Source organism: Pseudomaricurvus alcaniphilus (assembly GCF_011440395.1).
GTDB classification, from domain to species: Bacteria; Pseudomonadota; Gammaproteobacteria; order Pseudomonadales; family Cellvibrionaceae; genus Pseudomaricurvus; species Pseudomaricurvus alcaniphilus.
In genome coordinates this window covers 518,031-633,373 of the sequence record NZ_JAAOIX010000001.1, presented here as the reverse complement: position 1 = coordinate 633,373, position 115,343 = coordinate 518,031, and the positions used below count along the sequence as shown (strand labels likewise).

Here is a 115,343-nt window from a genome sequence, read left to right as displayed (position 1 = left end):
GCCATCGGGGTCATGCTGGTTACGCCCCTGTTGCTAACTCTGCGCAATTACGGCTGGCGCAAATTTCGGGGCCTGCCCCCCGGAGAGGTAGTGCTGTCGCTGTGTCTCTACTCTGCGCTGGTGATTGGTTTGAGTCTCTCACCCTGGCCCATAGCCTTTCTGTTGTTGCCGGCGACCATGGTGATGGTCCTTAAATACGAAGTGGCCGGTGCGGCACTCGCCAGTTTGACCAGTGCTCTGCTGTTGTTGGGGGCGGTGTTGGCCGGAGGTAGCCTCTACCAACACTATGAGTTCAATGAAAGGTTGCTGTTGCTGCAGCTGTTGGTGGGGGTGAATACGTTTACCGCCTATTTTCTTGCGGCCCATGAAAACACTATTAAGAACCTGCTGGCCCGGGTCAGCCAGGTGCGGCGCGAGTCGGAAATGGATTTATTGACCGGTCTGTTAAACCGCCGCGGCTTTGATCACTACTCCCGCCAGATGCTGCAGCAGGCGCGGCAAAATGATCGCGGAGTAAGCCTGATCATGATGGACCTGGATAACTTCAAGAGCATCAACGACGAGTTTGGGCACGATACCGGTGATCAGGTGTTGCAGGGGTTTGCCCGTATCCTGCAGCAAGCGGTGCGCACCGGCGACCTGGCGGCGCGTATTGGGGGTGAGGAGTTTGTGCTGCTGCTGTCAACCAGCAATACCAGTGAGCTGGAAAAGGTAACCCGGCGTCTGCAGCAGGCAACCCGCGAGCTGAAGTTCACCAATATCTCGCGCAACTTCACCCTGACCTTCAGTGGCGGGGTGGTTGTCAGCGCCGGAGCCGCAGATCTGGAGCAGTTACTGCAGGCTGCGGATCGACGGCTTTATATCGCCAAGCGGGCCGGTAAAAACCAGTTTGTCTGGCCCTGAGGCCAGTTGCTGTTGCCGCGGCCGCTACAGCGGCGGCCAGCGCGGGTAGCTGTACCCTGGGCGAATCTAATCCCGGTCTTTTTTCTTGACCGGCGCCGGTGCGAAACCGTCACCCCACTTGGCGGCTGCGCTTGTTAATGGTTTGGCGCTGGGCTGGCGGCGCTTGCCGACATTTTTGGCGTCGCGCTGGCGCTTCTTCACTTTGGCGCCGGTTTCAGGCTTGTCTTTGCCTTTGCCAGTGGTGCGCTTGGTGGTGGAGGCGCGCTTGCCGGACGACTTGAGCTTTTCAGGCCCCTTAAACCGGGCTTCGAGACCCGGCACCTTGATCTTTTCAAATTTCAGGCCCAGTTCGCGCTCAAAGCGCGCCATGCGGTCCCAGTCCTGGCTGGTGATAAAGGAAATGGCCTTGCCTTCTTCCCCGGCCCGGCCGGTGCGGCCGGTGCGGTGGATAAAGTCCTCGCTGTTGCGCGCCAGGTCGTAATTGATCACCAGGTCTACACCCTGCACATCGAGGCCGCGAGCGGCCAGGTCGGTGGCCACCAGGGTGCTTATGCGCCCGCGCCGGAGCCGATTCATCTCCTCGTTGCGGCTGTCCTGGTCCATATCGCCGTGCAGAATGCCGGTATTGACATCCATGTACTTGAGCCAGCCGGCCAGCTTGTTGGCCTGGGTCTTGGTGTTGGTGAAAATGATGACCTTGCGCTGCAGGTCCGGTTGCAGCAACTTGAGCAACAGCTTGTTCTTGTGCTTGTCGTCGTCGGACAACACCATTTGCTGCCGGATCAGGGCGCTGCTCTGCCTGGCGCTGGAGAGCGAGATGACCTGAGGCGATCGCAGCAGGCCGCTAAACTGGCGGCTGTTGGCAAACTTGTCGCTGTCCAGGGTGGCGGAGAACAGCAGGGTTTGCCGGGCCGGGCTGCAGCTGTTGGCGATGGCGGTGACATCTTCCATAAAGCCCATATCGAGCATACGGTCGGCTTCATCCAGTACCAGCACTTCCAGGTCGGAAAAGTCGGGAATGCCTTTGTCCAGGTGCTCTTTCAGGCGCCCCGGGGTCGCCACCAGGATTTCCGGGTTCTTGCGAAAAACAGCCTTCTGGTATTTGAAATCGTGGCCGCCGGTAATGGCGTTTACCTGCAGGTGGGTAAACGCGGCCAATTGCTTGCAGTGCTTCACCACCTGTCGGCAGAGTTCCCGGGTGGGGGTCAATATCAGTGCCCGGGTTCCACTTTTCGGCGCGTCGGCCTGCAGCAGTTTGTGCAGTATCGGCAGTACAAAAGCCGCGGTCTTGCCGGTGCCGGTCTCCGACATGGCAGCGATGTCTTCGCCGCTGAGGGCCACGGGAATGGCCGCCTGCTGGATGTCGGTTGGCTGCTGGTATTGCAGTGCCTCGGCCGCTTTTAGCAGGCGCTCGTGCAGCCCCAGCTGGGCAAAGGTAGGCACTGCGGCAGGGCTGCCTTCCGGCACCGGGTTTTGTGGATCAGACATTGGCTCTACTCGCTGAACAGTTGAATGGCAAAACCGGTCTTGAGGGCTTCGCGAAGCCCCTTGTCGGCCGCCTGGATGCGTGGATCCTGGCATTTCTCCGGGGTCAGCCACTGTCGCTTTTCAATTTCCACATCGCGAAACCCCTCGCGCATCACCAGCAGCTTGCACAGGGCTTCGGCCCCGAACAGGTCCAGGAAGTTGATATAAACGATAAAAGGGGCGCTCTGGCCAACCGCTATGCCTTCGTGGGCACGGGTGGCGGTGGCGGATGCGGAAAAGACGTACATCAGCAGGGACTCAAATGACAAAAGGGCGGATTAGGCATGATTCTAACCCAAACTGCAACGCTTCTGTTATTTCGCTCATGCGCGCGGCCGGGCCGGCAGGGCCCGGGTTTCTGCCGGCGATGTCCGGCCGGGCATTGTTTATGAATCCCTGTGGCACTAAAATCACGGCCATTGCGCAGTTGGCCAATATTTGTGGTGCACTGTCTTATTAATAGCCGTTGGAGAGAAGAATGAACCCAAATATCGTCGAAGTTACTCGGGAAAACGCGCAGCAGGTGCTGATTGACGAGTCCATGAAGCGCCTTGTGCTGGTCGATTTTTGGGCCGACTGGTGTGAGCCCTGCAAGACCCTGATGCCACTGCTGGAAAAGCTGGCCGATGAATACGCCGGCCAGTTTCTGTTGGCCAAGGTCAACGCCGATGAGCTGCAGCCCATCGCCAGCCAATTCGGGGTGCGCAGCCTGCCCACCGTGATGATCATGCAAAACGGCCAGCCCGTGGACGGCTTTGCCGGGGCCAAGCCGGAGCTGGAAATTCGCGAGCTGTTGCAAAAGTACCTGCCCGATCCCTGGGAAGCCCTGATCGAGCAAGCCAACGAATATATGCAGCAGGATAACTTCAACGCCGCGCTGCCGCTGTTGTTGCAGGCCTACCAGGAGTCCGGTGAAAAGCCTTCCATCGGCGTCGGCCTGGCCCAGGTGTACCTGCACCTCAATCGCTGTGACGAGGCCGAGGCGCTGCTGGCCAAAGTGAAAATGGTCGACCAGGATGCCGCCTACGAGCAGGCCATGGCGCAACTGAAATTGAAGCGGGAAGCGGCCTCTTCACCGGAGCTGCGCGCCCTGGAAGAGCAGCACGCCAGCAACCCCGATGATGCCGAGATCGCCTACCAGCTGGCCATCCAGTACAGCCAGAACCAGAAAGTACGCGAGGCGCTGGAGCTGCTGATCGCCATTTTGCGGAAAAACCTCAACTTTGCCGACGGCAACGCCAAGAAGACCTACCTGGAAATCATCGCCAGCCTCGGCAAGGGCGACCCGCTGGCGGTGGAGTACCAGCGCAAGATATACACGCTCCTGTATTAATCAGCGCCATTAACCAGCGTTCATCCAAAAACGCTGCGTCATGTAATCCCCGCGCAGGCGGGGATCCAGTAAGTGCTTGAAATCTTTGGGTTTCCGAATGCCGGGAGCAGCCTGTTGCCCCTCTGCAGCCTGTCCGGCAGCCCCGGAAAGCGGCTTCGCCAGGGCCCACCTGCGGCGGTGACAACGGCTGTTGCCGCATCCATTTCATTTTTCGCTGCACAGACTGCACCAAAGCTGGCATAATCCGACCCCCAAAATATTCCCGGTGGCGCGCGTTCGGTCAACAACCTCGCTCCGGCAGTTCTGAAATACAGGGAGCAGAGATATGCAACCGCAGGTAAAACCCAACAATCCAAACTTTTCCTCCGGCCCGTGCAGCAAGCGTCCAGGTTACGACCTCGGCGCGCTGGATGTCCGCACGCTGGGGCGGTCGCACCGATCCGCGTTGGGCAAGGCGGCGCTGCAGCAGGCCTGCGAGCAAACCGCTGCGATCCTCGGCTTGCCGGCCGGCTACCGGGTGGGCGTAGTGCCCGCATCTGACACCGGCGCCGTGGAAATGGCGCTGTGGTCCATGCTGGGGCCGCGTCCGGTGGATGTGATGCACTGGGAATCCTTCGGTTCCGGCTGGTACACCGACATCACCAAGCAGTTGAAGCTGGATAATGTGCGCTCCCTGACCGCCGATTACGGCCAGCTGCCGGACCTGGACGCAGTCGACTTCAGCCACGACGTGGTGTTTACCTGGAACGGCACCACCTCCGGGGTCAAGGTTCCCAATGGTGACTGGATTGCCGACGACCGCGAAGGCCTGACCATTTGCGATGCCACCTCGGCGGTGTTCGCCATGGAACTGCCCTGGGAAAAGCTCGATGTAATTACCTTCTCCTGGCAGAAAGTGCTGGGCGGGGAGGGTGCCCACGGGATGTTGATCCTCAGCCCGCGCGCCGTTGAGCGCCTGGAAAACTACACCCCGCCCTGGCCGCTGCCGAAGATCTTCCGCATGACCAAGGGCGGCAAGCTGATGGAGGATATCTTCCAGGGCGCGACCATCAACACCCCGTCCATGCTCTGTGTGGCCGATTACCTGGATGCCCTCAACTGGGTGGAATCCATTGGTGGGGTGGCGGCGACCATTCGCAAGTCCGAAGAGAATCTCGCGGTGCTGGAAGAGTTTGTCGCCAGCCACGATTGGCTGGAATTCCTGGCCGCCGATGAGTCCCAGCGTTCCAACACCAGTATTTGCCTGACGGTTGCTGCCAGCAGTGCCCAGGTCAAGCAAATGGTCAAGTTGCTGGACAAGGAGCAGGTCGCCTTTGATATCGGCGCCTACCGGGATGCGCCGGACGGGTTGCGCATCTGGGGCGGTGCAACGGTGGAAAAGGCGGACATTGAAGCGCTGCTGCCCTGGCTGGAGTGGGCTTATAAAGAAGTGACCGCAGCCTGATTGAGACCAGCGGGGTCATCCGGCCCCGGCAGCTCAACTGGCCCCGGCAACTCAACTGGCCCCGGCAACTTGGCCCGGGAAAGGACAGAAAAGGACAAGACCCGATATGTTTAAAATCAAAACCTATAACGCGATATCCAGCAAAGGCCTGAACCGCTTTTCCCGCGAGCAATACGAAGTGGCGAGTGAAATCTCTACGCCTGACGCCATCCTGCTGCGCAGCCACAAGCTGCACGGTGAAGCCATTGCCCCTTCCCTGAAGGCGGTTGCTCGCGCCGGTGCCGGAGTCAACAATATTCCGGTGGATGACTACACCCGGGCTGGAGTGGTGGTGTTCAATACCCCTGGCGCCAACGCCAATGCGGTGAAAGAGCTGGTGTTGGCAGGTTTGCTGTTGAGCTCCCGGGATATTTGCGGGGGCATTAACTATGTCCAGACCCTCACCGAAATGACCGATGCCGCCGAAATGGGCAAGCTGCTGGAAGCCCAGAAAAAGCAATTTGCCGGCAACGAACTCTACGGCCGTACCCTCGGTGTGGTAGGGCTTGGGGCGATTGGCTCCATGGTGGCGGAAATGGCCCTGGCCCTGGGTATGAACGTGGTGGGTTACGACCCAGCGCTGTCAGTGGAAGCCGCCTGGCGCCTGCCCAGCCAGGTTGAGCGCATGGAAAACCTGCAATCGCTGTTGGGACGCTCGGACTACATCACCATGCATGTTCCCGCCATCGAGCCCACTCGGCATATGATCAACGCCGATACCCTGAAGTCAGTGAAGCGGGGCGCGGTGCTGGTGAACTTCGCGCGCGAGGCTATCGTTGACGCGGCGGCAGTGGTGGACTCTCTCAATGACGGTCAACTGCAGATGTACGTGTGCGACTTTCCCGAGCCCTGCCTGCTTGGTCGCGGCGACGTGATTGCCATGCCGCACATCGGCGCCAGTACCGAAGAGGCCGAGGAAAACTGCGCGGTTATGGCCGCCGACCAGCTGATGGATTACCTGGAAAACGGCAATATCAAGAACTCGGTCAACTTCCCGATCATTAATTTGCCGCGGGCGGAAGGGTTCCGTATCACCTTCTGCAACGACAATGTGTCCGGGGTGCTGGGTCACGTGCTGTCGGTGTTTACCGACAACGATATCAATGTGCTGGATATGCTCAATAAAAGCCGTGGTGATATCGCCTACAACATTCTCGATGTGGAGCAACTGCCCACGGACGAGGTGATCGAGGCAATACGCAAGGTCGACCATGTTATCGGCGTGCGGGTGCTCAGCTAGGGCCCTGCACCCCGGCGACGCTGGGAACTGAAGCAAATAAAAACGGCTGCCAGGGGCGGCCGTTTTTGTTTTATGATCGCGATGGCAGAATTGGACACTAGCGTTTTAATGGTCGAGGCTGGCGGGTGAGTGCCGCCACGGCCGTAACTGTGGCAGAAACTGCCGGGGGTGCTGTAACTATGTACAAACTCTGTTTCTATGTGCCGGAGTCACACCTGGCGCCGGTGAAAGACGCCCTGTTTGCCGCGGGCGCGGGGCGTATCGGCGCCTATGACAGCTGCTGCTGGCAAACCCTCGGCCAGGGGCAGTTCCGCCCGCTGGCGGGCAGCCAGCCCTACCTGGGCCAGCAGGGCCAGGTGGAGACGGTGGCAGAGTACAAGGTCGAGCTGGTGGTGGACGAGCCATTGATTGGCGCTGTGGTTGGCGCCCTGAAAAGTGCCCATCCCTACGAAGAGCCGGCCTACGATGTGGTGAAGCTGGAGGATATCTGAAAACCGGATGCCTGAACGGCTGCCGGTTTTGGGCGGTGGTCAGCCGATAGGGGGCTTGCTGCGCGCTATGGTCTCACTGCGAATCGGGAAGGCCTGCCGGGGGCGATCGGCGAAGTAGTAGCGCAGGGTTTTGTGCATCACCGGAAACGCCAGTTGATCCCAGGGTACCTGGTCTTCCGTGAACAGGTCCACCTCCAGTGATTCGATGCCCGGGGCGAAATTCAGGTTCGCCAGCTCACCGCGAAACAGCATATACACCTGGTTGATATGGGGCAGGCTGAACAGGGTGTACAAACCGTGCAGGTGAATTTCGGCGCGGGCTTCTTCCCAGCTTTCACGCAGCGCTCCCTGCTCAGTGCTTTCACCGTTTTCCATAAAGCCGGCGGGCAGGGTCCAGAGGCCGTAGCGCGGTTCTATAGCCCGCTTGCACAGCAATACCTTGTCTTCATAGGTGGGCAGGCAGCCGGCAATAATGCGCGGGTTCTGGTAATGTATGGTTTCGCACTCGGCGCAGACGTGGCGCTCGCGATCATCGCCAGCGGGCACCTGCAGGGAGACTTTGGAACCACAATTACTGCAAAATTTCATCAACTAAGCTCCTTTCGCTCAACTGGCAATTATAAGTCAGTCGGCGATCGAAGAGGATATTATTTGCCTGTTGGCGGGTCTGTTTCGGCCCTATCAGATTGACCAGAGGCAGGTTGACCAGGGGCAGGGTGTTGAGGGTTAGGTTGGCTGGGGCGAAGTTGATCTGCTGTAGATTGACCGGGGCCCGGTTGATCCGGGCCCGATACTCCGGGCGGAAACGCAAGGATTGTGGCTGACGGAGCTGACGGGGCCGGCGGCTCGGCAGGTTCGCTGGTATTGGCCTGGCCGCCCAGCTGATTGAGTAACGCCTGCAGTTCGCTGTAGGAGTCGAGCATTAACTGTGACAACTCGATGCAGGCCCCCAGTGCGCTGGTGTGCAGTTCGCGCCGGGCGTCAATGGTAAATTGCAGGCCCCGCAGGCGCTGGCGCAGCTCGCGGGGGGCGTTGTCGATAATGCTTTGCACCTGGGCGCGGCGATACGCCTCCAGCGCATCCGGGTCACTGCTGGCCAGGGCCAGCAGTTCATCCACGGTTTTTGGCGCTTTTGTCGGTGTCGACCTGTTCTTCATGCTGCTGGGTCCCGCTGCTGGGGCGTGTCAGGCAGGCGCGGTGGCGCGAAAATCAAATAAAGCTTTGTGTGCCAGCCGGCCTGAGGTCAGTCTATTGAATCAGCGGGCTAATGCCTAGGTGCTGATTTATATCAATAGGTGATTAAACAGTTGCCGTTGCAGTAACGTCAGTGAGTGTTAGCGAGGTAAAATGAAGGCGGGATAATTTGGCTGTTTTGACGGTCTGAGTCCGGCAAGCGTTTAAAGAGAAATAAAGAGGCTCAATGTTAGAACAATTACGCAGGTATCTGGAGACCTCGCCCTATAAGCCACCAACCTCCGGGCTGGCGCAGAATCATGCGGCCGTGCTGATTGCCATCACCGATAACCCGCACGATCCATCGGTGATATTGACCCGGCGTGCGGACTCCCTCAGCAGTCACAGCGGCGAGGTGGCGCTGCCCGGCGGCAAGTGGGAGGAGCAGGATCCGAACCTGGAATATACCGCACTGCGCGAAACCCACGAGGAGATCGGGGTGGCGCCGGATCTGGTGGAAGTGCTGGGAGTCTTGCCACCTTTCCATACCTATCGCGGAGTGAGCGTCACCCCCTTTGTGGGTGTGGTCCCTGAGGGGTTGGTCTACGTGCCTAATTACGCCGAGCTGGACGCCATTTTCCACGTCCCGCTGAGCTTTTTTATTGCCGACCAGCGCATTCGCACCGACCGCTTCAATCGCGATATAGGTCATCGCTGGTCGCCCGCCTACGAATACGAGGGGTACGAGATCTGGGGGTTTACCGCACGGCTGCTGGTCAACTTTATTTCATCAGCGCTGGATGTGGACATAGGCCCGGAAAATCCGGCGCCAGTGAAACACTGGAACGCGGTATAGAAAGCGCTGCGGGAGCTGGAATACGGTGCAGGAATTGGTCTGTGCGGGTCGGCCCTGTTACAATGCCCCGCTTGGGCGCCAGGCGCATAGCGGCGCTAGCTGCGGCTAGCTGGAAATGGCTGCTAAAAATGGCCACTATAAAATGACCTCTAGCAAGGTCGCGATGGTGGCAGATTGCCGTAACAAATGACCGGGAAGTTTGCAGCGAGAACTTTACAGCGAGAACAATGACGACAGATTATCAAACCACTCAAGCTACTCAAGCCGCGGAAGAAAAACCGCTGAAATCCCCCTGTGTGTCCATCTGTGCCCTGGATGAAGAGGATGTCTGTGTCGGCTGTTTTCGCACCGCGGCGGAAATCACCCACTGGCGCAGTTACGACAACACAGAGCGGCGCGCAGTGCTGGCCCTGGCCAGGGAGCGCGCCAGCAAGGTCAATCCATTTTTTTGAGTCGGGGCAGCTGCTCGCCCGTTACTGGGCCTGGCTCCACGCCACCTGCTTGACCCGGGCACACTCAATCATCTTGTCGGACAGCTCCACAGTTTCAAAGCGATAGCGCTCGATCTGGAAGCCGATATTGCCGGCGGGTATATTCTCCATAAACTCGATCATCAGGCCGTTCAGCGTCTTCGGGCCGTCGGTGGGTAAATCCCAGCCCAGCTGGCGGTTGATGTCGCGAATCGAGGTGCCGCCCTCGATCAGGAACCATTCGTTCTCCATCGGCGAAATTTCGTTTTCTTCCTCTTCGGCGAGGTTGGTGGTGAAATCACCGACGATCTCCTCCAGCAGGTCTTCCATGGTGACGATGCCCTGCACGTCGCCAAATTCGTCCACCACAATGGCCATGCGGCGCTTCTGTTGCTGGAACTGCATCAATTGGGTGTGCAGCGGCGTGCCCTCGGGGACGAAGTAGGGTTCACGGGTAAAGCGGCGAATGGCGTCGTGACTGACGGAGTCGTCCTTGCCGTAAATAAAGCGCGAGGCGTTGCGCAGGTGCAAGACGCCGACAATATTGTTGATGTCGCCGCTATAGACCGGCAGGCGGGTGTAATCGGAGCTGCGAATGCGCTTCAGCAGGGTGCCGATGTCGTCCTCCAGGTCCAGCCCGTAGACTTCATTGCGGGGGATCATGATGTCTTCGACGGTGGCTTTCTCCAGGTCGAGCACGTTCAGCAGCATGCCCTGGTGCTGGTCGGGGATCAGGTCGCCGTGTTCGTCCACCACGGTGCGCAGCTCTTCCGGGCGCAGGTGCTCGGTAATGCTGGTCTTGGAGGGGTCAACCCCGAGCATGCGGGCCAGGGCATTGGAGATGGAATTCACCACCCAGACCAATGGGTAAAACAGGAACAGCAGCGGTTTAAGCAGGATGCTGGCCGGGAAGGCGATTTTTTCCGGGTGCAGGGCGGCAATGGTTTTCGGGGTCACCTCGGAGAAAATAAGCACCACCAGGGTGAGAATGATACTGGCGGCAAACACGGCGCCCTCGCCGTAGAGGCGGATGGCGATCACCGTGGTGAGTGCGGCGGCAAAGTTGTTGACCAGGTTGTTGCCAATCAGGATCACGCCGATCAGTCGATCCGGCCGTTCCAGCAAGTCGGCGGCGCGCATCGCACCCCTGTGCTTCTTTTTGGCAAGGTGTTTGAGTCGGTACCGGTTTAACGACATCATGCCCGTTTCAGAGCTGGAGAAAAAACCGGATAAAAGAATGAGAACGGCCAAAATCCCGAAAAGGAGGCCCAGATGAGCGTCGTTCAATGAGGGTGGAACCCGTATTATCGATAAGGGGTCGTAGTGTGTCCCAGAATGGTGAGGGGTGCAATAGTTTATTGCCCGCCGCCCGGGCGGGCTGGGTCGCAGGGCCGAATCAGGGCACCTGCAGCAGGATCTCCAGCACAAACTTACTGCCAAAATAGGCCAGCAGTAAAATGATAAAGCCGCCCACCGCCCAGCGCACCGCGGTTTTGCCGCGCCAGCCGAGGCGGTAGTGTCCCAGCAGCAGGGTGGAATAGATGACCCAGGCGAAGATCGACAGCAGGGTCTTGTGCACCAGGTGCTGGGCGAACAGGTCTTCCAGGAACAGGAAGCCGGTGACGATGGCCAGGGTCAGCAGGATTTGCCCCACCCACAGCAATTCGAAAAACAGCGCTTCCATGGTCTGCAGGGGCGGCAGCAGGCGAATAATAATGGCCGGGTGTTTGTGCTTCAGCTGGTAATCCTGGTAGGACAGCACCAGCGCTTGCAGAGTGGCAATAATCAGGAAGCTGTAGGCGAAGATGGACAGCATGATGTGAATGCTGAGGCTGGTGTCCAGCGGAATGGCGGTGACGGTGTCGCTGCTGAACATGGCCATCAGGATAAATATGGACGACAGGGGAAACAAAAACACAAACAGGGTGTGCAGAGGTTTGCGCAGGCCACTGGCCAGAATCAGGGTGTTAATCACCCAGAAGATCAGCGAGCCCACTTTAAAGATGCCCAGGTCGAGCCCCTGCGGGTGGTGCAGGATCTTGATGCCACCAACGGCGTGCAGTATCAGGGTGACCGCGGTGAAGCCCAGCAGCCAGCCGTTCCTGGTGGTGCGGGTGTAGAAGGTCCGGTAGATCAGGAAGACCGCCCCGACCGCGTAGAAGATGGCGGCGGCGAGATTGATGGCGAGAACAGTGTCGTCAGTCATAGTGCATTAGCAGTAGCAATCCGTTGATTAGAGAAAGATAAGGTTGGCAAAAGTCCATGTTAGCGAAAGTGTGTTGGCGGCGGAAGTTTGTCACAGAGAGGCGGCGATTAACAGAGAGTGGGCGCACAACAACATCTATAACAGCACCTGTACCAACTGACAGTATTGATCCTTGCTTGTTGCGGGGTGTCAGTGCAGGGCGGAAATTGGTTATACTTGCGGTTTTCCACTCGAACCGCCAACCATCAGTTGTAATTAGCCATGTTTGATAACCTACAAGATCGTTTACAGCGCAGTATGAAGCGGGTGACCGGCAAGAGCCGGCTCACCGATGACAATATCAAGGATACCTTGCGCGAAGTTCGCAAAGCCCTGCTGGAGGCCGACGTTGCGCTGCCTGTGGTCAAGGACTTTATCGAAAGTGTGCGCAAGCGCGCGGTGGGTCAGGAGGTGTCCCGCGCCCTCAATCCCGGTCAGCAATTTATCAAGATCGTCGAGAGCGAACTGGTTGCGGTCATGGGCCAGGCCAATGAGTCGCTCAACCTGGCCACCAAGCCGCCGGCGGTAATATTGCTGGCGGGCTTGCAGGGTGCCGGTAAAACCACTTCGGTGGCGAAACTGGCGCGCTACCTGAAGGAGCGAGAGAAGAAGAAGGTGGTGGTGGTGTCGGCGGATATCTACCGCCCGGCGGCCATCAAGCAGCTGGAAACCCTGGCGGGTGAAGTCGGGGTCGACTTTTTCCCGTCCAATACTGAACAAAAGCCGGTGGATATCGCCAACGGCGCCATCATGCACGCGCGCAAGCACTACGCCGATGTGGTGATTGTGGATACCGCCGGTCGCCTGCACATCGACGAAACCCTGATGGGGGAAATCAAAACCTTGCACGCGGCGATCGATCCGGTGGAAACCCTGTTCGTGATCGACTCCATGATCGGCCAGGATGCGGTCAACACCGCCAAGGCCTTTGATCAGGCGCTGCCCCTGACCGGGGTGATCCTCACCAAGACCGACGGCGACGCCCGCGGCGGTGCCGCCCTGTCGGTGCGCCATGTCACCGGCAAGCCGATCAAATTCCTCGGTGTGGGCGAGAAGTCCGACGCGCTGGAGCCGTTCCACCCCGACCGGCTGGCGTCGCGCATTCTCGGTATGGGCGATGTGCTGTCGCTGATCGAGGAAGCGGAACGCAAGATCGACAAGCAGAAAGCTGAAAAGCTGGTGAAAAAGGTGGTCAAGGGCAAGAAATTTGACCTCAACGACCTCAAGGACCAGCTGCAGCAGATGCAGAATATGGGCGGCATGACCTCAATGCTGGAAAAACTGCCCGGCATGGGCAATATCGCCCAGCTCGCCGAACAGGCCAATATGACCAACCAGTTCAAGGTCATGGAGGTGATTATCGACTCCATGACCCCGGCCGAACGCTCCAACCCGGATATCCTCAACGGCTCGCGCAAGCGCCGTATTACCAATGGTTCCGGTACCAATGTCCAGGATCTCAATCGCCTGCTCAAGCAGCACAAGCAAATGGCGAAGATGATGAAGAAGATGAAGGGCGACGGTATGGCCAAGATGATGCGCGGCCTGGGAGGCATGATGGGCGGCGGCGGTGGCGGTGGTATGCCGCCCGGTGGTTTCCCCGGTGGCGGCCTGCCGCCGGGCTTTAAATAACCTCTGCTAATTAAGGCTATACAAGGCTGGGGGTTTCCCTTAAAATACCGCGCCTTTCGTGGGCTGAATCTGTGGCTGCGGCACCCTTGGGGTGCATCAAGCGTCTGCCAGGGGCGGCCCGCGCGAATTAACAAGTATTTGAGTGTGCAATGCCGCGAGGCATAGCACGAAAGTTATTTAACTGAGCATATATTGCACAGAAAAACAGGAAGTAGACTTACATGGTAAGCATTCGTCTTTCTCGCGGCGGTTCCAAGAAGCGTCCTTTCTATCACGTAACCGTAACTGACAGCCGCAGCTCTCGTGATGGTCGTTACATTGAGCGTGTTGGTTTTTTCAACCCGATTGCCCGTGGTGGTGAAGAGCGCCTGCGCATTGACGCCGAGCGTATCGACTTCTGGGTAAAGCAGGGCGCCAAGTGCTCCGACCGCGTTGCCAAGTTGTTGGACGAGCAGCAGAAAGCCGCCAAAGCCGCAGCCTGATTGCAGCGGCTGGCTGAAGCCAGTCTCGCACCGGCATCCAGGCGCTGAAGTGATCGTCAACGGATAGTAGGGTTGTAAAGACAATGTCCGCAGATAAAGACAGCTCAGCGCAAAAGGTTTCTAACCTTATCGATGTCGGTCGCATTACCGCGGTTTACGGAATCAAGGGATGGGTCAAGATCCACTCTGACACCGAGCCCGCGGACAATATTTTTAACTACACCCCCTGGTGGCTGAAAACCCGCCACGGGGTGAAGTGCGTCGAAGTGGATGCCCATCGCCCCCACGGCAACGGCCTGGTGGCACACCTCAAGGGTGTGGACGATCGCGATCTGGCGGAGCAGTTCTGCCGGGTATCCATTGCGGTGGAGCGGGACCAGATTCCGCAGCTGGAGAGTGGTGAGTATTACTGGCACCAGCTCGAAGGGCTGCAGGTCATCTCCGAGTTCGAAGGCCAGCGTTACGCTCTTGGCCGGGTCAAGCAAATGCTTGAGACCGGCGCCAATGACGTGCTGGTGGTGCAGGGCGAAGAGGGAAGCCTGGACGCCAATGAGCGACTGATTCCCTACGTGCCGGGCCAGTTTGTGAAACACATTGACCTGGGCGCCGGCACTATCCTGGTGGACTGGGACCCTGAGTTTTAACCCGGCCCGCTGTCCGCCAGGCAGTTGTACAGGCGCAGAAAGCAGATCGAGAGAGGGCACCAGGCTTTGCAACGAATTGCCGTAGTGACACTCTTTCCGGAAATGTTCGCGGCGGTGAGCGATTACGGTGTCTCCGGCCGGGCCCTGAAGCAGGGGCTGGTGGAGCTGCAAACGTTCAACCCGCGGGAGTATACCGAGGACCGCCACCAAACGGTGGACGACCGGCCCTACGGTGGCGGGCCAGGCATGCTGATGATGATTCAGCCCCTGCGCGACGCCATCGCCGCCGCCCGCAGCTGGGCCAGTGCGGTGCCGGAAGGCGCAACTGAGGCCCAACCGCAGCCGGGCTGCAAGGTGATCTACCTGTCCCCCCAGGGGCAGCAGTTCAACCAGGCCGGTGCAGCGGAACTGGCGGGTGGCGACAACCTGGTATTGATTGCCGGGCGCTACGAAGGTGTTGATGAACGCCTGATAGAAATTGAAGTGGACGCCGAATGGTCGGTCGGCGACTACGTATTAAGCGGCGGCGAACTGGCCGCCATGATTTTGATCGACGCTACCGTGCGCTTGTTGCCGGGGGCGTTGGGGCACGCTGACTCAGCGGAGCAGGATTCATTTACCGATGGCCTGCTCGATTGCCCGCACTACACCAGGCCCGAAGTGTACGAGGGCCGGCGGGTGCCGGAGGTATTACTGTCCGGCAACCACGCCAGGATCAAGCGCTGGCGATTGCAGCAAGCGCTGGGCAGGACCTGGCAGAGACGCCCGGACCTGCTCGAAAACAAGGAGCTGACCGCCGAACAGCAAGGCTTGCTGGCAGACTTTCAAGCCCAGGCTGGCAACGGTCAGGACGATTAACCGGGGAACTTACGGTTGGATTAGCCAACTATCGTTCCCCAATATGGCCGCCGGGTTTAACCCAATAGGCTAACTAGCTGTGAAGCTACACTACTGTCTCAGGAGACGATCATGAGCAACAAAATCATCCAGGAACTGGAAAACGAACAACTGAAGAAGGACCTCCCCGATTTCGCCCCCGGCGATACCGTGGTTGTTCAAGTGAAAGTAAAGGAAGGTAACCGCGAGCGTCTGCAGGCGTTCGAAGGTGTGGTTATCGGTATTCGTAACCGTGGCCTGAACTCTGCGTTCACCGTTCGCAAGATCTCTCACGGCATCGGCGTAGAGCGTACTTTCCAGACTCACAGCCCGTTGGTAGACAGTATTGCGGTCAAGCGTCGCGGTGCCGTCCGTCAATCCAAGCTGTACTACCTGCGCAACCTCACTGGTCGTGCAGCACGTATCAAGGAAAAGTTGGGCGCCAAGTAAGCGTCTCAACCCCTCGATTCGAAAAGGCTCCTGTAAAGGGGCCTTTTTTTATGCGCCGCTGGGGTGATTCCCCTTGAAAAGCGCCCCTGAACTCGCTAGTTTGCGGTCACGCTCACTATTTCAGGTACTCAAGCCGTCGCTGCCATCGCCCCCAAACCAACCCCCCAGGACCAGACGCTTATCGACAGCTGGCTCGACGCCATCTGGATTGAAAAGGGCCTGAGCGACGCCACCCTGTCGTCCTATCGCACCGACCTGGAGCTGTTCGCCCGCTGGGGCGCCGTGCACAAGGTCAGCCTCGACCGGGTCAGCGGCGGAGACCTGCGCCAATATCTGGCGTTTCGGCTGCAGGAGCAGCAGTTGTCGGCGCGCTCTACCGCGCGCTTCCTGTCCTGTAGCCGCAGTTTCTACGCCTGGCTGTTGCGCGAGAGTCGCATCAAGCAAGACCCCACCGCCCTGATCGAAAGCCCCAAGCAGCGGCGCACGCTGCCCAAATCCCTCACCGAACGCGACGTCGAGCGCTTGTTGGCCGCGCCCGATATCGGCGACCCACTGGGCTTGCGCGATCGCACCATGCTGGAGATCCTCTACGCCTGCGGCCTGCGGGTCAGCGAACTGACCCACCTGGTGCTGTCGGATGTCAACCTGCGCCAGGGGGTGGTACGGGTGCTGGGCAAGGGCAGCAAAGAGCGCTTGATCCCGCTGGGGGACGAGGCGGCCAACTGGTTGCAGCGCTACGCCCGGGAGGCGCGGCCGCTGTTGTTGCAATCGCCGTCCGACGTGTTGTTTCCCAGCAAGCGCGGCAGCCGCATGACCCGGCAGACCTTCTGGCACCGGATCAAACACTGGGCGCTGGTGGCGGGTATCGAAAAAGACCTGTCGCCTCACACCCTGCGTCACGCCTTTGCCACCCACCTGATCAATCACGGTGCCGACCTGCGGGTAGTGCAGTTGCTGCTGGGGCACAGCGACCTGTCCACCACCCAGATCTACACCCACGTGGCCATCGAGCGCATGAAAAACCTGCACGCCGAACACCATCCCAGGGCCTGATCATTTGCGGCGTATGCTGGCGAGGTGGCAGTCGGGTCGGCAGCGGGCCGGTCGCAGGCCACTGGTGGGCAAATCCCCAGGCAGGAACTAAACTGTCAGGGTGATGTTCCAAGAGCCAGTGTGCTAGAGTTCCCCCTTTGTTGTGCTCCCCTTGTGGTTCCACGACTTAATATTTTTCCGACTTATATTTTCCCGACTTATATAGAGGTACAGGATGCAGCAAGTAGTTCGATTGGCCGTTGCGGTCGCAATATGGATGTTGGCCGGGGCCGTTCACGCCGCAGACGTGGACAAGGCCGTGGCGACGGCCATTCTGGAGAAGCTGCAGACGGCGCGGCCCGACTTTGTCTACGGCGAGGTTGAAGCCAGTTCCATGCCCGGCCTCTACCAGGTGCAGGTAGAGCAGGGGCCGCTGCTGTACGTGAGTGAAGACGGTGGCTATGTGCTGACCGGCAAGCTGTACGGCGTTATCCCGGGTGGCTTTGTGGATATGCAGGAGCTGGCCATGATGCCCATCCGCCGCGACAAGCTGGCGGCTATTCCGGCCAGCGAAGAAGTGATTTTCTCGCCCAAGGGCAAGCGCAAGGGCGCCGTGTATGTGTTTACCGATGTGGACTGTGGCTACTGCCGCAAGCTGCATAAAGAAGTGCCTGAGCTCAACGCCATGGGCATCGAAGTGCGCTACCTGGCGTTTCCCCGCGCCGGCATCGATTCCCCCTCCCACAAGAAAATCGCCCAGGCCTGGTGTGCCAAGGATCGCCAGACCACCCTTACCAAGCTGAAGAACCTGGAGAAGGTGGACGTGGCCTACTGTAATGACAACCCCATCGCCAAGCAGTACAAGCTGGGCAATGAACTGGGTGTGCGCGGCACCCCGGCCATATTCCTCGAAGACGGCACGCTGTTGCCGGGCTATATGCCAGCGGCCGATTTGGCCCAGCGCATGGGCTTGTAAGCGGCATCTTTCCACTCTCCGCTCGGCAGTCATTGACAGGGCGGGGGCTGGCCAGTAATGTTCCCGCTCTTAAAATTACGCCCCGGCTTTGTCCGGGGCGTTTGCATGCCAAACAGTAAATTGCGAGGGGAGTCACCTTGAAGCCGGTTAGAGTAGGATTGTGTGGGCTGGGTACCGTGGGCAGCGGTGCGGTCAATGTCTTGAAGCGGAATGCAGCTGAGATCAGCGCGCGCGCCGGTACCGACATTATTCTCCAGCAAATTGGCGCCCGCCGCGACAACCCGGCCTGTGATACCAGCGACCTGGCGGTAACCCGCGACATCTTCGACGTGGCCCGCAACCCCGACGTGGATGTGGTGGTGGAGCTGATCGGCGGCACCACCGTGGCCAAAGAGCTGGTGGAAACCGCCATCAGTCACGGCAAGCACGTGGTCACCGCCAACAAGGCCCTGATCGCCGAGCACGGCAACGAGCTGTTCCAGCTGGCCGAGGCCAAGGGCGTGACCATCGCTTTCGAAGCCGCGGTGGCCGGTGGCATCCCCATTATCAAAGCCCTGCGCGAAGGCCTCAGCGCCAACAAGATCCAGTGGCTGGCCGGCATCATCAACGGCACCGGCAACTTCATCCTTACCGAGATGAAAAACAAGGGCCGCGATTTTGCCGATGTGTTGAAAGAAGCCCAGGCCAAGGGCTACGCCGAGGCCGACCCCACCTTTGATGTAGAGGGCATCGACGCCGCCCACAAACTGGTGATTCTCGCCTCCATCGCCTTTGGCATGCCGCTGCAGTTCGACAAGATCTTTACCGAGGGCATCAGTGCCATCGAGCCCCAGGACCTGGCCAACGCCGAGGAGCTGGGTTATCGCATCAAACACCTGGGCATTGCCCGCCAGACCGAGCAGGGCGTCGAGTTGCGCGTGCATCCCACCCTGATTCCTCGGCGGCGTCTGATCGCCAATGTGGACGGCGTTATGAACGCGGTGCTGGTAAAAGGCGACGCGGTTGGCCCGACCATGTACTACGGTGCCGGCGCTGGCGCCGAAGCCACCGCCTCAGCCGTGATTGCCGACCTGGTTGATATGGCGCGCATGTCTACAGCTGCCCCGGAGAGCCGGGTGGCGCACCTGGGTTTTGCGGCCGCCAGCCTGCGCGAGCAGGAAATCCTGCCCATCGAGGAGGTGACCACCGCCTACTATCTGCGCATGATCATTGAAGACCACCCCGGTGTGTTGAACAAGATCACCCAGATATTGAGCGATTCCGGCATCAGCATCGAGGCGGTGATCCAGAAAGAGAACGAGGAAGAGGACGAAGAGGGCGAACCGTCACCGGTACCGCTGATTCTCTTGACCGATCGCGCCCAGGAAAAGAAACTGCTGGAAGCGGTGGAGAGTATCGAAGCCCTGGATGTATTGCTGGGTGAAGTGACCCACATTCGGGTGGAAACCCTGGGCTGAATCGAGCCCGAGGCTTGAATTGACCCCCAAGGCCCGGCTGCAACCCCGGGCCTGAATCCGGCCCCGAAACTGAACCTCGGGGCCAAACCAAATGAGTAAAAAAAGAGGCGATTGTGAAATATATCAGCACCCGTGGCGAAGCCCCGTCACTGTCCTTTGAAGATGTCATCCTCACCGGACTGGCGCCCGACGGCGGTCTCTACGTACCGGAGCAACTGCCCACCTTCAGCCAGGCTGAAATCGCCTCCTGGGTGGGCTTGTCCTACCAGCAACTGGCGTTCAAGATTATCGCGCCGTTTGTGGCCGGGGAGATCTCCGACAGCGACCTGCAGGCGATCATCGACAAGTCCTACAGCGGCTTCCGTCACGACGCCATTGCCCCCCTGGTGCAGACCGCCCACAACGAGTGGATTCTGGAGCTGTTCCAGGGGCCAACCCTGGCGTTCAAGGACTTCGCCCTGCAGTTCCTCGGCAACCTGCTCGACCATATCCTCAAGAAGCGCGACCAGAAAGTGGTGGTGATGGGTGCTACCTCCGGCGACACCGGCTCCGCCGCCATCGAAGGCTGCCGCCACTGCGACAACATCGATATCTTTATCCTGCACCCGCACAATCGCGTCTCCGACGTGCAGCGCAAGCAGATGACCTCGGTGCTGACCGACAACGTCCACAACATTGCCTTGAAAGGCAATTTTGATGACTGCCAGAATATGCTCAAGGCCAGTTTCGGCGACCAGTCATTCCTGCCCGAAGGGCGGCAGCTGGTGGCGGTGAACTCCATCAACTGGGCCCGCATCATGGCCCAGATCGTCTACTACTTCTACGCCGCACTGGCCCTGGGTGGCCCGGCCCGGCCGATCTCCTTCTCCGTGCCCACCGGTAACTTTGGCGACATCTTTGCCGGCTACCTGGCCAAGCAGATGGGCCTGCCCATCGACCAGCTGGTGATCGCCACCAACGCCAACGATATCCTGCACCGCTGCATCAGCGACAATGATCACTCCAAGAAGGAGCTGATCCACTCCCTGTCGCCGAGCATGGACATCATGGTGTCCAGCAACTTCGAGCGCCTGCTGTTTGACCTCTACGACCGCGACGGCAGCGCCATCAAGCAGTTGATGGAAGACTTTAAAACCGGTTCCATGCACCTCAGTGACAAGGCCCTGGCCTCGGCTCGGGCGCTGTTCAGCTCCTATCGCCTGGACGACGAAGAGACCATTGATGTGATCAGGGAAGTGTTCGAGAACGACGAATACCTGCTCGACCCGCACACCGCCATCGGCCTGCAGGCGGCGCGCAAGACCCGCCGCAACCAGGACGTGCCCATGGTGTGCCTGTCCACCGCGCACCCGGCCAAATTCCCGGAGGCGGTGCGCAAGGCCGGCCAGGACAAGGACCCGGCCCTGCCGCATCATATGGCCGACCTGTTCGAGCGCGAGGAGCGCTTCGAAGTGCTGGACAAGGACCTGGCGGCGGTACAGAAGTTTATCGCCAGCCACGTCCGCGCCTGATCGACCCGGCCGCTGTACAAAAACCCGCCCCCCGGCGGGTTTTTCATTTTTACTTAAACCCCCTTACTGGTAGCAATTGGACCTTATGACAGACCCCCGCATAGTACGCCGCCCCGCGCCCCAGTGGCCGGGAGACTGGCCCGACACCCTGCACCCGCGCCTGCAGGCGGTGTACGCCGCCCGCGGTATCCAGTCGGCGGAGCAGCTGGAGCGCTCCCTGGCGGCCATGCTGCGCCCGGCGCAATTGAAAGGGGTGGATGCCGCGGTGGAACTGCTGCTGCAGGCGCTGGCGGAACAGTACACCATCACCATCGTCGGCGACTTTGATGCCGACGGCGCCACCAGCAGTGCGCTGGCCTACCTGGCGCTGCAGGCCATGGGCGCGGCCGAGGTGAGCTATTTGGTACCCAACCGCTTTGATTTCGGCTACGGCCTGACCCCGGAAATCGTCGATGTGGCGCGCCAGCGCCAGCCCGACCTGATCATCACCGTCGACAACGGCATCTCCTCCATCGACGGCGTGGCCCGGGCCCAGGAGCTGGGCATCAAGGTACTGGTCACCGACCATCACCTGCCGGGCCCGGTGTTGCCGGCGGCGGATGCCATCGTCAACCCCAACCAGCCCGGCTGTGACTTCGGCAGCAAGAACCTGGCCGGGGTGGGCGTGATCTTCTACCTGATGAGTGCACTGCGCGGCGCCCTGCGCCAGCGCAACTGGTTTGCCGAGAACCTGCTGCCCGAGCCGAATATGGCCGACTACCTCGATCTGGTAGCACTGGGCACCGTGGCGGACGTGGTGCCGCTGGATCACAACAACCGCATCCTGGTGTACCAGGGCCTGCAGCGCATTCGCAGTGGCCGCGGCCGCCCCGGCATAAACGCCTTGCTGCAAGTGGCCAAGCGCCGGCCCGAACGGCTGGTGGCCACCGACCTGGGCTTTGCCATCGGCCCGCGCCTGAACGCGGCCGGGCGGCTGGACGATATGTCCCTGGGCATCGAATGCCTGCTGTGCGAGTCGGAGTCACTGGCGCTGGAAATGGCGCTGGAGCTGGACGAACTCAACAGCGATCGCCGCGCCATTGAATCCAATATGCAGCAGGAGGCCCTCGCCAGCCTGCAGTCCATCGACCTGGAGCAGGGCGAGGAGATGCCCTGGGGCCTGTGCCTGTACGACCGCAACTGGCACCAGGGGGTGATCGGCATTGTCGCCTCGCGCATCAAGGAGAAGTTTCATCGCCCGGTGATCGCCTTTGCCGACGCCAACGCCGATGAGATCAAGGGCTCGGCCCGCTCCATCGAGGGGCTGCACATTCGCGACGCCCTCGACGCTGTGGCCAGCGCCAACCCCGGTTTGCTGAACAAGTTTGGCGGTCATGCCATGGCCGCCGGCATGAGCCTGAGCAGGGACCGCTACCCGGACTTCGCCCGCGCCTTTGACCAGGTGGTGCGCGCCAGCCTCAACGCCAATGACCTGCAGGCAGAAGTGCTCTCCGACGGCGAGCTGGCCGAGGAAGAACTGAATATGGCGCTGGCCTACACCCTGCGGGAGTCCGGCCCCTGGGGGCAGCACTTTCCCGAGCCGGTGTTCGACAATGTGTTCTACCTGGTGCAGCAGCGTATCGTCGGGGAAAAGCACCTCAAGCTGCTGCTGGCCACCGACCCGGCCAGGCAGAACCTGCTCGACGCCATCTGTTTTAACGTGGATTTACAACAGTGGCCCAACGAAGCGGCCAGCCGCGTGCATGTGGCCTATCAGCTGGACATCAATGAGTTTCGTGGCCGCGAGAGTCTGCAGTTAATTGTTCGTCACCTGCAGGCGTGTGAGTAGCGGGTACAGCGCCGGCCAGACATTGGCCAACAGAATCGGCTGCGCCGCGGCGGTGGGGTGAATGTCATCCGCCTGCATCAGCTCGCGCTTGCCGGCCACCCCCTGCAGGAAAAACGGCACCAGGGCGATGTCGTTTTTCTGCTGCAGTTCGCGGTAAACATTGCTGAACATAGTGGCGTAGCGCTGGCCATAGTTGGGCGGAATCTGCATGCCCAGCAACAACACCTGGGCGCCATTGGCCTGGCTCATGGTAATGGCGGATTGCAGTTGCTTGCGCATGCTGGTGATGGGGTAACCGCGCAGGCCGTCGTTGCCGCCCAATTCGATGATGACAATATTGGGCTGGTACATCTGCAGCAGGCTTGGCAGGCGACTGGTGCCACCGGCGCTGGTTTCACCGCTGATGCTGGCGTTGACGATGCGTGCCTCGAGGTTCTCCTCGCTTAACTTCTGCCGCAGCAGATTGACCCAGCCCTGTTGCTCGTCGATGCCGTAGCTGGCACTGAGGCTGTCGCCCAGCACCAGTATGGTGGCCAGCCCCGGGCCCGGATCAATGGGGGTATCGTAAGCGCCCTCGTAGTCGTCGCCGTTGGCGCCGAAGGTGAACAGCAGGAGCAGCAGCGCTGTTAGCGGAGAGAACGCAGTGGAAACTATTTTGGTATTAAACACGTAGCTATTCCTTGATCGCTATTTTAACGGGCCTCGCTCAGTATCGAGCAGGGCTCACTGGTAGTCAGTAACAGTGTAAGACAGTAAAACCGTAATAAAGTGTACGCGTTTACCGCAGGTATTTAATTTTACTGCTTTAGCAGACCATAATACGGTCATTATCCACAAATCGTTTATAAGTTGCTTCTATGTTAAAAGCCACCGCCATTAGCAAGCGCGTTACCACTGCCGCCGGCAGCCTCAGTATTCTCGACGAAGTCTCCCTGCAGGTGCAGGCCGGCGAGAGCCTGGCCATTACCGGCGCCTCCGGCTCCGGCAAGTCGACCCTGCTGGGTATCCTGGCGGGGTTGGATGTACCCAGCTCCGGCCAGGTCTGGCTCGGCGGCAAGGAACTCACTGCCCTGAGCGAGGAGGGGCGGGCCCAGGTGCGCTCCGACATAGTGGGTTTTGTGTTCCAGTCGTTCCAGTTGCTGCCCGGCCTCACCGCGCTGGAAAACGTGATGCTGCCGCTGGAGCTGCGCGGTACTGCCGGGGCCAAGGCGAAAGCCGAAGCGATTCTGGAGCAGGTGGGCCTGAGTGCCCGCTTGACCCATTTCCCCAAGCAGTTGTCCGGCGGCGAACAGCAACGGGTGGCCATCGCCCGGGCGTTTGTCAGTCAACCGAAGATCCTGTTCGCTGACGAACCCACCGGCAACCTCGACACCGCCACCGGCCATCACATTATCGAATTGTTGTTTGAGCTGAACCAGCAGCAGGGCACCACCCTGGTACTGGTCACCCATGAACAGCGCCTGGCGCAGCACTGCGGCAAGCAACTGGCCCTGCAGGCGGGCCGGGTGCTGGAAGCGGAGGAGGCGCCCTTGGCGGCCGCGGAGACCAGCTCGTGTTAGCCCTGCGCCTGTTGTGGCGCAACTGGCGCGGCGGCGAGTTGCGCATCCTGGCGGCGGCGCTGGTGTTGGCCGTCACCGTGGTATCGGCCATCGCCATCCTCACCGAACGCCTGCAGTTTGCCCTGGAAGCCCAGAGCCAAACCCTGCTCGGCGCCAACTTGGCGGCGCAAAGCAGCCAGCCATTGCCCGCCGAGTGGTCGCAGTACGCCGCCGAGGCAGGCGTGCGCACTGCGCGCACCGCGGAGTTCTCCTCCATGGTGTTTGCCGGCGAACAGATGCACCTGTCGTCCGTGAAAGCAGTGAGCAGCGGCTACCCGCTGCTGGGCAAGCTCACCATCAGCAAGCGCAAGTTCGCCACCGACCCCGACGACATCGAAGTGGCCGGCGGCATCCCGGCGCCCGGAGAAGTGTGGGTTGACTCGCGCCTGTTGCCGCTGCTCAATATTGAGTTGGGCGACAGCATCCAGGTGGGCGAACTGGAGCTGCAAGTATCCCGGGTGGTGATCAACGAGCCCGACCGCGGCGGCGGCTTTTCTGCCATCGGCGCCAGGGTGATGATGAACTACGAAGACATGGCCGCCACCGAAGTGGTGCAGCCGGGCAGCCGGGTCAAGTACCGGCTGTTGCTGGCCGCCGAGCGCGCACCGTTGGAGCAACTGCAGGCGGTACTCGAACCACTGCTTACCGAACACCAGAAACTGGTGGATATCGAATCCAGCCAGCGGGGGCTGGCGCGCTCCATGGAGACCGGGCGCAAGTTTCTGTTGCTGGCCTCGATGATTGCGGTGCTGCTGGCCGGTGTCGCCATTGCCATGGCCGCGCGCCGTTTCGCCGGCCGCCAGGTGGAACAGGTGGCGCTGATCAAGAGCCTCGGTTGCAGTCGTGCCGCCATCAGCAAACTCTTTCTCGTGCAACTGCTGGTGCTGGGTGCCATCACCGCGCTGGTCGGCCTGCTGTTGGGCGAGCTGCTGCAGCGGTTGATCGCCGAGAGCCTGGCGGCGCTGTTCCCGCTGGCGCTGGCGGACGCCAGTTGGCACGCCTATTGGCCCGGGGTGGTCACCGGCATGGTCTGCCTGGCGGCGTTTGTGTTGCCGCCCCTGTGGCACCTGCCGACGATACCGCCGATCAAAATCCTGCGCCGGGAACTGCCGGTCAACAGCGTGCACTATTACGCCCAGGCCCTGCTGGGCCTGTTGGCCATGCTGTTGCTGGTGGGGCTGTTCAGCGCCGACCTGCGCCTGCTGGGTATTACCGCCGCGGCCATCCTGATGCTGGTGGCCGTGGGCGGCGGCCTGGCGGCACTGCTGTTGCGCAGCGCCGAAACCCTGAAGCGCCTCGGTGGCAGCTGGCGCCTGGCCCTCTCAGCCCTGAAAAGAAACCGCCACCACAGCCTCATCCAGATGCTGGTGTTCGCCCTGGCGGTGATGCTGTTGCTGACCCTGATCGGCGTGCGTACTTCGCTGCTGGAAGACTGGCAACAGCAACTGCCGGAAGGGGCGCCCAATCACTTCCTGTTGAACATCGCCCCCCACGAGGTGGATGAAGTACAACAACTGCTGGCCGCGCGCCAACTGCAGCCCCAGCCCATGTACCCCATGGTGCGGGCGCGACTGACCCACATCAACGGCGCCAAGCCGGATGAACGGCAGCGCCAGCAAGTGGGGGTATTGCGGCGGGAAAACAACCTCAGCTGGGCCAGCCAACTGGGCGCCGACAACAAACTGGTGCAAGGCCAGTGGTGGGATCAATGGCAGCACGACCCCGATCAGGTTGGCGTGTCACTGGAAGCGGAAGTGGCCGAGGAGCTGGGCGTGCAACCCGGCGACCAGTTGCGCTTCAGCGTGGGCGGGCTGGAACTCAACGCCGAAGTGGCCAGTGTGCGCACCGTGCAGTGGGACAGTATGAACCCCAACTTCTACTTCCTGTTCTCCCCCGGCGCGCTGGACCAGTTCTCCCCCATGTACCTCACCAGCGTGTTCGTCGCCCCCGGCGACAAACTGGTGGTCAACGATATACTGCTGCGCTTCCCCACCGTACTGGTGATCGAAATGGACCGCGTCATCGCCCAGATCCAGTCGATTATCATCCAGGTTAGCGAAGGCATCGAGTGGATGCTGTGGCTGGTATTGATCGCCGGCTTTATGGTGATGTGGGCCTCGGTCAGCGCCGGCATCGACGAGCGCATGCAGGAAGTGGCACTGCTGCGCGCCATGGGCAGCAGTCGCTCGCGCCTGCTCGGCAGCCTCTGGGCCGAGTTCAGTTTGCTGGGTTTATGCGCTGGTGTGATGGCGGTGGCGGGTGCGGAGTTGATGCTCTGGTCAGTGCAGAAGTGGATGCTGCAGATTGAGCCGCAATCCCACCCTGAGTTGTGGCTGTTTGGTTTGGCGTTTACGCCGCTGGTGATCGGGGCCATGGGTGTGTTTGCTTGCCGGCGAGTGGTGACCACATCACCGGCGATGATTTTGCAGGAGTTTGGTTAGGGCAGGGGTGTTGTTGCATTGCTCAGATGTTTGCCATGGGTTAGTATTTGGCGGTTGAATTTTGTGAATTGTAATAAGCGCGCCTGGGTGGTTTAACGGGCGCGTTTCTCTTCGATGGTTTTGTCTGTTAGGACACAGGGAATGGTGCTCCGGGGTTTTTAGCTTTTTTGTGTTTGGGTTTCCTTTTTTTGGGGGGATGCCATTGGGTTGGCTATGGTTTGGGGTGTGGGTGGTGTGTAGTTGTAGGTGGCGGGAGTTGGCCTGGTAGGTGATTGATGGGCAATATTGGCGTGATGGGTGGTGGTTTGGTTGCTGCCGCCTTTGTGGTGGTATTTTCAGAATGTGGGGAATCAGCGTCGTTGTGATGCTGATATAAATGTTAAATGTAAACCATGGATAGAGTGATTCTAGGAATCGGAATATTTTTAAGTCTGCCTTACTTCATCTTTAGCATCTGCGCGTACGCTGACTCTGAGGATGAAAAGAAGCAGAGTTATTACATATTGGTACCCTATTGGTTCCTCGAATATTCGAAGCAGGATACAAGAGCAAGGGAATGGTGCTTCTACGGCAAAATCACTTTTTTCTTGATGGCCCTATGTTACGGTGGTCACTATGTGCTCACTAGCTAGCCCCACATTTAACAAGTCAATGGTGCATCGCCCCAGCAAGCTGGGGCTGGACCTACATTCCGCAGCTTCGCTGCTACATTTCGGCCGCACATTGAGGCGTTAGAAATCTGGAGGAAATATGTACACAACTCATGGCTTGTGGGAACAACTCGAAATAAGAGGTACAAAATTAACTGTTTTTCAATGCCGTCATGTACCTGATGAAGAAGATCTTCTCGTTTATGGTCGGAAGCGATTTGAGGCAAATAACGATGAAAATGTATTTTATGAGGTTCATATTAGTGGTTCAAATAAACCATTCTTCTCAAGCAAAACGGAGCCAACTGCCGAGGAAATTGAATTTCAACTAATCGAATACAACAAATCTCCCGTTAGCAACTTCTTAAAGTCATTATTTTCGTAATTATCAAAACCCTGGATCATTAAATTCACATGGAAACAAATAGTTCTCAGCATCTAGTGCTAAAGCCGATTATGTATGAGTTGGGTACGGCAGTATATTTGTGCCAACTTTTTGAAAACAACCTATTACTTTTAATATCATTGCTGTCAAGCAATAGCGATAACATAGTCACTGCTGAGTCATTTGAAAGTGCAACATTCAAGTATTCAGAAAAGACTCTGGGTCAAATAGCAAAGGTTTTCAGAGAAAAACTGTCACTGCCAGGTAACTTTGAACAATTTATCCGTGAAGGTGTTGAAGCAAGAAATGATCTCACACACGGGTTTGTTATGAGAAACCATGACAAGTTTCTAACCGTTGACGGTCGAGAAAGGATTATTAGTGAACTACGCGAGTCTCAACACTTAATAAATGATCGATTACAGTCTGTGCAGTTAATACTAAATAAGGCTCTTCAGGTTTTTGGTGGTTCACTCGAAGAGCTTCGTGAAAAACAGGAATTTCATTTTGAGCCAGAAGGTGAAAATCATACAGCTAAGCACTAAAATTTCTAACAATGCCATAAACGCGGACGTCAAAAATCTGCGCTTTTTGCCTCCGGTTATGGCTGGCGTTAGGGGTCTAGGCAGGCCCTGCATAACTTTGAGAGATCTAGGGGATCTGCATTGGTCGAAAAAATAGGACACATTAAAAACCCTCTTACGGTGATTGCCATTTTCGCCGCAATTGCCGAAATAAGTGGCACAACTGTATTGCCATTTATAGAGGCTGATAATCAGAATATCTATATTTGGTTTTTAATGTTCTTTCCCATCTTTCTGGTGGGCATCTTCTTTTTGACTCTCAATTTCAATCATCGAGTGCTGTATGCACCATCTGACTACAAAGATGAAAAGAATTTTGTAAATCCTTATGGTAAAGCTTCACCCGAAGAGCAAGGAAATAAATTGCGCGAGGAAGTGGAGGAAATCGAAGCCGAGGGTTCCGCTGAAAAATCTAGCGCTACTGAAAAAACCGATAAAAATGAGAGAGAGGCTGAATCGACTCATGACAAGTTCATGAGTGCAGCAAAAATTAATTCAATTAGAAATCGACAATTGATGGCTGATGTAACTCTGGCCGAAAAGCTCGCTGTAAACAAACTGACTAAAGAGCTTGGTCTAAATTTCAAAACTGATGTCCGTTTGGAATTTCCCGACAGTAATGTCCGTGCAGTTTACGATGCTTTAGCTATTGATGATGATGAAGTGCATGCTGTTGAAGTAAAGCTGTTTAAAGCAAGGCATGTAGATCCTTCTAGGCTGGCTAAGGTTCTTGAACAGTCTGAATTAGCGGCACAGAGTTTTAGAGGAATAGACCCAAGAAACTTTACTCTTCATATATTTGCAGTAATGGATACACCTGAAGTCGAGATGGCTATGCTTAAGCATAACTTAGAAAGTTTTGCTAAACGTTACAAAGTAAAAGTAAAAATTCACATTACAACACTGGATGACCTGCAAAATGAGTATCAGTACAACCCCTAACAAATAAGGATATGTGGCGCGGCTGAGCCGCCACATATCCCATTGTTGAACAAGCCCCAATGCTTGCACTCTCTATAAGCAATTAAATGATTTTGATTTCAGTGTCCTGAGTCCAACCGGATTGGACCGGGTTTTGTCCAGGCGAGCAGAGTCCTCGCCTGGGAAGCGATCTTTAAAAATTGGATGTTCATCTGTGTGGATTTGCCCTCCCTGTTGGTGAGTGGCGATCTATTTTTACGCCAGTATTATCCGGGTTTCTGGCGAGCTGCCCTGAACCCGCAAACATGCATCTCACTCTGGCAATGTGGACAGACAAAGTGTGCTTTTTCCGGCTCGCTCAGCGTTGGCCTTTGAACCCCAAGCACCCATTGCACGATATGCAGCAGTACTTTGGCATTGCCATGCAAGAAGCCATAGTCCCGTGCTCGCCGGAATCCTTTCGGCAGCACATGCTGGAGAACCAGGGCTATAAACTCTTCGCTGGGCAAGGTGCGGGTATGGAATGCATTGGTCTTGCTGTCGCGAAAGCGGAATGTCACGTGTGTACCCGTATCCGCCACCAGGTTACGGTTGCTGATAACACCTTTATAGAGATAGCGAGATAGGTATCGCAGGGCCTGCAGGCCGCGACCGACTTTCTGGCACTGGACGATCCAGCGTTTGGGTGTGGTTGGCAACGTCAAACCGGCACCGGCCAGCGCATGCAGCAGGGCACCCCGAAACGCCGCGGCCAGGGCTCGACCATTGAACAGGTAGTCGCCCTGAAGTTTGCGCCATTCCCGTCGCGACCGGTTTACACCTCCGCCCGGCACCACAATGTGAACGTGAGGGTGGTAGTCCAGCCGTCGGGTATGGGTATGCAGCACGGCACACATCCCCAGTTCGGCACTCAAGTCCTTTTGATTAAGGCCGAAGCGCTTGAACGTTGCCACTGCACACTGTATTAGCAGCGTATACGCCGTGCGACTGTGGGCTCTGGCTAACTGACGCAGTTCATACGGCAGGGTAAAGGTAACCAGATAATAATTAACCGGTATCAGTTTCTGTTGCTGGCGATCAAGCCAGGCCTGAGTGCTCTGGTGCTGGCACTGATTGCAGGATCGATGACCACAGGATCGGTAGCGGGTGCCGTGGTGATGACAGCCCTGGCAGGTCAGCAGCAGCTCTCCGTATTGCCCGGTGCGACACCCGGTAATGGCATGGAAGGCCGAGCGCTGGTCGGAGGTAAGCGTCTTGCCATAGCGAGACAGGAAGTGTTCTCGATGGCGCTCGAAGATTGCGGCGAGTTCCATCTCAGTCTCCCCAACGAATACGCATTCGCGACACGAGTCGATTGATGCGCTTGTCGGTATCGGTCTGGGTGACCTCAGTCAATTGGGTATAGAGTGCCGTCGTCTTGGGGCATTCGTGTCCCATTTCGTGCTGGATGGCACGCAAGTTCACACCGGCTTCGACCAGGTGAGCGCCATAGCAATGGCGCAGCGTGTGAATGGTGACCGCCTTGCGGATGCCGCAGTCCTGCAGAATGACCTTGAAGGACTTCTGTAGTCCGCCGCGATCCATAGGTACAGTGGCCTGTGCTCGCTCCTGGGGGCTGCGGCCCCGGGGAAAGAGCAGCGTCGGATTGCGGTGACAGACCCAATAACGGCGCAGAGCCATCAGACTGGCCTCGGGCAGAGTCACAAAGCGATCTTTGGCACCCTTGCCCTGTCGGATGTGCACCTTCATGCGGTCGCCGTCGATATCGCCGACCTGAAGGTTCAGGGCCTCCCCAAGGCGTAGCCCCATGCTGAAGGCGACCAGAATAAACGTCTGGTAGCGCAGCTCCCGGGTGCCATTGATCAGGCGCTCGATCTCCTTTAACGTCAGGATATCGGGTAAAACCTTCTTTCTGGGCGGTTTCACGATATTCACCCAGACCCAGTCCCTTTTGAGGACGTGCTGGTAGAAGAATTGCAATCCATTGCGATCCACCTTGACGGTGGACCAGGAGTGGGTCTCAACCAGGGACGAGAAGTAGGTTTCGAGCTGGTCCTCGGTCAGCGTATCGGGACAGGCATCCCAGAATTCGGCTATACGTCGAACAGCGCGTGAATAGGAGTCGATCGTCCGTTCCGCTTTGCCCTGCCGGCGCAGTGCGCTAACATGCTTGTGGTACAGTGAATTGAACTTCTTTTGCTGTGCTGTGTTCATGAGTAATTCCTCTAGTAGTCGTGCTCGGGCGTGAGCACGTAGGGGAATTATTCCACGAAGAGGAGTTTGGAGATTTAGCTTGCCGCGTAGCGGCTTCGTTCAACAAGGCTGTAAACTGGACGCAAAATACTACGCCGTTTTTTGTGCGTTCGCTGCGCTCATTGTCGCCAAAAAAACAGCTCCGTATTTCGCGCCAGTTACAGCGGCGTTAGATTTCACGGGGGAGTCCGATGGCAATTTATGAAGAACAATTCGCCGAGCATCCTGTTCATGAAGCTCTGTCTCAGCTACAAGCAGCGTTGCGCCAGAAGCACAAACATAAACTGGACGACACTGCGCTAGATAACCTCGATCGTCTGAATCAGTCGGCATCCTTTATCGAACAGCGCCTGTTGCAGGCATCTCCGGTACTAAATTCCGCAGGAAAATTAGGCAATGTTCAAAAAGGGATTGCTGCAAGTCTAGGAGAAATCAATCAGTTCCTGAGCAACGGAAACTCCGGTCACTTAACGAATGCTTCTAACAGTGTAGAAGCTTCCGTAGTTGCTGCAGCAACTTTGGTTTCAATTTCTGGTGCGTTACCCTCAACTGGGGCGGCGGAAGCTACCTCATTCAAGAAGCTCGCAGATGCGGCAATCAAGCAGATAAACTCTGAAGCGGAAGCGGCTCAGGCCAAACAGGCCCTGTTCGACGAACAAGTCAAATTATTCACGCAGCAAACAAGCGAACTAAAGACTCAACTAGACGCGCTCAGCGTCAATTCGGCCGCCAAGCTCGAAGAAATCGAGGCAAGATTCGAGGCAGAGAAGGCGGAACGAGAAACGGAATTTTCAAATCTCACAGACGAGTCAAGTGGGAAATTTGATTCACAACTTTCTAAAACTCGGGAAGATACCGAAAAACTAATAACCTCCATAAAAGAGAAGAAATCCGAGGCTGAGCGAATCGTGCAGCTCGTGGGCAATGTCGGTCTCACAGGAAACTACAAGGGTGCCGGCGATAACGAGAAAAAATCAGCAGATACATTACGAAATATTGCACTTGGTTGCTTTGTTGGAACAAGCATATTCGTTGCAATCGTTCTGTATCTGAGCGCCAGCGGCGAGTTCGATATTCTCAAATCCTTTTTCAGGCTCACCGCAGCTTTGGTGCTACTCATTCCAGGAACCTACGCTGCGAAAGAGTCCGCCAAACACCGCACATTGGAATCAAGGCATCGCCGCGCTGAGCTTGAGTTGGCAAGCATTAATGCCTATCTCGATGATTTGCCTGATGAAGAAAGAAATAAGCTCAAAGCGTCGTTGACTGACAGGTTTTTCGGCCAGCCTGTTGTTGAAGAAGGCAAACAACCGGATGTGGCACCATCGTCGCTCATTTCCCTTCTGAAACAATCAATCGATGCATTGTCAAAGAAGTGAAATCTAATAAAGCCATGGAGAGGGACGTATTTTCCGCTACGCGCTTCGCGCTGCACTCCAAATACGCCCCTCATGGTTGGCGTTAATCACCAAGGCTATTTGTTATTTATACACTAGGTTTTTTATTATGTTTGATGCGAAACCATCTATCCTTATTTTTTTCTTTTTGTTTTGTCTCTCTGGTTGCTCTGGAGGTGGTGGAGGTGGTGGAGGTGGTGGAGATGGTGATAGCGAAGATATAAATACTATATTAATTCAGTCTGATGAAGATAAGCCGGTAATAATAAATTTAGTTGATACAGACTGCGCTACGTATCTAATCACTTATCGCCCAGATCCAGATGATGATAGAGGTGGGTTAATACATTGTAATGAAAATAAGCTTGTTTATACTCCAGCCAAGAACTATTACGGAGAGGCTCGTATTGTTTATGCCAATAGTGCCGCCGCCAATGCTGCTCAAACAGAAATAAAAATTTCCATCAATAAGGTTCCAGCAGATGAAATATTAAGTCTATCTCTTGGGCCAAATGAATATTGTGCAGCAACTGCTAATAAAGTTATTTGCTTTAATGATAGATACCCTGGGGTTACTTCACCTCCCCCGTCAGTGCAGCCAAAACTTGTTTCTACATGGAGAGATACGTGTGTAATTGATATTGATGGCCTCCATTGTTATGAAGAAGAGAATCGTACCCTAGTATCCACTCCTGCATTTTACAATCCAATATTTGTTGATCAAGGAAGTGGGTATGCGTGTGCTATAGATGACTATGGTCTTAGTTGCTGGGGAGAGAGTCCATACATTGAAATGTCAAGCATTAGTAATTCAGCCATTTATAACCCAGATAGTGTGTCTTTATCTGCGGAGCACGCCTGTGTGATTTATCTGGGAGTTCTCGAATGCTGGGGGAATAACATATTCAATACTATCCTGAAGGATAATAGAGCTATTGCCCCCCCTTTAGTTGCCCCTGTATTTGTAGCAACGGGCCCAACTGCTACTTGTGCTATAGCAAACCGAGATATTGAGTGCTGGGGCCTTATTAGTGATTCAAGTGCAATAATTGATATCGCTCCATTAGTGCCGTCAAATTTCTCTGATCCTCAGCAAGTTGCTGTTGGGGCATCGCATGCATGTGCTATTGATGACGGAGAAGTGATATGTTGGGGAATTGATAGGCTAAATCGACTAGGGGATGAACCAAATAGATATATAGCAATTTTTGGTGATAAACATTCGCTGTCCAACCCTAAGTTTCTGTCAATCTATCGAGATCATACCTGTGTTGTGGACGATAATGGCGTTAGTTGCTGGGGAGGGCTCGATACCTCTAATATCACATCGGACGTTCCGGCTGAATTGTATAGTCGATAGACACGAAAAGTAGTGATGAGTTAACAAGTTTGACAACCGTACACATAGACAATATCAGGGACGGGAACTCATAAAAGATGGCCCAGAAACAACTGGCCTGGATGATAGTCTTTGTTGCTTCGAGTGTATGGGTATCAGGCTGAAATCGGTTTTCGCGGAGTTTAACACCAAAACCTTAATTCCAGATGCACGAATTCAGGGGGTTGATATTGCAGAGCGTAGGTTAGGCCGATTTCCGAAAACGTCGATGCACAATCTTTTCAAAATGCTGGCTGTTGACCAGCCATTGCTCGATGGGAACATTCAACCGGGTGAGAATCGGCGGTAGCTTGCTGGGAATAGAACCGGTTTTATCAACTCGAATCACTCGTCCGGTCCAGTCGACCAATTGCAGGTAGTCGCTTAGCGAATAGTGGATTCCTGCTTGGTTATCGGACTTTACAGTATCTTCGAAGCGCAGCAGTGGTTTGATGGCACCGTTAAACCCCTCAGCCAGACTCTGATCCTTAATTACCTCGGTCAGATCGAAGGTGGGTTGGATGCGTTCCCTGAGGCTGGTGTGTTCGGAGGACTTTGGAGTCCTGGCCATAGCAGCTCGAATGGGATTGAGATCCACATAGGCCATGCAGGAAATCAGGGCCTCTTCGGTGAGCAGTGCCTGGGATTTAAAGCGGGATTCCCAAAAGTGGCCGGTGCACTTGTCCTCGGCATTGGCCATTCTGGCGATGGGTTCGTTTAACAGCTTCATAAACCAGCTTAAGCTCTGTAAACGCTGGCGCCAGATTTCGATGATAGTCGATACCGTATCTTTTTCTGCTGGGTTTAAAACTTCACCTTGGTGATGGCGTTGAATCACCGGAGTGCCTTTATACAGTGTCAGCTAGCGATCCATAACGTCCTGCTCGGTCCAGTTTTCGGAGTTACGGAGCTTGACGACCAAGTGGTAGTGAGTGTCTTAATAAAACGACTGACCTTGATGGTTTTTCAAGCCGTTTATGGCAGTGCTTGATCAAAAAACAACCGGGAAGTGCTGGGTTTCATGCTGAGGCATGAGTTGTGAGTGCCTGTCCTCGCGGTCTCTTCTAGCGGTTTCTCTTTTACGCCGTTGGTGATTAGACTTATGGACGTGTTCGCTTGCAGGAGTTTGGTTAGGGGAGGAGCGTTGTTGCATTGCTCTGTTGTTTGTCATGGGTTAGAATTTGGCGGTTAATTTTTTGTGTAAAGCGCGCCAGGGTGATTTGATGGGCGTGTTTCTCTTCAATGTTTTTTGTCTGTAAGGACACAAGGAATGGTGCTCCGGTTTTTTTAGTTTGTTTTCTGTACTTGACTTCTCTTCTTGAGGTTGATGCCTTTGCGTGGGCAATGGCACAGGGTTTTTATGGGTTGTGGTAGCCGGTCGATAGGCTATCTAGGTATGAGAGTTGTTGCCGGCTTGCTAGTGATATTGTAGAAAAATGGAAAATCTTCGGTTTGGCGGTGTTGATATAGAAGCTACGTGAATAACTCATTATGAAAAGATTTTGTCTATTTTTAACGTTGGCTATAACAGGTTGCTCCAGCATTCAGACGAAGCCAGAGCAAGAGATCGTAGGTGTTTGGTCAAATCCTGAGGTTAATGGCGGACAGTTTTATTATCAGAAGGTCGCTTATACATCTGATGGAAAAAAATGTAGTGCCGGTATAGGAATTGGCTCTACCGGTGAGCTCGAATATGGTTTTTACGTAAGCACGTGGAAAATTATCGGCGATGAAATCCATTTAAAAGTACAAAGCTCTTCTTCGGAGTATGTATATGTTGGCGAAACGATTATCGATCAGATTATCGAGGTCGGTAAAGATACATTGCAGGTCAAGATGATCCAGCCGAAACCTGCCTATTCAGAAGGGATGGAGTCATATAGCAGAGAAGAAAGCCTCCAGCCCGATCAGATATGTGAATTAGCACTCCGCTACTCACGTAACAAGTAATCGCACGGACGTAGTAGCACTGCGCCCGTGCACTAAGCAGTAAAATATTTCACCATAAAAATCTCACAAGGAGAGATTAAAATGAGTTTTAAACTAGTAATATCTGCTATATCAATCGCAATTCTATCTGGTTGCGCGTTCACTGTTCATGACCTACCAGTGAATTATCAGTACTCAGGTGAGGAAATTGTTTTAAATTTGAACAAGGCTCCAGAGGTTTCAATTGAAGACATTACAGACGACCGTAATGTTGAAAATCCAAGAATGATAATGAACATGAAAAATGGCTATGGTCAAACCACCTCAGGCGGCTGGCAAGCAGAAAAGGACCTGGCTTTGATCGTGAAGGACGCTCTCGATCAGGGGATAAGCAAAGCAGGCCTCGATTCGTTAAAGGATCATAAAGTGTCGATTAGTGGACAGTTAGTAGATGTATCTTCAAGTGTTGTTTCGGGATGGTCCAAAGGTACAGTTAATGTAAAAATTGCTGTGAAGCTCACCGCGAAAGATCCATCAGGAAGAATATTGTGGAGAGACACTGTGTATGGAGATTCATCTAGTGAAAAAGTTACCATGGTTAAAGATGGTATTTTGCAGGCATTGAATTCAGCACTAGACAATCTGGTTCGAAACTTCCTTACGGACGATTACTTTCATCAGCAAGTTCTACAATAGATTTAGCAAGTAAAAGGGTCGGATGTTGATCCTGCCTCGATAAAACGAATTCATGAATTTTCACATTTTGGTTTTATCGGGACAAGATCAACTTTTGTGAAATCGCTAATCTCCGGTTCGGCTGTAGTTCAGACCTCCTGCAGCGTTGACAATGTTTCTTCCAACTCCCTAACCATATCCTGGTTTGTGAGCACACCCTTATCCTGGTCAAAGTTCTTGAAGAACTCAGGCACTGACAAAGAGGCCATCACCTTGCCCGCAAAAAAGTGGGCGGATTCAACGGCAAGGGATAGCACGCTTCTCGCGCCGCCCGCGCCCGGTGATGTCGACAGCATTACGATCGGCTTGCCCTGGTAGACTTCCCGGTTTTTCCGTGAGGCCCAGTCAAACAGGTTTTTGTAGGCCACGGTATAGTTGCCGTTGTGTTCCGCGTAGGAGATCAGCAGCGCATCAACTGCCGCGATTTTATCGAGAAAGCGGGACGCTGATTCGGGGATGCCATGGGCCTCTTCCAGGTCGGCGTTGTAGATGGGCATTTCGTAGTCATTGATATCGATAATGTCGACATCGCTGTCAGGCAGCAGTGTCGAGGCATAGCGAATTAAGTCCTTGTTGATCGACTTGCGGCTATTGCTTGCGGCGAATGCTAGAATTTTCATGTTCTTCTCCTGTGAAGTGGGTTGGTCTATTTCGGTGTGGTTATTCGAGGTGGCCGAGTTTGCCGGCGGCATAGTCCACTTCGACATGTGCGATTTCGGCCACGTTGTTCATCACGAAGGGGCCCTTCTGGACGAAGGCTTCCTTAACGGGCTTGGCGGCAAATAGGGCAAAGTGTGCGCCTGAACCTGCAACGTTGGTAAACTCAACTGTATTGGTGGCGGAAGCGGAGGTCGCTTCGATAGCGATGGCTTGGCCCGCTCGCAGCCTTATTGTCTCGCCGGCAACCATCAGCTCGAACTCGCCGTCTATTGCATATACCCAACCGTTCTCTCCCGGCTGCAAGACGTGGGCAAAGGTGGCGTCGGCAGCCATCTTGCCGTCGAGAATGGTCATGGGCAGGGCGGGTGATACCTGGCCTGTAATGCCGTTGCTGGTGCCGAGCACGACGCGAACGCGGTGGCCATCGGTTTCCAGGACAGGCATGTCCTGTGCTTTCACACGCAGTGATGCAGGCGCACCCTGTTTCAGCCGCGCGGGCAGGTTCACAAATACCTGCAAGCCGTGAATGCTTGCGCCGTCCCTGGGCGCCTCATCGTGAACCGCACCGGAACCGGCCTTTAACCAGTACAGGTCGCCGGGCAGCAAATCGAAATCGTTACCAAGTGAATCCCGGTTGTGAAATTTACCCTTGCTGTCTTCAAAGAGTACGGACACAGCGGAGAGGCCGGCGTGCGGGTGGGCACCAAAGGTCGGTTCACTCATGCGGTAGTGATCGACCATGACCAGCGGATCCATCGCGCCGGCGAAATCCCGCTCGCGAAAAGCGTTGGCGGTAAAACCGGTGCCTATCTCAAGCGGGCTGCCAGCGTGTGGGGCAGTGATGGATGCGGTGGTAGCGCTATCAAGGGCCAGGTTTTCACCAATTGAAGTTGCTGCGTTCATTGTCCGATCTCCCGGTTGGGCTGTTTCTTAATCACGGTTTAGATATTAGCAATGGAACGATAAGTTCGTGTAGGTTCAAAAACTGAAACTATAGTTCTATAATTGGAACGATGCGCGGGCAAAAAGCGGCGAACCCAATGGCTATGATCGACCTGAATGACTACTTCTATTTTGTCCACGTGGTGGAAAAACGGGGCTTTTCTCCCGCCGCAAGAGCACTCAATATGCCCAAGTCACGCTTGAGCCGGCATGTATCGCAACTGGAGGAAAGGCTTGATACCCGCTTGATACAAAGAACGTCCCGCCAGTTTAAAGTGACCGAAACAGGCCAGGTGTTTTACCAGCATGCCCGGGCAATGATCGAGGAAATGGAAGCCGCCGAAGCGGCGATTCAAAGCCGCAAGGAATCCTTGAGCGGGCGCGTGACCATGAGTTGCTCGGTAGGTGTCGCCCAGTATGCGATCAAGGACCTGGTGCTTGAATTTCTGCTCAAGCACCCGAAGGTAAACCTGGTCCAGCAGGTGACTAACCAAGCGGTCGATCTGGTGTCTTCCGGAATAGACATGGCCGTAAGAGGCCATATGGAAGCGCTGCCTGATTCGAATAATATTCAGCAGCACCTGGCTAATGTGTCCTGGTACCTGTTCGCGAGTCCCGAGTATCTGGCTCGAACCGGCACCCCGGAGTCGCCCTATGATTTGCTTAAAAGACAAAGCTTGAAGGTGGGCTGGCAGCCGGTAACCGGGCATTGGAGCCTGGAGAGTATGGACGGGTTAAAAACCACCATACCCTTTAGCCCGCAACTGTGCAGCGATGACATGACTACGTTGAAACAAGCGGCGGCGCAAGGGCTGGGTATAGTGAGCCTGCCAGCTTATACCTGCAGGGATGAACTCAATGACGAATCGCTGGTGCGAGTGTTGCCGGAGTGGGTAGCCGGGAAGGCACAATTGAGTCTGGTAACGCCATCTCGCCGGGGACAGTCACCGTCTGTTCGCGCATTGGTGGATTACCTGTTGAGCAACTTGAATGCACGGATTGGTGATGCAGTGGGTTAGTTGTTTATTACTGCGTAGCTGTAGATTTCGATGCCAAACAGGAAAGCGGAGGTGGCCGAGGGGCAGGGCGTGCAGCACGGCGACCAGTTGCGCTTCAGCGCTGGCGGGTTGGAGCGGAACGCCGAGTTGGCCATTGTGCGCTGCGTGCAGTGGGGCAGCAGTCGCTCGTACCTGCGCGGCTGCCTTTGGGCCGAGTTCTAATTTCTGGTACGTGAGTGGTGACCATATCGCCGGCGATGATTTGGCAGGTGTTTGGTTTAGTTGTTTGCGTCGTTCTGATGATATTGTCGGAGTACTGGAAATAGGTTGTTGATGCAGATATAAACGTTAGGGCTGGTCGTAGTGACCACCAATGGCGAAGATGTAAATGGAATTATCGTCATATCTGTATATCAAGCGATCCTTCTGCGATATACGTCTAGTCCAGAGTCCAGATAGGTTATGCTTTAATGGCTCGGGCTTACCCGCGCCCATTGATGGGTCGTCAGTCCGAAGTAATTCTTTGAGAAGTTTACAGAGAGCCTTGTGTAGCCTCTTGTCCTTCTCACGCATCTTTTCATACGCCTCCCAAGTATTACCTTCAAATACCAATGATCTCATCCATTTGCTCATTGGTCGGTGTGTAACCCTGGCCACGGGTGTGAGTTTCAAGCGAATTGGCAATCTGCCGCATTAAATCCTGGTTCTGGAGTACATACAGGGTTTCCTGCTCCCGCTCCCAGTCGTCGGCGCTCATAACCACAAAGGCTTCACCGGCACGCCGGGTTACTTTCAATGGCTCATGCTGGCTAACTACTTGTTCTACAAGGGTTTTCAGGTTGTCACGAAACTTGTTTACACTTACAGTGTCCATAAATCTATTACTCCGTACGGAAACACCGTACAACTATATAGCGAAAGCCTTAACGAGGGTAATCACAATAGCCCAATGCCAAAAACCAGGCAGCAGCCTTTTATTCTAAATGATGCTTTGGGCGGATCGGTGGCACACCCATAATACGCTTGTACGCTCGGGAAAATGCCGCCTCTGACTTATAGCCCATCTCCTCCGCCAGATCTGCCAAAGGTATGGGCGACTGCAATATCTTCACGCGGGCTAAGCTCATTCGCCATTCGGTGAGATACTGTTTGACCGATGTGCCAATAGTCTCAGTGAACCTTGCCGAAAAACCGGAACGCGACATCCCGGCGTGCTCGGCCAGGCGTTCGACTGTCCAGTTTGAGTCAGGGTGTGCATGAATAACAGCCAACGCCTTGCCGATTTTCGGGTCTTTTAATGCGCCCAGCCAACCCTTGCTTGCTTCTGGCGAGTGCTCGATCCAATAGCGAATGGCGTAAATGACAATAATATCCGCGAGGTGGGCCACCACCGTTTCACCGCCCGCACCCAGCGCAGCGGCTTCTTCGGCCATCAGCTGGATAAGAGGCTGTAGCGGTCCTGGCAGCTGGCCAGTGTCGCTTTGCATGTGAATGAATTGGGGCAAGTGTGCAATAAGTTTTTCGCCCATCACGTGGTCGAAGCTGAGCACGCCACAGGTGAGCCGTGTTTCATTGCCTCCTCCGCCATAGCGCATTAGCTCGAACCGCTCGGACAACTTCTGCACCGGGATGTCGAAAAAGGGTTCGCAATCCTGATTTTCGTCCGAGGCGATAGAATGCCCTTTACCCCTGGGTAACAACGCCAATTCGCCGGGGCGTAAAAATACGCTTTCGTTATTTGGGAGTCGCAGCCAGCAGCCTCCCTGGGTGACAATATGAAACATCATTTTGCCGTCCATGGGCGGCATTTCGACGCCCCAGGGTGCGGTCAACTCGGAGTGGGCATAGATTAGCCCGTTCAGCCGGAGGGAGTAGAGGGTTTCTCCCAGAGTATCTGTCGAGGCCGGGACGTCTCGCTGATGATGGTCTTCCACGGGCAGCTCACTACGAATTGGACAAACTGCAAAAAACTATAGATGGACAGGCATTAAACATCAAGCAGCCCTCTAATACACTTCTTCTCCAAGAACTGCCCATCAACAAACCTTTGAAGAGGTGACGTATGAAAAATGAAATTATCGCTGTTGTTGGCGCTACCGGTAAAACCGGTGTGCGCGTATTCACCAAGCTGCAGCAACTCGGCTATATGACTCGCGGTCTGTCAAGAAGCTCCGAGATTGCCTTCGACTGGTCAGACAGGGCCACATGGGGGCCTGCTCTGGAAGGCGTTAGCTCAGCCTATGTAACCTACTTTCCCGATCTCGCTGTGCCACAGGCTGAGAGCGATATGCGCGATTTTACCGAGCTGGCTGTAGCGCAGGGCGTCAAGCACCTGGTGTTGCTTTCCGGTCGTGGTGAAGAGGGCGCTGAGCGTGCAGAAAACGTCGTCCGCACTAGCGGCCTGGAGTGGAATGTCGTCCGGGCGAGTTGGTTTATGCAGAATTTCAGCGAAAGCTTTATGCTCGATGGATTGCAGAGTGGAGAGCTGTTTTTACCGGAGCCCAAAGCGGAAGAGCCCTTTATCGACGTCGATGATATCGCCGATGTCGCGGTCGCTGCGTTGACTCGCTTGGATTTGCGCAACCAGTTGCTGGAAGTCACCGGGCCGGAGATTCTCTCTTTCGCCAACTGCGTGGGCACCATCGCCAGGGTCAGCGACCGTGACATCGGCTTTCAAGTCTTACCTGTTGAGGCGTATCTTGCTGCGGCCAAAGCCGAAGGTCTTCCCGATGATATCGCCTGGCTTATGAATGAACTGTTCGTCAACGTGCTGGATGGACGCAACGAATGGACCACCGATACGGTTGAGCAGGTTCTGGGGCGCCCCGCCAGGAGTTTTCAGGGTTATGTAGAAAACACTGCCAAAACGGGAGTCTGGGCTGCTGTCGGTGAGTAGCGCTGCTCTCAGAATTCAGCTCTGTTACGAGTTTAAGGAGTTTTGTCATGCTTACTTTACTTATCGTTTTGACCGGCCTTATGGCCGGTATATATTTCGCATTCTCTGTTGTCATAATGAAGGCGCTTCGAAAGTTGCCCCCGTTGCAAGCTGCGCAGGCAATGAACAAGATTAACGATGTCATCGTCAATACGGCATTTTTACCCATCTTTTTCGGGTCAACACTCTGGTATGCCGGATTGATTGTTTGGAGCTTTGCGGACTGGCAGCGGGGGAGTTCAGCGCTGGTGATTAGTGCTGCAGTGATCTACATAATCGGTATGTTTGTCGTGACGGCTTTCGGCAATGTGCCGCTTAATAACAAACTGAAAGAATGTGCAGATAGCGATTCTAGACTTGTGGCCTGCTGGAATGAATATCAGCAAAGTTGGACTCGGTTGAACCATCTGCGCACGCTTAGTTGTATGGCTGCTTGCGGTGTGCTGACGATTGCGCAGGCCCCGGTGTGAATGGCAGGGACAGGTGAATGGCAGGGACAGGCAGTGAATGGCAGTAGCAGATGGCAGGGACAGGCACCGCTATGGAAGGGACAGGCACCGCTATAAGAATGGCAGGGACAAGCACTGTTAGAAAAATGCACAACAAGTTGGCACGCATGATAGCCCACGTTGTTAGAGTGTACGGAAATCGGGCTGCAAGCGACTGTTGCAGAATTTGACGCCAACACCTGAATTTCAGGTGCGCGAGTTCAGAGGAGTGTTATTGTACGGCGAAAGTTAAGCGGATTTCCGAAACCGTCGATGGACAATCTTTTCAAAATGCTGGCTATTGACCAGCCATTGCTCGATGGGAATATTCAGTCGGGTAAGTATCGGCGGTAGTTTGCCAGGAATCGAGCCGGTTTTATCATCCCGAATCGCTCGTCCGGTCCAGTCGACCAGTTGCAGGTAGTCGCTTAGCGAGTACGCAATTCCCGTTTGGGTATCCCGCTTTGTAGTATCTTCGAAACGCAGAAGCGGTTTAATGGGAAGGTCAAAATCAGCGGCCAAGTGCTGATCCTTGATTGCCTCGGACAGATTGAAGGCGGGTTGGATGCGTTCTCTGACGCTGGTGTGTTTCGACGATTCCGGAGTCCTGGATATACCGGCGCGAACAGGATTAAGATCTACATAAGTCATGCAAGATATCAGGGCCTCTTCGGTGAATAACGCCTGGGATTTAAAGCGGGACTCCCAAAAATGGCCGGTGCAGTTATCCTCGGCGTTGGCCATTCTGGCAATGGGTTCGTTTAACAGCTTCATGAACCAACTCAAGCTCTGCAAACGCTGGCGCCAGATTTCGATGATGCTCGAAACGGTGTCTCTTTCCGCTGGTGTCAGAGCTTCACCTCGGTGATGGCGTTGAATCAGCAGAGGGCCTTTATACAGTGTCAACCAGCGATCAATAACGTCTTGTTCCGACCAGTCCTCAGAAGTATCTAGCTTGACGACCACATGGTAATGGCTATTCATAACCGCGTAGCTGCAGATGTCGATGGCAAATAAGGAACTCAGCAAGCGGATGCGGTTTTCTATCCACTGCCTTCGGTGTTCGTAGCACTGGCCAGTGACAGGATCGCTACCACAGAGAAACGCTCGCCTTACACAGCGGGAGACGCAGTGGTAGTAGGGCGTGTCTGCAGGTGATACAAGCTGACTTCTGGGCTGAGTCATAGTCTTAGATTATGGGCTGTTAAGATAGCTTTAATGAAACTATGGGCATTGATGGCTTTTCAAGCTGTTGATGATGGTGTTCTATCGAAAACCAGTCGGGAAGTGCTGGAATTCATGCTGAGGCATGAGTTGTGTGTGCCTGTCCTGGGAGTTGTTTGAGGTCAGGGACAGGCACCAAGATCAGGGACAGGCACTAGAAGAATCGATGCTGAGACATGAGTTGTGAGTGCCTGTCCTGGCAAGCAAGTGCCTGTCCTGGGCTCCTGTTGACTGCCTGTCCTGGGGCTCTCCGTAAGCAAATGCCTGTCCTGGGACTCGGGGCTCTCCGAGCGAGTGCCTGTCCTAGGGCTCGCTAGGGCTCGCTAGGGCCCGCTCCTCTGTAGATTCACCAGGCTTTCGCGTACGATATCGCCCGAATACCGCACTGCCCCTACTAGAAAGGAATCACCCAATGACCCGATACCTCAGACACTGTTACCCCATTCTCATCGCTGCTGCCGCCGCACTCGCACTCGCAGCCTGCACAAGTGCGCCGGGTACTGGCACGAACGGCAACTCAGAATTCACGAACGCTGATCTTCTCGACCGTACGTTTCAAATCCAGGACGTGGCAGGCCGCGGGGTGATCGACAGTTCTCACATAACCCTGACTTTCGGTCAGGATGGGCAGTTCAGCGGCAGTACCGGTTGCAACAGGGTATTTGGGCCCTATACGCGCTCTGGCGCAGATCTAGAGTTTGGCACGCTTGGCACTACCAGGAAGATGTGCCCGCCAGCGCTGATGAACCAGGAGCAAACAGTCCTGAATATTCTGGCCGACGTCATACGCATTGAGCGCGATAGAGAAGGCGCTTTGCTCGTAACGACAGCTGATGGCCGCAGCTTGCGCGGGTTTGAGTCAACCCAGTCCGCGCTACACACCTATTTCTGCGACGACGGTGCCACAGTTAAAGCCACGTATCCGACCAAGGACAAAGCGCGTATTGTCTACAAAGGCCAGACCTTCGACACGACGATCACGCAGTCGGCGAGTGGATCGCGCTACACCGGTGGTGGCTGGGAGTGGTGGAGTAAAGGCCGTGTCGAAGCCCATCTTGCACCGTTAGCTGCTGGCGAAACGATCGCGTCAGCCAGGGGTATAACCTGCAGAAAGTAGCCAAAGCTCGCAGATCAAAAGTATCCAGGACAGGCACTGATAGAGACAAGATCAAGGACAGGCACTAAAAGTGAGGGACAGGCACCGATAGAGACATCAAGGACAGGCACCGATAGAGACATCAAGGACAGGCACTAAAAATGCCACCGCACAGCAACTAGCGGATATACTTGGCGATCAGGCAACAAGGAGCGAGACCCTCGGCTCCTTATGACGGGGCGCCAGCCTCGCCCCCGCAACCGACCCGCAGCCAGGGTAAAACGCTTATTACTTATGGATATCGTCTTACTTACCACCATCATCACCTCATTGTTCTTGGTCATTGCGGCAGCGGAGCCATTGGCAAACCGGCTGCGCCTGCCTTACACCGCGATGCTCGCAGTGCTCGGCATTCTGATTGGTTCAGGGGCTGCGTTTTTTCTCAACACTGAGCTGACCGATGCCCTGAACCCGGTCGCGCAGGCGATTCTCAATCTGCCAATACGGGCAGACGTGTTTCTCTACGTATTCCTGCCGACGCTGTTGTTTCAGGCCACGCTCGGCATGGATCTGCTGCGCATGCTCGACGATTGGGTGCCGATACTGGTGCTGGCAGTCCTGGCAGTGGTGGTGGCAACGTTTACGGTAGGCTATGGGCTGGTTTGGGCGAGCGCGCTGCCGCTGACCGCGTGTCTGTTGGTCGGTGCTATAGTCTCCACCACCGACCCCTCGGCAGTGGTGAGCATTTTCCGTTCCATTGCTGCGCCGCAGCGGCTGGTGCGAATCATCGAAGGCGAGAGCCTGCTCAACGATGCGGCCGCGATTGCGCTGTTCGGCGTGTTTATGGGCTTTGTTATGCTCAACGTGCCCGATCCCTCGGTTGGCAGTGCCCTGGCGCGCTTCCCGCTGCTGATTATCGGCGGGGCGCTCACCGGTTGGGTCACCGCGCGCATCGCGCTGTGGTTCATGGCGCTGTTCGCACGCTACGATCGAGCCTTGATTTCGGTGTCGGTAGCGCTGCCGTATCTTGCCTACATCGGTGCTGAGCAAACCGTGGGGGCATCTGGCGTTATCGCCGTGGTCACTGCGGGCCTCACATTGTCGCTGGCCGGTCCCAGCCGCTTGCCGCCGGTGTCCTGGACAAATCTGCGGGAAACCTGGGACCTGCTGGCGCACTGGGCGGGGGCGCTGATCTTTATCCTGGCCGCACTGCTGATTCCCCGGCTGCTCGAGGCGGTGGAAATCGGCGATATAAAACTGATTCTGGTGGTTGTCGCGGCCGCAGTCATCGCGCGTATCGCCATCCTGTTCGGGCTGATGCCACTGCTGTCGCTGGCGCGGCTCTCGCCGGCGGTGGACGTGCCTTATCGGGTGGCGATTCTCTGGGGCGGCTTGCGCGGCGCGGTAACGTTGGCGCTGGCGCTGGCCGTCACCGAAAACCCTGCCGTACCGGTCGAGGTCAAACGCCTGGTGGGTATCCTCGCCACCGGTTTCGTGCTGTTCACGCTGTTGGTGCAGGGGGCCACCTTGCGCTCAGTGATCAGCCGTCTCGGGCTCGACCGGCTCTCGCCCATCGATCAGGCCGTGTCTGACCAGGTGATTGCGGTGGCGTTACAGACGGTGCGCGATGAAATGCGTGATACCGCGACAAAGTTTGATCTGCCACAGGATCTGCGGCGCTCGGAAGCCAAGCTTTTTGCCGAGCGTCTCGACGCGGCGGTGAGCAAGGCCGAGGATAACACCGGCGTGCTCGAGCGCGATCGCATCACCCTCGGTTTGATCGCACTGGCGGTCGCGGAGCGCAACGCCATCCTTGACCGTATCCGCGAACATACGTTTTCCATACGCCTGGCCGAACGCGCGGTTGCCGATGCCAGCCGCCTGATCGAAGGTGCACGCACCGGCGGGCGTGTCGGCTATCAGCGTGCGGCTCGCCGCAATCTCAGGTACGGACGGTCTTATCGCGCCGCACTGTTTGCCCACAATCACTTGCACTGGTCGGCACCGCTCGCGCAGATGAGTTCAAAGCGCTTCGGCATACTGCTTTCGCAGCGTGTGATTCTGCGCGACCTGGAGGGCTTTATTAAAGCCCGCATCCGGCGCCTGCACGGCCGGCGGGTGGCGAAGCTGTTGCAAGAAATTCTGAGCCGTCGCCAGGAGATGGTCGAAACGGCGCTCGATGGTCTGCGCCTGCAGTTCCCCGGCTACGCCGAAGAAATCAGCCGGCGCTTTATTCGCCGCACGGCTCTGCGTCTGGAGGAGCGGGAGTACGCCGCCTTGCGCGCCGACGGACTGATTGGCACCGAAGTGTATACGGCACTGATGCAGGACATTCATGCGCGACGCAGCATTGCCGAACAGCGCCCGAATCTTGACCTGGTTTTACAGCGCGCCGAGCTGGTACAACAGTTTCCGCTGTTCGCCGATCTCGACGAGGTGGCGCTGGAGCGTTTGAGCCGCAGCCTGCAGACCCGTTACGTAGCTGCGGGAACCACGGTTGTGGACAGGGATAGTACGGAGAAAAACGTGTATTTCATCGCCTCCGGCGCTGTCGAAGTGGAAACCTCGGGGCGATCCTGGCGCCTGGGCCGGGGCGAAATGTTTGGCCAAATGCTGGTGCTGCCGCACCGGCCCAAGCGTATCAAGGTCAGGGCGATCGTGCCCACGACTCTGCTGGTGTTGTCCGAACGGCCGTTCCGCCGCCTGCTCGCCAGCAGCCCGATGATACGGGCGGCAGTGCAAGAGAGCGCCATTCGCTGCGGTATCGATCCCGGGACTGTTCTGGATGACTCTGATCCTGGATGACATAGACCCGGTAGCTATAGGGGTTCCTGTACATGGAAATGGAAAGCACAATGAGTCGACCTAATGATAGTGAGGAACATATTCTCGACTCGTGGGAGAAGAACGCAGCGCAATGGACCTCCGCCGTCCGCGCCGTCCAGTTAAGTCATTACCCGCGGTCAGTTATTGAAATCGGCTGAGGTGCAGGCTGGCTTGTCGGAAAATTCGTCACCGATCCATTTTCAGCCCGCCCCCTTTTACAGCTGACCTTTTACGATAACCCACAACAAGCAATACCAGGCCTAAACCCAATATAGGCAGTGTTCCGGGAGCGGGTACACCCGATGCTGCCGCTCGAATATCAAGCTGTATTTGCTTGCTAATATCAAGATTGCCGCGAAGAAAATAGCCGAGGCCTTCATTAGGGTCAGTCAGGTCCGAGGCTATCCCCAGGCTTGGGTTGCCTACGGTCAGTGCCAGAAAGTCCAGGCTGGCGAGCACAAGGCTTGAGTTCGCCGGCGTATTGGGGATGCCGGCAAAGGCCGAGCCTGCTACATCCGTGTCGATAAAAAAGGCTGAGTCGTCGAGAAAGGGTGATTGCACTGTGGCGCCCAGATACTGCAAAACGACTGGATCGTTGTTGACAACATCGAAGCCGAAGAAGATGACCTCCTCGAGCGGAGCTAGACCACCAAACACGTCGCTGATGCCTACATTGACGGTAAAGGTTTCTCCGACACGCACATCGCTGTCACTGATGTCCAGGTTGATCAACAGGGCGTTGGCGCTGCTGCAGAAGACGGTGTTGAGGCAAGCCAGAAGTGCCGCGATCATTAGACTTTTCATGGAGCTCTCCTGTTAGGGGTTGTTGCGAAAATCGGTATAGCAGCGATACCAGAGCCGGTAGTCCTGGTAGTTGACGCACTGGTTGCCATCCAGGTCAGCCTCCGGATTAAACTCTGTGGCGTCACTGCAAAGACCGAATTGGCTGCGAATAAGGCGGTGATCATTAACATCGACGGCCTGATCCTGGTTCAGGTCACCGCAAATTTCCTGTATCTCGCAAGCATCACCGACGCCGTTGTTGTCGCTGTCCAGTTGATCCGGGTTGGCGGTGTTGGGGCAGTTGTCCTGCTCGTCCGCCACGGCATCGTTGTCGCCATCTTCCAATACCTGCACATCCACCGTTTGCAGAGGGCCGTTGAGGCTCTCTGCATAGCTGATACGCCAGGTCAGGGCGGCGCAAGGGTTGTCGACCAGGCTGGTAAATTCAACCGTGTCCAGACTGCGGTTGAGCGCCGCGGGCATGGTGGTTCCGCGCTGGGCCGGATCGGTGCTACCTTCGTCGAGACGGCCAAAGCTGGCGGTGGGGTCGGTGACGTCGATGCCGTCAGGAGGAGTCACCAGGGTGGCGGTGGTGTGGTAGGCGTATCCATAGCCCTTGTTAAACAACTGCACGCGCCAGGTATCTTCAGTTGGCCCAGTGCGCTCACAGCCTACAACGCCCAGATCCGGCTCTATGGGTGCCAGGGGATGGCGTATGGCGTGCTCCACGAAGTTGGTGTCAATACGTGACGGCGGCACCGCATCGGGGAATATGATCGTGGCGGCATTGCGAATGCGCGTGCCAGGCACTGCCGCGCTGTCAACATTAACCTGAAAGCTTACACTTCTTGGGTCATTCGGGGGCACTACCGGGTCGGTCCAGGTAATAGTCCGATTCGTAGCATCGTACAGCCCGCCGTTGTTGACCAGTAGAGTGCTAACATCGAGTTCAGCGGCCAGCACATCGATAACTTTCACGTCGTGGGCATCGGCGGTGCCAATGTTTTCGTAGGTTATGGTGTAGTTGTGTTGCATTCCCGCACTGGTAAACCCATAGCCGAATGCGTTTACCGCCGGCACCGAGGTCTTAAAGTTGGGGTCGAAGGGCACGCCGCAGGCCTGTGCGCCGGCCCCCGCCGAACCAAACACCTCGATGCAGGCGCCGGTGCTCTCGCAGCAGCAGGCGGGTCGTTCCACCAGGCCATGCTGGTTGGGAAACTGGCAACTGCTGCTGGGTTCCCTGGGATCGGGGCCGTCATCGGGTAATCCATCGGTGGGAAAGCCCAGCGGACCGCCGTTGTTGAGGCAAACCCTGGCACCGACAACTGTAATGGGGCAGGGCAGTGGCGGGTTATTGGTGGGGTTGGGTTGAATCAGCGGCGCACGGCAGCGCGGGCTATTGGCGCAGTTGTTGTCGCCGCAATCAACGCGGCCATCGCAGTTGTCGTCGATGGCGTTGTCACATACCTCCATCACCCCCGTGCGAGACAGTCGATCGAAGTAGGTATTGGTCAAGTGCAAATTGTTGGCGCTGTTGGTGTCCGCGGATTCCGTGGTGCCAATCGCGACATTGGTCAGCACGCTATTGCAGTTGAATACCGCGGGATTGCCGCTGGTTGGTGCAAAGGGCGGGATAGATACTTCTATTTCTGCCTGGCCTGTGCCCTGGTCGCCGATATCGCCCAGCACCTGGATGCTCACCTGGCCGTTGTTGGTGACAATATGGCTGGGGGTTGCTGATATCACCGCTGTGCCCAGTGGCAGAAAATCGTTTACCCGCACATTCCTTGCGCTATCGGGCCCGGCGTTATCGATATCAATGGTGTAGTTGATGGTACTGAATGCCTGGCTGGTACTCAGTGGCCCGGTTTTGGTCGTGCCGATGTCCGCCTGTTCGGTGGGCGGCGTTACACTGCCGGGGACGAAGCGCATCTCAGACCAGGCCGCCGCAAAGCAGCTGCCGTTCAGCGTCACCGCCGAGATTGCACCAATATCCGAGGCTCCGACAAAAAGATTGCTCTGCCCGTCCTGGAAGGTGTGTTGTTCCTGCAAATTGTTCTCGCCCTGCACGATAATCTCGCCATGGCATTCTGCCAGAGCATAGTTGAAGCCAATGGCCGCCACCGGCGGCGAGATACTCAGGGTGATTCCCGAGGGGAAAAAGGAGGTGAGCTGTGGTGAGCCAAGAGCGCCGAAAACACCGCTGTACAGGCCAGCGGCGGCGTTGGTGTTGAAGTCAAACTGAACGCCGCCACTGCTGATGCCCAGTGTTTGATCGCCCTCGGAGGCCCCGGGTATATTGACCAGTGACTGCACCACGGCGTTGTTGAAGTCGCCGTCCAGGGTTGTGAATACGAGGCGCGCATGGGCGCTGTGGATGAAAGCGGCGGTGCAGCAGGCGAGCATAACGCGGAAGGCTTTGCGAGCTAACATGGGCAATCCTCGATTCAGGTATGCCCGATTGAGGCTATGCCATATCACTACTCACTTTCTACGCCATAAAATGCTCAATTTTCCAGAGCCTGGGTTATTCCTGCAGCAGGCGTTGCTCTGCCTCCCATATGTTCTCACCGAGCAGGTCAACGGCCTGTGCCAGTCGGCGCCGATAGGTGCTGAATGATATATTCAGCGATTCGGCAGCGGCCTGTTGGCTGGAGCAGGGTTTGAGCCAGGTGCGGTCCAGCACAGCTGCCAGGGGCGCCGTCCTGGTCGCTTGGGCAAGCTGGTTGGTGTGCTGGGATAGCAGTTCCCGCAGCGCAAAAATATCGTCGGCGGGTTGGCCGAGCAACGCCAGCTCCAACAGCTTATTGTCGCGCAGCTTAGCGGGTTTCAAGAAATATTTAAGTGCCATCTTCAGGGCGTTATCGAACTCGTGACGGGCCAGGGTCGGAGCTGGCCCAGCGCCGCCCCGCAACCTGGAATGCAGGGTTTGCAACCAATCGATGATTGTGTGTTTGGGTTGATAGTGATGGATGGCAACCAGTGTGCCTCGGGTTCGCAACAGGGCGTGCCCGGAGGCTTCCGCAAGTGCCCGGTTGGGTGGATCATCGGGCATTACACATCCCATAACACAATCCTCAAAGCGCATAATATGATGGGTCATCATTCTCACGTAGACTTGCTTCAGCACATGGGAGCGCTGCTGGTAGGCGGTTGCATCCATCCAGCGCCGGCACAAAAACTTTGTTTGGCTGTGAATACCCAGCTGCGACAGTTCACCAAGCCATGCGCGGCTGAGTTGATCATCGCCACAATCGCTGTCGCCATCAAGGTAAAGAACTTGCATATAGCCCAAGGGTTGCTGTTCCGGGGTGCGAAACACAGTAATTGACTCCGGCTGTTGCCGATACCAATAGGCAAGGTTTTCCTCTCCGCTGTGTCCCTCATGGCACCTGGTCATCGCCTTAAGTGCGGGCAGGTCTGTGCTGCTGGCAACATCGGCATAGAGCGGAGCGTCCTCCGCCTCGAAGCTCTGCTGCAGTACATTTGTTGCGCGGTTGACGAATAATGACTGGTAGGCGAGTCGGAGTCGGTTTTCCGGAGTTGCGGTTTTCATTCTCTCCGTCAGGTGCTGATCGGCCCTGGCCACCAGTTCGTCGTAACGCTGCGGGTCGCGTTGGCGCAGATCCTCGACCACAGCCTGGCGCAACAAATCGTGGGGAAATAAACCTTCCGAGGTGCGCGATATGCAGGTCTGTTGGCTGAGCCAGTGGTGTAACCTGCGTACCGGTTGCTGCAGCATGGCGCGCAATAGCGGTTCGTCAAGGCGCAATGCTACCGCCGCGGCCTCCATGGCTTGGCGTTGTTCGGCGCTCAATGCATCGTTCAAGTAGCAGGCGGCGAGGTCAGACATCACCGAGCTCAGGTCGAGCTTGTTGCCACTTGCCGTTAAGTCCAGCTGGGTGATCAGGGCCAGGCTCAGCGGGTGGCCGCGGCTGATAGCCAGTGCCTGGGCGTGGTATTGAGTGGGGAACTGTGCGCCTCTTAGAAACCTCCTCGCTTCGCTGTCACTGAACGACGGCAGGGAAAGGTGGCAGATCACCTGTCGCCAGGCCGTGTGGGTAAGCCAGCTAACAACGGGTTCTGAGCGACTGGCGATCACTATTCGCAATGTGTCCGGCAATGTTGGCAGCAACTGATGTGCAAACCAGTGCTGCAAGCAGTCCCAGTACTCCAGGCTGTCCAACAGCAGCAGGCCATTGACGGTGCTTTGGTTGGTGGTGAGCAAAGTTGGCACTGCTGCCGTGATTGCGGCGCTCACCAATTGCGGTTCTGCTATGACATCCCGGGCGTCCAGGTACACGCTCTCAATGCCCTGCTTATCGGCGAGCACGCGCAGTTGATGCAGTAGACAGCTTTTACCTGTTCCGCCTGGGCCGCTTATATACAGGACTCGACTGGGGGAGTCGCTCAGCAATTCATCGAGCAGAGCACACTCGCGTTTGCGTCCGACAAACCAACGAGCCTGGCTTCGAGCGAGGCTATCTGCCATAACATCGTTTGCCATCGTCTTCTCCGGTCATCGGAAGTCATGCGCAGCAGGGGGGGCCGGGCTGTCCTCCAGCTCACTTTGGTTACAGCATTGATCTGACGCCTATTTTTACGCCCTATTGCACTGAGCGCAACCGCAATGTACCGCTTCTCGTTCTGATCATTTGATGTGGCAAGGGCCCGTCGCCATGGGGCTCGCACCTGGACAATGGCAAGCAGCCCTATTAGCAAGTATTATTGCCGTCCGCGTACCAGCTCAGGAAAAATCAACCATGCCCCCATTATTCGAAGAAATCGACAGCCAGGCCTCGCCGTTAGGGGAGATCTCACTGCGCCGGCGCCGCATGCCGGTGTTTGGTGACAGAGATATCTATGAAGTTAAGCTGGGCGAAGAATTTTTGATGTCCAGCATGTTCGTCGAGGCGGAAGAGGCGTTGTCCACTCTTGGTCTGGCCGCGGTAGAGGGGGAGGCGCTGAGTGTTGTGGTGGGCGGTTTGGGCCTGGGTTACACCGCTGTGGCCGCTTTGAAAGACGAGCGAATTGCAGAATTGCTGGTGGTGGAAGCCCTGGATACCGTTATCGGTTGGCATAGGGATGAGCTGGTGCCGCTGGGGAAGATGCTCAACGCCGACGCGCGTAATCGCTATGTGCTCGGCAGCTTCTTTGATCTGGCTGTCGCCCCTGGTACCGGCTTTGACCCCAATGCCCACGGTAAAAAATTTGATGCCATTCTGTTGGATATCGACCATTCTCCCACGGAATTCCTCAATGCCGCCAACGCCAGTTTTTATACAACCGATACCCTGGCGCTGATGGCGGAGCAGCTCAAGCCCAACGGTGTGTTTGCCATGTGGTCGCAGAATCTACCGGAACAAAACTTTGAAGCTTTATTGCGCACGGTATTTGCGCATGTGGTTTCCCATGTGATTTCTTTTTATAACCCCCTGCAAAATTGTGAGTCCACCAACTCGGTGTATGTTTGTCAGAAGGGCGGTTGAAGTAACGCAGCCTTCCTGAACGATCCCTGATTAACCCTCAATTCAATCCCATTTAGCTTGGCTACCGGGCGCGCCCAGGTCACAGTTACCGCGAGCTGTGGCGCAGATCGCGTTTTTAAAAGGAAAATGTTCACCGGTATTTTGTGAAATATTACCTCTAAATCCAGATCCGTTAGCAGTACCGTGTAATTGCAGCATTCGCTTTCGTACCCAGCCTTCAGTGGCGTACCTAAGTCGAATTTCAATCACGCTACGAGCAATAATGATTTGGAGTAAAGATGATGAATATTAAAAAATACCGCGCACCAATTGCCATTGCACTTGCTACTTTAATGGGAGCTTCACTGGCGCATTCAGCTGTACCACGGCCCAACGTGTTCGATGGTGGTAATCGCTGGCGCATAACCTACTATAATGACCCAACCGCTGGACATTCCCAGTGGGCCACCCAGATATTGTGCTTTCTGCCTTATGCCCAGATTGGCACCAGTATCCAGGGCACCTGGTATTCACTGACATTTCCGGATTGGAACGGGCGTTACTACCAGGAAGGCGATGAAGTCAAGATGACCGGGGATTACGCCAACGATGTCGGCCACGACCATATGACGCTGTTTCATACCACTAATGGCCGACGCGATATGGCGTTCAAGGATTGGACCGAGTGGCGAGAAAACGGCGGCTATGGTCGTATAATCGGCTGGGGCAATACCCGTATGGTTCGCGATGGACGCTGCCCGGTTGCCGGTCATGTGGAAGATGGCCGTAAAGTCAGCACAGCGGAGATAAAAAGGTTTGAAGCCGAAGCTGATCAGCTTTCGAAAAGCCTGCCCGAGCGTTTGACCACCCAGGGTGAAAACGCACAATTTCCCGGCCAGCCACGCCTGGAGAGGGTGGAGACCTACCTGGAGAGAACCGGATTGGGTGAGCTGCTGAAGTAACCCGCTATAAATTACAATTCTGCTACTTGCGCCCTTCAGGAGAGATCCTTTAGGGCGCTTTTTTATCTACGAATACTGACCGGTCGCTGGTGCATGGATGGATTAAGAGCGATATAATTGTCTCAACAGTGGTGCTGTAAAGAGCAAGTTATGGTCAACGGTCAAGCAATAATTATCGTCGGAATTAATCGCAGCGGCACTTCGGCGATAGCGGCTTCCCTTGACGCGATCGGTATTTCACTGGGTGAGCACAGTCACAAGCCAATCTTTGAAGATACCGAGCTTGCCAAGTGCTTCCGGTCGCGAAATTGGCGCGGTTTTGAAGAGATTGTGGCAGATTATGCTTCGCGGCATAAGCTTTTTGCCTGGAAGCTGCCGGATGCAGTCAACGATTTAAACAGGGTAGATAAGCTATTCCGGGCAAAGAAGTATATTTTTGTTTTCAGGGATATTTATGCGATCGCCCTGCGCAAGGAACAGGCCCTGGACCAGGATGTCTTGCAAAGCATGATCAAATCCAACAAGCAGTACCAACAGGTGTTGAATTTTATTGCCAGGAGCAATATCGATTACATGCTGGTGTCTTATGAAAAGATGCTGATTGAGCCTGCTGTGTACGCCAATAATCTGTTAAATTTTTTGGGTTTGGATAAATCCGAAGCCAATCTTGAAAAGATTGTCGGATCGATTTCCGCAAGTCCTGCGGATTATGTGGCCTGGTCTGCCCAGGCAAAGCAAGAGAAAAGTCTTGAGGAGATAAGTATCAGCGGTCATCTGGACCAGGCCAGCAACCAGCATGTCTCTGGCTGGGCAAAAGCGGCGGCAACGGAAGAACCGGTAATGCTGGACGTTTTAGTGGATGGAGTTGCCGTTGCCACATTGACCGCCGAGAACTTCAGGGCCGATCTGGTGGAAGCCGGAATTTCACAATCCGGCAAACACGGTTTTGATTTTAGCTTGCCCAAGAGTGCTGCGCCTGGCTCGACAATAGCCGTGGTGGAAAAGAACAGCAATGTCAATTTGATTGGTTCGCCAGTTGTTGTGTCGTAGATGCTCTCAGCCTTGTTTTCTCCTTGAGTCCCGGATATGAAAAAAGCAGTCTTAGCGTTGGGCGCGATCGGTTTGGCGGTTTATTGCGGCCTGGCGCTGGCCATCTATTTGCAGCAGGAACAGTTAATATTCCCGGCATCGAAGTTGCCGGCCGACCACAAGTTCGAGTTTGCATACCCTTTTGAAGAAGTAGCGGTGCCCGTCGCCGGCGCAGAATTGAGCGCGTTACATTTTACCCAGGCCAACCCTAAAGGACTGGTTTTCTTTATTCACGGTAACGCCGGCAACCTGGAAACCTGGACAACTAATACAGGCTATTACCAGAAGGTCAACTACGACCTGTTTATCTTTGATTTTCGCGGCTACGGCAAGAGTACTGGCCAGATCGAGAGTGAGGCTCAATTGCATCAGGATGTAAGAGCTGCCTGGGATTTGATTGCGCCGCGCTATGCGGGCAAGCCGGTCGTGATTTACGGCCGTTCAATCGGCACCAGCCTGGCGGTTGAGCTGGCGCGCCATGTAGACGCGGCGCAGTTGATTCTGGTTTCCCCTTTCCGCAGTATGCGGGAGATTGCCCGGCGGGAATTCCCCTGGATACCGGCGCAAGTACTAAAGTACCCACTGGATACAGAGCAAATAATCGGTGAAATTGATATGCCGACGCTGTTCTTGCACGGCTCGCGCGATAGCACAATCCCGGTTGCCGACAGTGAGGCTCTGTTGGCACTGATGTCGGCGCCGGCGCAATTGCAGGTGATCGAAGGTGCCGGGCACAACGACATTCAACGCTTTCCGGAATACTATCAAGCACTCACGGATGCGCTGCAGGCCCACTAAACGGTAGAAAGTAGATCGCCCCAGGCAGAGTTAAACCGGCGTAAAGGCTAACTCTGGTCAGGCTTTTTCCAGCTAAACACCGGTTTCAATTCTTTCTTGTCCCGATACTTGAACTGTATGCCCTGGATAAAGTTGCGCAGTACCTGGTCTTTGCACTCGCGATAATGCTTGTGACCCTTCTTGCGGAAGAAGGCGCTCAACTCGTGCTTGCTGAGGACAAAATTGGCCAGCTCCAGCAATTGCAGCATATCGTCGGATTTGAGGTCGAGGGCAATTTTCAGCTTCACCAGGATCAGGTTGTTGCTCAGGCGCTTTTCGGGCTTGTATTCCGCGCCGTCACGCTGGCCGCGCTTGTGGATAATGAAGCCGTTGAGAAAAGTGGCCAGCTGCAGATCATTGCAGGCCTCATAATCCGCAGCGTCGTCTTTTTTCAGCCAGTTGCTGACCTGCTCCCGAGTCACCGGGAGGCCCGCCAGGCCAAAGATCTGGATCATGCTGTTGTCGTTCAGTTCCAGCGCGTAGCGCAGGCGCCGCAGAATATCATTGTTGTCCATGCTTACCCGGCCCGCTAGCGGGCGTGGCGCTTGTTGCGCTCGGCCTGCACTTTTAACAACGCTTGCAATTCGGTTTCCGCCCAGGCCGTGGCTTCAGCTTCGCTGGTGAACCCCTGCTGGCTCTTGGTGACGACGGATTTGGTCTTGCTCACCCTGCGGGTGATGCCGGCTGTCCAGCTGTTGTCTTCCTGGCTGGTGTAGATCTGGTACTTCTTGTTGCTCATGGTAGGGGTGTCCAGTGTGGATCGATGTTCAGTGTGGATAGGCGCTCAGTGTAGACAAGCTTCAGGTCTCTCGGCTCAGTTGTCTCCGTTCCGTTCTCCGGTGGGGGAGGGTCGGGAGAGATGGTGGTCGATGAAGGCGCCTATTTTAGAGTAAACTGATGCAGATAGCAGGATTTTAATCGCTGCGGGTATAACGGAGTCTTTCCCCACCAATAACGAAGCTAACAATATTAAGGCGGCTTATGACCATCGAGGTTAAAACACTTGCCGAGGCCGAGGTGAGCTGTAGCAGCTGTGAAGCCTGTTGCTGCCGCCTGGAGGTGCTGCTGATTAGCGATACCGGGGTGCCAGAACGCTATATTGAGATTGATGAGTGGGGCGGGGAGCGTATGGCCAGGTTGGATGATGGCTGGTGTGCGGCCCTGGACCGACACAGCATGATGTGCACGATCTACCACAACAGGCCGCAGGTCTGCCGTGATCTGCAGATGGGCGGATACGAATGTATTGCCGAACGGGCCGCGAACCAGTAGATGCCAAATAAAAAAACACAACAATCCTCCCGCTCCGCCGGGGCGCTATTGGCCGACCTCATTGACCTGAGCCTGGTTCTGGACAGTGACCAGGAGGTCGACCTGGAAGAGCGCAAACGGCGGGATCGGGCTGCGGGTCGCAGGCTGGAGTGCTGGCGCAACAAGCCCGTCGCCCAGGTTCGCGCCTGGCTGCATGAGTCGCGACCGAAAGCGGCAGGAAATTACGGCCAGCAGGGCGTTCGTGTCTATCACGGGCTGAATGTGGGGCTGCTGGTAGCGGGTTTGCTCAGCGGTTGGGGCCTGGCCAGCGCGGTGCTCTATTACGACGGCCAGCAGCCGATCAATATCGTCAATGCCGTGGCGGTACTGGTGTTGCCCCAGATCCTGTTGCTGCTGCTGTGGCTGGTGGCGGCGCTGCCCGCGCGCCTGTCGCTCTTCCGCCAGCTTGGCACAGGGCTCGGTTTCCTCAACCCCGGACGCCTCGCCGGCCATCTGGTGGGGGTCTTTACCAGCAAGCCAGAGCAGGGCCTGGCCATGCTCTGGCAGTCGGACAATGCTCCCATCCTCGGGCCAGCCACGCGCTGGCTGCTTTCCCTCTGGTCGCAGTTGTTCGCCGTCAGCTTCAATATTGGTGTCCTGGTCAGCGCCTTGTTCCTGGTGTCTTTCTCAGACCTGGCATTTGCCTGGAGCACCACGCTGGTGGTCACCAGCGAGACCTTTCACCAGCTCTTGGTTACTCTCTCTGCCCCCTGGTCCAGCCTGCTGCCGGATGCCGTGCCTGGTGCCGAACTGGTTGCGCAAAGCCGTTACTATCGGCTGGATGAAGGCGCGCTGGCCGACCCGGCCGCCACCCCTGAATTGGCCATTGCCCTGGGGCAATGGTGGCCCTTCCTGATTGCCGCGGTTGCTTTTTATGGGCTGCTGCCCCGGCTGCTGACGCTTACTATTTCCTGGTACCGCCTGCGTCATCATCTGGGCCGCGCCCTGTGCAAACTGCCCGGGGCTCCGGAGTTGTTGGCGCGTATGAATTCACCCCTGGTATCCACCGCCGCGGCCGAGCCGGAACATGCGTTTACCCTGGCGCCGGGCAGTGCCGCCAGAAATTCCGCGGCGGCCCACTATGCGCTGCGCTGCCCGGTGATTGACTGGTCCGCTGCTGGCAGTGCTGCCGGCGATGCGGGCGACGTGAGTTCGGCGTTGGCGGCCATGGGCGTCGAGCCACTGGAATTCCTGCGCGCCGGTGGCCGCCAGACCCTGGAGCAGGATCAGCAAATGCTCGCCGCCCTCGCGCGGGACAAGCCTGCGGCGTTGGCGCTGCTGGTCAAGGCCTGGGAGCCGCCGATGCTGGATTTACTCGACTTTCTGCGTGATATTCGCCAGCAACTTGGCGAAGAAAAACCGCTGCTGGTGCTGCTCTGGGGTGGCGCTGAGCAAGTGTCTGGCGCGGACCGGGAAACCTGGCAGCTGACCCTCGGCCAGCTGGGTGACCCTAACTTGCATGTGGAGAGCCTGGCGCTGGCAAGCCGGGCGGTTGAAAAGAAAGGTGCCAGCCAGTGAGCACTCCGGAATTCGCTATCGTCGGCCACCCCAACAAGGGCAAGAGCAGTATTGTTTCGACCCTGTCTGAGGACAAGAGCGTGGCCATCTCGATGGTGCCCGGTACCACGGTGGACAACCGCCGCTATCCCATGACCGTCGACGGCGAAGTGTTGTACGAGTTGATTGATACCCCGGGGTTCCAGCGCGCCCGGGCGGCGCTGGAATGGATGCAGGGGCACGCCAGTAGTGCGGTGGAGCGGCCGGCAACGGTGCAGCGCTTTGTGGATGAACACCGGGGGGACCCGCGCTTTAGTGCCGAGTGCCACCTGCTGGCGCCGATTCTGGCCGGTGCGGGTATCCTCTATGTGGTCGACGGGTCACGGCCCTTTGGGGAAGACTATGAAGCGGAGATGGAGATCCTGCGCTGGACCGGCCAGCCCAGCCTGGCCCTGATCAATATGATTGGTGACAGCGACTATTCGGCGGAGTGGAGCCGGGCGCTGGGGCAGTATTTTCGCATTGTGCGTGTCTTCGATGCCCTGCAAGCGGATTTCGACAAGCGCATACAGCTGCTGCTGGCGTTCGGTGAAATCCGCGAAGAGTGGCGCGCGCCGCTGGCCAAGGCGGTGCAGTTTCTAACGGATGAGCAGCAGCGACGGCGCTCCCTGGCGGCGCGGGTGATTGCGGAAATGCTGGTGCATATGATCACCCATCAGGCGCGGCGGCGGCTGGCGACGGGGGAGGCGGAAGCCCTGGCCGAGACCCAAACCCGGGACAAGCTGCTGGACAGCTACAAACAAGACCTTGCCACCATGGAGCGGCACTGCCGGGACGAAGTCGAGCAGATCTATAATCACGGGCAGCTGCAACGCCAGGAGGCCCAGGTACAACTGCTCGATGAAGACTTGTTTTCTCGCCAGACCTGGGTGCTGTTCGGGCTAACCCGGCGCCAGTTGATTGCCACCGGTGCACTGGGTGGCGCCGCGGCTGGCGGTATCATTGATTTGGCGGCCCACGGCACGTCGCTGTTGCTGGGCAGTGGCTTGGGAGCGCTGGCCGGCGGTGTGTCCGCCTGGTTGACGGCCGATCGCATCGCCAATATCGAAGTGCTCGGTCATCCACTGGGTGGCCAGGAAGTCAGCGTCGGGCCGATGCGCAATATCAATTTTCCCTATGTGGCGCTGGGCCGCGCACTCTTGCATCAACGCCTGGTGGAGCAGCGCACCCACGCCAATCGCGGCCCGTTGGATATCGACGGCCCGGGCGCTGCCTGGCAATTCAGCGACAGCGCCACCCGGCGCCAGTTTGAAAAACTGTTTGCCAAATTGCGCAAGGGTGAAAGCTTGCAAGCGGACCTGGTGGATACCCTGGCCACACTTATCGAGAAGCAGTTCTCCAGCCGGCCTGACGCCGGGGCGTAATGTTTACTACTCTTTTAAATTAGCCAGTTATCGCTATTTTCGAGTACCTGAGTTTGCCATAAAGGACACTAAAGAGAATGCTTACCTACGACGCAATTGCCGCGGAACTGCACCAACGAGCGACCCGTATGCCCCGCGGGCAACAGTGGTGGTTGGGTCTTGCCGGTGGGCCAGGCAGGTGCGATAAGATTTCACTGGTTTAAATCGTGGCAAGCTAATCACCGTGGGGATATGCTAGGTCTTCACAGTCCGGGTACGATTTAGGGGGGCAAGTTTATGACTCAGGCACATCCCCTCGTCGACGCCACTGAACTGCTGCGCCAAATGCGAGCCGGAGAGCGCAGCAGCCTGGACATCGTGCGCGAGCACCTGGAGCGGATCGAACGCGAGCAGCCATACCTTAACGCCGCCACTGAGGTCTTCCGCGACCGGGCATTGACCGAGGCCCGCAATCCCGTGCCTGGCCCACTGTCGGGGCTGCCGGTCACCGTCAAGGAAACCTTCGCCATTGAGGGCTGTCAGGTGACGATGGGCTCCCGTCGTATGCGTCCAATTGCATGCAGCGAAGATTCCGCAGTGGTTAAAAAACTGCGCGCGGCCGGCGCAATTATCATGGCGCGCAGCAATGTGCCCGAATTCGTTATGACCGGCGAGACGGATAATCTCCTCTACGGGCGCACCAACCATCCCGCTGACCCGAAACGTACCTGCGGCGGTTCCTCGGGTGGCGAGGGGGCGCTGGTGGGCTCCGGTTGTTCGCCGTTGGGGCTTGGCACTGACATTCTCGGCTCCATTCGTATACCCGCCTGTTTCTGCGGAGTCGTGGGTTTTCGGCCCCATTCCGGAGCGGTGGACAAGGCGGGGGCCGGGCCGGTATGCGGGGAGTATTTCGAGACCTGGAATGGCATAGGCCCGCTGGCGCGATCGGTACGTGACGTGCGACTGGCTTACGATGTGATTGCACACCAGCGCTTGCCGGCGCCAGCGGATGTGGCTGGTGTGCGCTTGCTTGTTGCGAGCGGTTTTCGACTTAAATACAGAACGGCCTGTATCGAAAATGCCTACACTGACGGCATTGAGCAGTTGCTGGCCGCCGGTTTAACGCTCGAGCGCCATGACTTTTCCGATGTGCGCAGGCTGTTCCTGAACATTCCCCGGCTGGTCACTGGCGAAATGATGGAACTCTGGACGGCGTGGTTGAGTTCGAGCAGCAACAAGTTCAGGCCGGCGGCTGAGTTGCTGCGCCAGGCAATTGGGCGACCAACAGTGTATCCGGGCTTGTTTATGTGGTTCCTGATCTCGCCACTGCTGCGCCCGCGCCGGTCGGGCACGCTGGCGCGCATTGTTCAAAGTTATGAAGCCGCACGCCGCAAGTATCATGAGTTACTGGGCGAGGATGGCATCCTGATATTGCCAACACTCGGCTTGCTGGCACCGAAACATGGCGGCATGAACCGGGTCTCCCTGCGGCCCGGTGTCAACGGTCTGTTTACTGCGGAAACATTTGCCAACTACATCAATTTGTCTGCGATTACGCTGCCTGCCCATCGACATTGCGATCCGGTCACCGGGCTCAAACCGGGCATTATGCTGGTCTGCGCCCCCGGCGCAGAGGCAAAGTTACTGGATGTAGCAGCGCTGTTGGAACATGTAATCTGAAATGAGTTCTAAATGAATGGAGCTCTACCAGGAGGGTAGCATAATGACCATAACCAATAGCCAGTCCGGTACCAATGTTCACGAAATAGCCGATGGAATTTATCGCATCAATACCCCGGTGGTATTTGCAGATGGATTATTTCTCGCACAGTAAAAATACCCGGGCCGTGCTGGAGCGGCTGGCTGCTACCCGGCCAACCACGCTAGCCTGCATGCACGGCAGTGCCTGGCGCGGGGACGGGGCAGGCCTGCTGCGGGCACTTGCCGATGAGTTGTCATTGTAAGTTGCGGTAATAAAGTCTGGGTGACAGGAGTTACCGTGATAACTCCTGTCAACCAGCCCTGCTTATCACCCTGTTACTAGTGCCCGAAACCATGGCCTCCATTGACGACCGAAATATAATAGGTTACCTCGATTTCAAAGTCCGGGCTGTCCGGGTCTCCGGTAATGGCATGAAAGTGGATTTCGTGAACGCCTTTTTTCAGCGGCGCGAGCAAAATCCAGTAGCCATCGGCCACGGCGATACGAGGGTCCGGTTCCGGGGCTATGCCTAAATCCGCCAACAGTGGGCCGAAATCCAGATCGAAGCCACCGGGCAAAGACTGCGCTCGATAGGCGAAGGGGTCTTCAATGGCAACCCCGTTGATGGTGATCTCCAGAACACTCACCGGGTCGACCTGGTCATTTGCCAACACTCTCAATGCAACGGCGTCTTCACCGTCTTCCGGTGCCCACCACAGGGAGTTTGTCAGCGGAAAGAACAGGGCTTTACCCGCCGGGACTGTACAGGATCGGCTTGCCGTGCCGCCAAAGGTTCCGGCCAGGAACCAGACCTTTCCGCGTTGGCCGCGGGAGCAGTCAACTGCGCCGTCTTCAAGGATCGGATTGGTGGCTAACGGAAACTGCATTGCCCAATTCCACCAGTCGCCGGACAATTGATTGTACAGCTTGCCTGGCTCGCGGACCTGGATTTTATCTCCTGCCCAACCTGCCAATGACATCTGCGCTGTGACTGTGAAAATCACGCAAGCCGCCAGTTGTACAAACCATTTCACAGTCGACTTGCCAGCTTTTATGGTATTCATAGCATGACTCCTTTTGTCGGTGTAGTGCGAACCGGCTTTACAGGCACCAGAATGTATCGCTGCTGGTCATTGCAGTCTCCGCAGGTTGATCGTAAACGTCTGCCGATAGCCTGCGTGGCTTTTCCCGGGTCACCTACCTGTCACTTGCTGAAGTAGTGGCCTCCTGGCGCGGTGTTCAGCGTACAGATCCAGAAGGATTGGTTTTCCCCAAAAAGATGAGCACTCAAAGTGTGCAAATTCGGTGCGGTGAGGTTGCAGCCCCTGGCTGGGCTTGCGCTTGGTCGGAGTGTGGGTAATAACCCTTAGGGGGGCAGTCACAGTGCTGGAGTTACAACTGTGCGCAGAGAATTGAGCCGGTTGAGTGTTACTACTGGGATGCGTGTCCATAAGCACTATCCCTGGTTATTGTTATTGCATTTTTCCTTTGCTTCCTTTAACAGCTACAGCTGCTAACAACAACTCGCCGACAGTGGCCTGCACCAACATCAGCTGCAGTCTGGTCTGACTGTGGCTGAAAAGAAACTTGATGCAAGTCGCGCTCTTGGCGTTGTATTTCACGCTACGCCTAACTTTGACTTTCGACAAGGGAAAAAAGTTAAACGTCGATATTTTGTCGTGAGAATCATTGGTGCTCAAGTTTTTGAGAACCAGGCGGAATTTTACCCAGGAGTTTACATTTCCGGGGTGAATTAACGCGCGGTGTCGAATGGTCAAGGGGTCTCGAATATAAAGTTAAAGAGATACTCGTGGTCAAACAATCGTTATCGAGCGTGCCCCTGAAGCGCAGAGTGTTTTACCAAACTGAAAAGCACGACGGAGTGGGCGATTTTGCAATAGAATACGCACACGTTTAGCAGAGGGCGGGTCGCGAGGAGCCGCCAACAATCTATCGCAGGAACCTACAAATGGCTGTTCGACTTACCCTATTGCTGTGTTTGTTTTCATCCATGGCTCTGGCAGGGCCGTATGAAATGCGTCAGGTAATCACTGGCATCACCGTGCCCTGGGGAATGGTACAGCTGGCCGACGGCCAGTTTTTGGTGACTGACCGAGCGGGCAAGCTGTATCGGGCAGATCCGGCGACTGACACAAAGATCGAAATTACAGGCCTGCCGGAGATCGAAGTGACCGGTCAGGGCGGTTTGCTGGATATTGAGTTACACCCGGATTTTGTCGCTAACCGGTGGGTCTATTTGTCCTATGCCAGTGCCGCAGGTGCGGGCTCGGGCAGTAATACGGCCATAGTGCGGGCGCGGCTGGAGGGTCAATCACTGGTCGATCTTACCCAGCTGTACAAGGCGCCCAATACCCGCGGGGGTCGTCACTTCGGCAGCCGGATCGAGTTTGACTCGCAGGGTTATTTGTACTTCTCCATAGGTGACCGTGGCAACGAAAGCGAGAACCCCCAGGACATCAGTCGCGATAACGGCAAGGTCTATCGCCTCCACGACGATGGTCGCATCCCGGACGACAACCCATTTGTAAACAATAAAAATGCCCGTGCCGCCATTTATTCTTACGGTCATCGCAACCCCCAGGGTATGGTGCGCCACCCGCAGACCGGCGCGATATGGATCCACGAGCATGGTCCCCGGGGCGGTGATGAAATCAACCTTATCGCCAGGGGCAAGAATTATGGCTGGCCGGTAATCACCTACGGCATCAACTACAATGGCACCAAAATTACCGATTTAACCCACAAAGAGGGCATGGAGCAGCCGCTGTATTTCTGGGACCCATCCATCGCCCCCTCCGGCATGACCTTTGTCACCAGTGAGCTCTACCCTGAGTGGCAAGGGCATTTATTGGTCGGCTCGCTAAAATTTGGCTACCTGGTGCTGTGCAAACTGGATGGCAATAAAGTCGTCGCTACGGAAACGGTACTGGAGGGTGTCGGTCGCGTGCGCAACGTCAAACAAATGCCCGACGGCTATATCTACGTTGCTACTGATGGAAACGGCATTTATCAGGTGCTGCCCTGAACTCATACACATTTGATTGCGCTGGGGCCAGCCAAGTACGCCCGGGCGCACTTCTGCTGGTCGCTGACTTGTGCCGGGGCGGGGCGCAACGATAAAAAAAGCAACAGCATCGATGGTTCGATTGCTGTCGCCTTGGTGTAGTCGCCTTAGTAAAGCTGCCTTACTGAGGCTGCCCGACTGTGTGTCGAGGCAGGTTGAGGACTGTGCCTAGAGGCTGGCCTTGGCCTGGGGTTCTACCAGCTGTCCTTCGGCATTGACTTGCAGGCGCTCGGCGGAAGGTCTCTCCGCCATGCGGACGTTGAATACCTTGTCCTCGAAGCTGTAGGTTACGTTGTAACCGACGGTGTTCTGTTTGACGTCAACGGTGGTCTCGCAGCGTCTCTCGGTGGTCTGGTAGGTGTCGCGGGCCTGCAATTCGCCCTGTACCTTGTTACCCGCGTAGCCGCCTGCCACAGCCCCGGCTACGGTCGCCAGTTTCTTGCCGTTACCGCCGCCAATTTGCTTGCCGATCACGCCGCCGATTACGGCGCCAATCGCGCTGCCGGCGATCTTGTTTTCATCCACCGGCTGCTTCTGGTGGGTGACGATCTCATCGTGACACACCTCGCGGGGCGTGCGGATTGTTTCGGTAACCGGCTCCACTTTCATTACATCGGCGTAGCTGGGGCCGGACAGTTCCAGGGTCCCATTTTGTTTCAGGGCCAGAGCGCCCGTGCCCCCGGCGGTAACCACCACAGCACCCAGGACCACACCGGTCAACATTGACTTGTTCATACTAAAACCTCCTATTGCGAGTTGAATGGCGGCATAATAGGGCCGGGTGAATGAACGGAGCCTGAATGCGGTTTTGGCGCATACAGCCCAATGCCAGTAGTGTGATGCGCTCCACATTCATCCATTTATTTGATGCCCGGCTTCTGGCAGTCGGGCGCTAACGTATTTATTCCAGCAAAAAGGAAGAAAAAAATGAAAAAGGGAACTTACGTATTGCTTGGTGCGTTGATGGGTTCAAATAGCGTTTTGGCGGCCGGGATGTCGGGGTGGTCCCAGATCAATAAGATAGGCTGTCACGTAAACGATTCGACCTGCTATATGATTATCAGCAAGGCAGTGGGACCCTACGAATGCGCCAGCAAGTCGCTTCGCTGGGACAGCAGCTCTGCTGGGGGACGGCAGACCCTTAGCCTTTTAACCGAGGCGTTTATGCAGCGCAAGGAAGCCAGTTTTTATATTCCTGACAGCTGCTATAACGAAGATCCCAGGTATCCCACCTTTGATTACTTTTCGGTAAGACCCTGTCGAGGCTGCTAGGCAGTTGTAATAAGGGTTATCAGCCGTGCCAGTTAGCGATCGCCCGGCAGTTTGGTCAAACCGGCAAAGCGCGAGAGAATCGACTGCAGTTCATCCTGGCTGATATCGACCAGCTCCAATACCCGGCCATAGAGCATAATGGTCGGGACGTTTCTGCCGTTCAATTCCTGCTGGGTTTGTTGCAGGCAGTACAATACGGCTCGCTCTTTTTTGTTGAGGCCGTCGCGCACATCGGGAAGGTTGTCGTAATTGTCGGGGCAGTCCATTGTCAGTCTCGGTCGGTTGGCTGGGTTAGAGGCTCCACTTGCTCGCAGTGTACCGAAAAATGGTGGTGCGGCTCAAAACAAATAGTCCCCAAACTTTTCCAGCAGGTGATCCTGCCACCTGACCGGGAAGGGTTCGATGATTTCTTCGGCCTCGACGAAGTCGGCCTCGAACAGCACGGTGACCAGCTCATTGACCGCTTCGGGGGCGGAAGTGGCGATGTTGATTTCCTTGTTGATCTGCAAGCTCAATCGATCCCAATTGGCACTGCCGAGGCAGGCCCAGCCGTCAAACACGGCCGCCTTGACGTGGGACATGCCGGGATAGAGGTAAACTCGTATGCCGTGCTCCAGCATGATATTGGCTGCCAGGATATTGTTCCTGGTGATCGGGCCGCGGTCGGTCACCAGCGGTAAAATTACGCGCACATCGACGCCGCGATAGCGGGCTTTGACCAACTCCTTCAGCATGGCGTCGTCGGTGAAATAGGGGTTCTCGACGTAGATCCGCTGCTTGGCAAAACGCATTGCCTGGCGCTGGATGCGAAAGATTTCCGCATTGTGAAATTTGGTGTACAGCAGCCGCAAGGGATAATTGCCGGCCTGTTCACCGTCATCGGGCGGGCCGCGTAGTTGCTCCAGGAAAAAGCCGAAATCACCGAGAAAGCTGGCGTGTGCCCAGGCCTTGTTGAATTCGTGTTGCAGTTCGGCGACCACCGGGCCGTCGATCTCCATCATCACATCGTGCCAGTCGTAGCGGTATTCGCGGGCGATATTCATACCGCCCAGAAACGCTCGGCGGTTGTCGATCACCACAGACTTGACATGGTCGCCGGTCATCCAGGGGTTGCCGGAGAGGCGCACCTTGACCTCTGAGTCCCGGCGCAGGTAGGACTTCATCGAGTGCGGCGAGACATGTTCACCCGGAAGCGAGGTCTGTTGCTCCACGGTCGACAGGATGGTGCCAAGGCCATCGAGCAAGACCCGTACCTCGACACCCTGATTGGATTTGCGCTTGAGCATATCGGCAATTTTGAGAGCGTAGTCATCGTCGTCAAAAATATACATGCGCAGGGCGATGGAAGTCCTCGCCGAGGTCACCGCGTCGCTGAAGCGGGTGAAAAACGCTTCGCCGTCCACCAGGTAGTGGATCCCGCCGTGACTGGTTTTGCGGTTGGTGAGGCTGTCGAGGCGCAATTCCCACTCGCTGAGGTCCATCATTTCGCCGCTGTTCAAAGGCGGTACAGCAAGGCCGCTAAAGGAGCCCAGCCAGTTGGGTCGCAGAGTTTCGGTGAGGGTGTCGGTGGCGAGAAAAAACAAGCGGTAAACGGAGGATATCGGGGTGCGAGTGAAACCGCGTAAATGGCTGTTTACCAGGTGGACACCGGCCTTGACGATGCCACCGGCCCGATTCGACCCGGGGCCAGTTGTGAGGGGTTGTTGGCGGACGAAAACCGGGATATTAAAACGCGTGTTGACATAGAGAAACGGCAGCGAATACGGGCCGGCGTCGCCGGTGTTGAAGAGAATATGCTCGTCATCAATGCCTTTCTGCTGCAGGAACTTTTGCAACAGGGGCCTGCCCCGGACCACAAGCTGGGCCGAGGAGATGGTGTCGAAGACACTGTATTCGCCCGGCTTGTACTGCAGCAATATGGTGCGAAACTCGCCGTTTTCATCGTGATAAAAGAAATAGTCATCGGTGGGAAAGTGCACCACGATGCCGGATTTTGCTTGGGTGGGGATAATGGACTGAAACAACTGCTGGCGGAATGCCTGCCACAGGGACATACCCAAAATGGTTACCGGAAATGCATCCTGCCGGGTCAGCGGCCAGGGTTCTGTTTGCTCGTATTGCAGCGGCAACACAAAAGGGCCATGTTCGGCATTTTGGCTGTCCACCAGGGCCGACAAACTGATTTTGTCGGCCCAGGCACCGCCAGCGTAAACCTCATCGGCGCCGCGATGAAAACGGATGTAAAACTGATCCGAGGTAAAAAAGGCTTGCTGCGCAATCAGCGGCGGCTCATTGCGCTCGTCGAGGTGTGATGGGTTGAAGGATCCGTGCGGCTGCAGGGATTGGCAGGCGGCCAGCAATAGCGGGCCCAGCAGAGGCAGCAGCAAGCGCCTCCGCACGCGCATTAACCGGTCAGGCAAGTCCTGTGACATGACGGTGAGGCCGCGGCGTCCAATACTGCTACGATAGTCCTCTGTCGGTGCCAGTGCAACCACAACCGAGCTGCTACCGGTTGCCGGGGCCCAAGCCCGTCAGGGGGCCACAAAGGTCACTGGTTCTTGCTGTGCATCCGGTGTATCCCCCTGCCAGCGCACGGAGCCGACGGGGCGCTCCAGGCCCCGGCGAACGCGCTTTGGTTCGCCGTTGATGATGAATTTATCGACCGCTGCTTGCGCCTCCTTATCCGCTTTGGTGGAGCGGTCCCGCATACGCAAATAATCGGCCCAGGTGGGGCAGTGAAAGCGCTCAATCCAGAGTGCCGGGTCGCCGATATCCCGGGTAATGGACCAGTTGAAGCCGCCGTTGCGCAGTCGCACCCGCCGAATTTCTTGCAAGGCGTTGTAATAGGCCCGTGCGTCTTTCTGGTCGATTCGATACTCGAACTCAATCACGATGGGGCCGGAACGCATGGTGATGGGCAGTGCCACTTCCGGTTCGTTGGCAATGGTGATCAGTTCCGAGCCCATATTGCTCATCTCTGGCAGGCGCAACAGCAGCGAGAATAAGGGCAGCGCCAGCATAAGCAGCCCCGAGGCAATAATCGCCACCTCGATGGTCCAGGTGTTGGCAACGCTGCCCCAAAACCAGGAGCCAATAGCGATGCCGCCGGTTAGGAAGGAGGTATACAGTGACAGCGCCCGCGCAGTGACCCAGCGTGGTACCGTGGTCTGCACCGCTATGTTAAGCAGTGCGATGGTGAGCATGCTGGCGCCGCCGGTCAGGAACATGCCGAGGCAGGTCAAGGGCAGGGAACGGCTAAAGCCGATACTCACCAATGCCAGGCCGCCCACTACGGCCAGTGCTGCAGTGGCTTTTTCAGTGCCCAGACGATCGCGCAACTGGCTCAGCAGCAGCGCTCCCGTTACTGCGCCAACGCCGCTGGCACCCAGCAGAATACCAAAGATGCTGGCGTCACCATTGAGCAGGTCTTTGGCGATCAGCGGCGCCAGGGCATTGGCTGTGGCTCCCGCAAGCCCAAACAGGAAGGTGCGTATCAGCACGGTGCGAATAGAGTGGGCGTGGAACGCGTAGCGCACGCCGGAAACCATAGCGCGGCCGATTCGCTCGGGCGGCAAGCGCGAGAGTATGTGCCCGCGCTGCCACAGGAAAAAGGCCAGTATCAACGGCAGGTACGCGAACGCACTGAACGCAAATGTAGCCTGGGCACCGGCGGCGATCACGATAAGGCCACCAATGGCCGGGCCAAAGCTGCGCGCCACATTAAAGCTGATGGTGCCCAGCGCAACTGCGGCAGGCAGGTCTTCAGGCTTTACCTGCTCCCCAATGGACGACTGCCAGGAAGGGTTATATAGCCCTACGCCAGTACCGATTAATGTGCAAAAAAGCAGCAACACCCAGGGGGATGTCAGGTCGAGGTAAGCCAGGCTGGTTAGAATGGCTGCAAAAAAAGAGGCGATACCGAGACCCAGCATGGCTACTTTACGCCGGTCGTAGGTGTCGGCAATGGCGCCCGCGGGCAGCGCCACCAGCATTAACGGCAGCATCATCGCTGTCTGGACCAGCGCGACCATGCTGGCCGATGAAGTCAGGCGGGTCATCTCCCAGGCCACACCCACGCCGAGGATGAGCTGGCCCAAATTGGCGAGGACACTGGCGATCCATATGCGCCGAAACACCGGCTCCCGCAGCGGTGCCAGGGCAGGCCCGCTGCGCCCAGGTGGTGCGCTGGTGGCCAGGTTATTGTCTGCCTTATCCTGGTTGGCTGTCACGGTAATTAGTGTAGTCCTTTTATAGTGAGGAGTTCGAGGTTGAACAGCAGCGCCAAAGGCTGCTTCCTGCGCGCCGGAGAGCAGGATAAATGACGGTTGCAGCTTATATCATTGAAGCCTTGTGCCGGTCAAACCGCCGCAGTAGGGCAGGGGTTGGGGATACAACCAATTCTGCGCCGCTGGCAGAAGCAGGGTTTGAGCGCTATGGTGGGGGAAATTACGGGCCTGCTAACCGCTTGAACCTGCTCTGCTGGGCGCGGTGGTGATTTGATAAAAGGCCAGCTGGCAAGCCCGGACATTACGGTTTTTAAGACAGTGAGAGGTGTTGATTGTATGAACCAGAAGATGGATGACGACGCATTGATGGCATTGAAGATAGCGTTTACCTATATGCCGAAAGCGATAGAAGTGACCAAATACGAGTACGGTGAACGTTATCAAGCCGTACTGGAACATATCGAAAAAGTCCGGGAAACCCTGCTTCTCAATGATGTGGACCCGGACGAAGTCTACGGCGAGGTCGACCCGGAAAATACGCCGAACTCCTCTTACTGATTGGCTGCCAGGTGTAGCGCTATCCCCTCCGGGTATGCCGTTTGGGCTCTGCGGCCTTTGCAGCCACTGCTTGAGCCATTAAGATGCAGCAACTGCAGGAGCCAGCGCACCTGAACCCATTGACCGAAAATAGAGGAGTTTTTTGTGTCCGACACCTACACCCCACCGAAAATCTGGACCTGGGACAAGGAAAGTGGCGGCAATTGGGCCAAGATCAATCGCCCCATCGCCGGCCCCACCCACGAGCGGGAGTTGCCGGTGGGCAAGCACCCTCTGCAGCTCTATTCCCTGGCCACTCCCAACGGGGTCAAGGTTACAGTGATGCTGGAGGAGTTGCTGGAGAAGGGGCATAGCGGCGCAGAATACGACGCCTGGCTGATCAGGATTGGCGAAGGTGACCAGTTTTCCAGTGGTTTTGTCGATATCAATCCCAACTCCAAGATTCCGGCCATGGTGGATCGCTCCGGGGAGCAGCCGATACGGGTGTTTGAATCCGGTTCGATTCTGTTTTACCTGGCGGAAAAGTTTGGCGAATTCCTGCCCACTGAGCCAGCCCTGCGCGCCGAGACCATGAACTGGTTGATGTGGCAGATGGGGTCGGCGCCGTTTTTGGGTGGCGGTTTCGGCCATTTTTACGCCTACGCACCGGAAAAGTACGAATACCCCATCAACCGTTACGCCATGGAGGTGAAGCGGCAACTGGATGTGCTGGACCGGCAGCTGGCGCAGCGGGAATATATCGCCGGCGATGACTACACCATCGCCGATATGGCCATCGCGCCCTGGTACGGTCTGTTGCAGGCAGGGGATGGCTATGAGGCCGGGGAGTTCCTGCAGGTCCACACCTACAAGCATGTCGAGCGCTGGCGCAAGGCGGTCTTTGCCCGCCCGGCCTACCAGCGCGGGCGCATGGTTAATCGCACGTCCGGCGAGCCTGCAACCCAGTTGCACGAGCGTCACGATGCCAGTGATTTCGAGTTGAAGACTGCCGACAAGCTGGGGGTGTGACCGCTCTGCCGCTGGAGACAGGTTTATGCCGGGGCGAACGAACCGGGTTTTGCGGTAATAAACCAGGCCCATGCTGGTCAAAACCACAATTGGGCAGAGTTGATCGGCCGGGTGGGCAGGGCTCAATCCGAACATACCCATTGTCCTGCCACAGCTGACTCAGAGAATATAAAATGTACAATGATAAGCTTGCTGAAATCATCCCTGAACTGATCGCTACCATTGAGGGCCTGCAGCCGGACAGCCTGGTCTATTGTACCGGAGACCCGGTGCCCGCCCTGGAAGCCCTTGAGCAACAGGGTTGCCGCGTCGCCCGTGTACACAACATCGATGAGCTGGATGATTTACCGCACTTTGAACTGGGGGTGGTGTTCGATTACCTGGAGCAGCAGCCGGTAGAGGAGGGCAGGCATCTGCTGTGCCGACTGCGCAACCTCAAATGTGACAAGGTCTGGGTCGCGGTGTTGACCTGCCCGGAGTGGAATTTCAATAGCATGATTGGTCTCGGCTTCAAGCGCGAGCATTGCTATAGCAGTGGAGACAGCGAGCTCTGCAGCTACAGTTACGACATCGCCTCCTACAATCGCAAGCGCGATTGGAACAACCCGAAATTCTGGGCCAACCCGGAGAACTGGGGCAAGTACCGCTGGTGACTTTTTTAGGCTGCAAAGGCCAGAGGAGGCAGCTGGAATGGGAAACACTGGCGTAAAGGGAAAAATAAGAGTATGAATTGAAGCGTGGCTGCGCTTGCGCGGACATTTTCCTGCTCGGAATATTTTTACAGCTCATAACATTTTTACAGCTCATAACATTGTTTTTTGCGAATAAGGACAGCAGAGGAAGAGGCAATGAGAGTCGTCAACCATCGATTGATCGGTGACAACGGCACACCGGTGGAGTTCAGGCGCAGTCCCAACCAGAGCGACACAATAAAGCCGGAATTCCTGGTGATCCACTACACCGCCGGGCGCAGCGCCAGCAGCTCCATCAATTGGCTGACCAATAAGGACGCCCGGGCTTCTGCCCACCTGGTGATCGGCCAGGATGGTGCCACAACCCAGCTGGTGGCGTTCAATCGCAAAGCCTGGCACGCCGGCAGCAGCCGTTGGGCCGGTCGGGAGGGGCTGAATTCATGTTCCATCGGCATCGAGCTGGACAACCCCGGCCGACTGGAGCGTCGCGTCAATGGCTGGTGCAGTACCTGGGGCGACCCGGTTGACCCGGCCAATGTCATCGAAGCTCGCCATAAAAACGGCGGTGCCGAGTGCGGCTGGCACACCTATAGCGGGGCGCAACTGGAGACACTGCAAAATATTGCTGTCTGCCTGGTCAATCACTACGACCTGCTCGATGTTATCGGCCACGATGACATCGCCCCGGGGCGCAAAAGTGATCCCGGTCCCGCCTTTCCCATGGCGCGCATTCGCTCCGCTGTAATCGGTCGAGAGCAGGAGGTTGTGGAAGTCTTTGTCACCGTCGCGGTTCTGAATATTCGCAGTGGCCCCGGAGTCGAGTACGAGAAATTGGCCTTTGGCCCACTGCCGCTGGGCACCAGGCTTGAAGTTATCGGTGAGAGTGGAGTCTGGCGCCACATCGACGTACTCGATGTATTGGACGGCGACAGTCACCGCACCGGCTGGGTGCACGGCCACTATATCGAGTCTGTTTGAGAGCCAGCGTATTTGAGTGCGGAGTGATTGGATGCTGTTATGGATGAGTCTACGCCAGCCATAAAAATAGCCAGGATTAACGCCTGGCAGGCGGTGATTGTCGCACTGATTGGCGGTGTCGCCGGCGTCGCCGGTACTGCCGGGCTCAAGTATTACGACTACAGCAAGCGCCTGGCTGAGCAGGAGCAAACCATCCAGGCGCTGGAGCAAACCCTGGCGGCTTATGAGCAGGACCTGGGGGGCAACCCGCTCGTTGCACTGCGCACCGCCAAGGTAAACATTGGCCTGCCAGAGTGCCTGCAGCGCTTGAGCGAGTGGCATAAATCCGCTGCCGCCAGAGTAAGGGGCAGTGGCGGCTCCCAGCACAGTACCAGCTACGATGGCTATTTTATCTCGCAGTTTGGCGGTTATACCGTGCGGGCTGCCTGCCCCTCCGCCGCCGCCAGGACAGCGGTGGTTTCAGTTGCCAAGCTGTATCGAAGGGCGGACGATGTGGGCATCACTGAAGTTGTCGAAGTGGCAGACGAAATTGTGGCGACGCTGCAGTTGTAACTCGCCATATCTCTCCCGCTGGAGACCAAGGCGCTTTAGTTTGACTCTTTGCTGTCGCCATTGGCTGAGGCCGGCGCCTTTTTTTTACGTGGCGCGGTTTTTTCCGACTGGGCTCCCCCGGTCAGGGCGATACGCATGGCTTCCTCGACACCGATATTCAGCTCGGTCAGCCGCTCGCGCTCGACGTACATGGTAAAGCCCCCAATCTGGTAGCTCATGGGCAGGTAGACGCCGACCCGGTCCTGGTCGGGGAACAGTCGTTTGCCGGTTTTGGCGCCAGTGACAAAACCAATTTGATAGATGTTGTTGCCCATATCGACGCTGACCACGCTGCTGAGGTCGGAACTCTTGCCCAGCTGGAATACAGTGATGATGTCCTTAATGGAGGCGTAAATGGATTTAACCAGGGGGATCTTCTGGATGATGCGATCGCCAATAGTCACCAGGTGACGCATGCCGTACATGTTCATCATCAAGCCAACGACGAACAGCATGCCCACCCCGGCGATCAGGCCGAGGCCCGGGAAATACAGGGTCCTTGGGAAAATAAACAGCAATACCTGGCCGGCCAGCTGTTCCAGCACTGTGGCCAGCCAGATTATTGCGTAGATGGTGAGGCCCAGTGGCAAGACCGTGCCCAGCCCCTGCAGCACCAATTTCAATGTGTTTTTCATGGTTTAGAACCGTTGTGAGCGAACAGAAAGGGAGGGCAGGCCCCGCTTGGCGGGGCAGTAATGAAATGCAACAATTTAACTTAACCGGGTAACCTGCCAATGGTGAATATGGCGGCTTACTTGTGCGCGATGGGTTTGCTGGTAAACAGGAAGTCTTTGAGTTCACTGTCGAACTTCGGGTCCTTGCGGCGAATCCACTCCAGCACCATCGCGGCGTGTTCTTTTTCTTCATCGCGATTGTGGGCCAGGATGGCTTTCAATTCTTCGTCTTCGCAGGCATCGACCCGCTGGTTGTACCAGTCGACGGCTTCCAGTTCTTCCATCAGGGAAACGATCGCCTTGTGCATGTCCTTGGTTTCGGTGGAGAGTAATTCGACGGGCTCGTGATAACCTTCATTGGCCATAGGGCTGACTCCTCAGATTTTTGCCTGAATATTTATGCGCCACTATTCTAGCCTTCGCGGGCGGTAAAAATCCACGTAAATCGGGGCGAAACGTTTGTGCCCTGCGCTGCGGGTGATTTGCCAGACCCGGGCCCTATTAACGGCTGGTGTAGGAATATTAAAAAAGAGCCCGCAATTCGCTGTGAAGCAGATTGCGGGCTTTATAGCGGGGCAGTTGCTACAAATTCGCTTCGGCGTACTCAGCCAGCAGTGAGCGCGGTACTCCCTGCAGCTTGATGTTGCCGCCGTGGGCGAAGTCCTTGAAACGCTCCGTCAGGTAGGTGAGGCCGGAGCTGGTGGCGTTCAGGTAGGGCGTGTCGATCTGTGCCAGATTGCCGAGACAGATGACCTTGGAGCCGCTGCCGGCGCGGGTGATGATGGTCTTGATCTGGTGCGGGGTCAGGTTTTGCGACTCGTCGATCAGGATCAGGCTGTGCTGGAAGCTGCGGCCGCGAATGTAGTTAAGCGACTTGAAGTGCAGTGGCACCTTGTTGAGCACATAGTCGATGCTGCCGGAACAGTCTTCGTCGTCGCAGTGCAGTGCCTCCAGGTTGTCGGTAATGGCACCCAGCCAGGGCTCCATTTTCTCCGCCTCGGTACCCGGCAGGAAGCCGATGTCTTCATCCAGCCCCTGGATGCTGCGAGTGGCAATGATGCGCCGGTATTGTTTGTTGGCCACGGTCATTTCAATGGCTGCGGCGAGGGCGAGAATGGTTTTACCGGAGCCGGCCGCGCCGGTCAGGTTGACCAGGTGGATGTCCGGGTCCATCAGCAAGTTCAAGGCCATGGCCTGGTACACGTCCTGTGGCTTCAGGCCCCAGGCTTCCTGTTCCAGGAAACTGTGCGGGTCGATGTGCAGCAGGCTGATGTCGCTGTCGTCAAGCGCAACCACCCGGCCGATAAAGCCCATTTCATCGATAATAAATTGATTGGTGTGCAGTTCGGTATCGAGGTTGGCGCGGGGAATGCGGTGCACGGTGCGGCCCAGGTGCTGTTCCGTTTCCACCTGTTCGATGCGGTCCCAGAAATTGCCCGGGAACTCGATATAGCCCTTGTTGAGCTGCTCGATATCGGTCACCAACTGGTCACTGTGGTAATCCTCGGACTCGATGCCACAGCCCCTGGACTTGAGGCGCATATTGATGTCTTTGGTAACGAGGACGACGCGATGGTCGGGGAAGTGGTGCTGGAGAAGGCAGAGGTCGTTGATGATTTTGTTGTCGTTGAGGTTGGTGGGGAGGACGCTGAGGTTGTCGGGAGGGGAGGACATCAGGATGGAGAGTTTGCCGCTGCTGCTGTTTTTACTCTCTCGCGGTATGGGCACCCCCGATTCCACTTCCTCCGGCGACGCTCGGCCGAGTATTTTGTCGATCTCGCGGATCGCCTGGCGACAATCTGCGGCGATGGACTGTTTGCCGCTTTTGAGCTTGTCCAGCTCTTCAAGGACGGTCATGGGAATCATGACGTGGTGTTCTTCAAAGTTCAGTATTGCGGTGGGGTCGTGAATCAGGACGTTGGTGTCGAGGACGTAGAGGATGGGATGCGCGACGCTGGGTATTTCAGCTAGCTGCATATCTACCATAAGCGAGTTTCCTTCCTTGTGGTGATAGGGTTCGCCGAGCGGGACCGGGTTCCGCCGACGTAATTCAGTTTTAGCAGAGTTTTGCGCAACCTGGCAAGCAATTACCGGGTGATCGGTGGAAAAAGTTTGCGCTGGATAAAGCGGTAAACATGAAAAACAAAATAAAAAGAAATGGGTAGGCTCCGCACTTAAAGCAGTGTCTTAAGAGCGCTTGCCAAAGCCGTTGCAGCGTTGCGGCCAAGCCCTTGAATTCGCACGAGAATCACACACTGTTACCGGTGCCGTCTGGTACTTGAAGTGTAACCCCAGGCCCGAAAGCTCCTATCAATTTTAAATTCTAAACCTCTTCCAGCAGCGCGCCGCTGGTCGCTTGCACCAGCGGTCGTCGTGGAGAGTTTATGCGCTGTAGGCTTATATAGTGTATCCGCTTAAAGCACCAGTGTGTGGCCATTGTCCCGGAGCCAGCGCCGCGGCTCCCGGTAGCCGGGCATTACCCGCTGCACCAGGGCCCAGAATTGCTTGCTGTGATTGAGGTGCACCAGGTGGCAGCACTCGTGGGTGACCAGGTAATCCACCACCGCCTCCGGTGCCTGTAGGATCAGCCAGTTGTACTGGATGACACCGGCGGGGGTGCAGTGACCCCATTTGCTGATGGTTTTGCGCAGGCGTATATCGCTGGCCTGCACCCCGAGGCCGGCACAGACCTGGCGGGTTTTGGCGGCCAGCAGGGCGCGTGCCTGGGCCTTGTACCACTGCTCCAGCAAACCCCGGACCTGTTGCTGGTGGCTCATGGCGGGGTTGGGGTAAAAGCGCAGGCGCAGCTGGTCGCCCTGCAATTGCACCGAGCTGCGGCTCCGCTGGCCGGTTTGTTCGATGCACAGTTCCAGCGAGCGCCCGAGCAGTGGCAGGGTCTCGCCCTGGCACAATTTGCGGTGGGGAATTTCCAGTTGTCGCTGCTGTTGATCGGCCAGTTTGGTGCGCACCCACTCGAGCTTGCTGTCGAGCCACTGTTGCAACTCCCTGGGGCAGGCGTGGTGGGGGGCGGCCAGGCGCACGCTGCCATCGCGGACCTGTAAACTGAGTGTTTTGCGGGCGGAGTAACGGATCTGGTAATCAAACCCCAGGTGGCCGGGGTCGGCAACAGCCACGGTGCGGTTGGCGGCGCGGGGGCGTTTGCGAGTAAGGCTTGGCATGGGCGGAATAATTTTTCAGCTGGGAAATCCTGGGGCTTGAGCTCAGTCATCGAGCTTAAGGGTTGACCACCACTATTGGCGTCAACTATTGACCTCATCAGTCGATCTCAACTGTAAATCTCAATGTTGATCACGGCTCTTGACGCCAACCCAGGGTCAGGGTTTATGGTAGCAGTTAATTCCGCTCATCCAAGGTGTTTTGTTTATGTTTTTTGCGGTCGTGGAAGTGCCAACGCATGTTTCGAGCATCAGTTCAGGCATGGCACAAGGCCGGTTTTCCCGGCAGTGGGATAGTGTCCAATGAGCGACTGCTGTTCCGACAAGCCAGCCAAGGCGCCTGAGCCGCCAGCGAGCGTCAGCTCCAGTTGTTGCCCCCAGCCCGCCGCGCCGGCGGCGGACAGTTGTTGTGCCCCCGCCGACAGCGCCAAGACCAGCTTTGACTGGCTGCTGTGGGGCAGTGCCAGTGCGGTTGGTCTGGGTTACGCGCTGCATGTTTTTGGCCTAGCGCAGCATTTCCCCGCCTGGGTACAGACCATGTCCCACGGGATGCAGGAACTGATCAACAGCATGTGGTGGGGGGTGGTGCTGGCGGCGATCTTCGTCGGTGTGCTGGGGCGCATACCGCAGAACCTGATTACCTCCGTGCTGGGCAAGGGCGGCACCTTTCGCGGTGTCTGGCGCGCCACCCTGGCGGGCGTGTTTATGGATCTGTGCAGCCACGGCATTTTAATGGTGGGTATGCAGCTGTACCAGCGTGGGGCGAGCCTCGGCCAGGTGATGGCGTTCCTCATTGCCAGCCCCTGGAATTCGCTGTCGCTGACCATCATTATGGTGACCTTGATCGGCCTGCCCTGGACCCTGGCCTTTATTCTCCTGTCGCTGGTCATTGCCCTGATCAGCGGTGCTGTTTTCGATCGCCTGGTGGCCGCCGGTACCCTGCCGGCCAACCCGGCCAGCAGTGAGTTGCCGGAGAATTACCGCTTCTGGCCGGAGCTCAAGGGTCACTGGGCCCAGGTGGACTGGCGCCCCGGGCTGGTGGTGGAGGTGCTGCAAGAGGGGGCCCGCGGCTCGCGCATGGTCTTGCGCTGGCTGCTGTTCGGGGTGGTGTTGGCGACCCTGCTGCGCAGCTTTGTGTCGCTGGAAAATTTCCAGGACTGGTTTGGCCCGACCATGGTCGGCTTGCTGGTGACCCTGGTCATGGCCACCATTATCGAAGTCTGCTCGGAGGGATCTACCCCAATTGCCGCGGATTTACTCACGCGTGCCAACGCGCCGGGTAACAGCTTTGCCTTTATGATGACTGGCGTAGCCACCGACTACACCGAAGTGATGGTGCTGAAAGACACCACCTCCTCCTGGAAAATTGCCTTGTATCTGCCGCTGGTCACCGTGCCCCAGGTGATTGTTATCGCCTTGCTGCTGAACGGTTTTTAACTGGTCGAAGATTGACCAGTCTGCTGAACGTTATGGGTGGCAACGGCTGGCGTCACTTGTCCTGAGACTATCCTCAGATTTATCCACAGATTCTGTGAGTTGTTCACCCTCGCTCTTCTTTGGAGCTGTGGGTAAGTCGGTTGATAACTGCTTGCCGTTAAAGCTTTTCGCAAAAATGCAAGGCTTGATTTCGTGCGGGTGTTGGCGCGGCGATTAGCGCGCTGCACGTGCGCTGATTCAGGTGCTGAGACAACCGCTGAAATAGGCACTGAAACCGTTGTCATAGCGGGGGAATTCATGAAGAATGGCGAACCGATTGTGAATACAGCGGTCTACTGTTGCTTGACTTGGTTTGACTTGGTTTGAACTGGATCGTTAGCGCCAGCAGCTTGCTGCTATTTACCAATAATGTTTTTAGCCCACTTATTTAGATATGGAAGAGACTATGACTATGAAGCGAAAACTATTAACTGCCTCCGCGTGCAAAAAAATTGCCGGCGCCGCGATTCTGCTGGGCGCTGCCTCCAGCCTGGCAGTCCAGGCGGTCGAAACCAAAGACATCATCAAGCACCGGCACGGGGTTATGGAGGCCATCGGTGGCCACTTCTCCTCCATCTTTGCCACCCTTGGCGGCCCGCAGGAGATGCACAGTAACTTCCAGTTTCACGCTGATTCCATCGCGCGCCTGGCAAAAATTTCCGTAGGGGTATTTCCGGCCGGTTCGGGCGAAGGCAAGACCGACGCCAAAGCCGCCATTTGGGAGAAGCCGGAAGACTTCCAGGAAGCCATGGATTTGTTCCTGGAGCGTTCCGAGACTCTGGCGGCGGTTGCCAAAACCGGTGATCCGCAGCAGATTGCTGGCGCGGCGAAAAAGCTGGGTGGCTCCTGTAAAGGCTGCCACGATGACTTTAAGAAAAAGGACTAGCCAAGAAACAGGACTGGCCTGAATCCGGGCTAGTCTGATGCCGGGCTGGCCTGAAACTAGCCCGGCAGGCTAATTACCGCCCAGGCAGCCAGCCCGGCGATGGCAATTTTTGCCGCGAGTCGCCAGAGCGGAATTTTTACCGCGGCGGGGTGCCGGGTTGGCATGTTCTGCGGCACGGTTTTATAACCGCTGAGCATGGGCTTGACCAGGTTCTGGCGCTTGCCAAACTGGTACACCAGGATGGCCAGCAGGTGCAGGCCCACCAGGCAGGCCATGACTATCCAGTTCCAGCTGTGCAGCCAGCTCGCCCGGCCTACCCACTCTTCATCGGCCCAATACACCCAGGGCCCCTCCACAAAAAAATCGTCGCTGGTCAACAGCCCAGTAAATGTCTGCAGGGTCAATACCAGCAACATGGCGACGACCATCCACGAACCGAGAGGATTGTGCCCCGGTGAACTGTGCTGGCCGGACAGGTAGGCCTTTACCGACGCGGGGTGCAAGGGCAGGTGGGTAAACCTGGCGTAATCCAGGCCAAACAAGCCGTTCAGGAGCCGAAAAATCAGCAGGCCCAACATGGCGTAACCCATGCGCTGGTGCCAGATCATCCAGTCCAGGTTGTCGGATAGCCCGGTAATCAGCAGGCCACTGAAGAGCAGTACCAGCAGCCAGTGAAACAGGCGGGTCGGAATGTCCCAGACCAATATCTTATCTGGCTGTGCCGAATTGGCGGGCGTTGTGGTTGAAGGGGTGGGCACGTTTGTGGTCCTCAAGCAGGTTATTTGCGGCGCTATAGTTTAGCAGTTAAAGGCCGCTAAAACCGCTACGCGGCCCCGACAATGCCAGGCAATCCGGGTGAGCTTTACAGAAACCGGCAGTACTCCCGCGGTGACAAGCCGGTCCAGTGTTTGAAAGCGCGGGTGAAGGAGCGGGCGTCGGCAAAACCCACCAATTCAGCTACCTGATGCACCGGCAGTTGCTCGCGGATTAATTTGTTCAGGGCCAGGTCACGGCGCAGGTTGTCCTTGATGCGCTGGTAGCTGGTGGCCTCTTTTTTGAGGCGGCGGTGCAGGGTCTTGGGAGAGAGCTTGAGGCGCCGGGCCAGTGATTCCAAGGCGGGAAACTCCAATGGCTGGCCGTATGCGGGGGTGAGCAGCCGGGTAATCTGCTGCTGCAGGCTCTGGTCCGAACCGGGAATGGTGAGCAGGTCAAACGGCGCGTGGCGGACAAACTCCTCCACATCTTCGCGACTGCGAACGATGGGTAAATTCAAATGCTCGGCGGCGAACTGCAGCCGGTTGCTGTGCTGGTCAAATGTCAGCGGGCAGGGGAACATATAGCTCAGCTCCAGTTGATGGTCCGACATTGGTTGCACAAATTCCGCTGCCAGCAGTGGAATGCGGGTGTCGGTTAGCCAGCTGGCCAGGCGGTGCCAGATAACCATCCAGAATTCCTGCATATAGTGATCCGGGTCCAGTGCCGGCTGCGCAAAACGAATGTCGATGGTGGCCTGTTCACCGTCCTCCTGCAGCTGGGTGTCAATATCGTCTGTCAGCAGGTTGTAAAAGCGGGTGCCGGATTTAATCGCCTCACGCAGATTCTCACAGCGCCGCACGCTCTGCACCATATAGGCGAACGCGCCGCGTTTGCAGGGCCGCCCGGTACAGCCCATAAACTCATCGTCCAGCAGTTCACTGATTCGATGGATCAGGCGGGTCATCTGCCGGTCGTGGATACGGGCGTTGGGCAGCGTCAGCAAGCGTGGGTTGATGCCGGCTTCTATGGCCGGTGCGCGGCTGTCGCGGCCGCGTCGGCCGAGGCTCGCCAGGGCGCCGCGAACATGGTGGATGGAAATAGTGGCCATGGTGATTTTTCTGTGTGTTTATTGGTGGATAATAGCCGATTATCGCAGCTATAGGGGTGATGGCTGGCAAAATTTGTGAGTTTTATTGTCATCTGCAGCCCTGTTCATCCAGCCTTGTTGGCTCTATGATCGGTGCGTTAACGCTACCCAACAGGAGCAGTATCATGTCTAGCGCATCCCTTAGTGATAATGATGTCGTCATTGTTTCCGCCGCCCGTACCCCGATGGGGGGCTTCCAGGGCGATTTCACCACCCTGACCGCGCCACAGTTGGGCTCGGTGGCCATTGCCGGTGCCCTGCAGCGGGCCGGGCTCGGCCCCGACCAGGTGGACGAAGTGCTGATGGGCAATGTGCTCAACGCCGGGGTCAAGCAGGCCCCGGCGCGCCAGGCCGCGCTCGGCGCCGGCCTGCCCAATGCCGTCCCGTGCACCACCGTCAGCAAGGTCTGTGGCTCCGGCATGAAAGCCGTGATGCTGGCCCATGACCAGATTCGTGCGGGCAGCTGTGAGGTGGTGGTGGCCGGGGGGATGGAGAGCATGACCCAGGCTCCTTATCTGCTCGACAAGGCCCGCGGCGGCCTGCGGTTGGGGCACGGCGAAATCAAGGACCACATGTTTACGGATGGGCTGGAAGATGCCTATACCGGCCGCGCCATGGGCACCTATGCGCAGCAGACCGCCGATGAAAAAGGTTATACCCGCGAGCAAATGGATGCCTACGCCATCGAGTCCCTGTCCCGTGCCAACCGCGCCATTGCCGAAGGTTATTTCAAGGCAGAAATTGCGCCGGTCACGGTCAAGAGTCGCGGCGGCGAACACATTGTTGAACACGATGAACAGCCCGGCAAGGCTAACCTGGACAAAATCCCGCAGTTGAAACCGGCCTTTGCCAAAGACGGCACCATTACCCCGGCCAACTCCAGTTCCATTTCCGATGGTGCGGCGGCCCTGGTGCTGATGACCGCGGCCCGGGCGCGGGCACTGGGACTGGCCCCCATGGCGAAGATCGTTGCCCACAGCAGCCACGCGCAACTGCCGGGCGAGTTTACCGTAGCGCCCATCGGCTCCATCCAGAAGCTGCTGCAAAAAACCGGCTGGTCGCTGGCCGATGTGGACCTGATCGAAATCAACGAGGCGTTTGCCATGGTCACCATGCTGGCCATCGATGGCCTGTCGCTGGACCCTGCCAAAGTCAATGTCAACGGCGGCGCCTGTGCCCTCGGCCATCCTATCGGGTCGTCCGGCGCCCGCATCCTGGTGACCTTGCTGCACGCCCTGCGGCGCCTGGGCAAGCACAAGGGGGTGGCCAGTCTCTGTATCGGTGGCGGTGAAGCCACGTCCGTCGCCGTAGAAATGTTGCAGTCATAACTCAGGAGCGTGGCATGGATCTCGATTTAACCGAAGAACAGGGGCTGATTCAGGCCATGGCCCGCAAGTTTGCCGAGAGCGAGTTGGCCCCGGTGGCGGCGCGCCTCGATCGCGGCGAAGACAAGGTGGCCGACCGGGCACTATTTTTGGCTAACCTCAAGCAGCTGGCCGACCTGGGCTTTATGGGGCTGAATGTCAGCGCCGACTACGGTGGCAGTGAGGCCGGAGTGGTGGCCTTCAGCCTGGCAATTACCGAAGTGGCCCGTGCCTGCGCCTCCACCGCGGTGACCATGTCGGTAACCAATATGGTGGGCGAGGTAATCCAGGCCATTGCCAATGAAGAGCAGAAACAAACCTATCTGCCCAAACTCTGTTCCGGTGAATACCCGGCCGGCGGCTTTTGCCTGTCGGAAGCGGGGGCCGGTTCCGATCCGGCGGGCATGAAGACCCGTGCCGTCAAGGACGGCAACGACTGGGTACTGAACGGCAGCAAGATGTGGATCAGCAGTGCCGAGTACGCCGGTGTGTTTGTGGTGTGGGCGGTGACCGATGCCGATGCCCCCAAGGGCAAGGGGATCTCCTGCTTCCTGGTGGAGGCGGGTACGCCCGGGCTCACCATCGGCAAGGCGGAAGACAAGATGGGCCAGCACGCCTCGGCCACCAATATGGTGATTTTTGAAGACTGCCGCATCCCGCAATCTGCGCTTATGGGCAAGTTGAACGACGGTTTTCGCATCGCGGTCGCAGAGTTGGCCGGCGGCCGCATTGGCATCGGCTCACTGGCGCTGGGTGTGGGCCAGGCGGCCATGGATTACGCCCGCCAGTATTGCACCGAGCGGGAGCAATTTGGCGCCCCTATTGCCAGCCTGCAGGGGCCCCAGTGGATGCTGGCGGATGCCTACACCCAGCTGGAGGCTTCGCGCCTGCTGCTGATGAGTGCTGCGTGTTTGAAACAGCAGGGCAAGCCCTTTGCCAAGCAGGCATCGATGGCCAAATTGCACGCCACCGAGACCGCCAACAACGTTTGCTACACCGCCATCCAGTTACTGGGTGGAATTGGCTACACCCGCGAAGTACCGCTGGAGCGCTACGCCCGGGACGCCCGGGTGACTTCCATCTACGAAGGTACCAGTGAGATTCAGCGGGTGATTATCGCCCGGGAATTACTGCGGGAAATCGCCTGACGGGCTACCGCTGGCGGGCCGCGCAAAGAATTAATGACTGATAAACATGAACCCCAGCCAGGCAATAACCATCGGCAGGAAATTGCCATCGGCTGGAAATAACCATCGGTTGGAAATAACCACAGACAGGAAATAACCATGCAAATTGAAGGTAAAGTAGCAGTAATCACCGGCGGTGCGTCCGGCCTGGGCGAAGCCACTGTGCGCCGCTTTGTCGCCCAGGGGGCCCGGGTTGCCATTTTCGATATGAACGCCGAGCGCGGCAACGCCATCGCCGCGGAGTTGGGCCAGCAGGTGATTTACCAAAGCGTGAATGTAACCGATGAAGCCTCGGTAAAAGCGGGTATCGATGCGACGCTGGCGGCGTTCGGCGCGATTCATATCTGTTCCAATTACGCCGGGGTGGCGGATGCCGCCAAGACCATCGGCAAGAAGGGCGCCTTCCCGCTGGATTTGTTCCAGAAAGTGATCAATATCAACCTGGTGGGCAGTTTTAACGTGCTGCGTCTGGTGGCGGAAGTGATGAGCCGGCAGGAGCCTCTAAACGCCGACGGCGCGCGCGGGGTGATTATTAATACTGCCTCGGTGGCGGCCTATGAAGGCCAGGTGGGGCAGGCGGCCTACAGCGCCTCCAAGGGTGGTATCGTCGGCATGACCCTGCCCATTGCCCGCGATCTGGCAGCCTACGGCATTCGCGTCAACACCATTGCCCCGGGCCTGATCCATACGCCCATGTGCGATTCCCTGCCGGAGGAGACAGTGGCTGCCCTGGCGGCCAACGTGCCGTTCCCCAGCCGCTTGGGCAAGCCCGATGAAGTCGCGCAACTGGCGCAGAGTATCGTCGAAAATGATTATCTCAATGGCGAGGTGATCCGCTGTGATGGTGCCATTCGCATGCAACCGCGCTAGCCAGCGGTTAGGTGACGAGAGTTAGCGGTTAGGAAACGAGCGCTCGCCCGGAAGCTGATTCCGGACGGGCGCTAGATAATTTCGCGGTGGATACGGCAGGCGCTTATGCGCCGTTCGATTTCCGCCATGACGTCGTTATAGGCGTCGCTTCCCACATTGCCATAGCGGCGCTTGAGTTCGCTGCTGTTGAGGAACTCCGGCAAATCCCGCGCCTTGGGCATGATATCGGTCTCTTCAAATCTGGCGGCCATGAATGCTTGCACCTGCCTCGCACTGGCGGCCGAGCGCGTCGCCAATTCCCCAAAACGCACACCGGCCCGGTCAGCGGCGATATCGGTAAAGCTGAAGCCGGAGCCGTGGTTTGAGTCCGCTACTTCTTTGTAAATACCAATAGCATCGGCGAGGGCGCTGTCACCGCGCGCGGTGAGGGCTGCGGAGCCGAGAAAGTGGCGGGCGAAATCCGTGCGCCGCTCCAGTTTCAGCAGAAAGCGATGGGGCCGGGTGCGCAGGTCCGGGATCAGCTGGGCCAGGTCTTTATTGGTGGCCCAGACACCCAGCAGGGTCAGCAGGGCGATGTTTTCCGCCACCGGATCCTGCTCCAGGGAGCGCTGCTGGGCGAGGGCAAACATCGGCTGCAGCAGGTGGGTGAGTGAGCCATTGCGGCTGAGTCCGGATTTTTGCAGCACCAGCAGGTAGTCGTAGTACACCTGCAGAGCGGCCTTGTCGACATCGTTGAGAAATGTGGACTGCACGCTGTCGATCAGCGTCGGGTCCCACTGGAAGGTGATGTGCAGCTCCTCTTCCTGCGGGTCGATGTGCCTGATCACCCGGTTAGCCAGCTGGTATTCCGGCCGCTGGTAGAACAGCGGCAGGCCGTACTTGAGAATTTTCTTCGCGACAAAATCCGGTACCCGCAATTGCCCTATCTGCAGCCGGGTTATGGTAAACCGTTTGCGGCCCGAGGTCAGATGCAAATGGATATTTACGTAGGACCTGTCGAAGTATCGCTGCAGCGGCTGGATTGGCAGTTGTACCGTGCCCAGGGCGTCCAGGTTGCCGGGTGTCAGGCTGACCCTGGCGCCGCCCCGAAGCTTCTTTTGCAACAGGTAATTGGCGGCCAGGTTGAGGTCTGATTCGCTGATGATGATGGTGCTCTGTTCACCGCTGGCCAGATGGCGCGGATCGTTTTCGCGCAGGATTACCTGGGCGCGGGCGATGTCCTCGTGGGACAGGCGGACGTTATTGACCACCAGCGGCTGACTCGAGAGAGAGAACCAGACAGCCAGCGCCAGGCCCAGGCAAGTAAGCACGAGGAACCAGAAAAAGAGTTTAAAAATCAGACGCATGGGTAGCCGCTAAGTCATTTGCGCTAGCCTACTGATTTCTGGCGCCAGTGTCTATTTCCAATGCTGGGAATTTCAGGTGCCACTATCTCAGATGCCTTACATCAGGTGTCACTGCGTCAGGGCCAGATGCAACTAAGCCAGGGCCAACTACAACTACGTCATTTGACGTAGGCCTCTGGGGTAATTGCCCAATGGCAGCTAAAACCTCGCTGTGAATAATGGAGCAAGTCATTTCTCAGTGACCTGGTAACCGAGTGATGGGGCTAGTTACCGTCCACTCCGAGTTGTCGCAACAAGCAGCAGGACTGAGTCCTCCCCTGGGAACACAACCTTCGAAACCGTAAAAGGAAAAATGCAATGAAAGTGAAAAAGACACTCGCAGCATTGGCACTAAGCGCCGGTGCCTCGGTTATGAGCTTCGGTGCTCTGGCCGCAGACACCATTAAAGTCGGGGTACTGCACTCTCTGTCCGGTACCATGGCCATCAGTGAAACCACCTTGAAAGACACCGTGTTAATGATGGTGGAAGAGCAGAACAAGAAGGGCGGATTGCTGGGCAAGAAACTGGAAGCCGTGGTCGTGGATCCAGCCTCCAACTGGCCCCTGTTCGCGGAGAAGACCCGTGAATTGATGACCAAAGAAGACGTCGACGTGATCTTTGGTTGCTGGACGTCGGTTTCCCGTAAATCGGTATTGCCGGTGATCGAGGAGCTGAACGGCTTGCTGTTCTACCCGGTCCAGTACGAGGGCGAAGAGTCCTCCAAAAACGTATTCTACACCGGTGCGGCGCCCAACCAGCAGGCCATTCCCGCGGTTGATTACCTGATGGAAGAAAATGGTATCGAGCGCTGGGTCCTGGCCGGAACCGACTACGTTTACCCCCGCACCACCAACAAGATCCTCGAAGCCTACCTGAAATCCAAGGGCGTCAAGGATGAAGACATCATGATCAACTACACGCCTTTCGGTCACTCCGACTGGCAGGGCATCGTCTCCAGCATCAAGAAGTTCGGCAGCGCCGGCAAGGCCACCGCGGTGGTTTCCACCATCAATGGTGACGCCAACGTACCTTTCTACAAGGAGCTGGGTAACCAGGGCATCTCTTCTGAAGATATCCCGGTAGTTGCGTTCTCGGTCGGTGAAGAAGAGCTGTCCGGCTTTGATACCGGTCCGCTGGTGGGCCACCTGGCTGCCTGGAACTACTTCCAGTCCGCTGAATCCGATGCCAACGACAAGTTTATTGCGCAGTGGAAGAAGTTCATCAAGAACAACAAGCGGGTAACCAACGATCCTATGGAAGCCACCTACATCGGTTTCCAGGCCTGGGCTAAAGCGGTAGAGAAGGCCGGCACTGTGGACGTGGACAAGGTTCGCACGGCCATGTACGGCATCAAGGTGCCTAACCTGACCGGTGGCATGGCGGAAGTACTGCCCAATCACCACTTCACCAAGCCGGTCCTGATCGGTGAAATCCAGTCTGACGGTCAATTCGAAATCGTCTCCCAGACCAAAGAAGTGCCCGGTGATGCCTGGACCGATTACCTGCCAGAGAGCGCCAAGATCATCTCTGATTGGCAGGATCCTAAAATCAACTGCGGTAACTACAACACCGAAAGCAAGAAGTGTTCTGGCCAAAACTTCTAGGGGTGTAGGTTCGCAGTCAGTGAGTTAACTGGCTGCGATGCAATCGTAAGTCGATACCGGGCCGTCAGGCCCGGTTTTTTGAATGACCCGAGGGATGTCCTGTGAGGCAGATTAGTGCAATTTTGGCGGTGATTATCGCGCTGGCGATATCCTGCACAGCATGGGCGGCGGACGAAGTGCCGGCGGCCATTGATGCCCCGATTGATGCAGCGGTGTATGAGAAGCTGGTGCTTCTGACAGAAGCCAGTTTCAGGGAAAAAGTAGGAATTGTGGAAGAGATGGCCGATAGCAGCGGCCAGCAAGCCGTGCTGGCGTTGCAAATCCTGCTGAATTCGCAGCTCTACCACGACGAGGAAGGTAACCAGGAATTTTATCAGCTGGTGCAAGACAGCGCTGGCAAGGATCAATTGTACAATCTGAAGACGGGCAGGCTGGCGCCGGACCTCAGCCTCAAGCAGCTGGACAAGGTGCGCACTAACAACCGCCTGCGCAAGGCGATTAAACAATCGATTGCGAAAATCCGCCTGTTCAAGGGCTCGGAGCCAGAGCGCCTGGCCGCGCTGCAGTCGATGTTGGGTGATATGGACGCCGATAACGCCAAGCTGGTGACCACGGCCATGAGCACAGAAGCGTCGGAGTCGATTCAGGAGTTGATGCAGGTCGCCATGGCCATTTACCGTGCCGGGGCGGGCGCCGAGGAAGAAAAGTTCGCCGCCATAAAGACCCTGCAAGGGCGGCTGGAGCCGGAGGTGCGCGCCGCCTTGACCGGTTTGGTGGAGAGCAGCAAAGGCAATAAGGTGCTGCATGCGGCCGCGCTCAAGGCACTGCAGACCACCGAAGAAAAAGTGGAATTTTACGGCTTTGTGGAGAAGCTGTTTTTTGGTTTGAGCCTGGGCTCGGTGCTGCTATTGGCCGCCATCGGCCTCGCCATCACCTTCGGCGTGATGGGCGTTATCAATATGGCTCACGGCGAAATGATCATGTTGGGAGCCTACACCACCTATGTGATCCAGTTGCTGATGCCGAACCATATCGGCTATTCCATTGTCGTGGCCATCCCGGCGGCGTTTGTGGTCTCCGGCCTGGTGGGTATTGCGATTCAGCAGGGCATCATTCGCTTTCTCGAGGGGCGGCCACTGGAAACCCTGCTGGCGACCTTCGGCTTGAGCCTGATACTGCAGCAGGCGGTGCGCAGTATTTTCTCCCCGCTCAACCGCCAGGTGTCGTCGCCGGAGTGGATGAGCGGCGCGCTGGAGATCAACCCGGTGCTGGCGCTGACCTTTAACCGGCTCTATATCCTGGCGTTTTCCCTGCTGGTGTTTGCGGTCCTGATGTACGTGTTCAAGAAAACCAATCTCGGCCTCAACGTGCGAGCGGTGTCGCAAAACCGCGATATGGCGCGGGCCATGGGAGTAAAAACCCAGCGCGTGGATGCCCTGACCTTCGGGCTCGGTTCCGGTGTTGCCGGTGTGGCCGGAGTGGCCTTGAGCCAGCTCACCAACGTCGGCCCCAACCTGGGCCAGTCCTACATCATCGACTCCTTTATGGTGGTGGTGTTCGGTGGCGTGGGTAACCTGTTGGGCACCCTGGTGGGCAGCTTCTCCCTCGGCATTGCCAACAAGTTCCTGGAGCCATTGACCGGCGCGGTGTTGGCCAAGATCCTGGTGCTGGTATTTATTATCCTGTTTATCCAGAAACGACCCAAAGGGCTGTTTCCACAAAAAGGGAGGGCTGCAGAATGAACGCCTTCAGTCGAATTCTCGCCAATGTACAACTGCGGCGGCAGAGCACCAGCCTGGTGGTGGGGGTGCTGTTTGTGGTCACCCTGTACGCCTCAGTGTGTAACCTGTTGCTGTCACCGGACTCGATGTTCTACGTCAGCACTTACACCATCACCCTGATGGGCAAGTACCTGTGCTACGCATTGCTGGCCCTGTCAGTGGACGTGGTGTGGGGCTACTGCGGTGTGTTGAGTCTCGGCCACGGGGCGTTTTTTGCCCTCGGCGGTTACGGTATGGGCATGTACCTGATGCGCCAGATCGGTGATCGCGGTGTCTACGGCAACCCGGAACTGCCGGATTTTATGGTGTTCCTGAACTGGGACACGCTGCCCTGGTACTGGTTCGGAATGGACCAATTCTGGTTCGCCATGTTAATGGCGATGCTGGTGCCGGGCCTGCTGGCCTTTACCTTTGGCTGGCTGGCGTTTCGCTCCAGGGTCACCGGCGTCTACCTGTCGATTATGACCCAGGCCCTGACCTTTGCCCTGATGCTGGCGTTCTTCCGCAATGAAATGGGCTTTGGTGGCAACAACGGCCTGACCGACTTCAAGGACCTGCTGGGTTTCGATTTGCAGTCGGACAATACCCGCGTCACCCTGTTCGTGCTTACCGCCACGTTCCTGGCGCTGGCGTTCCTGGTCAGCCGCTTTATCATGGATTCGCGCTTCGGCCGGGTGATCCTGGCTATTCGCGACTCGGAAGCCCGGGCTCGCTTTGTCGGCTACCGCACCGAGAGCTACAAGGTCTGGCTGTTTGTCTACTCCGCGGTACTGGCGGCCATTGCCGGCGCCATGTACGTACCCCAGGTGGGCATCATCAACCCCGGTGAATTTTCGCCCATTAACAGCATCGAGATGGTGGTCTGGGTGGCCGTGGGCGGGCGCGGCACTTTGTACGGTGCCATTGTCGGCGCCTTGCTGGTTAACTACGCCAAGACCCGTTTTACCGCCATTATGCCGGACGGCTGGTTGTTTGCCCTCGGCGCCCTGTTTGTCTGGGTCACCATTTTCTTACCCCAGGGCCTGGTAGGTTACTTTGAAAAATTACTGGCCAAATTTAAAAATTCCAACGGCGGTGGCGGCGCGGCCAGCCCGGCCGGCGCGAAGGAGGCCAGCTCATGACCTTTATCGAAGATACCCGGGAATTCTGGCGTCGCGATCGGGTTTGGCCGGCATTGAATCGGCAACACAACGCGGTTGATGTGTCGAAGAATATCATCCTCTATGTGGAAGGCTTGAGCGTCAGCTTTGATGGCTTCAAGGCCCTCAACGACCTCAACCTGTACGTCAAGGACGGCGAGTTGCGCTGCCTGATCGGTGCCAACGGCGCCGGCAAGACCACGCTGATGGATGTGATTACCGGCAAGACCGCCTGTGACAAGGGCAGTGTCTATTTCGGTCAAACCATCAACCTGCTGGAGCACTCGGAGCCGGAGATTGCCCAGCTCGGCATTGGTCGCAAGTTCCAGAAGCCCACCGTGTTCGAGGCGCAAACGGTGTTCCAGAACCTCGAGTTATCACTCAAGGCCAGCAAGGGAATCTGGTACAACCTGAGCGCCACCCTGAACTCGGAGGAAGACGACCAGATTACCGAGATACTGCACACCATCGGCCTCAGCCAGCAGCGCCAGCTGTTGGCCGGCGCCCTGTCCCACGGGCAGAAGCAGTGGCTCGAGATCGGCATGTTGCTGGCATCGCAGCCGCGCCTGCTGCTGGTGGATGAACCGGTGGCCGGCATGACTGCCCAGGAAACCGAGCGCACCGCGGAGCTATTGACCTCACTGGCCGGTGAACGCACCGTTATTGTGGTGGAACACGATATGGAGTTTGTGCGCAGCATCGCCCGCACGGTGACGGTGCTGCACCAGGGCAGCGTACTGGCCGAGGGTTCCATGGACGAAGTGCAAAACAATCCCGATGTGATTGAAGTTTATCTGGGAGAAGAAGCGTGATATCGATCGAGCAAGTCAACCAGAAATACGGCGGCACCCAGATTCTCTGGGACCTGGACCTGGAGATTAAGGCCGGCAGTCGCACTTGCATTATGGGTCGCAACGGGGTGGGTAAAACCACCTTGTTGAAGTGCCTGATGGGATTGCTGCCCATCAGCAGTGGCCGCATTGTGTTTGATGGCAAGGAGATACATAACCAGATCGCCGAGGTGCGAGCGCCGCTGGGCATCGGCTACGTACCCCAGGGACGCGATATCTTTCCGCTGATGACCGTGGAAGAAAACCTGCGCATCGGTTTACCCTGTCGCAGCGATAAGCTAAAGTCGATCCCAGACAAGGTGTACGAATTGTTTCCGGTGCTGAAGGATATGAAGGCGCGCCTGGGCGGCGACCTGTCCGGTGGCCAGCAGCAGCAGTTGGCGATTGGCCGGGCGCTGGTGACCGATCCCAAAGTGCTGATCCTGGACGAGCCCAACGAGGGCATCCAGCCCAATATTGTGCAACAGATCGGCGATGTTATCCTGCGGCTCAACGCCGAGGATAATATGACCGTGATTCTGGTGGAGCAAAAGCTCGGCTTCGCGCGCAAGGTGGGCCAGGAATTCCGGCTGATGGAAAAAGGTCGGGTGGTCGCCAGTGACAGCATGGACAAGCTCAGCAGCGATTTGATCAAGCAACACCTTGCGGTTTAATCGAAAGTTTGGGTAACAGAAATTTCAGTCAGCGACACATCCGCAATGAACAGGCTTAAGCCCGCATGACCATTTACAACGCCTTGGCGACAGCGGATATTGCCTCCACCTGGGACGCCAGCCTCGAGCTCGGGTTTGAACAAAACAGCCGCGGCTCGCGGCTCAAGTCCAAGCGCCATGTGGGCCCGCTGTACGTGCAAAAGCCGTTTTATCCGGAGGGCGAAAACGTTGCCCACGTCTATATCCTGCACCCCCCGGGCGGGCTGGTGTCCGGCGACCGGCTCGATATTACCGTGCGAGCGGGCTCCGGCTCTCACGCCCTGTTAACCACCCCCGGTGCCGGGCGAGTCTATCGCGCCCGCCACGATCACACTCCCCAGTGCCAAACCATCACCCTCGACCTGCAGGCCGACGCGGTAGTCGAATGGCTGCCGCTGGAAACCATTGTTTTTAACGGTGCTCGCACCCGCCTGCAAACCCGGGTTAACCTGCAGCCCGGGGCGCGCTATATTGGTTGGGAAGTGACCTCGCTGGGCCTGCCCGCCAGCCACAGCGCGTTCGATAGCGGTGAAGTGCAACAGAGCCTGACCATCGCGCAGGCGGATACACCACTGCTGATCGAGCGCTTGCGCTTGCAGGGCGAAGACCAGGGCCTGTTCAGCGCCCGCGCCGGCATGCAGGGCCTGCCGATCAACGGCTTGTTTGTGGCCGGGCCATTCTCGCCGACACAGGCTAAAGATGATTTACTGGGCTTGCTGCGTGAGCAGGCCGAGGCCAGCGATTTCAGCAACTGCCTGGCCGGGGTGTCGCTGGTCAATGGCTTTCTCGTCGGCCGCTACCTCGGCGCCTGCAGTGAGCAGGGGCGCAACCTGTTCGAACGCTGGTGGTCCGTTGTGCGCCCGGAATTGCTGGCAAGAGCAGCCTGTCGGCCGCGCATCTGGTCAACCTGATTGGCAATGATTTACGCAAATTGGTTACGGAACTGAATTATGGAATTGTTACCCAGAGAAAAAGACAAGCTGCTGGTATTTACCGCCGCACTGCTGGCGGAACGGCGTCTGGCCCGGGGCCTGAAATTGAATTACCCGGAAGCCGTGGCGTTGATTACCATGGAAATTATGGAGGGCGCCCGGGACGGCAAAACCGTGGCCGAACTGATGAGTTACGGCAAGCAGATCCTGGGCGTTGACCAGGTGATGGACGGCGTCGCGGAATTGATTGCCGAAGTGCAGGTCGAGGCGACCTTTCCGGACGGCACCAAACTGGTGACAGTGCACGACCCCATAAATTAATATTTTTAGCGGCGAAAAGTTTTTGACTTACTTACTAAAAAGCAACTACTACAACGCCAGGCTTCCTTCAGCTGGCACGATGGTAGGTCTGGCTTCGGGGGCTTGCTTTCAAGACCCTCGACAGCATGGATGCTGTCGTGGAGCCCCCATGGATGGGTGCACGGCGAGTCTTGAAAGCAAGCCCCCGGAGCCAGGCCGGGAAAAGAACTAATACCCCAAGGGCAACAAGGAATAAAGCCAACTATCGCCAATAGCCGGCTTATTCATCGAGAAATCAGGAAAGTTTTTGATCTAAAGTGCAGTTTAACTGAGTGATAAAACCATGCTGAGTATTGTCAGTTCACCTCACACCGACTTTGTTTGTGCGATGATAAGGAAGCGATCATGAAACCAGGTGAAATCAAAGTGGCGAGCGGCGTCATCAATCTGAATCCCGGCCGTCGCACTATCAAACTGCGAGTGGAAAACAGCGGCGACCGACCAGTGCAAATTGGCTCCCACTACCATTTTTACGAAGTTAATCCGGCGCTCACGTTTGAGCGCGACAAAACCTTGGGCTACCACCTCAATATTGCCTCCGGCACCGCGGTGCGCTTTGAGCCGGGGCAGGGCCGCGAAGTGGAGCTGGTGCAATACAGCGGTACGCGCACGATCTATGGCTTTCGCGGCGAAGTGAATGGCCCTGTTGACACGTTCGCTGCCACTAAAAAACCGGGAGATAAACCATGACCACCATGGACCGTGAAAGCTATGCCCATATGTTTGGGCCCACCGTGGGCGACCGGGTAAGACTCGCCGATACCGAACTCTGGATCGAAGTGGAAAAAGATTTTACCTGCTACGGCGATGAAGTTAAGTTTGGCGGCGGCAAGGTAATTCGCGATGGCATGGGCCAGAGCCAGCTGTCCTGCAGCGAAACCGTTGACCTGGTCATCACCAACGCCCTGATTCTCGACCACTGGGGCATCGTCAAGGCCGACGTGGGCATCAATGATGGTCGCATCGTCGCCATCGGCAAGGCCGGTAATCCCGATGTGCAAGAGGGGGTGGATATCTTTATCGGCCCCGGCACCGAAGTGATTGCCGGTGAAGGCTCGATCCTGACCGCCGGCGCGGTCGATGCCCATATTCACTTTATCTGCCCGCAGCAAGTGGAAGAAGCGCTGATGAGCGGGGTCACCACCATGATCGGTGGCGGCACCGGGCCAGCCACCGGCACCAACGCCACCACCTGCACGCCGGGGCCCTGGAACATCGGCAAGATGTTACAGGCCACCGACAGCCTGCCCATGAACTTTGGCTTTCTCGGCAAGGGCAACGCCAGTTTGCCCATTGCCCTCGAAGAGCAGCTGCAAGCCGGCGCCTGTGGCCTCAAGTTGCACGAGGACTGGGGCACCACGCCGGCGTCCATCGACACCTGCCTCAGCGTGGCCGATGCCTACGACGTGCAAGTGGCGATACACACCGATACCCTCAATGAATCCGGCTTTGTCGACGATACCCTGGGCGCGTTCAAGGATCGGGTGATTCACACCTACCACACCGAGGGTGCCGGCGGCGGCCACGCGCCGGATATTATCAAGGCCTGCGCCTACCCCAATGTATTGCCGTCCTCCACCAACCCGACCCGGCCCTACACCCACAATACCATCGACGAACATCTCGATATGCTGATGGTGTGTCATCACCTGGACGCCAGTATTCCGGAAGATGTGGCCTTTGCCGACTCCCGTATTCGCAAGGAAACCATCGCCGCGGAAGACATACTGCACGACCTCGGCGCCTTCAGCATGATCGCCTCCGACTCCCAGGCCATGGGCCGGGTGGGCGAGGTAATCACCCGCACCTGGCAGACCGCCCACAAAATGAAAGTGCAGCGCGGCGCGCTGCCAGAAGACGATGGCAAAGCCGACAATTTTCGCGCCCGTCGCTATGTGGCCAAATACACCATCAATCCCGCCATTACCCACGGCATCGCCCACGAAGTGGGGTCCATCGAGGTGGGTAAGCTGGCGGACCTGGTCTTGTGGAAGCCGGCGTTTTTCGGTATCAAACCGTCCATGATATTGAAGGGCGGTATGATTGCGGCGGCGCCCATGGGCGACCCCAATGCCTCCATCCCGACGCCCCAGCCGGTGCACTATCGCCCCATGTTTGGCGCCATGGGTCTGGCGGTGTCGGCAACTTCAGTCACCTTTACGTCACAGGCGGCGATGGACAACGACGTGGCCGGCAGCCTCGGCCTGCAGCGGCGCCTGGTAGCCTGTAAAGACACCCGCAACCTGAGCAAAAGCGACATGTTGCTGAATACCTGGCTGCCTGATATCGAAGTGGACCCGCAAACCTACGAGGTCAAGGCGGACGGCAAATTACTCACCTGCGACCCGGCCACAGTGCTGCCGCTGGCGCAGTTGTACTGCCTGTTTTAGCCTTTGAAATTGCAAAATTTGGAGTTATAAGTGGACGTATACCAACGCTTTGATCAACCCGTGCGCAACGCCGCCGATGAGGAGTTGATCCTGACCCACGAACAGCGCCTGAAGGGCCGCCTCAAGGCAGTGGCACGCAGTGGCGAGGAAGTGCGGTTATTCCTGGAGCGGGGCAAAACCCTGCTGCCGGGCGATCTGTTGCAGAGTGAGTGCGGCAAGGTGATTCGGGTAGAGGCGGCGGTGGAAGAGGTGATGTTGGCCAGCTGTGACGACTGGCTCACCTTCAGTCGCGCCTGCTACCACCTCGGCAATCGCCATGTGAAAATTGAAGTGGGGGAGCGACAGTTAAAAATTACCCCGGACCATGTGCTGCAACAAATGCTGGAGCAGCTGGGTCTGCAGGTGGAAACTGTGCAGTCGGTGTTTGTGCCGGAATCCGGTGCCTATCAGCAGGCGGATCAACCCCACGGTGGGCATGCCCATTCCCACCGGGGCCATCACCATGAGCACCACTGACGCCAGCCTGCTGCGGCTGTTGCAACTCAGCAGCGTCAGCCTGCCGGTGGGCGGCTACGCCTTCTCCCAGGGGCTGGAGTACGCCGTGGAGTGCGGCTGGGTCAACAGTGTGGAAGACACCGCGGCCTGGCTGCAAACTCAAATCGACCAGTCGCTCGGCTATGTGGACCTGCCAGTGCTGGCACACGCCTGGCAGGCGGCGGCGAGTGGCGATGGCGACCGCTTCAATTATTGCAACGACCTGGTGCTGGCCTGTCGCGAAACCGCCGAGCTGCGCCTGACCGACACCGCCATGGGCACATCGCTGCAGCGGGTGCTCACCAATCTGGAGTTGCCGCCGCTGCCATTACAGGGCCGCGACTGCAGCTTTGTGGTGGCGTTTGCCTGGGCCGCGCAACAGTGGCAGATCGAGCTGGAGGCAACGCTGTTAGGCTACAGCTGGAGCTGGCTGGAAAACCAGGTGGCCGCCGCCACCAAGCTGGTGCCGCTGGGGCAGACCCAGGCCCAGGCGCTGCTCAGCCAGTTGCAGGGCAGTGTCGCCAGTACTGTAACTAACGCCCGGCAGCTGGAGCTGGACGAAGTGGGGGCCTGCCTGCCCGCGCTCGCCATCGCCAGTTGCCAGCATGAAACCCAATACACCCGTTTATTCAGATCCTAGGGGACAACACGTGAACAGTAATTCAAAAAAACAAACCTTGCGCATTGGTGTAGGCGGGCCGGTGGGCTCTGGCAAAACCGCACTGCTGCGCACTCTCTGCTCGGCGTTGCGTGAATACTACGATATCGCCGTGGTGACTAATGATATCTACACCCAGGAAGACTCACAGTTTTTGACCCGGCACGAGGCGCTGAGCGCCGATCGTATTATCGGGGTGGAAACCGGTGGTTGCCCGCACACGGCAATTCGCGAAGACGCTTCCATGAACCTGGCGGCCATTGATGAGCTGCAGGGCCGCCATCCGAATCTGGATCTGGTGTTTGTGGAGAGCGGTGGCGACAACCTGAGTGCGACCTTCAGTCCGGAGCTGTCGGATTTGACCCTGTATGTGATTGATGTCTCGGCCGGTGACAAGATCCCGCGCAAGGGCGGGCCAGGTATTACCCGCTCGGATTTGTTGATTATCAATAAAACGGATTTGGCACCACTGGTAGGTGCGTCGCTGGACGTTATGGATCGGGATGCGAAAAAAATGCGCGGTGACAAGCCGTTTGTGTTCAGCAACCTGAAGTCCGGCCAGGGGGTGGATCAAATTATAGAATTTATTATCGGTGAGGGCATGCTGGAGGCGAAGCAAGTGCCGCCGGCCAAGGCTGTCGTTTAATTAGTTAAGGAGAGATTTATGCGGTTTTTAGTAGTAGCTTTGTTGGCGACAGTGTCGGCGCCGTTGTTGGCGCACGAGGGTCATGGTGCGGGCAGTGGTACTGTGCACGCTATGGATCATATGTTGTTTACTCTTGGTGCTGTTGCCGTTTTGGCGTTGGGTTACGGTGTTTTCCGGTTTGTTTCGCGGCGTGAGAAGTAATAGTGGGATGTTTTGTTTATAGGGTGATGCTCAAGGATATTTGAGTTTGGTTTTATGTGAATTGGGTGTGTAGTGAGTGGCGGCTGGCGAGGTCGCGCAGCTGACGCGCTCAAGCCCATCCATGGGTCGCTCGACTGCCGACATCCCTGTCGGCAGACGGTCAGCCGCGCAACCTCGCCAGCCACCACACCAACCTTCGTTGCGGAATTTGAGAAAAAAACCCAAAACCTCAAAGCTCCAAAACCTCAAGCTTCTAATTTCAAACTTCAAAGTTCAAAGTTCAGATTACAAACTTCAAACCCCAAACTTCAGATGCCAACCTCCAACCTCCAACCCCCAAACTTCAGATGCCAACCTCCAACCTCCAACCCCACTAAAGCTTCATGCTGGTGGTCGAGTTATTCCTACGCTTCGTAACCTCGTACTCCAGGGGAGCGTTTCGAAGTTACGATTCGATATAACTATTCAATAGATATTGCCGCCTCTGCTTTGGTTTTTAGAGTAACGATTTACATTCTTCGAGTTGGCAAAATGGTGGGTGCATTGCGCTGTGCCTGAGCAAGCCAGACCTTCTGCCGCCATGGATGGCGGCAGAGAGCCTACATGGACGTATTCACGGCGTGTCTGGATTGATCAGGCACAGCGCAATGCTGGCAGGTAACAGAGTTTTACACCGCCCCATCAAGCACCAGAAAGTCCTTATCGCTCACTATCCGCCGCGGCATTATGTCGCTGTTGTTGGTGATGACCAGGCACAGCGCAATGCTGGCAGCAAGTGAGTTTTACAACCCATCACAACTCCAAAAAATCTTTATCGCTCACTACCCGTAGCGGCATTATGTCGCTGTTGTTGGTGATGATCAGGGATGAATCTACTCGGGTGCAGGCGCCGGCGTAGCGGCCTTCGGCGAGGAAGCTGCAGATCTGGGTGTTGTAGCCGCCGATGCGGGGCAGGCGCCAGAGTTGCTGGTAGATGTAGTCCTGTTGCTCGAAGCGGCCGGAGGTGGCGTCGAGGGTGGTGTTGTCGCTGTCTACTATGCTGATGTTGAGGCCGCAGCGGCCGGCGATGGGTTTGCTGACGTAGCCTTTTTGGCGCAGGTTGTCGGTCAGTTCGAAGTGTGATTCCAGCAGGAACGGGTGGTCGGGGAACAGTTGCCAGAGGATGGGGAGTATGGCTTTGTTGCTGGGGATCAAGGTCCAAAGGGGTTCGATAACCATGGTCTGGGGCTGGAACAGCACGTCCATCAAGCGGGGTTCGCCGAAACGGACTTGGCCCGGGGTTCGATTGGTGTCGTTCAGTTCGGCGCGCAGTTGGTCGAGGGCGGTTTCCCAGGCCCAGGTTTTCCAGACCCAGCGAATGGCGTTGCCGTCGCGGTCCAGTACCTCACCGGCGGTGCCGAAGCGTAAGCTATTGACGCCGCGGATCACCTTGCATTCGATGCCGGCCTTTTCCATGGCGCCTTTCATATAGAGGGCGTGATAGGTTTCTTCCTGGTCCTTGTCGAGCATGATGTGGACGAGGTCGTCGACGTCGTTGCCTTTCCAGGCTTCCACCAGGTTTTGGAACAGTTGGGCGCCGGCATCGACGCCTTCGTCGCAGCCGCTGTGTTTGGCCCACAGGCCCTGGATCTTGCCGCACTCCATGTGGCAGGAGGCGGAGTCGGCGTTGTATTCGTAGACTTTGAGGCCCTGTTCGGTGAGGCAGAAATCCAGTCGCCCGGTGATCATCTGGTTGCGGCGATTGTTCCAGGACTGGTGAATGCGCGGCCAAATTTCCTGCGGGATGTTGAATTTTTCCAGCAGCTTTTCGTTTTGCAGGACGTAGTCGGTGGCGTGCATAAACAGCGGGTGCAGTTCGTTGCTGGCGCGCTTGAGTTCGGTGACGGCGGATTGTGACAGGCAGAAGTATTTGTCCTGGTCGGCCTCGACACTGCAGAGTTTGTTGCCATTGGCGGCGACGTAGGCGGCTTCATCGGGGTTGGCGATGTTAAGCCAGGCCTTGCTGGAGTAGGGGCGGGTCACTGCCTGCAGTTTGATTTGAAACAGGTGCGGGTCGATGGGGTCGAATTGTTCGGCAAAGCTGTTGTCGTCGGTTTGTATCACCCAGCCCAGGATGGAGGCGTCCTCGAAGGAGCACTGTACCCAGAAGCTGCCGTCGTCGGCGTAGCAGGCGGGCAGTTCGCGGCCGTAGTCGCAGTCTTCCGGCCAGCGCAGGTGGTTCAGGTTTTGCTCGGCAATGCGGATGCAGTCGTCCAGTACCTCGGTCACTATGGCGACATGACCGGTCTCTTCGAATTCACCCCCTTCACTCCAGATCAACATGCAGCCCGGTTCTGGCGGTCGGCGCGAACCGTTGGCAAAGGCGCGCAGGGGCAGCTTTTCGCCATCCTCGATGCGTTTTACCTCGGGGATGCGAAAGATATCGTAGGCCATGGCGATGTCTTCGAAAACGTAGCCCCGGTTGAGCAGTAGCCAGCGGCGGGCAAACTCGACACACTGCCATTTGTAGCCGGTATAGACCTTGTCGACGTAATGGCGAAAGGAGTGGCGGTCGGGCAACTCGATGGGGTCGGCACTGGCATAGTCGGACGAGTAGACGGCGACGCCGCCGGGGGCATAGCCCAGCACGGTACCAAAGGGGAGTGGTTGGGGCTTGGTCGCGGACATAGGGAGTTGTCTCACAGGGGGGGCGTTTACTGGATCTTACACCCTTGGACAGAAGCTGGAAACCAGGCTGAGTTGCGGCGGGTTGTTCCCTGTTATGATGGTGGCTGATACGTATCAAGCGAGCCTCCTATGGATGAGCAATTGGATAAAATTGTCGCCAGCCTGCAGCGTGGTTTGACCACCACCTGGTTGCGGGCGCAGGAGGTTGTTTCCGCAGTGCCCGGTGTGCCGGGCGTTGAGATAGATGCGGTGATGAGTCGCTTTGCCCGCTTTGAACCGTTGCTGGCACGACTGTTTCCCGAGGCGGGCTGGGATGGCCGGGTTTGCTCACCGCTGCTGCGCTATCCCGCTCGAGTGGGTGAGCTCGAGTCTGTTTGGGTCAAGGCAGATCATTTGTTGCCCATGACTGGCAGTGTCAAGGCCCGGGGCGGGGTGTACGAGTTGCTGTGTGCACTGGAAGACTTCGCCGCAGAGGATAATCTGCTGCCTGAGGGGGCGGATCTCTCACTGCTGCTGGAGCCCGGAGCCCGCGCGGCATTGGCGCGGCGGCGTGTGGTTGTGGCCAGCACCGGCAACCTGGGTTTCAGTATTGGCCTGGTGGCGCGGGCCTTTGGCGTCAATGCCGATGTGCACATGTCCGCCGATGCCAAACAGTGGAAGAAGGAGCGGTTGCGGGCGCTGGGGGCGACGGTTATCGAACACGCTGGCGACTACGAGCAGGCGGTGGCTGTTGCCCGGGCCGAGTGCGCGGCCAGCGGTGCTTACTTTATCGATGATGAGCGTTCGCGGCGACTCTTTGCCGGTTACAGCGCCGCGGGGCGGGAGTTGGCTGCGCAGCTGGTGGAGGCCGGCGTTAGTATTTCCAAAAATCAACCGCTGGTGGTTTATTTGCCATGCGGAGTGGGTGGCGCGCCCGGCGGGATAATGGCCGGTTTACTGCGCGAGTTTGGTGACGCCTTGATAGTGGTGTTTGTCGAGCCTGTGGCGTCGGCCTGCATGCTGCTGGCACTGGCCAGCGGCCGGCGTCAATCGGTGTACCAGTTCGGACTGGATAACCACACAATCGCCGATGGCCTCGCGGTGCCTACCGCGTCGCAATTGGCGCTGGATTTGATTGGCGCGCGCATTGATGCCGTGGTGGCAGTGCCGGACGATGCCATGCTTGACGCGCTGCGCAAGGTTTGGGGGGAAGCACAATTACGGCTTGAGCCTTCGGCGGCCGCAGCCTTTGTCGCGCTGGAGCCATTTATTGCAGCGAGAGCTGCCAGGGGCGACAGGCTTGAGAAGGCAGTCCATGTGGTCTGGACGACCGGAGGATCGCTGTTGCCGGACAGTGAATTTTTGCCGCTGATAAACCCGGATCGGTGAGATAAAGCCGACCGTCGCATCGACTTTTGGGGCTGCGCGACGGTGGCAAACGAACAAGTTACGGCGCCTCTGCAGGATACAAAGGCGCCGCTGGTGGTGGGGCCCGAGTTGATTCAGCCGGGGGGGGCGAACGAATCCGGGCCTGCTGTTCAGAGATTGTGCTTCAGAGTATGGTCCTCAGGGTTTACTTTACCGGACTTCCTTGTTCGAGATCCCTGAAGAAAAGTCTCCTTAAAAAGTAAAGTTCAAGCGCGCACTGTAAGACGCACCGTTAAAGCCGTAGGGTACACCTCGTATCGCCGTGCTGTAGCCGCCGTTGGAAATAAATTCCAGCACATCATCGCCGTCCAGTGAGCGCGGTACTTCATCGAAAACGTTGTTGCCGTTGAGGGACAGGGTCAGGTTTTCATTGACTTGCCAGCTCACGCCGATGTCCACCAGCCAGGCGGCATCCACGAACGTGGTGTCGCGGAAGTTACCGCTGGCGGCGAGAAAGTCGGGCACGGCAATGGCATTTTGGGCGAAGGTATCGACTTCGGTATCACCGTAGTAATTAAAGCGCACAAAGCCGCTCCAGGCATTTTTGCCATAATCCAGGGTCAGGGTCAGGCGCTCGCCCGGCTGGCCTGACTCCAGGATTGAGGTGGAGTTGCCATTGAAAATACCTCTGCCCAGGTGAATTTTTTCCACGCTGGTGTCGTTGACATTGGCCGCCAGGGTTACACCGAAGTCGCCGTCCGCCACCGTGGTGTCGTAGGTGACGATCAGGTCGATGCCTTCGGTCACGGTATCCACCGAGTTGCTGAAGGTTTGCGCCTGGCTGGTACCGGTTGCCGCGAGGGCGGCAATAGCGCCGTTGGGGTCGGGAATGTCAGTATTGTCCGCCAGGGTGTTGGCGGTGGCAAAGTTACCCAGGGTGATGCGGTCCTTGATTTCAGTGCGGTAGGCGTCCAGGGTCACGGTCAGGTTGTCAAAGGGTTCGTAGACAAAACCGAGGCTGAAACTGGTTGAGGTTTCCACGTCCAGTTGCGGCACGCCGATGGCGGTGGCGTAGGCCGAGCCGGGCAGGGCGACGAAGGAGGGCACCAGGTTGCCGGTCTCGACGCTGTCCCTGGAGACTACACCGGTGAAGGAGCTCTGCGGCAGGGAGGGTGAGCGCAGTCCGGTGGCGATGGCGCCGCGCAGGGCAAAGGTATCAGTAAAGACGTAGCGGGAGGCGATCTTGCCGGTCAACTCGTCGCCGGCGTCGCTGTAATCTTCATAGCGGGCCGCCACGCCCACCAGCCAGTCGTCCGTGAAGTTGTGTTCGAAGTCAGCGTACACGGCCATCAGGTCGCGGCTTGAGTCGCTGGAGGTGGCAATACCCGGGAACGCCTGGAAACCGCAGTGGGTTTCGACACTGGGGTCATTGGCCGAGGGAATGGAGACAAAGGTGCCGGAAGAGCCGCAGGAGTAGGAGGCGAAATCACCCTTGGTGATGGCGTAGTCTTCGTCCCGGTACTCCAGGCCAAAGGCGGCGTAGAGCGGCTCGCCACCCCAATCGAACTCGCCGGACAGGTCGACGTTGAAGGTGGTCTGGTTGAATTCAAAGCTGGCGGAATTGCCGGAAGTTGGTCCGGCATTGGCGGCAATCTCCGCATCGGTAGCGCCCGGGTTCTGCTGCACGTACTCGCCAGCAATGGATGCATTGATGGAGTTCTGCACCCCGAAATCGTAGGCGTTTTCGCCGTACACGCCGGAGACGTCCAGGCGCCAGGTGTCATTCAGTTCGGTGCGATAGCCCAGCGCAAAAGAGATGTCCCGGGCGGCGTTGTCCACCCGCGGCAAGAAGCCGTCGGGGTACACCTGGGTTACGGTTCGCTCGGGCTGGTTATTGCGGCGCCAGAAGCCCGCGCCCAGCGCCTCGCGATTGGAGTAACCGCCGAAAGAATAGAGTTCGCCCTTGGCCAGCGGGATGGCGGAGTTGTAGAAAAAGGATTTGAATTCGGTTTCGCCGTCGCCCTGGTAGAAGCGCACGTCGTCGGACAGGGTTCCCGGCGCAATGGTGGATGAGCCACCGGTATCGCGCTCGGCGCGGTTGGTGCCGTCGCCATCGCGAAACTCCACCGAGGCGTTGAAGAAGCCTTCGTCACCGAGGGCGATGCCGCTGTTCAAACCGACCGTGAAGGTATCGCCATCACCCTCGCCAGTCTGCCCGAACTGGACAAAACCAGTGGTTTCATCGACGCTGTCTTTCAACTTCAGGTTGATGACGCCGGCGATGGCATCGGAGCCGTACTGGGCCGACGCGCCATCGCGCAGTACTTCGACGGACTGCAGGGCGATCATGGGAATGGAGTTCATGTCAGTGCCGGCGGCACCTTCCCCAACCGTGCCGGAAATCTGGAAGACCGACTGATGGTGGCGGCGCTTGCCGTTGATCAGGACCAGGGTCTGGTCCGGTTGCAGGCCGCGCAAGGTGGCCGGGCGGAACAGGTCGGAGGCATCGGAGACCTGGGTGCGGGTGAAGTTGAACGACGGTGCGGTGGACTGCAATGACTGGCCCAACTCGGTCTGGCCGCTGCTCATCAAGTCTTCTGCTTTGATTACATCTACTGGTACTGCGGCTTCGGTGGCGGTGCGTCCGGCGACCCGGGTGCCGATGGTGACTACTTCTTCGATCAGGGTATTGCTGTCTTTGGCGGCTTGCGCACCCGGGGCGACCAGGGCGAGCGGGGTAATCCCGCTGACAAGCATGACCGCGGTTGAGAGCAGGCTGCGGTTAAATCGTAGTTTTGTTGAATTCATTTGTTATTCCTCCGCTGGGGGATGGTAATTTTTATGTGCTCTGAAGCTCTTCAAAACAACACAAATCATACGCGGACGGAAAAATTAAAAATTTCTAATTGTTGCCTGCCCAGGGACGTTTGGAGAATATTAATTCTCCTTTGGTCGCTTTAGTTGGTTTCTATTCTCTTCTGCTACGGGAGAGTGAAATGAGCGACCTGTGCACTTGCGCTCATCTTGTCCCGCGGTTGGTGCAAAGCCTGGTGGCCGGGGCAGTATAAAGGTGGATCATTGGCAGCGGTTAAGCCTCGGCTTTATGGCCAAACACTTCCAGCGGCAGGGCGGTTTCCTGCTTCACTGCGCGCAGGGCAAAATTGGAACGAACCTGGACCACATAGGGAAGCTTGAGCAGGAACGTCTGCAAGAAGCGGTCGTAGGCGGAGATGTCCGGCACCGCAACTTTCAGGACGTAGTCCGCTTCGCCCATGCTGGCATAGCACTCCAGCACCTCCGGGTGGCCGTTGACCTCCTCTTCAAAGCGTTGCACCGCATCTTCCTGGCGCCCGTCCAAAGTGACGTTGGCAAACGCAACCTCGCCAATACCCACCAGTTTCGGGTCGAGCAGGGCGGCGTAGCGGCGAATGACCCCGCTCTGGTTCAAATTGGTGAGGCGGCGCCAGCAGGGGGTAGTGGACAGGCCGATGCGCTCCGCCAGTTCCTGGTTGGTAATTTGACCTTCCTTTTGCAGAATCTGGAGAATCTGCCACTCGTAGCGATCAAACTTCATAAGTTGCCCCGTTATTTCTGGATGGATGGGACGTTAATGCGGGTTATACGGTCAAAAACTATTCCGCTAAAAACCCGCTTTCGGCGTTGCTGAGTCCCTATTTAGTCTCAATCATAAAGTACTTTCTCAAAAATGGTCAATTAGGAGTAAATTATTATTCCGACTGTCAGAAAACCACCTGTTTAAAGAATTGTAATCTCCGGCGCCCTGATAGACTGTTTGCCAATGCTAGAAAAAAAACCAACTCCAATAAATTCTGCACCAGAGGATAATAATAATGGCCGCACCGCGAGGCGAATTCAGCTCAAGACTCGGATTTATACTGGCCGCTGCCGGCTCTGCCGTGGGCCTGGGTAATATCTGGGGCTTTCCCACCCAAGCGGCCAGCAATGGTGGCGGGGCATTTCTGCTGGTCTATTTGATTATGGCCTTTTGCCTGGCCTACCCGGCGCTAATGGCAGAACTGATTATCGGCCGCCACGCCCGGGCCAACTCGGTGATTGCCTTGCGCAAGATTGCCAACAGTGACACCACTCGCCATTTGGGGGCGGCCACCGGTTTTGCCGGTATCACCACCGCCAGCCTGATCCTCAGCTTTTACGCCATTGTCGCCGGCTGGATGCTGGCCTATTTTCTCGAGCCGCTGTGTGAGCTGGTGGGCTGGTCCGCCGGTGCCAGCTGGCTGACGGAATTCAGTGTCGAGCGCAATTTGCTCTTTATGCTGGCGTTTATGCTGCTCACCGTGTCGATTATTTGCGGCGGGGTCAAGGACGGTATCGAAAAATGGTCGACGCGACTGATGCCCATGCTGCTGGTGATTATGGCGCTGCTGATCGTTTATGTGCTGACCCTGGACGGCGCCATGGCGGGGGTGCGGGCTTACCTGATTCCCGACTTTAGCCGCGCGGTGGAGCCGCAGCTGATCGTCAGTGCACTGGGGCAGGCGTTTTTCTCCATGTCACTGGGTGTGGGCACCATGTTGATCTACGGCTCCTATATCGGTCGGCAGGAAAACCTGGCGTCGCTGGGGCGGGCCGTGACCCTGATCGATATCGGTATTGCGGTAATGGCCGGGCTGTTGATTATCCCCGCCATGTACGTGGCCCAGAGTAACGGCGTCACTATCTACGATGCGGCCGGCAACCTGGTGGCCGAGGAGTCCCTGATCTTCACCGTGTTGCCGGCGCTGTTCGACACCATGGGTGCAGCCGGGCTGTTTGTCGCCTTTGCCTTTTTCGCCCTGATGGCCATCGCCGCCTTGACCTCGTCCATTTCCATGCTCGAAGTGCCGGTGGCCTACGCGGTGGAAAGTCACGGCCTGCAGCGCAAGCGCGCCACCTTCCTGATTGGCGCCATCATCACCCTGGTCAGCACCGTGATTATCCTCAACTTTGACACCCTGTTCGGCCTGGTAGTGAGCCTGGCGACCCGCTACAGCCAGCCGCTGCTGGGCCTTATGTTGACGGTGTTCGCCGGCTGGATCTGGCATCGCGCCAGTGTGCTGAAAGAGCTCAAGGCGGGCTTTGCCGGAGCCGAGCACAGCTGGTTCTGGAAAATCTGGCCGCCCTATATTCGCTATGTGTGCCCGGTTGCGATTCTGACCGTCTTTTTACAGCTGGTGTTGTCGTGACCGCGGCACAGGCAGGAGTAGTTACGCCATGAACATCAAACCATCGGATCAGCAGCGCCTGCAGCAATTGTTGCAGCACCTTGAGCAGCATTCCAAAATTGCGCTGGGCTACCCTGTGGCCAACGACTTCGATTACACCGCCCTCAAGCCCTTTATGGACTATGTCATCAACAACGTGGGCGACCCCTTTGTGGAAGGTACCTACAAGGTGGAGAGCCGCGAGTTTGAGCGGGAAGTGGTGGAGTTCTGGGCCAGGTTAATGCGTGCGCCGGAGGACAACTGGTGGGGCTATGTCACCAACGGCGGCACCGAAGGCAACCTCTACGGGCTCTACCTGGCGCGGGAGTTACACCCCAAGGGAATCGTTTACTTTTCCCAGGACACCCACTACAGCGTCACCAAGAACCTGCACTTCCTCAATATGCGCCACATCATGATTCGCTCGCAACGCAACGGTGAGATCGACTACGAGGACTTGCGCGAGACCCTGAAAGTGAACCGCGATGTACCGGCCATAATCTTTGCCAATATCGGCACCACCATGACCGAGGCAAAAGACGATATTGGCCGTATTAAAACCATTCTCGCGGAGCTGGTGATCGGCCAGTACTACATCCATTCCGACGCGGCCATGGCGGGCGCTGTCGCCCCCTTTCTGGAGCCCCGGCCGAGCTTTGATTTTGCCGACGGTGCCGACAGCATCTCCATCAGCGGGCACAAATTTATCGGCTCGCCCATGCCCTGCGGCATCGTGCTGGCACGCCGCAATCACGTCAACCGGATTGCCCGCTCCATCGCCTACATTGGCAACCTGGACACCACCATCACCGGGTCCCGCAATGGCTTGACCCCGCTGATCCTCTGGTACGCCATGCGCGCCTTTGGCGAGGACGGGCTGCGAGCGCGGGTGCAGAAGTCATTGCAACTGGCCGCTTACGCCGAGGCGCAACTGCAGGCCATAGGCGTGCAGGCCTGGCGCAACCCCAATGCCCTGACTGTGGTTATGCCCCAGGTGCCCACCTGGGTTCAGGAAAAATGGCAATTAGCGACCGCCCAGGGCATCAGCCACATCATGCTGATGCCGCAAAAAAACCTGACCACGCGATTGATCGACGAGTTTGTCGCCGACATGGCCAGCGTATGTGCAATGGCAGAGGAGCAACAGCTATGAAGCTGATCACCATTATCTGCAAGGCTGCCGTCAATCCGGTTACCGAGGTCACCGAGTTGCTGGGGCAAGAGCAGATCAATATCGAGGATATCGATTTTAACCAGTTTGGCGAAGAGGCCTTCCTCAGTATCGCGGTCAGCGATTACGACAGGAGCCTGGCACTGTTGACCGGCGCCGGCTTCAATGCCGTCTCCGACGACGTGGTGTTGCTGCGCGGTGAAGATCGCCCCGGTGAACTGGCGGAAATTGCCCGTGCCCTCACCAACCGCGGGGTGCAGATTCGCTCCTTGACCCTGATGGAAATCAGTAGCGGCGGTGCCGTGGTGGCCATAACCACCAGTGACAACGCCGCCGTGCGGGAAGCGTTTAGCGACCAGGTGGTGAATTGAACCCGTTTCCCGAATTGAGCCCGTTTCCCAAATTAAATTTATTAGCACCCAATTGAGGATCAACAACATGAAAGAACTGCTGCAGAAATACGAAAACAAAACTCCGGAAATCGTCTTTGAATGGCACGATTCAGAAACCGATGCGGTGGGCTGGGTGGTGATCAACTCCCTGCGCAATGGCGCCGCCGGCGGCGGTACCCGCATGCGTGCAGGCCTGAACAAGGACGAAGTGGTGTCGCTGGCGAAGACCATGGAGATTAAATTCACCGTCTCCGGCCCAGCCATCGGCGGCGCCAAGTCCGGCATCAACTTCGACCCCAAGGATCCGCGCAAGCGCGAGGTATTGACTCGCTGGTACCGCGCCGTGGCGCCGCTGCTGAAAAACTATTACGGCACCGGCGGCGACCTCAATGTCGACGCGCTGCTCGATGTGATTCCGCTGACGGAAAAGTACGGCATCTGGCACCCCATGGAGGGCGTCATCAACGGTCATATTAATCCCAAGGAGGCGGAAAAAATCCAGCTGATCGGCCAGCTGCGCGCCGGTGTGGCAAAAATTATGGAAGACCCGCGCTACGCGCCGGAGGGCGGTAGAACCTACAAGGTCGCCGACATGATTACCGGTTACGGCGTGGCCGAATCGGTGCGCCACACCTACGCCTGCTACGGCGAAAACCTCGAAGGCAAGCGGGTGATCGTGCAGGGCTGGGGCAATGTAGCAGCGGCCGCAGCCACCTACCTGGCCAAGGAAGGGGCGCGCATCGTCGGCATCATCGACCGGGTCGGCGGGCTGATTGACGCCGACGGCATGGACCTGGAAACCACCAAGGCGCTGTTTTTCAACCGCGACGGCAATGCCCTGGATGCGCCAGACATGCTCAGCTTCGACGAGGTTAACCAGCGGATTTGGGAAACCCCGGCGGAGATTTTTATTCCCTGTGCGGCGTCCCGGTTGGTGACCCGGGCGCAGGTGGACAGCATGGTCAACTGTGGCCTGGAATTGATCGCCTGCGGCGCCAATGTGGCCTTTGCCGACGAGCAGATCTTCTACGGCCCGATTGCGGAATACGCCGACAGCAAAGTGGCGGTGGTGGCGGATTTTATCGCCAACTGCGGTATGGCGCGGGTGTTTGCCTATTTGATGCAGAGCGGCGTGGAAGTGACCGATGAGGCGATCTTTAGCGACGTCTCCAACACCATTGGTGAAGTGGTGCGCCGGGTCTGTGCCGAACGCCCCGACCGGCGCCAGTTGATGGCCACCGCCCTGGGGCAGTCCATCAAGGAACTGATCTAGAGCGGGCCTCGACGGCTGTGAATTTTTTAGTCCGGCAACACCGATTGCCAGTGACCGTTAGTTACACGTACACAGGAATGCAAGGAGACCAGCATGACCGACGCGCAGCAAGCCATGCAACTGGATGATTACGATCTGCAGGATCGCTATCGCCGCCGCAGCGGGCGGGTGTTTCTCACTGGCACCCAGGCGCTGGTGCGCCTGCCCCTGATCCAGCGGGAACTGGACCGCCAGCAGGGTCTCAACACCGCCGGTTTTATTTCCGGTTACCGGGGCTCGCCCCTGGGCGGTTATGACCAGGCCCTGTGGGGGGCAAAGGAGTTCCTGCAGGAGCAGGACATCACCTTTCATCCCGGCATCAACGAGGAGCTGGCCGCGACCGCGGTAATGGGCACCCAGCAGGTGGAGGTGGAATCCGAGCGCGAGGTCGACGGGGTGTTTGCCATCTGGTACGGCAAGGGGCCCGGCGTCGACCGGGCCGGGGATGCCCTCAAGCACGGCAACGCCTACGGCTCTTCCCCCCACGGCGGCGTGCTGATGCTGTTCGGCGACGACCACGGCTGTGTGTCGTCCAGCATGTCGCACCAGTCCGACGTGGCCGCCATGTCCTGGTATTCCCCCACTATTCACCCCGCCAGTGTGGCCGAGTATATTGAGTTTGGCCTCTGGGGTTGGGCACTGTCGCGCTACTCCGGGATGTGGGTGGCGTTCAAGGCCATCTCCGAAGTGGTGGAGAGCGGCATGTCGGTGGAACTGTCGGATTTGCCGGTGTTCAATACCCCGGCCGACTTTACCCCGCCGGCCGATGGCTTGCACTTCCGTTGGCCGGACCTGCCGGGCATGCAAATTGAAAACCGCATGGTGGCCAAGAAAGAGGCGGTGCTGGCGTTTGCCCGGGCCAATCCCATCGACCGGCGCATCTACAACCCGACCCATGCGCGCATGGGCATTGTCACCACCGGCAAGGCCCACCAGGACTTGATGGAAGCCCTGTCCTACCTGGGTATCACCGAGAAGAAGGCCCACGAAATCGGTCTCGATATTTACAAGGTCGGCATGGTCTGGCCGATCGAGCCCCATGGCATTCGCGAATTTCTCAAGGACAAGGAAGAAGTGCTGGTGGTGGAGGAAAAGCGCGGCCTGATCGAGAGCCAGCTGAAGGAACTGCTCTACGATTACCCGGGCTACAAGCCCAAACGCATGGTGGGCAAGTACGATGAATACTTCAAACCGCTGTTGAGCTGGACCGAAGAATTTTCCCCCAGCTATCTGGCGCCCATCGTCGCGCGGCGGCTGGCCCATGTGTTTAGCGGCCTGGACTTCACCGCCGCGCTGGACTATATCCGCGATACCGGGGTCGAGGTCAGCGCCCCCGGCGGTGTGCGACGGATGCCGTTTTTCTGTTCCGGCTGCCCCCACAATACCTCCACCAAAGTGCCCGAGGGCAGCCAGGCGCTGGCCGGTATCGGCTGTCACTTTATGGCCTCGTGGATGCCGCGCAAGACCACCTCACTGATCCAGATGGGCGGCGAGGGCATTGGCTGGGTGGGCAAGTCGCGCTACCTGGGCAGCGGCCACGTATTCCAGAACCTGGGCGAGGGCACCTACTTTCACTCCGGCTATCTCGCCATTCGCCAGGCCATTGCCGCGGGCGTGAACATCACCTACAAGATTCTGTACAACGAAGCCACCGCCATGACTGGCGGCCAGCCGGTGGACGGACAGATCAGTGTGCCGGCCATTGCCAACCAGGTGCGCGCCGAAGGTGCCGAGCGCATCGCAGTGGTCAGTGACGAGCCGGAGAAATACACGGACAAGAGTATCTTCCCCGCGCGCACCACGTTTCATCACCGCGACGACCTGGATGAAGTGCAGCGTGAGCTGCGCGAGATTGCCGGTACCACCATCATTATCTACGACCAGACCTGCGCCGCGGAAAAACGCCGGCTGCGCAAGAAAAAGCAGTACCCGGACCCGCCCAAGCGAGTGTTTATCAACGAACTGGTGTGCGAGGGTTGTGGTGACTGTTCCAAACAGTCCAACTGCCTGTCGATTTTCCCGAAGAAAACCGAGTTCGGTCCCAAACGCAAGATCGACCAGTCCTCTTGCAACAAGGACTACTCCTGCGTCAAAGGTTTCTGCCCCAGCTTCGTTACCGTGGAGGGCGGCAGTTTGCGCAAACCCACGGCGGTGGATGCCGGTGACGAGTTTACCCGGCGGGTGCAGCGCTTGCCGCTGCCGGACATCCAGCCACTGGAAAAACCCTTTGACCTGCTGGTGGGCGGCGTCGGCGGCACCGGTGTAGTAACCGTGGGCGCGCTGATCACCATGGCGGCCCACCTGGAAGGCAAGGGTGCCTCGGTGCTGGATTTTATGGGCTTTGCGCAAAAGGGTGGCACGGTGCTGAGCTACGTGCGCCTCGGCAAAAATCCCCAGGCACTGCACCAGGTGCGCATCGACCGGGGCATGGCCGATGCCCTGATCGCCTGCGACATGGTGGTGGGCACCGACCAGCGTTCACTGCGGGTGCTGCGCCACGGGCACAGCCGCGTCATCGTCAATTTGTCGGAGCTGCCCAGTGGCGACTTCGTCACCGATCGCAACGCCGACATGCAAGCGGACCTGCGGGTGCACACCCTGGAGCAGGCAGTGGGCGCCGAGCTGGTCGATCGTCTCGACGCCAACAACCTGGCGGAGCGGCTGATGGGCAACACGGTGTTTTCGAACATATTCCTGCTCGGTTACGCCTGGCAGTCGGGCATGATTCCCCTCAGCCTTGAGGCCATGTTACGCGCCATCGAAATCAATGGCGTGGCCATCGACGCCAACAAGCAGGGCTTTCACTGGGGCCGCCTCGCCGCCGAGGATCTGGTCTTTGTGCGCAGCGTGGCCGGTGAACAGTCGCAGGCTATGGCCACCGAACTGGATGACATTATCAGCAAACGCTACGACTTCCTGGTCGGTTACCAGGATCAGGCCTACGCCGATCGCTACCGCAGCTTTGTCGACAGTGTCAAAGCCCGGGAGCAGGAGCTGGGTGCCAACGAGTT

107 protein-coding genes (2 of these 107 cut by a window edge) are annotated in these 115,343 nt (G+C 57.2%); 71 read left to right on the top strand and 36 right to left on the bottom strand.

Annotation, left to right across the window (positions count from 1 at the left end; translation table 11 throughout):
• Positions 1-903, top strand: partial view of a GGDEF domain-containing protein gene (locus G8764_RS02795; protein WP_166161629.1) — the 3' portion only. Its footprint begins 492 nt before the window's first position; the window shows 903 of its 1,395 coding nt (coding positions 493-1,395); the start codon falls outside the window, past its left edge; its stop codon occupies positions 901-903.
• Between the two features lie 66 nt (positions 904-969).
• On the opposite strand, the gene G8764_RS02790 is transcribed toward G8764_RS02795, so the two are convergent.
• Positions 970-2,391: a DEAD/DEAH box helicase gene (locus G8764_RS02790; RefSeq protein ID WP_166161627.1), complete on the bottom strand. Its 1,422-nt coding sequence runs from the start codon at positions 2,389-2,391 to the stop codon at positions 970-972.
• A 5-nt stretch (positions 2,392-2,396) separates the two neighbouring features.
• Positions 2,397-2,699 (bottom strand): hypothetical protein, encoded by a 303-nt coding sequence (locus G8764_RS02785; protein WP_243748531.1) that lies wholly within the window; start codon positions 2,697-2,699, stop codon positions 2,397-2,399.
• Between the two features lie 209 nt (positions 2,700-2,908).
• Here G8764_RS02785 and trxA point away from each other — a divergent pair, with 209 nt between their 5' ends.
• The 4 genes from trxA to G8764_RS02765 all read left to right on the top strand — a co-directional run bounded on the left by trxA (position 2,909) and on the right by G8764_RS02765 (position 6,977).
• Positions 2,909-3,763 (top strand): thioredoxin, encoded by an 855-nt coding sequence (gene trxA / locus G8764_RS02780; protein ID WP_166161625.1) that lies wholly within the window; start codon positions 2,909-2,911, stop codon positions 3,761-3,763.
• A 325-nt stretch (positions 3,764-4,088) separates the two neighbouring features.
• Positions 4,089-5,207, top strand: coding sequence for a phosphoserine transaminase (locus tag G8764_RS02775; RefSeq protein ID WP_166161623.1), 1,119 nt, complete (start codon positions 4,089-4,091; stop codon positions 5,205-5,207).
• 106 nt (positions 5,208-5,313) lie between these two features.
• Complete coding sequence (locus G8764_RS02770) at positions 5,314-6,486, top strand: phosphoglycerate dehydrogenase (RefSeq protein ID WP_166161621.1); 1,173 nt, start codon at positions 5,314-5,316, stop codon at positions 6,484-6,486.
• Positions 6,487-6,665: 179 nt separating this feature from the next.
• The gene (locus tag G8764_RS02765) at positions 6,666-6,977 is read left to right on the top strand and encodes a YqfO family protein (protein WP_166161619.1); all 312 of its coding nucleotides are present in this window, start codon (positions 6,666-6,668) and stop codon (positions 6,975-6,977) included.
• 39 nt (positions 6,978-7,016) lie between these two features.
• Here the strand turns inward: G8764_RS02765 and G8764_RS02760 are convergent, their stop codons facing one another.
• Together G8764_RS02760 and G8764_RS02755 are read right to left on the bottom strand one after the other, a co-directional pair.
• Positions 7,017-7,565: an NUDIX hydrolase gene (locus G8764_RS02760; protein WP_166161617.1), complete on the bottom strand. Its 549-nt coding sequence runs from the start codon at positions 7,563-7,565 to the stop codon at positions 7,017-7,019.
• 59 nt (positions 7,566-7,624) lie between these two features.
• A complete protein-coding gene (locus G8764_RS02755) occupies positions 7,625-8,134 on the bottom strand; it encodes a DUF3135 domain-containing protein (RefSeq protein WP_166161615.1) in 510 nt (169 codons plus the stop codon).
• A gap of 263 nt (positions 8,135-8,397) precedes the next feature.
• Here G8764_RS02755 and G8764_RS02750 point away from each other — a divergent pair, with 263 nt between their 5' ends.
• Positions 8,398-9,006 (top strand): CoA pyrophosphatase, encoded by a 609-nt coding sequence (locus G8764_RS02750; RefSeq protein WP_166161613.1) that lies wholly within the window; start codon positions 8,398-8,400, stop codon positions 9,004-9,006.
• A 227-nt stretch (positions 9,007-9,233) separates the two neighbouring features.
• Entirely contained in the window at positions 9,234-9,458 is a 225-nt protein-coding gene (locus tag G8764_RS02745; RefSeq protein ID WP_166161611.1) for a DUF1289 domain-containing protein, read from the top strand.
• A 21-nt stretch (positions 9,459-9,479) separates the two neighbouring features.
• On the opposite strand, the gene G8764_RS02740 is transcribed toward G8764_RS02745, so the two are convergent.
• Together G8764_RS02740 and G8764_RS02735 are read right to left on the bottom strand one after the other, a co-directional pair.
• On the bottom strand, positions 9,480-10,763 hold the full coding sequence (locus G8764_RS02740) for an HlyC/CorC family transporter (RefSeq protein ID WP_166161609.1): 1,284 nt from the start codon (positions 10,761-10,763) through the stop codon (positions 9,480-9,482).
• Between the two features lie 109 nt (positions 10,764-10,872).
• Positions 10,873-11,682, bottom strand: a complete 810-nt coding sequence (locus G8764_RS02735) for a cytochrome C assembly family protein (RefSeq protein ID WP_166161607.1) — start codon at positions 11,680-11,682, stop codon at positions 10,873-10,875.
• A gap of 261 nt (positions 11,683-11,943) precedes the next feature.
• Between G8764_RS02735 and ffh the strand changes: the two genes are divergently transcribed.
• From ffh to recJ, 10 genes are all read left to right on the top strand, one after another.
• Positions 11,944-13,353, top strand: a complete 1,410-nt coding sequence (gene ffh, locus G8764_RS02730; protein WP_166161605.1) for a signal recognition particle protein — start codon at positions 11,944-11,946, stop codon at positions 13,351-13,353.
• A gap of 221 nt (positions 13,354-13,574) precedes the next feature.
• A complete protein-coding gene (rpsP, locus tag G8764_RS02725; RefSeq protein ID WP_166161603.1) occupies positions 13,575-13,835 on the top strand; it encodes a 30S ribosomal protein S16 in 261 nt (86 codons plus the stop codon).
• Between the two features lie 83 nt (positions 13,836-13,918).
• Positions 13,919-14,479 (top strand): ribosome maturation factor RimM, encoded by a 561-nt coding sequence (gene rimM / locus G8764_RS02720; RefSeq protein ID WP_166161601.1) that lies wholly within the window; start codon positions 13,919-13,921, stop codon positions 14,477-14,479.
• 66 nt (positions 14,480-14,545) lie between these two features.
• Positions 14,546-15,337: a tRNA (guanosine(37)-N1)-methyltransferase TrmD gene (gene trmD, locus G8764_RS02715; protein WP_279538393.1), complete on the top strand. Its 792-nt coding sequence runs from the start codon at positions 14,546-14,548 to the stop codon at positions 15,335-15,337.
• 111 nt (positions 15,338-15,448) lie between these two features.
• Positions 15,449-15,805 (top strand): 50S ribosomal protein L19, encoded by a 357-nt coding sequence (rplS, locus tag G8764_RS02710; protein WP_166161599.1) that lies wholly within the window; start codon positions 15,449-15,451, stop codon positions 15,803-15,805.
• A gap of 144 nt (positions 15,806-15,949) precedes the next feature.
• Positions 15,950-16,858, top strand: a complete 909-nt coding sequence (gene xerD / locus G8764_RS02705) for a site-specific tyrosine recombinase XerD (RefSeq protein ID WP_166162976.1) — start codon at positions 15,950-15,952, stop codon at positions 16,856-16,858.
• Between the two features lie 214 nt (positions 16,859-17,072).
• Positions 17,073-17,813, top strand: a complete 741-nt coding sequence (locus G8764_RS02700) for a DsbC family protein (RefSeq protein ID WP_166161597.1) — start codon at positions 17,073-17,075, stop codon at positions 17,811-17,813.
• A 137-nt stretch (positions 17,814-17,950) separates the two neighbouring features.
• On the top strand, positions 17,951-19,270 hold the full coding sequence (locus G8764_RS02695) for a homoserine dehydrogenase (protein ID WP_166161595.1): 1,320 nt from the start codon (positions 17,951-17,953) through the stop codon (positions 19,268-19,270).
• A gap of 113 nt (positions 19,271-19,383) precedes the next feature.
• A complete protein-coding gene (gene thrC / locus G8764_RS02690) occupies positions 19,384-20,781 on the top strand; it encodes a threonine synthase (RefSeq protein ID WP_166161593.1) in 1,398 nt (465 codons plus the stop codon).
• A gap of 85 nt (positions 20,782-20,866) precedes the next feature.
• Positions 20,867-22,609 (top strand): single-stranded-DNA-specific exonuclease RecJ, encoded by a 1,743-nt coding sequence (gene recJ, locus G8764_RS02685; protein WP_166161591.1) that lies wholly within the window; start codon positions 20,867-20,869, stop codon positions 22,607-22,609.
• Here the strand turns inward: recJ and G8764_RS02680 are convergent.
• Positions 22,577-23,278 carry a GDSL-type esterase/lipase family protein gene (locus G8764_RS02680; RefSeq protein ID WP_207951637.1) on the bottom strand — a complete coding sequence of 234 codons (702 nt, stop codon included), beginning with the start codon at positions 23,276-23,278 and terminating at the stop codon, positions 22,577-22,579. The genes recJ and G8764_RS02680 overlap by 33 nt on opposite strands.
• A gap of 188 nt (positions 23,279-23,466) precedes the next feature.
• Here G8764_RS02680 and G8764_RS02675 point away from each other — a divergent pair, with 188 nt between their 5' ends.
• The 5 genes from G8764_RS02675 (at position 23,467) to G8764_RS22285 (ending at position 29,209) form a co-directional block, all read left to right on the top strand.
• Entirely contained in the window at positions 23,467-24,168 is a 702-nt protein-coding gene (locus G8764_RS02675; RefSeq protein ID WP_166161589.1) for an ABC transporter ATP-binding protein, read from the top strand.
• Positions 24,162-26,648, top strand: a complete 2,487-nt coding sequence (locus G8764_RS02670) for an FtsX-like permease family protein (protein ID WP_166161587.1) — start codon at positions 24,162-24,164, stop codon at positions 26,646-26,648. Before G8764_RS02675 ends, G8764_RS02670 begins: the two co-directional genes overlap by 7 nt.
• A 750-nt stretch (positions 26,649-27,398) precedes the next feature.
• Complete coding sequence (locus G8764_RS02665; protein WP_166161585.1) at positions 27,399-27,683, top strand: hypothetical protein; 285 nt, start codon at positions 27,399-27,401, stop codon at positions 27,681-27,683.
• A 29-nt stretch (positions 27,684-27,712) separates the two neighbouring features.
• On the top strand, positions 27,713-28,228 hold the full coding sequence (locus G8764_RS02660; RefSeq protein WP_166161583.1) for a hypothetical protein: 516 nt from the start codon (positions 27,713-27,715) through the stop codon (positions 28,226-28,228).
• Positions 28,229-28,348: 120 nt separating this feature from the next.
• Positions 28,349-29,209, top strand: coding sequence for a hypothetical protein (locus tag G8764_RS22285; protein WP_207951636.1), 861 nt, complete (start codon positions 28,349-28,351; stop codon positions 29,207-29,209).
• A 245-nt stretch (positions 29,210-29,454) separates the two neighbouring features.
• Here the strand turns inward: G8764_RS22285 and G8764_RS02650 are convergent, their stop codons facing one another.
• Both G8764_RS02650 and G8764_RS02645 read right to left on the bottom strand, forming a co-directional pair.
• The gene (locus tag G8764_RS02650) at positions 29,455-30,501 is read right to left on the bottom strand and encodes an IS91 family transposase (RefSeq protein ID WP_166161581.1); all 1,047 of its coding nucleotides are present in this window, start codon (positions 30,499-30,501) and stop codon (positions 29,455-29,457) included.
• A 1-nt stretch (position 30,502) separates the two neighbouring features.
• Positions 30,503-31,402 (bottom strand): tyrosine-type recombinase/integrase, encoded by a 900-nt coding sequence (locus tag G8764_RS02645; protein ID WP_166161579.1) that lies wholly within the window; start codon positions 31,400-31,402, stop codon positions 30,503-30,505.
• A 230-nt stretch (positions 31,403-31,632) separates the two neighbouring features.
• Between G8764_RS02645 and G8764_RS02640 the strand changes: the two genes are divergently transcribed.
• Positions 31,633-32,820 carry a hypothetical protein gene (locus G8764_RS02640; RefSeq protein WP_166161577.1) on the top strand — a complete coding sequence of 396 codons (1,188 nt, stop codon included), beginning with the start codon at positions 31,633-31,635 and terminating at the stop codon, positions 32,818-32,820.
• Between the two features lie 127 nt (positions 32,821-32,947).
• Positions 32,948-34,198 carry an RCC1 domain-containing protein gene (locus tag G8764_RS02635; protein WP_166161575.1) on the top strand — a complete coding sequence of 417 codons (1,251 nt, stop codon included), beginning with the start codon at positions 32,948-32,950 and terminating at the stop codon, positions 34,196-34,198.
• A 223-nt stretch (positions 34,199-34,421) separates the two neighbouring features.
• Here G8764_RS02635 and G8764_RS02630 read toward each other — a convergent pair whose 3' ends face one another.
• Complete coding sequence (locus G8764_RS02630; protein WP_243748530.1) at positions 34,422-34,946, bottom strand: ATP phosphoribosyltransferase regulatory subunit; 525 nt, start codon at positions 34,944-34,946, stop codon at positions 34,422-34,424.
• A gap of 761 nt (positions 34,947-35,707) precedes the next feature.
• On the opposite strand from G8764_RS02630, the gene G8764_RS02625 reads away from it, so the two are divergent.
• Complete coding sequence (locus tag G8764_RS02625; RefSeq protein ID WP_166161573.1) at positions 35,708-36,166, top strand: hypothetical protein; 459 nt, start codon at positions 35,708-35,710, stop codon at positions 36,164-36,166.
• A gap of 81 nt (positions 36,167-36,247) precedes the next feature.
• The gene (locus G8764_RS02620) at positions 36,248-36,841 is read left to right on the top strand and encodes a YajG family lipoprotein (RefSeq protein ID WP_166161571.1); all 594 of its coding nucleotides are present in this window, start codon (positions 36,248-36,250) and stop codon (positions 36,839-36,841) included.
• Positions 36,842-36,969: 128 nt separating this feature from the next.
• On the opposite strand, the gene G8764_RS02615 is transcribed toward G8764_RS02620, so the two are convergent.
• Entirely contained in the window at positions 36,970-37,500 is a 531-nt protein-coding gene (locus G8764_RS02615) for an NADPH-dependent FMN reductase (protein ID WP_166161569.1), read from the bottom strand.
• A 40-nt stretch (positions 37,501-37,540) separates the two neighbouring features.
• Positions 37,541-38,443 carry a pirin family protein gene (locus tag G8764_RS02610; protein WP_166161567.1) on the bottom strand — a complete coding sequence of 301 codons (903 nt, stop codon included), beginning with the start codon at positions 38,441-38,443 and terminating at the stop codon, positions 37,541-37,543.
• Positions 38,444-38,580: 137 nt separating this feature from the next.
• Here G8764_RS02610 and G8764_RS02605 point away from each other — a divergent pair, with 137 nt between their 5' ends.
• On the top strand, positions 38,581-39,501 hold the full coding sequence (locus G8764_RS02605) for a LysR substrate-binding domain-containing protein (protein ID WP_166161565.1): 921 nt from the start codon (positions 38,581-38,583) through the stop codon (positions 39,499-39,501).
• A 30-nt stretch (positions 39,502-39,531) separates the two neighbouring features.
• Positions 39,532-39,702, top strand: coding sequence for a hypothetical protein (locus tag G8764_RS02600; RefSeq protein ID WP_166161563.1), 171 nt, complete (start codon positions 39,532-39,534; stop codon positions 39,700-39,702).
• Positions 39,703-39,828: 126 nt separating this feature from the next.
• Here the strand turns inward: G8764_RS02600 and G8764_RS02595 are convergent, their stop codons facing one another.
• From G8764_RS02595 to G8764_RS02585, 3 genes are all read right to left on the bottom strand, one after another.
• Positions 39,829-40,053, bottom strand: coding sequence for a Txe/YoeB family addiction module toxin (locus G8764_RS02595; protein WP_243748529.1), 225 nt, complete (start codon positions 40,051-40,053; stop codon positions 39,829-39,831).
• 28 nt (positions 40,054-40,081) lie between these two features.
• Positions 40,082-40,354, bottom strand: coding sequence for a type II toxin-antitoxin system Phd/YefM family antitoxin (locus tag G8764_RS02590; RefSeq protein WP_166161559.1), 273 nt, complete (start codon positions 40,352-40,354; stop codon positions 40,082-40,084).
• A gap of 100 nt (positions 40,355-40,454) precedes the next feature.
• Positions 40,455-41,414, bottom strand: coding sequence for a cupin domain-containing protein (locus G8764_RS02585; RefSeq protein WP_166161558.1), 960 nt, complete (start codon positions 41,412-41,414; stop codon positions 40,455-40,457).
• Between the two features lie 128 nt (positions 41,415-41,542).
• Between G8764_RS02585 and G8764_RS02580 the strand changes: the two genes are divergently transcribed.
• Complete coding sequence (locus tag G8764_RS02580; protein WP_166161556.1) at positions 41,543-42,376, top strand: Rossmann-fold NAD(P)-binding domain-containing protein; 834 nt, start codon at positions 41,543-41,545, stop codon at positions 42,374-42,376.
• 47 nt (positions 42,377-42,423) lie between these two features.
• Positions 42,424-42,885, top strand: a complete 462-nt coding sequence (locus G8764_RS02575; protein ID WP_166161554.1) for an anthrone oxygenase family protein — start codon at positions 42,424-42,426, stop codon at positions 42,883-42,885.
• Between the two features lie 267 nt (positions 42,886-43,152).
• On the opposite strand, the gene G8764_RS02570 is transcribed toward G8764_RS02575, so the two are convergent.
• Complete coding sequence (locus G8764_RS02570) at positions 43,153-43,887, bottom strand: class-II aminoacyl-tRNA synthetase family protein (protein WP_243748528.1); 735 nt, start codon at positions 43,885-43,887, stop codon at positions 43,153-43,155.
• 652 nt (positions 43,888-44,539) lie between these two features.
• On the opposite strand from G8764_RS02570, the gene G8764_RS02565 reads away from it, so the two are divergent.
• Positions 44,540-45,244 carry an META domain-containing protein gene (locus G8764_RS02565; RefSeq protein ID WP_166161550.1) on the top strand — a complete coding sequence of 235 codons (705 nt, stop codon included), beginning with the start codon at positions 44,540-44,542 and terminating at the stop codon, positions 45,242-45,244.
• Between the two features lie 273 nt (positions 45,245-45,517).
• Positions 45,518-48,028 carry a cation:proton antiporter gene (locus G8764_RS02560; RefSeq protein WP_166161547.1) on the top strand — a complete coding sequence of 837 codons (2,511 nt, stop codon included), beginning with the start codon at positions 45,518-45,520 and terminating at the stop codon, positions 48,026-48,028.
• Positions 48,029-48,235: 207 nt separating this feature from the next.
• On the opposite strand, the gene G8764_RS02555 is transcribed toward G8764_RS02560, so the two are convergent.
• From G8764_RS02555 to G8764_RS02545, 3 genes are all read right to left on the bottom strand, one after another.
• Positions 48,236-48,853, bottom strand: coding sequence for a cohesin domain-containing protein (locus G8764_RS02555; protein WP_166161545.1), 618 nt, complete (start codon positions 48,851-48,853; stop codon positions 48,236-48,238).
• 12 nt (positions 48,854-48,865) lie between these two features.
• The gene (locus tag G8764_RS02550) at positions 48,866-51,265 is read right to left on the bottom strand and encodes a DUF7619 domain-containing protein (protein WP_166161543.1); all 2,400 of its coding nucleotides are present in this window, start codon (positions 51,263-51,265) and stop codon (positions 48,866-48,868) included.
• Between the two features lie 94 nt (positions 51,266-51,359).
• A complete protein-coding gene (locus tag G8764_RS02545; protein ID WP_166161541.1) occupies positions 51,360-53,339 on the bottom strand; it encodes an ATP-binding protein in 1,980 nt (659 codons plus the stop codon).
• 256 nt (positions 53,340-53,595) lie between these two features.
• Here G8764_RS02545 and G8764_RS02540 point away from each other — a divergent pair, with 256 nt between their 5' ends.
• From G8764_RS02540 to G8764_RS02525, 4 genes are all read left to right on the top strand, one after another.
• A complete protein-coding gene (locus G8764_RS02540; protein ID WP_166161539.1) occupies positions 53,596-54,321 on the top strand; it encodes a polyamine aminopropyltransferase in 726 nt (241 codons plus the stop codon).
• 278 nt (positions 54,322-54,599) lie between these two features.
• On the top strand, positions 54,600-55,262 hold the full coding sequence (locus G8764_RS02535) for a hypothetical protein (RefSeq protein ID WP_166161537.1): 663 nt from the start codon (positions 54,600-54,602) through the stop codon (positions 55,260-55,262).
• Positions 55,263-55,412: 150 nt separating this feature from the next.
• The gene (locus G8764_RS02530) at positions 55,413-56,312 is read left to right on the top strand and encodes a sulfotransferase family protein (RefSeq protein WP_166161535.1); all 900 of its coding nucleotides are present in this window, start codon (positions 55,413-55,415) and stop codon (positions 56,310-56,312) included.
• A gap of 36 nt (positions 56,313-56,348) precedes the next feature.
• Positions 56,349-57,149 carry an alpha/beta hydrolase gene (locus tag G8764_RS02525; protein ID WP_166161533.1) on the top strand — a complete coding sequence of 267 codons (801 nt, stop codon included), beginning with the start codon at positions 56,349-56,351 and terminating at the stop codon, positions 57,147-57,149.
• Between the two features lie 47 nt (positions 57,150-57,196).
• On the opposite strand, the gene G8764_RS02520 is transcribed toward G8764_RS02525, so the two are convergent.
• Together G8764_RS02520 and G8764_RS02515 are read right to left on the bottom strand one after the other, a co-directional pair.
• Positions 57,197-57,703 carry a YehS family protein gene (locus G8764_RS02520; protein WP_166161531.1) on the bottom strand — a complete coding sequence of 169 codons (507 nt, stop codon included), beginning with the start codon at positions 57,701-57,703 and terminating at the stop codon, positions 57,197-57,199.
• Between the two features lie 14 nt (positions 57,704-57,717).
• Positions 57,718-57,927 carry a DUF3622 domain-containing protein gene (locus G8764_RS02515; RefSeq protein WP_166161529.1) on the bottom strand — a complete coding sequence of 70 codons (210 nt, stop codon included), beginning with the start codon at positions 57,925-57,927 and terminating at the stop codon, positions 57,718-57,720.
• Positions 57,928-58,169: 242 nt separating this feature from the next.
• Here G8764_RS02515 and G8764_RS02510 point away from each other — a divergent pair, with 242 nt between their 5' ends.
• The 5 genes from G8764_RS02510 (at position 58,170) to G8764_RS02490 (ending at position 63,363) form a co-directional block, all read left to right on the top strand.
• Entirely contained in the window at positions 58,170-58,460 is a 291-nt protein-coding gene (locus G8764_RS02510) for a YkgJ family cysteine cluster protein (protein ID WP_166161527.1), read from the top strand.
• Positions 58,461-60,017 carry a DUF2868 domain-containing protein gene (locus G8764_RS02505; RefSeq protein ID WP_166161525.1) on the top strand — a complete coding sequence of 519 codons (1,557 nt, stop codon included), beginning with the start codon at positions 58,461-58,463 and terminating at the stop codon, positions 60,015-60,017.
• Positions 60,014-61,420, top strand: a complete 1,407-nt coding sequence (locus G8764_RS02500) for a DUF3482 domain-containing protein (protein ID WP_166161523.1) — start codon at positions 60,014-60,016, stop codon at positions 61,418-61,420. The genes G8764_RS02505 and G8764_RS02500 overlap by 4 nt, the downstream gene beginning before the upstream one ends.
• Before the next feature lie 276 nt (positions 61,421-61,696).
• Complete coding sequence (locus tag G8764_RS02495) at positions 61,697-63,079, top strand: amidase (protein WP_166161521.1); 1,383 nt, start codon at positions 61,697-61,699, stop codon at positions 63,077-63,079.
• A gap of 131 nt (positions 63,080-63,210) precedes the next feature.
• Positions 63,211-63,363, top strand: coding sequence for a hypothetical protein (locus tag G8764_RS02490; protein ID WP_207951635.1), 153 nt, complete (start codon positions 63,211-63,213; stop codon positions 63,361-63,363).
• Positions 63,364-63,439: 76 nt separating this feature from the next.
• Here G8764_RS02490 and G8764_RS02485 read toward each other — a convergent pair whose 3' ends face one another.
• A complete protein-coding gene (locus tag G8764_RS02485) occupies positions 63,440-64,165 on the bottom strand; it encodes a hypothetical protein (protein ID WP_166161519.1) in 726 nt (241 codons plus the stop codon).
• 905 nt (positions 64,166-65,070) lie between these two features.
• Here G8764_RS02485 and G8764_RS02480 point away from each other — a divergent pair.
• A complete protein-coding gene (locus tag G8764_RS02480) occupies positions 65,071-66,147 on the top strand; it encodes a PQQ-dependent sugar dehydrogenase (protein ID WP_166161517.1) in 1,077 nt (358 codons plus the stop codon).
• Between the two features lie 207 nt (positions 66,148-66,354).
• On the opposite strand, the gene G8764_RS02475 is transcribed toward G8764_RS02480, so the two are convergent.
• Entirely contained in the window at positions 66,355-66,921 is a 567-nt protein-coding gene (locus tag G8764_RS02475) for a glycine zipper 2TM domain-containing protein (protein WP_166161516.1), read from the bottom strand.
• 192 nt (positions 66,922-67,113) lie between these two features.
• Here G8764_RS02475 and G8764_RS02470 point away from each other — a divergent pair, with 192 nt between their 5' ends.
• A complete protein-coding gene (locus G8764_RS02470) occupies positions 67,114-67,458 on the top strand; it encodes a hypothetical protein (protein WP_166161514.1) in 345 nt (114 codons plus the stop codon).
• A 32-nt stretch (positions 67,459-67,490) separates the two neighbouring features.
• On the opposite strand, the gene G8764_RS02465 is transcribed toward G8764_RS02470, so the two are convergent.
• The 3 genes from G8764_RS02465 to G8764_RS02455 form a co-directional block, all read right to left on the bottom strand.
• On the bottom strand, positions 67,491-67,724 hold the full coding sequence (locus G8764_RS02465) for a hypothetical protein (protein WP_166161512.1): 234 nt from the start codon (positions 67,722-67,724) through the stop codon (positions 67,491-67,493).
• Between the two features lie 72 nt (positions 67,725-67,796).
• Positions 67,797-69,953, bottom strand: coding sequence for a phospholipase D-like domain-containing protein (locus tag G8764_RS02460; RefSeq protein ID WP_166161510.1), 2,157 nt, complete (start codon positions 69,951-69,953; stop codon positions 67,797-67,799).
• 36 nt (positions 69,954-69,989) lie between these two features.
• Positions 69,990-71,687: an MFS transporter gene (locus G8764_RS02455; RefSeq protein WP_207951634.1), complete on the bottom strand. Its 1,698-nt coding sequence runs from the start codon at positions 71,685-71,687 to the stop codon at positions 69,990-69,992.
• 333 nt (positions 71,688-72,020) lie between these two features.
• Here G8764_RS02455 and G8764_RS02450 point away from each other — a divergent pair, with 333 nt between their 5' ends.
• The 5 genes from G8764_RS02450 (at position 72,021) to G8764_RS02430 (ending at position 75,472) form a co-directional block, all read left to right on the top strand.
• On the top strand, positions 72,021-72,242 hold the full coding sequence (locus G8764_RS02450; RefSeq protein ID WP_166161508.1) for a penicillin-binding protein: 222 nt from the start codon (positions 72,021-72,023) through the stop codon (positions 72,240-72,242).
• A gap of 144 nt (positions 72,243-72,386) precedes the next feature.
• Positions 72,387-73,250 (top strand): glutathione-dependent disulfide-bond oxidoreductase, encoded by an 864-nt coding sequence (gene yghU / locus G8764_RS02445; protein ID WP_166161506.1) that lies wholly within the window; start codon positions 72,387-72,389, stop codon positions 73,248-73,250.
• A 173-nt stretch (positions 73,251-73,423) separates the two neighbouring features.
• Positions 73,424-73,903 carry a DUF6231 family protein gene (locus tag G8764_RS02440; RefSeq protein WP_166161504.1) on the top strand — a complete coding sequence of 160 codons (480 nt, stop codon included), beginning with the start codon at positions 73,424-73,426 and terminating at the stop codon, positions 73,901-73,903.
• Between the two features lie 195 nt (positions 73,904-74,098).
• Positions 74,099-74,920: an N-acetylmuramoyl-L-alanine amidase gene (locus tag G8764_RS02435; RefSeq protein ID WP_166161502.1), complete on the top strand. Its 822-nt coding sequence runs from the start codon at positions 74,099-74,101 to the stop codon at positions 74,918-74,920.
• A gap of 39 nt (positions 74,921-74,959) precedes the next feature.
• Entirely contained in the window at positions 74,960-75,472 is a 513-nt protein-coding gene (locus G8764_RS02430) for a hypothetical protein (protein ID WP_166161500.1), read from the top strand.
• A 35-nt stretch (positions 75,473-75,507) separates the two neighbouring features.
• Here the strand turns inward: G8764_RS02430 and G8764_RS02425 are convergent, their stop codons facing one another.
• The 4 genes from G8764_RS02425 to G8764_RS02410 form a co-directional block, all read right to left on the bottom strand.
• A complete protein-coding gene (locus G8764_RS02425) occupies positions 75,508-76,146 on the bottom strand; it encodes a DUF502 domain-containing protein (RefSeq protein WP_166161498.1) in 639 nt (212 codons plus the stop codon).
• Positions 76,147-76,262: 116 nt separating this feature from the next.
• Positions 76,263-76,550, bottom strand: a complete 288-nt coding sequence (locus G8764_RS02420) for an encapsulin-associated ferritin-like protein (RefSeq protein WP_166161496.1) — start codon at positions 76,548-76,550, stop codon at positions 76,263-76,265.
• A 217-nt stretch (positions 76,551-76,767) separates the two neighbouring features.
• Positions 76,768-78,171: a PhoH family protein gene (locus G8764_RS02415; RefSeq protein ID WP_243748527.1), complete on the bottom strand. Its 1,404-nt coding sequence runs from the start codon at positions 78,169-78,171 to the stop codon at positions 76,768-76,770.
• 428 nt (positions 78,172-78,599) lie between these two features.
• Positions 78,600-79,364, bottom strand: coding sequence for a M48 family metallopeptidase (locus tag G8764_RS02410; protein WP_166161494.1), 765 nt, complete (start codon positions 79,362-79,364; stop codon positions 78,600-78,602).
• A gap of 300 nt (positions 79,365-79,664) precedes the next feature.
• On the opposite strand from G8764_RS02410, the gene G8764_RS02405 reads away from it, so the two are divergent.
• Both G8764_RS02405 and G8764_RS02400 read left to right on the top strand, forming a co-directional pair.
• The gene (locus tag G8764_RS02405) at positions 79,665-80,798 is read left to right on the top strand and encodes a permease (RefSeq protein WP_166161492.1); all 1,134 of its coding nucleotides are present in this window, start codon (positions 79,665-79,667) and stop codon (positions 80,796-80,798) included.
• A gap of 451 nt (positions 80,799-81,249) precedes the next feature.
• On the top strand, positions 81,250-81,723 hold the full coding sequence (locus G8764_RS02400; RefSeq protein WP_207951633.1) for a c-type cytochrome: 474 nt from the start codon (positions 81,250-81,252) through the stop codon (positions 81,721-81,723).
• A gap of 56 nt (positions 81,724-81,779) precedes the next feature.
• On the opposite strand, the gene G8764_RS02395 is transcribed toward G8764_RS02400, so the two are convergent.
• On the bottom strand, positions 81,780-82,481 hold the full coding sequence (locus G8764_RS02395; RefSeq protein ID WP_166161488.1) for a cytochrome b/b6 domain-containing protein: 702 nt from the start codon (positions 82,479-82,481) through the stop codon (positions 81,780-81,782).
• A 104-nt stretch (positions 82,482-82,585) separates the two neighbouring features.
• Positions 82,586-83,587, bottom strand: a complete 1,002-nt coding sequence (locus tag G8764_RS02390; RefSeq protein WP_166161486.1) for an AraC family transcriptional regulator — start codon at positions 83,585-83,587, stop codon at positions 82,586-82,588.
• Between the two features lie 164 nt (positions 83,588-83,751).
• Here G8764_RS02390 and G8764_RS02385 point away from each other — a divergent pair, with 164 nt between their 5' ends.
• The 3 genes from G8764_RS02385 (at position 83,752) to G8764_RS02375 (ending at position 87,047) form a co-directional block, all read left to right on the top strand.
• Positions 83,752-84,954: an acetyl-CoA C-acyltransferase gene (locus tag G8764_RS02385; RefSeq protein WP_166161484.1), complete on the top strand. Its 1,203-nt coding sequence runs from the start codon at positions 83,752-83,754 to the stop codon at positions 84,952-84,954.
• Positions 84,955-84,968: 14 nt separating this feature from the next.
• Positions 84,969-86,138: an acyl-CoA dehydrogenase family protein gene (locus G8764_RS02380; RefSeq protein ID WP_166161482.1), complete on the top strand. Its 1,170-nt coding sequence runs from the start codon at positions 84,969-84,971 to the stop codon at positions 86,136-86,138.
• A gap of 138 nt (positions 86,139-86,276) precedes the next feature.
• Complete coding sequence (locus tag G8764_RS02375) at positions 86,277-87,047, top strand: 3-hydroxyacyl-CoA dehydrogenase (RefSeq protein ID WP_166161480.1); 771 nt, start codon at positions 86,277-86,279, stop codon at positions 87,045-87,047.
• Positions 87,048-87,118: 71 nt separating this feature from the next.
• Here the strand turns inward: G8764_RS02375 and G8764_RS02370 are convergent, their stop codons facing one another.
• Positions 87,119-88,393 carry a YfiM family lipoprotein gene (locus G8764_RS02370; RefSeq protein WP_166161478.1) on the bottom strand — a complete coding sequence of 425 codons (1,275 nt, stop codon included), beginning with the start codon at positions 88,391-88,393 and terminating at the stop codon, positions 87,119-87,121.
• A gap of 357 nt (positions 88,394-88,750) precedes the next feature.
• Between G8764_RS02370 and urtA the strand changes: the two genes are divergently transcribed.
• The 12 genes from urtA to ureG all read left to right on the top strand — a co-directional run bounded on the left by urtA (position 88,751) and on the right by ureG (position 100,020).
• On the top strand, positions 88,751-90,037 hold the full coding sequence (gene urtA / locus G8764_RS02365; protein ID WP_166161476.1) for an urea ABC transporter substrate-binding protein: 1,287 nt from the start codon (positions 88,751-88,753) through the stop codon (positions 90,035-90,037).
• A gap of 101 nt (positions 90,038-90,138) precedes the next feature.
• On the top strand, positions 90,139-91,779 hold the full coding sequence (gene urtB / locus G8764_RS02360) for an urea ABC transporter permease subunit UrtB (protein ID WP_341806275.1): 1,641 nt from the start codon (positions 90,139-90,141) through the stop codon (positions 91,777-91,779).
• Positions 91,776-92,939, top strand: coding sequence for an urea ABC transporter permease subunit UrtC (gene urtC / locus G8764_RS02355; RefSeq protein ID WP_166161474.1), 1,164 nt, complete (start codon positions 91,776-91,778; stop codon positions 92,937-92,939). The genes urtB and urtC overlap by 4 nt, the downstream gene beginning before the upstream one ends.
• The gene (urtD, locus tag G8764_RS02350; RefSeq protein WP_166161472.1) at positions 92,936-93,769 is read left to right on the top strand and encodes an urea ABC transporter ATP-binding protein UrtD; all 834 of its coding nucleotides are present in this window, start codon (positions 92,936-92,938) and stop codon (positions 93,767-93,769) included. Before urtC ends, urtD begins: the two co-directional genes overlap by 4 nt.
• Positions 93,766-94,461, top strand: coding sequence for an urea ABC transporter ATP-binding subunit UrtE (gene urtE / locus G8764_RS02345; protein WP_166161470.1), 696 nt, complete (start codon positions 93,766-93,768; stop codon positions 94,459-94,461). Before urtD ends, urtE begins: the two co-directional genes overlap by 4 nt.
• 65 nt (positions 94,462-94,526) lie before the next feature.
• Positions 94,527-95,411: an urease accessory protein UreD gene (locus G8764_RS02340; RefSeq protein WP_166161468.1), complete on the top strand. Its 885-nt coding sequence runs from the start codon at positions 94,527-94,529 to the stop codon at positions 95,409-95,411.
• A 39-nt stretch (positions 95,412-95,450) separates the two neighbouring features.
• Positions 95,451-95,753, top strand: a complete 303-nt coding sequence (locus tag G8764_RS02335) for an urease subunit gamma (protein WP_166161466.1) — start codon at positions 95,451-95,453, stop codon at positions 95,751-95,753.
• Positions 95,754-96,137: 384 nt separating this feature from the next.
• Positions 96,138-96,482: an urease subunit beta gene (locus G8764_RS02330; protein WP_166161464.1), complete on the top strand. Its 345-nt coding sequence runs from the start codon at positions 96,138-96,140 to the stop codon at positions 96,480-96,482.
• Positions 96,479-98,182, top strand: a complete 1,704-nt coding sequence (ureC, locus tag G8764_RS02325; protein WP_166161462.1) for an urease subunit alpha — start codon at positions 96,479-96,481, stop codon at positions 98,180-98,182. The genes G8764_RS02330 and ureC overlap by 4 nt, the downstream gene beginning before the upstream one ends.
• 30 nt (positions 98,183-98,212) lie before the next feature.
• A complete protein-coding gene (gene ureE / locus G8764_RS02320; protein ID WP_166161460.1) occupies positions 98,213-98,698 on the top strand; it encodes an urease accessory protein UreE in 486 nt (161 codons plus the stop codon).
• Positions 98,622-99,356, top strand: coding sequence for an urease accessory protein UreF (locus G8764_RS02315; protein ID WP_341806274.1), 735 nt, complete (start codon positions 98,622-98,624; stop codon positions 99,354-99,356). The genes ureE and G8764_RS02315 overlap by 77 nt, the downstream gene beginning before the upstream one ends.
• Before the next feature lie 10 nt (positions 99,357-99,366).
• Positions 99,367-100,020, top strand: coding sequence for an urease accessory protein UreG (gene ureG / locus G8764_RS02310; RefSeq protein WP_341806273.1), 654 nt, complete (start codon positions 99,367-99,369; stop codon positions 100,018-100,020).
• Between the two features lie 993 nt (positions 100,021-101,013).
• Here ureG and gss read toward each other — a convergent pair.
• Positions 101,014-102,888 carry a bifunctional glutathionylspermidine amidase/synthase gene (gene gss, locus G8764_RS02305; protein WP_166161456.1) on the bottom strand — a complete coding sequence of 625 codons (1,875 nt, stop codon included), beginning with the start codon at positions 102,886-102,888 and terminating at the stop codon, positions 101,014-101,016.
• Positions 102,889-103,017: 129 nt separating this feature from the next.
• On the opposite strand from gss, the gene G8764_RS02300 reads away from it, so the two are divergent.
• Positions 103,018-104,256, top strand: coding sequence for a D-serine ammonia-lyase (locus G8764_RS02300; RefSeq protein ID WP_166161454.1), 1,239 nt, complete (start codon positions 103,018-103,020; stop codon positions 104,254-104,256).
• Between the two features lie 231 nt (positions 104,257-104,487).
• On the opposite strand, the gene G8764_RS02295 is transcribed toward G8764_RS02300, so the two are convergent.
• Together G8764_RS02295 and G8764_RS02290 are read right to left on the bottom strand one after the other, a co-directional pair.
• The gene (locus tag G8764_RS02295) at positions 104,488-107,043 is read right to left on the bottom strand and encodes a TonB-dependent receptor plug domain-containing protein (protein WP_166161452.1); all 2,556 of its coding nucleotides are present in this window, start codon (positions 107,041-107,043) and stop codon (positions 104,488-104,490) included.
• 280 nt (positions 107,044-107,323) lie between these two features.
• Positions 107,324-107,809, bottom strand: coding sequence for an Lrp/AsnC family transcriptional regulator (locus G8764_RS02290; protein WP_166161451.1), 486 nt, complete (start codon positions 107,807-107,809; stop codon positions 107,324-107,326).
• 277 nt (positions 107,810-108,086) lie between these two features.
• Here G8764_RS02290 and G8764_RS02285 point away from each other — a divergent pair, with 277 nt between their 5' ends.
• From G8764_RS02285 to G8764_RS02265, 5 genes are all read left to right on the top strand, one after another.
• Positions 108,087-109,439 (top strand): sodium-dependent transporter, encoded by a 1,353-nt coding sequence (locus G8764_RS02285; RefSeq protein ID WP_166161449.1) that lies wholly within the window; start codon positions 108,087-108,089, stop codon positions 109,437-109,439.
• Between the two features lie 28 nt (positions 109,440-109,467).
• The gene (locus G8764_RS02280; RefSeq protein ID WP_166161447.1) at positions 109,468-110,610 is read left to right on the top strand and encodes a histidine decarboxylase; all 1,143 of its coding nucleotides are present in this window, start codon (positions 109,468-109,470) and stop codon (positions 110,608-110,610) included.
• The gene (locus G8764_RS02275) at positions 110,607-110,999 is read left to right on the top strand and encodes a hypothetical protein (protein ID WP_166161446.1); all 393 of its coding nucleotides are present in this window, start codon (positions 110,607-110,609) and stop codon (positions 110,997-110,999) included. The genes G8764_RS02280 and G8764_RS02275 overlap by 4 nt, the downstream gene beginning before the upstream one ends.
• Before the next feature lie 67 nt (positions 111,000-111,066).
• Entirely contained in the window at positions 111,067-112,293 is a 1,227-nt protein-coding gene (locus tag G8764_RS02270; protein ID WP_166161444.1) for a Glu/Leu/Phe/Val dehydrogenase dimerization domain-containing protein, read from the top strand.
• 93 nt (positions 112,294-112,386) lie between these two features.
• Positions 112,387-115,343, top strand: the 5' portion of a protein-coding gene (locus tag G8764_RS02265; RefSeq protein WP_166161442.1) for an indolepyruvate ferredoxin oxidoreductase family protein. It continues 535 nt past the right edge of the window; only the first 2,957 of its 3,492 coding nucleotides appear in the window; its start codon is at positions 112,387-112,389; its stop codon lies beyond the right edge, outside the window.

Coding starts and splice junctions, on each gene's coding strand:
- G8764_RS02790 (WP_166161627.1), bottom strand. CDS start 2,391: ATGTCTGATCCACAAAACCCGGTGCCGGAAGGCAGCCCTGCCGCAGTG.
- trxA (WP_166161625.1), top strand. CDS start 2,909: ATGAACCCAAATATCGTCGAAGTTACTCGGGAAAACGCGCAGCAGGTG.
- G8764_RS02775 (WP_166161623.1), top strand. CDS start 4,089: ATGCAACCGCAGGTAAAACCCAACAATCCAAACTTTTCCTCCGGCCCG.
- G8764_RS02770 (WP_166161621.1), top strand. CDS start 5,314: ATGTTTAAAATCAAAACCTATAACGCGATATCCAGCAAAGGCCTGAAC.
- G8764_RS02765 (WP_166161619.1), top strand. CDS start 6,666: ATGTACAAACTCTGTTTCTATGTGCCGGAGTCACACCTGGCGCCGGTG.
- G8764_RS02760 (WP_166161617.1), bottom strand. CDS start 7,565: ATGAAATTTTGCAGTAATTGTGGTTCCAAAGTCTCCCTGCAGGTGCCC.
- G8764_RS02755 (WP_166161615.1), bottom strand. CDS start 8,134: ATGAAGAACAGGTCGACACCGACAAAAGCGCCAAAAACCGTGGATGAA.
- G8764_RS02750 (WP_166161613.1), top strand. CDS start 8,398: ATGTTAGAACAATTACGCAGGTATCTGGAGACCTCGCCCTATAAGCCA.
- G8764_RS02745 (WP_166161611.1), top strand. CDS start 9,234: ATGACGACAGATTATCAAACCACTCAAGCTACTCAAGCCGCGGAAGAA.
- G8764_RS02735 (WP_166161607.1), bottom strand. CDS start 11,682: ATGACTGACGACACTGTTCTCGCCATCAATCTCGCCGCCGCCATCTTC.
- ffh (WP_166161605.1), top strand. CDS start 11,944: ATGTTTGATAACCTACAAGATCGTTTACAGCGCAGTATGAAGCGGGTG.
- rpsP (WP_166161603.1), top strand. CDS start 13,575: ATGGTAAGCATTCGTCTTTCTCGCGGCGGTTCCAAGAAGCGTCCTTTC.
- rimM (WP_166161601.1), top strand. CDS start 13,919: ATGTCCGCAGATAAAGACAGCTCAGCGCAAAAGGTTTCTAACCTTATC.
- rplS (WP_166161599.1), top strand. CDS start 15,449: ATGAGCAACAAAATCATCCAGGAACTGGAAAACGAACAACTGAAGAAG.
- G8764_RS02700 (WP_166161597.1), top strand. CDS start 17,073: ATGCAGCAAGTAGTTCGATTGGCCGTTGCGGTCGCAATATGGATGTTG.
- recJ (WP_166161591.1), top strand. CDS start 20,867: ATGACAGACCCCCGCATAGTACGCCGCCCCGCGCCCCAGTGGCCGGGA.
- G8764_RS02675 (WP_166161589.1), top strand. CDS start 23,467: ATGTTAAAAGCCACCGCCATTAGCAAGCGCGTTACCACTGCCGCCGGC.
- G8764_RS02665 (WP_166161585.1), top strand. CDS start 27,399: ATGTACACAACTCATGGCTTGTGGGAACAACTCGAAATAAGAGGTACA.
- G8764_RS02660 (WP_166161583.1), top strand. CDS start 27,713: ATGGAAACAAATAGTTCTCAGCATCTAGTGCTAAAGCCGATTATGTAT.
- G8764_RS02650 (WP_166161581.1), bottom strand. CDS start 30,501: ATGGAACTCGCCGCAATCTTCGAGCGCCATCGAGAACACTTCCTGTCT.
- G8764_RS02645 (WP_166161579.1), bottom strand. CDS start 31,402: ATGAACACAGCACAGCAAAAGAAGTTCAATTCACTGTACCACAAGCAT.
- G8764_RS02640 (WP_166161577.1), top strand. CDS start 31,633: ATGGCAATTTATGAAGAACAATTCGCCGAGCATCCTGTTCATGAAGCT.
- G8764_RS02635 (WP_166161575.1), top strand. CDS start 32,948: ATGTTTGATGCGAAACCATCTATCCTTATTTTTTTCTTTTTGTTTTGT.
- G8764_RS02630 (WP_243748530.1), bottom strand. CDS start 34,946: ATGAAGCTGTTAAACGAACCCATCGCCAGAATGGCCAATGCCGAGGAC.
- G8764_RS02625 (WP_166161573.1), top strand. CDS start 35,708: ATGAAAAGATTTTGTCTATTTTTAACGTTGGCTATAACAGGTTGCTCC.
- G8764_RS02620 (WP_166161571.1), top strand. CDS start 36,248: ATGAGTTTTAAACTAGTAATATCTGCTATATCAATCGCAATTCTATCT.
- G8764_RS02615 (WP_166161569.1), bottom strand. CDS start 37,500: ATGAAAATTCTAGCATTCGCCGCAAGCAATAGCCGCAAGTCGATCAAC.
- G8764_RS02610 (WP_166161567.1), bottom strand. CDS start 38,443: ATGAACGCAGCAACTTCAATTGGTGAAAACCTGGCCCTTGATAGCGCT.
- G8764_RS02605 (WP_166161565.1), top strand. CDS start 38,581: ATGGCTATGATCGACCTGAATGACTACTTCTATTTTGTCCACGTGGTG.
- G8764_RS02600 (WP_166161563.1), top strand. CDS start 39,532: ATGCCAAACAGGAAAGCGGAGGTGGCCGAGGGGCAGGGCGTGCAGCAC.
- G8764_RS02595 (WP_243748529.1), bottom strand. CDS start 40,053: ATGCGTGAGAAGGACAAGAGGCTACACAAGGCTCTCTGTAAACTTCTC.
- G8764_RS02590 (WP_166161559.1), bottom strand. CDS start 40,354: ATGGACACTGTAAGTGTAAACAAGTTTCGTGACAACCTGAAAACCCTT.
- G8764_RS02580 (WP_166161556.1), top strand. CDS start 41,543: ATGAAAAATGAAATTATCGCTGTTGTTGGCGCTACCGGTAAAACCGGT.
- G8764_RS02575 (WP_166161554.1), top strand. CDS start 42,424: ATGCTTACTTTACTTATCGTTTTGACCGGCCTTATGGCCGGTATATAT.
- G8764_RS02570 (WP_243748528.1), bottom strand. CDS start 43,887: ATGAATAGCCATTACCATGTGGTCGTCAAGCTAGATACTTCTGAGGAC.
- G8764_RS02565 (WP_166161550.1), top strand. CDS start 44,540: ATGACCCGATACCTCAGACACTGTTACCCCATTCTCATCGCTGCTGCC.
- G8764_RS02560 (WP_166161547.1), top strand. CDS start 45,518: ATGGATATCGTCTTACTTACCACCATCATCACCTCATTGTTCTTGGTC.
- G8764_RS02555 (WP_166161545.1), bottom strand. CDS start 48,853: ATGAAAAGTCTAATGATCGCGGCACTTCTGGCTTGCCTCAACACCGTC.
- G8764_RS02550 (WP_166161543.1), bottom strand. CDS start 51,265: ATGTTAGCTCGCAAAGCCTTCCGCGTTATGCTCGCCTGCTGCACCGCC.
- G8764_RS02545 (WP_166161541.1), bottom strand. CDS start 53,339: ATGGCAAACGATGTTATGGCAGATAGCCTCGCTCGAAGCCAGGCTCGT.
- G8764_RS02540 (WP_166161539.1), top strand. CDS start 53,596: ATGCCCCCATTATTCGAAGAAATCGACAGCCAGGCCTCGCCGTTAGGG.
- G8764_RS02535 (WP_166161537.1), top strand. CDS start 54,600: ATGATGAATATTAAAAAATACCGCGCACCAATTGCCATTGCACTTGCT.
- G8764_RS02530 (WP_166161535.1), top strand. CDS start 55,413: ATGGTCAACGGTCAAGCAATAATTATCGTCGGAATTAATCGCAGCGGC.
- G8764_RS02525 (WP_166161533.1), top strand. CDS start 56,349: ATGAAAAAAGCAGTCTTAGCGTTGGGCGCGATCGGTTTGGCGGTTTAT.
- G8764_RS02520 (WP_166161531.1), bottom strand. CDS start 57,703: ATGGACAACAATGATATTCTGCGGCGCCTGCGCTACGCGCTGGAACTG.
- G8764_RS02515 (WP_166161529.1), bottom strand. CDS start 57,927: ATGAGCAACAAGAAGTACCAGATCTACACCAGCCAGGAAGACAACAGC.
- G8764_RS02510 (WP_166161527.1), top strand. CDS start 58,170: ATGACCATCGAGGTTAAAACACTTGCCGAGGCCGAGGTGAGCTGTAGC.
- G8764_RS02505 (WP_166161525.1), top strand. CDS start 58,461: ATGCCAAATAAAAAAACACAACAATCCTCCCGCTCCGCCGGGGCGCTA.
- G8764_RS02495 (WP_166161521.1), top strand. CDS start 61,697: ATGACTCAGGCACATCCCCTCGTCGACGCCACTGAACTGCTGCGCCAA.
- G8764_RS02490 (WP_207951635.1), top strand. CDS start 63,211: ATGGATTATTTCTCGCACAGTAAAAATACCCGGGCCGTGCTGGAGCGG.
- G8764_RS02485 (WP_166161519.1), bottom strand. CDS start 64,165: ATGAATACCATAAAAGCTGGCAAGTCGACTGTGAAATGGTTTGTACAA.
- G8764_RS02480 (WP_166161517.1), top strand. CDS start 65,071: ATGGCTGTTCGACTTACCCTATTGCTGTGTTTGTTTTCATCCATGGCT.
- G8764_RS02475 (WP_166161516.1), bottom strand. CDS start 66,921: ATGAACAAGTCAATGTTGACCGGTGTGGTCCTGGGTGCTGTGGTGGTT.
- G8764_RS02470 (WP_166161514.1), top strand. CDS start 67,114: ATGAAAAAGGGAACTTACGTATTGCTTGGTGCGTTGATGGGTTCAAAT.
- G8764_RS02465 (WP_166161512.1), bottom strand. CDS start 67,724: ATGGACTGCCCCGACAATTACGACAACCTTCCCGATGTGCGCGACGGC.
- G8764_RS02450 (WP_166161508.1), top strand. CDS start 72,021: ATGAACCAGAAGATGGATGACGACGCATTGATGGCATTGAAGATAGCG.
- G8764_RS02440 (WP_166161504.1), top strand. CDS start 73,424: ATGTACAATGATAAGCTTGCTGAAATCATCCCTGAACTGATCGCTACC.
- G8764_RS02435 (WP_166161502.1), top strand. CDS start 74,099: ATGAGAGTCGTCAACCATCGATTGATCGGTGACAACGGCACACCGGTG.
- G8764_RS02430 (WP_166161500.1), top strand. CDS start 74,960: ATGGATGAGTCTACGCCAGCCATAAAAATAGCCAGGATTAACGCCTGG.
- G8764_RS02425 (WP_166161498.1), bottom strand. CDS start 76,146: ATGAAAAACACATTGAAATTGGTGCTGCAGGGGCTGGGCACGGTCTTG.
- G8764_RS02420 (WP_166161496.1), bottom strand. CDS start 76,550: ATGGCCAATGAAGGTTATCACGAGCCCGTCGAATTACTCTCCACCGAA.
- G8764_RS02415 (WP_243748527.1), bottom strand. CDS start 78,171: ATGGTAGATATGCAGCTAGCTGAAATACCCAGCGTCGCGCATCCCATC.
- G8764_RS02410 (WP_166161494.1), bottom strand. CDS start 79,364: ATGCCAAGCCTTACTCGCAAACGCCCCCGCGCCGCCAACCGCACCGTG.
- G8764_RS02405 (WP_166161492.1), top strand. CDS start 79,665: ATGAGCGACTGCTGTTCCGACAAGCCAGCCAAGGCGCCTGAGCCGCCA.
- G8764_RS02400 (WP_207951633.1), top strand. CDS start 81,250: ATGAAGCGAAAACTATTAACTGCCTCCGCGTGCAAAAAAATTGCCGGC.
- G8764_RS02390 (WP_166161486.1), bottom strand. CDS start 83,587: ATGGCCACTATTTCCATCCACCATGTTCGCGGCGCCCTGGCGAGCCTC.
- G8764_RS02385 (WP_166161484.1), top strand. CDS start 83,752: ATGTCTAGCGCATCCCTTAGTGATAATGATGTCGTCATTGTTTCCGCC.
- G8764_RS02380 (WP_166161482.1), top strand. CDS start 84,969: ATGGATCTCGATTTAACCGAAGAACAGGGGCTGATTCAGGCCATGGCC.
- G8764_RS02375 (WP_166161480.1), top strand. CDS start 86,277: ATGCAAATTGAAGGTAAAGTAGCAGTAATCACCGGCGGTGCGTCCGGC.
- G8764_RS02370 (WP_166161478.1), bottom strand. CDS start 88,393: ATGCGTCTGATTTTTAAACTCTTTTTCTGGTTCCTCGTGCTTACTTGC.
- urtA (WP_166161476.1), top strand. CDS start 88,751: ATGAAAGTGAAAAAGACACTCGCAGCATTGGCACTAAGCGCCGGTGCC.
- urtC (WP_166161474.1), top strand. CDS start 91,776: ATGAACGCCTTCAGTCGAATTCTCGCCAATGTACAACTGCGGCGGCAG.
- urtD (WP_166161472.1), top strand. CDS start 92,936: ATGACCTTTATCGAAGATACCCGGGAATTCTGGCGTCGCGATCGGGTT.
- G8764_RS02340 (WP_166161468.1), top strand. CDS start 94,527: ATGACCATTTACAACGCCTTGGCGACAGCGGATATTGCCTCCACCTGG.
- G8764_RS02335 (WP_166161466.1), top strand. CDS start 95,451: ATGGAATTGTTACCCAGAGAAAAAGACAAGCTGCTGGTATTTACCGCC.
- G8764_RS02330 (WP_166161464.1), top strand. CDS start 96,138: ATGAAACCAGGTGAAATCAAAGTGGCGAGCGGCGTCATCAATCTGAAT.
- ureC (WP_166161462.1), top strand. CDS start 96,479: ATGACCACCATGGACCGTGAAAGCTATGCCCATATGTTTGGGCCCACC.
- gss (WP_166161456.1), bottom strand. CDS start 102,888: ATGTCCGCGACCAAGCCCCAACCACTCCCCTTTGGTACCGTGCTGGGC.
- G8764_RS02300 (WP_166161454.1), top strand. CDS start 103,018: ATGGATGAGCAATTGGATAAAATTGTCGCCAGCCTGCAGCGTGGTTTG.
- G8764_RS02295 (WP_166161452.1), bottom strand. CDS start 107,043: ATGAATTCAACAAAACTACGATTTAACCGCAGCCTGCTCTCAACCGCG.
- G8764_RS02290 (WP_166161451.1), bottom strand. CDS start 107,809: ATGAAGTTTGATCGCTACGAGTGGCAGATTCTCCAGATTCTGCAAAAG.
- G8764_RS02285 (WP_166161449.1), top strand. CDS start 108,087: ATGGCCGCACCGCGAGGCGAATTCAGCTCAAGACTCGGATTTATACTG.
- G8764_RS02280 (WP_166161447.1), top strand. CDS start 109,468: ATGAACATCAAACCATCGGATCAGCAGCGCCTGCAGCAATTGTTGCAG.
- G8764_RS02275 (WP_166161446.1), top strand. CDS start 110,607: ATGAAGCTGATCACCATTATCTGCAAGGCTGCCGTCAATCCGGTTACC.
- G8764_RS02270 (WP_166161444.1), top strand. CDS start 111,067: ATGAAAGAACTGCTGCAGAAATACGAAAACAAAACTCCGGAAATCGTC.